122 protein-coding genes, 3 tRNA genes, 1 pseudogene and 1 riboswitch (2 of these 127 cut by a window edge) are annotated in these 109,083 nt (G+C 67.1%); of the genes and pseudogenes, 63 read left to right on the top strand and 63 right to left on the bottom strand.

Features of this window, described 5'->3' with window-relative positions; all coding sequences use genetic code 11:
* The 9 genes from rplT to glpX all read right to left on the bottom strand — a co-directional run.
* Positions 1-261, bottom strand: partial view of a 50S ribosomal protein L20 gene (gene rplT / locus ACPV3N_RS09390; protein WP_440116931.1) — the 5' portion only. It extends 96 nt beyond the left edge of the window; 261 of the gene's 357 nt are visible here — the first part of the coding sequence; the start codon lies at positions 259-261; its stop codon lies off the left edge, out of view.
* Between the two features lie 14 nt (positions 262-275).
* Positions 276-479, bottom strand: a complete 204-nt coding sequence (gene rpmI, locus ACPV3N_RS09385; RefSeq protein ID WP_259960753.1) for a 50S ribosomal protein L35 — start codon at positions 477-479, stop codon at positions 276-278.
* 172 nt (positions 480-651) lie between these two features.
* Positions 652-2,679: a sulfatase-like hydrolase/transferase gene (locus tag ACPV3N_RS09380; RefSeq protein ID WP_440116929.1), complete on the bottom strand. Its 2,028-nt coding sequence runs from the start codon at positions 2,677-2,679 to the stop codon at positions 652-654.
* 43 nt (positions 2,680-2,722) lie between these two features.
* Positions 2,723-3,505 (bottom strand): histidinol-phosphatase, encoded by a 783-nt coding sequence (gene hisN, locus ACPV3N_RS09375; RefSeq protein WP_440116927.1) that lies wholly within the window; start codon positions 3,503-3,505, stop codon positions 2,723-2,725.
* A 2-nt stretch (positions 3,506-3,507) separates the two neighbouring features.
* Positions 3,508-4,443, bottom strand: coding sequence for a ribose-phosphate pyrophosphokinase (locus ACPV3N_RS09370; protein ID WP_440116925.1), 936 nt, complete (start codon positions 4,441-4,443; stop codon positions 3,508-3,510).
* A 99-nt stretch (positions 4,444-4,542) separates the two neighbouring features.
* Complete coding sequence (locus ACPV3N_RS09365) at positions 4,543-4,980, bottom strand: TadE/TadG family type IV pilus assembly protein (RefSeq protein ID WP_440116923.1); 438 nt, start codon at positions 4,978-4,980, stop codon at positions 4,543-4,545.
* Positions 4,977-5,444 carry a TadE/TadG family type IV pilus assembly protein gene (locus tag ACPV3N_RS09360; protein ID WP_440116921.1) on the bottom strand — a complete coding sequence of 156 codons (468 nt, stop codon included), beginning with the start codon at positions 5,442-5,444 and terminating at the stop codon, positions 4,977-4,979. Before ACPV3N_RS09360 ends, ACPV3N_RS09365 begins: the two co-directional genes overlap by 4 nt.
* Positions 5,444-7,117 (bottom strand): pilus assembly protein TadG-related protein, encoded by a 1,674-nt coding sequence (locus ACPV3N_RS09355; RefSeq protein ID WP_440116919.1) that lies wholly within the window; start codon positions 7,115-7,117, stop codon positions 5,444-5,446. Before ACPV3N_RS09355 ends, ACPV3N_RS09360 begins: the two co-directional genes overlap by 1 nt.
* Before the next feature lie 171 nt (positions 7,118-7,288).
* Positions 7,289-8,278: a class II fructose-bisphosphatase gene (glpX, locus tag ACPV3N_RS09350; protein ID WP_440116917.1), complete on the bottom strand. Its 990-nt coding sequence runs from the start codon at positions 8,276-8,278 to the stop codon at positions 7,289-7,291.
* A gap of 102 nt (positions 8,279-8,380) precedes the next feature.
* Here glpX and ACPV3N_RS09345 point away from each other — a divergent pair, with 102 nt between their 5' ends.
* A complete protein-coding gene (locus tag ACPV3N_RS09345) occupies positions 8,381-8,950 on the top strand; it encodes a hypothetical protein (RefSeq protein ID WP_440116915.1) in 570 nt (189 codons plus the stop codon).
* On the opposite strand, the gene ACPV3N_RS09340 is transcribed toward ACPV3N_RS09345, so the two are convergent.
* Entirely contained in the window at positions 8,910-10,283 is a 1,374-nt protein-coding gene (locus ACPV3N_RS09340) for a homoserine dehydrogenase (RefSeq protein ID WP_440116913.1), read from the bottom strand. The genes ACPV3N_RS09345 and ACPV3N_RS09340 overlap by 41 nt on opposite strands.
* Positions 10,284-10,329: 46 nt before the next feature.
* Complete coding sequence (locus ACPV3N_RS09335; RefSeq protein WP_440116911.1) at positions 10,330-11,139, bottom strand: hypothetical protein; 810 nt, start codon at positions 11,137-11,139, stop codon at positions 10,330-10,332.
* A gap of 398 nt (positions 11,140-11,537) precedes the next feature.
* On the opposite strand from ACPV3N_RS09335, the gene ACPV3N_RS09330 reads away from it, so the two are divergent.
* The 4 genes from ACPV3N_RS09330 to ACPV3N_RS09315 all read left to right on the top strand — a co-directional run bounded on the left by ACPV3N_RS09330 (position 11,538) and on the right by ACPV3N_RS09315 (position 14,103).
* Entirely contained in the window at positions 11,538-12,182 is a 645-nt protein-coding gene (locus ACPV3N_RS09330) for an energy transducer TonB (protein ID WP_440116909.1), read from the top strand.
* A 47-nt stretch (positions 12,183-12,229) separates the two neighbouring features.
* Complete coding sequence (locus ACPV3N_RS09325; protein ID WP_440116907.1) at positions 12,230-13,006, top strand: MotA/TolQ/ExbB proton channel family protein; 777 nt, start codon at positions 12,230-12,232, stop codon at positions 13,004-13,006.
* Positions 13,007-13,082: 76 nt separating this feature from the next.
* Positions 13,083-13,616 (top strand): ExbD/TolR family protein, encoded by a 534-nt coding sequence (locus tag ACPV3N_RS09320; protein WP_440116905.1) that lies wholly within the window; start codon positions 13,083-13,085, stop codon positions 13,614-13,616.
* 40 nt (positions 13,617-13,656) lie between these two features.
* A complete protein-coding gene (locus ACPV3N_RS09315; protein ID WP_440116903.1) occupies positions 13,657-14,103 on the top strand; it encodes an ExbD/TolR family protein in 447 nt (148 codons plus the stop codon).
* Positions 14,104-14,185: 82 nt separating this feature from the next.
* On the opposite strand, the gene ACPV3N_RS09310 is transcribed toward ACPV3N_RS09315, so the two are convergent.
* Positions 14,186-16,657 (bottom strand): ligase-associated DNA damage response DEXH box helicase, encoded by a 2,472-nt coding sequence (locus ACPV3N_RS09310; protein WP_440116901.1) that lies wholly within the window; start codon positions 16,655-16,657, stop codon positions 14,186-14,188.
* Positions 16,658-16,890: 233 nt separating this feature from the next.
* Here ACPV3N_RS09310 and ACPV3N_RS09305 point away from each other — a divergent pair, with 233 nt between their 5' ends.
* Positions 16,891-17,754 carry a BON domain-containing protein gene (locus ACPV3N_RS09305; protein ID WP_440116899.1) on the top strand — a complete coding sequence of 288 codons (864 nt, stop codon included), beginning with the start codon at positions 16,891-16,893 and terminating at the stop codon, positions 17,752-17,754.
* Positions 17,755-17,810: 56 nt separating this feature from the next.
* Here the strand turns inward: ACPV3N_RS09305 and pgmG are convergent, their stop codons facing one another.
* Genes pgmG through ACPV3N_RS09290 form a run of 3 tightly spaced genes read right to left on the bottom strand, consistent with a single transcriptional unit; the run spans position 17,811 to position 20,355 of the window.
* Positions 17,811-19,214 (bottom strand): phosphoglucomutase/phosphomannomutase PgmG, encoded by a 1,404-nt coding sequence (gene pgmG / locus ACPV3N_RS09300; RefSeq protein ID WP_440116897.1) that lies wholly within the window; start codon positions 19,212-19,214, stop codon positions 17,811-17,813.
* A 10-nt stretch (positions 19,215-19,224) separates the two neighbouring features.
* Complete coding sequence (locus ACPV3N_RS09295) at positions 19,225-19,512, bottom strand: molecular chaperone DnaJ (RefSeq protein ID WP_440116895.1); 288 nt, start codon at positions 19,510-19,512, stop codon at positions 19,225-19,227.
* A gap of 21 nt (positions 19,513-19,533) precedes the next feature.
* Entirely contained in the window at positions 19,534-20,355 is an 822-nt protein-coding gene (locus ACPV3N_RS09290) for a division plane positioning ATPase MipZ (RefSeq protein ID WP_440116893.1), read from the bottom strand.
* 69 nt (positions 20,356-20,424) lie between these two features.
* Here ACPV3N_RS09290 and panC point away from each other — a divergent pair, with 69 nt between their 5' ends.
* Positions 20,425-21,288, top strand: coding sequence for a pantoate--beta-alanine ligase (gene panC, locus ACPV3N_RS09285; protein ID WP_440116891.1), 864 nt, complete (start codon positions 20,425-20,427; stop codon positions 21,286-21,288).
* A gap of 23 nt (positions 21,289-21,311) precedes the next feature.
* On the opposite strand, the gene ACPV3N_RS09280 is transcribed toward panC, so the two are convergent.
* The 9 genes from ACPV3N_RS09280 to pepN form a co-directional block, all read right to left on the bottom strand.
* Positions 21,312-21,385, bottom strand: a tRNA-Gly gene (locus ACPV3N_RS09280).
* 63 nt (positions 21,386-21,448) lie between these two features.
* A complete protein-coding gene (locus ACPV3N_RS09275; protein WP_440116889.1) occupies positions 21,449-22,051 on the bottom strand; it encodes an OmpA family protein in 603 nt (200 codons plus the stop codon).
* 22 nt (positions 22,052-22,073) lie between these two features.
* The gene (locus tag ACPV3N_RS09270; RefSeq protein WP_440116887.1) at positions 22,074-23,939 is read right to left on the bottom strand and encodes a cation:proton antiporter; all 1,866 of its coding nucleotides are present in this window, start codon (positions 23,937-23,939) and stop codon (positions 22,074-22,076) included.
* Between the two features lie 82 nt (positions 23,940-24,021).
* Entirely contained in the window at positions 24,022-24,558 is a 537-nt protein-coding gene (locus ACPV3N_RS09265; protein WP_440116885.1) for an adenine phosphoribosyltransferase, read from the bottom strand.
* Between the two features lie 25 nt (positions 24,559-24,583).
* Positions 24,584-25,471: a cytochrome c1 gene (locus ACPV3N_RS09260; RefSeq protein WP_440116883.1), complete on the bottom strand. Its 888-nt coding sequence runs from the start codon at positions 25,469-25,471 to the stop codon at positions 24,584-24,586.
* Positions 25,472-25,501: 30 nt separating this feature from the next.
* A complete protein-coding gene (locus tag ACPV3N_RS09255; protein ID WP_440116881.1) occupies positions 25,502-26,821 on the bottom strand; it encodes a cytochrome b in 1,320 nt (439 codons plus the stop codon).
* Positions 26,822-26,840: 19 nt separating this feature from the next.
* A complete protein-coding gene (gene petA, locus ACPV3N_RS09250) occupies positions 26,841-27,413 on the bottom strand; it encodes a ubiquinol-cytochrome c reductase iron-sulfur subunit (RefSeq protein WP_440116879.1) in 573 nt (190 codons plus the stop codon).
* A 222-nt stretch (positions 27,414-27,635) separates the two neighbouring features.
* On the bottom strand, positions 27,636-28,334 hold the full coding sequence (gene pgeF, locus ACPV3N_RS09245) for a peptidoglycan editing factor PgeF (RefSeq protein ID WP_440117513.1): 699 nt from the start codon (positions 28,332-28,334) through the stop codon (positions 27,636-27,638).
* Between the two features lie 43 nt (positions 28,335-28,377).
* On the bottom strand, positions 28,378-31,032 hold the full coding sequence (gene pepN / locus ACPV3N_RS09240) for an aminopeptidase N (RefSeq protein WP_440116877.1): 2,655 nt from the start codon (positions 31,030-31,032) through the stop codon (positions 28,378-28,380).
* 183 nt (positions 31,033-31,215) lie between these two features.
* Between pepN and ACPV3N_RS09235 the strand changes: the two genes are divergently transcribed.
* Positions 31,216-32,019: a Rossmann-fold NAD(P)-binding domain-containing protein gene (locus tag ACPV3N_RS09235; protein ID WP_440116875.1), complete on the top strand. Its 804-nt coding sequence runs from the start codon at positions 31,216-31,218 to the stop codon at positions 32,017-32,019.
* Here the strand turns inward: ACPV3N_RS09235 and ACPV3N_RS09230 are convergent.
* Entirely contained in the window at positions 31,973-32,908 is a 936-nt protein-coding gene (locus tag ACPV3N_RS09230) for a DMT family transporter (RefSeq protein ID WP_440116873.1), read from the bottom strand. The genes ACPV3N_RS09235 and ACPV3N_RS09230 overlap by 47 nt on opposite strands.
* Positions 32,905-33,900, bottom strand: coding sequence for a threonine aldolase family protein (locus ACPV3N_RS09225; protein WP_440116871.1), 996 nt, complete (start codon positions 33,898-33,900; stop codon positions 32,905-32,907). The genes ACPV3N_RS09230 and ACPV3N_RS09225 overlap by 4 nt, the downstream gene beginning before the upstream one ends.
* A gap of 50 nt (positions 33,901-33,950) precedes the next feature.
* Here ACPV3N_RS09225 and ACPV3N_RS09220 point away from each other — a divergent pair, with 50 nt between their 5' ends.
* Entirely contained in the window at positions 33,951-34,259 is a 309-nt protein-coding gene (locus ACPV3N_RS09220; protein WP_440116869.1) for a GNAT family N-acetyltransferase, read from the top strand.
* Here ACPV3N_RS09220 and ACPV3N_RS09215 read toward each other — a convergent pair.
* Positions 34,171-35,769, bottom strand: a complete 1,599-nt coding sequence (locus tag ACPV3N_RS09215) for a PH domain-containing protein (protein WP_440116867.1) — start codon at positions 35,767-35,769, stop codon at positions 34,171-34,173. The genes ACPV3N_RS09220 and ACPV3N_RS09215 overlap by 89 nt on opposite strands.
* Positions 35,766-36,266 carry a PH domain-containing protein gene (locus ACPV3N_RS09210; RefSeq protein WP_440116865.1) on the bottom strand — a complete coding sequence of 167 codons (501 nt, stop codon included), beginning with the start codon at positions 36,264-36,266 and terminating at the stop codon, positions 35,766-35,768. Before ACPV3N_RS09210 ends, ACPV3N_RS09215 begins: the two co-directional genes overlap by 4 nt.
* 155 nt (positions 36,267-36,421) lie before the next feature.
* On the opposite strand from ACPV3N_RS09210, the gene ACPV3N_RS09205 reads away from it, so the two are divergent.
* The 7 genes from ACPV3N_RS09205 to ACPV3N_RS09175 all read left to right on the top strand — a co-directional run bounded on the left by ACPV3N_RS09205 (position 36,422) and on the right by ACPV3N_RS09175 (position 43,840).
* Positions 36,422-39,430 (top strand): adenylate/guanylate cyclase domain-containing protein, encoded by a 3,009-nt coding sequence (locus ACPV3N_RS09205; RefSeq protein ID WP_440116863.1) that lies wholly within the window; start codon positions 36,422-36,424, stop codon positions 39,428-39,430.
* A 244-nt stretch (positions 39,431-39,674) separates the two neighbouring features.
* Entirely contained in the window at positions 39,675-40,838 is a 1,164-nt protein-coding gene (locus ACPV3N_RS09200) for a tyrosine-type recombinase/integrase (protein WP_440116861.1), read from the top strand.
* A gap of 116 nt (positions 40,839-40,954) precedes the next feature.
* The gene (locus tag ACPV3N_RS09195; protein ID WP_440116860.1) at positions 40,955-41,746 is read left to right on the top strand and encodes a hypothetical protein; all 792 of its coding nucleotides are present in this window, start codon (positions 40,955-40,957) and stop codon (positions 41,744-41,746) included.
* A 107-nt stretch (positions 41,747-41,853) separates the two neighbouring features.
* Positions 41,854-42,057: a helix-turn-helix domain-containing protein gene (locus ACPV3N_RS09190; protein WP_440116858.1), complete on the top strand. Its 204-nt coding sequence runs from the start codon at positions 41,854-41,856 to the stop codon at positions 42,055-42,057.
* Positions 42,058-42,341: 284 nt separating this feature from the next.
* The gene (locus tag ACPV3N_RS09185) at positions 42,342-42,530 is read left to right on the top strand and encodes a hypothetical protein (RefSeq protein ID WP_440116856.1); all 189 of its coding nucleotides are present in this window, start codon (positions 42,342-42,344) and stop codon (positions 42,528-42,530) included.
* On the top strand, positions 42,527-42,880 hold the full coding sequence (locus tag ACPV3N_RS09180; protein ID WP_440116855.1) for a hypothetical protein: 354 nt from the start codon (positions 42,527-42,529) through the stop codon (positions 42,878-42,880). Before ACPV3N_RS09185 ends, ACPV3N_RS09180 begins: the two co-directional genes overlap by 4 nt.
* 255 nt (positions 42,881-43,135) lie before the next feature.
* The gene (locus ACPV3N_RS09175; RefSeq protein ID WP_440116853.1) at positions 43,136-43,840 is read left to right on the top strand and encodes a hypothetical protein; all 705 of its coding nucleotides are present in this window, start codon (positions 43,136-43,138) and stop codon (positions 43,838-43,840) included.
* A gap of 296 nt (positions 43,841-44,136) precedes the next feature.
* On the opposite strand, the gene ACPV3N_RS09170 is transcribed toward ACPV3N_RS09175, so the two are convergent.
* The gene (locus tag ACPV3N_RS09170) at positions 44,137-44,517 is read right to left on the bottom strand and encodes a hypothetical protein (RefSeq protein WP_440116851.1); all 381 of its coding nucleotides are present in this window, start codon (positions 44,515-44,517) and stop codon (positions 44,137-44,139) included.
* 46 nt (positions 44,518-44,563) lie between these two features.
* Between ACPV3N_RS09170 and ACPV3N_RS09165 the strand changes: the two genes are divergently transcribed.
* The gene (locus ACPV3N_RS09165) at positions 44,564-44,842 is read left to right on the top strand and encodes an HGGxSTG domain-containing protein (protein WP_440116849.1); all 279 of its coding nucleotides are present in this window, start codon (positions 44,564-44,566) and stop codon (positions 44,840-44,842) included.
* Between the two features lie 51 nt (positions 44,843-44,893).
* Here ACPV3N_RS09165 and ACPV3N_RS09160 read toward each other — a convergent pair whose 3' ends face one another.
* From ACPV3N_RS09160 to ACPV3N_RS09140, 5 genes are all read right to left on the bottom strand, one after another.
* A complete protein-coding gene (locus tag ACPV3N_RS09160) occupies positions 44,894-45,487 on the bottom strand; it encodes a hypothetical protein (RefSeq protein WP_440116847.1) in 594 nt (197 codons plus the stop codon).
* Complete coding sequence (locus tag ACPV3N_RS09155) at positions 45,465-45,839, bottom strand: hypothetical protein (protein ID WP_440116845.1); 375 nt, start codon at positions 45,837-45,839, stop codon at positions 45,465-45,467. The genes ACPV3N_RS09160 and ACPV3N_RS09155 overlap by 23 nt, the downstream gene beginning before the upstream one ends.
* A 182-nt stretch (positions 45,840-46,021) precedes the next feature.
* Entirely contained in the window at positions 46,022-46,237 is a 216-nt protein-coding gene (locus ACPV3N_RS09150; protein ID WP_440116843.1) for a hypothetical protein, read from the bottom strand.
* Positions 46,238-46,503: 266 nt separating this feature from the next.
* Positions 46,504-47,364: a hypothetical protein gene (locus ACPV3N_RS09145; RefSeq protein WP_440116842.1), complete on the bottom strand. Its 861-nt coding sequence runs from the start codon at positions 47,362-47,364 to the stop codon at positions 46,504-46,506.
* A gap of 9 nt (positions 47,365-47,373) precedes the next feature.
* Positions 47,374-47,925, bottom strand: a complete 552-nt coding sequence (locus tag ACPV3N_RS09140) for a hypothetical protein (RefSeq protein WP_440116840.1) — start codon at positions 47,923-47,925, stop codon at positions 47,374-47,376.
* 189 nt (positions 47,926-48,114) lie between these two features.
* On the opposite strand from ACPV3N_RS09140, the gene ACPV3N_RS09135 reads away from it, so the two are divergent.
* Positions 48,115-48,513 carry a type II toxin-antitoxin system PemK/MazF family toxin gene (locus tag ACPV3N_RS09135; RefSeq protein ID WP_440116838.1) on the top strand — a complete coding sequence of 133 codons (399 nt, stop codon included), beginning with the start codon at positions 48,115-48,117 and terminating at the stop codon, positions 48,511-48,513.
* A gap of 194 nt (positions 48,514-48,707) precedes the next feature.
* Complete coding sequence (locus tag ACPV3N_RS09130) at positions 48,708-48,905, top strand: DUF6961 family protein (RefSeq protein WP_440116836.1); 198 nt, start codon at positions 48,708-48,710, stop codon at positions 48,903-48,905.
* 75 nt (positions 48,906-48,980) lie between these two features.
* Here the strand turns inward: ACPV3N_RS09130 and ACPV3N_RS09125 are convergent.
* A tRNA-Thr gene (locus ACPV3N_RS09125) sits at positions 48,981-49,055 on the bottom strand.
* 111 nt (positions 49,056-49,166) lie between these two features.
* Here ACPV3N_RS09125 and ACPV3N_RS09120 point away from each other — a divergent pair.
* From ACPV3N_RS09120 to ACPV3N_RS09070, 11 genes are all read left to right on the top strand, one after another.
* The gene (locus ACPV3N_RS09120; RefSeq protein ID WP_440116834.1) at positions 49,167-49,304 is read left to right on the top strand and encodes a hypothetical protein; all 138 of its coding nucleotides are present in this window, start codon (positions 49,167-49,169) and stop codon (positions 49,302-49,304) included.
* Between the two features lie 37 nt (positions 49,305-49,341).
* Complete coding sequence (gene gpmA / locus ACPV3N_RS09115) at positions 49,342-50,028, top strand: 2,3-diphosphoglycerate-dependent phosphoglycerate mutase (protein ID WP_440116832.1); 687 nt, start codon at positions 49,342-49,344, stop codon at positions 50,026-50,028.
* Between the two features lie 4 nt (positions 50,029-50,032).
* Positions 50,033-50,524, top strand: coding sequence for a 5-(carboxyamino)imidazole ribonucleotide mutase (gene purE / locus ACPV3N_RS09110; RefSeq protein ID WP_440116830.1), 492 nt, complete (start codon positions 50,033-50,035; stop codon positions 50,522-50,524).
* Positions 50,524-51,579: a 5-(carboxyamino)imidazole ribonucleotide synthase gene (locus ACPV3N_RS09105; protein WP_440116828.1), complete on the top strand. Its 1,056-nt coding sequence runs from the start codon at positions 50,524-50,526 to the stop codon at positions 51,577-51,579. Before purE ends, ACPV3N_RS09105 begins: the two co-directional genes overlap by 1 nt.
* Positions 51,576-52,061, top strand: coding sequence for a dihydrofolate reductase (locus tag ACPV3N_RS09100; RefSeq protein WP_440116826.1), 486 nt, complete (start codon positions 51,576-51,578; stop codon positions 52,059-52,061). Before ACPV3N_RS09105 ends, ACPV3N_RS09100 begins: the two co-directional genes overlap by 4 nt.
* The gene (locus ACPV3N_RS09095; protein WP_440116824.1) at positions 52,058-53,236 is read left to right on the top strand and encodes a dipeptidase; all 1,179 of its coding nucleotides are present in this window, start codon (positions 52,058-52,060) and stop codon (positions 53,234-53,236) included. The genes ACPV3N_RS09100 and ACPV3N_RS09095 overlap by 4 nt, the downstream gene beginning before the upstream one ends.
* Positions 53,233-54,159 (top strand): bifunctional riboflavin kinase/FAD synthetase, encoded by a 927-nt coding sequence (locus ACPV3N_RS09090; RefSeq protein WP_440116822.1) that lies wholly within the window; start codon positions 53,233-53,235, stop codon positions 54,157-54,159. Before ACPV3N_RS09095 ends, ACPV3N_RS09090 begins: the two co-directional genes overlap by 4 nt.
* Before the next feature lie 48 nt (positions 54,160-54,207).
* Positions 54,208-57,117, top strand: coding sequence for an isoleucine--tRNA ligase (ileS, locus tag ACPV3N_RS09085; RefSeq protein WP_440116820.1), 2,910 nt, complete (start codon positions 54,208-54,210; stop codon positions 57,115-57,117).
* Positions 57,114-57,647, top strand: a complete 534-nt coding sequence (gene lspA, locus ACPV3N_RS09080) for a signal peptidase II (RefSeq protein WP_440116818.1) — start codon at positions 57,114-57,116, stop codon at positions 57,645-57,647. Before ileS ends, lspA begins: the two co-directional genes overlap by 4 nt.
* A gap of 5 nt (positions 57,648-57,652) precedes the next feature.
* The gene (locus ACPV3N_RS09075) at positions 57,653-58,054 is read left to right on the top strand and encodes a DUF3035 domain-containing protein (protein WP_440116816.1); all 402 of its coding nucleotides are present in this window, start codon (positions 57,653-57,655) and stop codon (positions 58,052-58,054) included.
* A 63-nt stretch (positions 58,055-58,117) separates the two neighbouring features.
* Positions 58,118-58,194: transfer RNA gene (locus tag ACPV3N_RS09070), tRNA-Arg, on the top strand.
* A gap of 153 nt (positions 58,195-58,347) precedes the next feature.
* Here ACPV3N_RS09070 and ACPV3N_RS09065 read toward each other — a convergent pair.
* Both ACPV3N_RS09065 and ACPV3N_RS09060 read right to left on the bottom strand, forming a co-directional pair.
* Positions 58,348-58,647: a hypothetical protein gene (locus tag ACPV3N_RS09065; protein ID WP_440116815.1), complete on the bottom strand. Its 300-nt coding sequence runs from the start codon at positions 58,645-58,647 to the stop codon at positions 58,348-58,350.
* A 47-nt stretch (positions 58,648-58,694) separates the two neighbouring features.
* Positions 58,695-58,797: riboswitch (SAM-I-IV-variant riboswitch) on the bottom strand.
* Positions 58,798-58,903: 106 nt separating this feature from the next.
* Positions 58,904-60,703 (bottom strand): DUF885 domain-containing protein, encoded by a 1,800-nt coding sequence (locus ACPV3N_RS09060; protein WP_440116813.1) that lies wholly within the window; start codon positions 60,701-60,703, stop codon positions 58,904-58,906.
* Positions 60,704-60,824: 121 nt separating this feature from the next.
* On the opposite strand from ACPV3N_RS09060, the gene ACPV3N_RS09055 reads away from it, so the two are divergent.
* The 11 genes and pseudogenes from ACPV3N_RS09055 (at position 60,825) to ACPV3N_RS09005 (ending at position 70,108) form a co-directional block, all read left to right on the top strand.
* Positions 60,825-61,217 carry a hypothetical protein gene (locus ACPV3N_RS09055; RefSeq protein ID WP_440116811.1) on the top strand — a complete coding sequence of 131 codons (393 nt, stop codon included), beginning with the start codon at positions 60,825-60,827 and terminating at the stop codon, positions 61,215-61,217.
* A 79-nt stretch (positions 61,218-61,296) separates the two neighbouring features.
* Entirely contained in the window at positions 61,297-61,791 is a 495-nt protein-coding gene (locus ACPV3N_RS09050; RefSeq protein ID WP_440116809.1) for an MmcB family DNA repair protein, read from the top strand.
* A gap of 49 nt (positions 61,792-61,840) precedes the next feature.
* A complete protein-coding gene (locus ACPV3N_RS09045) occupies positions 61,841-62,554 on the top strand; it encodes a sterol desaturase family protein (protein ID WP_440116807.1) in 714 nt (237 codons plus the stop codon).
* Positions 62,555-62,571: 17 nt separating this feature from the next.
* The gene (locus ACPV3N_RS09040; protein WP_440116805.1) at positions 62,572-62,973 is read left to right on the top strand and encodes a DUF2141 domain-containing protein; all 402 of its coding nucleotides are present in this window, start codon (positions 62,572-62,574) and stop codon (positions 62,971-62,973) included.
* A gap of 141 nt (positions 62,974-63,114) precedes the next feature.
* The gene (locus ACPV3N_RS09035; RefSeq protein ID WP_440116803.1) at positions 63,115-64,923 is read left to right on the top strand and encodes a PAS domain-containing protein; all 1,809 of its coding nucleotides are present in this window, start codon (positions 63,115-63,117) and stop codon (positions 64,921-64,923) included.
* Positions 64,924-64,982: 59 nt separating this feature from the next.
* Positions 64,983-66,086, top strand: a complete 1,104-nt coding sequence (locus ACPV3N_RS09030) for a phosphatase domain-containing protein (protein WP_440116801.1) — start codon at positions 64,983-64,985, stop codon at positions 66,084-66,086.
* Positions 66,083-66,475: pseudogene (locus tag ACPV3N_RS09025) on the top strand (alpha/beta hydrolase); the annotation flags it as partial. The gene ACPV3N_RS09030 and the pseudogene ACPV3N_RS09025, both read left to right, overlap by 4 nt.
* A gap of 16 nt (positions 66,476-66,491) precedes the next feature.
* Positions 66,492-67,046 carry an alpha/beta hydrolase gene (locus tag ACPV3N_RS09020; protein ID WP_440116799.1) on the top strand — a complete coding sequence of 185 codons (555 nt, stop codon included), beginning with the start codon at positions 66,492-66,494 and terminating at the stop codon, positions 67,044-67,046.
* A 13-nt stretch (positions 67,047-67,059) separates the two neighbouring features.
* Positions 67,060-68,412 carry a M48 family metalloprotease gene (locus tag ACPV3N_RS09015; protein ID WP_440116797.1) on the top strand — a complete coding sequence of 451 codons (1,353 nt, stop codon included), beginning with the start codon at positions 67,060-67,062 and terminating at the stop codon, positions 68,410-68,412.
* A gap of 11 nt (positions 68,413-68,423) precedes the next feature.
* Entirely contained in the window at positions 68,424-69,128 is a 705-nt protein-coding gene (locus ACPV3N_RS09010; RefSeq protein WP_440116795.1) for a DsbA family protein, read from the top strand.
* Entirely contained in the window at positions 69,125-70,108 is a 984-nt protein-coding gene (locus ACPV3N_RS09005) for a PDZ domain-containing protein (protein ID WP_440116793.1), read from the top strand. The genes ACPV3N_RS09010 and ACPV3N_RS09005 overlap by 4 nt, the downstream gene beginning before the upstream one ends.
* Here the strand turns inward: ACPV3N_RS09005 and ACPV3N_RS09000 are convergent.
* Positions 70,105-70,728 carry an HD domain-containing protein gene (locus ACPV3N_RS09000; RefSeq protein ID WP_440116791.1) on the bottom strand — a complete coding sequence of 208 codons (624 nt, stop codon included), beginning with the start codon at positions 70,726-70,728 and terminating at the stop codon, positions 70,105-70,107. The genes ACPV3N_RS09005 and ACPV3N_RS09000 overlap by 4 nt on opposite strands.
* 99 nt (positions 70,729-70,827) lie before the next feature.
* On the opposite strand from ACPV3N_RS09000, the gene ACPV3N_RS08995 reads away from it, so the two are divergent.
* The 5 genes from ACPV3N_RS08995 to ACPV3N_RS08975 are packed head-to-tail and all read left to right on the top strand — an operon-like array spanning position 70,828 to position 74,799.
* Positions 70,828-72,036, top strand: coding sequence for a sensor histidine kinase (locus ACPV3N_RS08995; protein ID WP_440116789.1), 1,209 nt, complete (start codon positions 70,828-70,830; stop codon positions 72,034-72,036).
* Positions 72,033-72,836, top strand: a complete 804-nt coding sequence (locus tag ACPV3N_RS08990) for a LytR/AlgR family response regulator transcription factor (RefSeq protein ID WP_440116787.1) — start codon at positions 72,033-72,035, stop codon at positions 72,834-72,836. The genes ACPV3N_RS08995 and ACPV3N_RS08990 overlap by 4 nt, the downstream gene beginning before the upstream one ends.
* The gene (gene nadC / locus ACPV3N_RS08985; RefSeq protein ID WP_440116785.1) at positions 72,826-73,695 is read left to right on the top strand and encodes a carboxylating nicotinate-nucleotide diphosphorylase; all 870 of its coding nucleotides are present in this window, start codon (positions 72,826-72,828) and stop codon (positions 73,693-73,695) included. The genes ACPV3N_RS08990 and nadC overlap by 11 nt, the downstream gene beginning before the upstream one ends.
* Positions 73,692-74,114: a hypothetical protein gene (locus ACPV3N_RS08980; protein ID WP_440116783.1), complete on the top strand. Its 423-nt coding sequence runs from the start codon at positions 73,692-73,694 to the stop codon at positions 74,112-74,114. Before nadC ends, ACPV3N_RS08980 begins: the two co-directional genes overlap by 4 nt.
* A 19-nt stretch (positions 74,115-74,133) precedes the next feature.
* A complete protein-coding gene (locus ACPV3N_RS08975) occupies positions 74,134-74,799 on the top strand; it encodes a ribonuclease T2 family protein (protein ID WP_440116781.1) in 666 nt (221 codons plus the stop codon).
* Here the strand turns inward: ACPV3N_RS08975 and tadA are convergent.
* Positions 74,796-75,251 (bottom strand): tRNA adenosine(34) deaminase TadA, encoded by a 456-nt coding sequence (tadA, locus tag ACPV3N_RS08970; RefSeq protein ID WP_440116779.1) that lies wholly within the window; start codon positions 75,249-75,251, stop codon positions 74,796-74,798. The genes ACPV3N_RS08975 and tadA overlap by 4 nt on opposite strands.
* Positions 75,252-75,347: 96 nt before the next feature.
* Here tadA and rpmB point away from each other — a divergent pair, with 96 nt between their 5' ends.
* Entirely contained in the window at positions 75,348-75,638 is a 291-nt protein-coding gene (gene rpmB, locus ACPV3N_RS08965; protein WP_440116777.1) for a 50S ribosomal protein L28, read from the top strand.
* A 74-nt stretch (positions 75,639-75,712) separates the two neighbouring features.
* Here the strand turns inward: rpmB and ACPV3N_RS08960 are convergent, their stop codons facing one another.
* The 3 genes from ACPV3N_RS08960 to xseA are packed head-to-tail and all read right to left on the bottom strand — an operon-like array spanning position 75,713 to position 78,231.
* Positions 75,713-76,603: a M23 family metallopeptidase gene (locus ACPV3N_RS08960; protein ID WP_440116775.1), complete on the bottom strand. Its 891-nt coding sequence runs from the start codon at positions 76,601-76,603 to the stop codon at positions 75,713-75,715.
* On the bottom strand, positions 76,600-76,800 hold the full coding sequence (locus ACPV3N_RS08955) for a DUF2093 domain-containing protein (protein WP_440116773.1): 201 nt from the start codon (positions 76,798-76,800) through the stop codon (positions 76,600-76,602). Before ACPV3N_RS08955 ends, ACPV3N_RS08960 begins: the two co-directional genes overlap by 4 nt.
* Before the next feature lie 24 nt (positions 76,801-76,824).
* Positions 76,825-78,231, bottom strand: a complete 1,407-nt coding sequence (xseA, locus tag ACPV3N_RS08950; protein ID WP_440116771.1) for an exodeoxyribonuclease VII large subunit — start codon at positions 78,229-78,231, stop codon at positions 76,825-76,827.
* Between xseA and purD the strand changes: the two genes are divergently transcribed.
* Positions 78,230-79,537: a phosphoribosylamine--glycine ligase gene (gene purD / locus ACPV3N_RS08945; protein ID WP_440116769.1), complete on the top strand. Its 1,308-nt coding sequence runs from the start codon at positions 78,230-78,232 to the stop codon at positions 79,535-79,537. The two genes, xseA and purD, sit on opposite strands and share 2 nt — an antisense overlap.
* Here the strand turns inward: purD and ACPV3N_RS08940 are convergent.
* On the bottom strand, positions 79,534-80,472 hold the full coding sequence (locus tag ACPV3N_RS08940; RefSeq protein ID WP_440117512.1) for an adenosine kinase: 939 nt from the start codon (positions 80,470-80,472) through the stop codon (positions 79,534-79,536). The two genes, purD and ACPV3N_RS08940, sit on opposite strands and share 4 nt — an antisense overlap.
* Before the next feature lie 185 nt (positions 80,473-80,657).
* On the opposite strand from ACPV3N_RS08940, the gene ACPV3N_RS08935 reads away from it, so the two are divergent.
* The gene (locus tag ACPV3N_RS08935) at positions 80,658-81,341 is read left to right on the top strand and encodes an EI24 domain-containing protein (protein WP_440116767.1); all 684 of its coding nucleotides are present in this window, start codon (positions 80,658-80,660) and stop codon (positions 81,339-81,341) included.
* Positions 81,338-81,754: a hypothetical protein gene (locus tag ACPV3N_RS08930; protein ID WP_440116765.1), complete on the top strand. Its 417-nt coding sequence runs from the start codon at positions 81,338-81,340 to the stop codon at positions 81,752-81,754. The genes ACPV3N_RS08935 and ACPV3N_RS08930 overlap by 4 nt, the downstream gene beginning before the upstream one ends.
* Positions 81,755-81,805: 51 nt before the next feature.
* On the opposite strand, the gene ACPV3N_RS08925 is transcribed toward ACPV3N_RS08930, so the two are convergent.
* The 10 genes from ACPV3N_RS08925 to ACPV3N_RS08880 are packed head-to-tail and all read right to left on the bottom strand — an operon-like array spanning position 81,806 to position 89,228.
* A complete protein-coding gene (locus tag ACPV3N_RS08925; RefSeq protein ID WP_440116763.1) occupies positions 81,806-82,162 on the bottom strand; it encodes a HesB/IscA family protein in 357 nt (118 codons plus the stop codon).
* 25 nt (positions 82,163-82,187) lie between these two features.
* Positions 82,188-82,703, bottom strand: coding sequence for an SUF system Fe-S cluster assembly protein (locus ACPV3N_RS08920; protein WP_440116761.1), 516 nt, complete (start codon positions 82,701-82,703; stop codon positions 82,188-82,190).
* A complete protein-coding gene (locus ACPV3N_RS08915) occupies positions 82,700-83,878 on the bottom strand; it encodes an aminotransferase class V-fold PLP-dependent enzyme (protein WP_440117510.1) in 1,179 nt (392 codons plus the stop codon). The genes ACPV3N_RS08920 and ACPV3N_RS08915 overlap by 4 nt, the downstream gene beginning before the upstream one ends.
* 5 nt (positions 83,879-83,883) lie before the next feature.
* Complete coding sequence (locus ACPV3N_RS08910; RefSeq protein WP_440116759.1) at positions 83,884-84,627, bottom strand: SufD family Fe-S cluster assembly protein; 744 nt, start codon at positions 84,625-84,627, stop codon at positions 83,884-83,886.
* The gene (locus ACPV3N_RS08905; protein WP_440116757.1) at positions 84,624-85,049 is read right to left on the bottom strand and encodes a hypothetical protein; all 426 of its coding nucleotides are present in this window, start codon (positions 85,047-85,049) and stop codon (positions 84,624-84,626) included. The genes ACPV3N_RS08910 and ACPV3N_RS08905 overlap by 4 nt, the downstream gene beginning before the upstream one ends.
* Positions 85,046-85,792 (bottom strand): Fe-S cluster assembly ATPase SufC, encoded by a 747-nt coding sequence (gene sufC / locus ACPV3N_RS08900; protein WP_440116755.1) that lies wholly within the window; start codon positions 85,790-85,792, stop codon positions 85,046-85,048. The genes ACPV3N_RS08905 and sufC overlap by 4 nt, the downstream gene beginning before the upstream one ends.
* Positions 85,776-86,327: an endonuclease domain-containing protein gene (locus ACPV3N_RS08895; protein WP_440116753.1), complete on the bottom strand. Its 552-nt coding sequence runs from the start codon at positions 86,325-86,327 to the stop codon at positions 85,776-85,778. Before ACPV3N_RS08895 ends, sufC begins: the two co-directional genes overlap by 17 nt.
* The gene (sufB, locus tag ACPV3N_RS08890; RefSeq protein WP_440116751.1) at positions 86,324-87,814 is read right to left on the bottom strand and encodes a Fe-S cluster assembly protein SufB; all 1,491 of its coding nucleotides are present in this window, start codon (positions 87,812-87,814) and stop codon (positions 86,324-86,326) included. Before sufB ends, ACPV3N_RS08895 begins: the two co-directional genes overlap by 4 nt.
* Positions 87,811-88,227 (bottom strand): RrF2 family transcriptional regulator, encoded by a 417-nt coding sequence (locus ACPV3N_RS08885; RefSeq protein WP_440116749.1) that lies wholly within the window; start codon positions 88,225-88,227, stop codon positions 87,811-87,813. Before ACPV3N_RS08885 ends, sufB begins: the two co-directional genes overlap by 4 nt.
* A 32-nt stretch (positions 88,228-88,259) precedes the next feature.
* The gene (locus tag ACPV3N_RS08880) at positions 88,260-89,228 is read right to left on the bottom strand and encodes an AraC family transcriptional regulator (protein WP_440116747.1); all 969 of its coding nucleotides are present in this window, start codon (positions 89,226-89,228) and stop codon (positions 88,260-88,262) included.
* Between the two features lie 376 nt (positions 89,229-89,604).
* Between ACPV3N_RS08880 and ACPV3N_RS08875 the strand changes: the two genes are divergently transcribed.
* The 5 genes from ACPV3N_RS08875 (at position 89,605) to ACPV3N_RS08855 (ending at position 95,374) form a co-directional block, all read left to right on the top strand.
* A complete protein-coding gene (locus ACPV3N_RS08875; protein ID WP_440116745.1) occupies positions 89,605-90,630 on the top strand; it encodes a quinone-dependent dihydroorotate dehydrogenase in 1,026 nt (341 codons plus the stop codon).
* A gap of 11 nt (positions 90,631-90,641) precedes the next feature.
* Positions 90,642-92,360, top strand: coding sequence for a gamma-glutamyltransferase (ggt, locus tag ACPV3N_RS08870; protein WP_440116743.1), 1,719 nt, complete (start codon positions 90,642-90,644; stop codon positions 92,358-92,360).
* A gap of 68 nt (positions 92,361-92,428) precedes the next feature.
* Complete coding sequence (locus ACPV3N_RS08865; protein WP_440116741.1) at positions 92,429-94,249, top strand: AMP-dependent synthetase/ligase; 1,821 nt, start codon at positions 92,429-92,431, stop codon at positions 94,247-94,249.
* Positions 94,250-94,295: 46 nt separating this feature from the next.
* Positions 94,296-94,793 (top strand): DUF2165 family protein, encoded by a 498-nt coding sequence (locus tag ACPV3N_RS08860; RefSeq protein ID WP_440116739.1) that lies wholly within the window; start codon positions 94,296-94,298, stop codon positions 94,791-94,793.
* A 125-nt stretch (positions 94,794-94,918) separates the two neighbouring features.
* Entirely contained in the window at positions 94,919-95,374 is a 456-nt protein-coding gene (locus tag ACPV3N_RS08855) for a hypothetical protein (RefSeq protein ID WP_440116737.1), read from the top strand.
* A 12-nt stretch (positions 95,375-95,386) separates the two neighbouring features.
* Here ACPV3N_RS08855 and ACPV3N_RS08850 read toward each other — a convergent pair whose 3' ends face one another.
* The 3 genes from ACPV3N_RS08850 to thiS all read right to left on the bottom strand — a co-directional run bounded on the left by ACPV3N_RS08850 (position 95,387) and on the right by thiS (position 97,457).
* Complete coding sequence (locus ACPV3N_RS08850) at positions 95,387-95,914, bottom strand: hypothetical protein (RefSeq protein ID WP_440116735.1); 528 nt, start codon at positions 95,912-95,914, stop codon at positions 95,387-95,389.
* Between the two features lie 73 nt (positions 95,915-95,987).
* Positions 95,988-96,422, bottom strand: a complete 435-nt coding sequence (locus ACPV3N_RS08845; RefSeq protein ID WP_440116733.1) for a hypothetical protein — start codon at positions 96,420-96,422, stop codon at positions 95,988-95,990.
* A 48-nt stretch (positions 96,423-96,470) separates the two neighbouring features.
* Complete coding sequence (gene thiS / locus ACPV3N_RS08840) at positions 96,471-97,457, bottom strand: sulfur carrier protein ThiS (RefSeq protein WP_440116731.1); 987 nt, start codon at positions 97,455-97,457, stop codon at positions 96,471-96,473.
* A gap of 73 nt (positions 97,458-97,530) precedes the next feature.
* Between thiS and ACPV3N_RS08835 the strand changes: the two genes are divergently transcribed.
* A complete protein-coding gene (locus tag ACPV3N_RS08835) occupies positions 97,531-97,944 on the top strand; it encodes a VOC family protein (RefSeq protein ID WP_440116729.1) in 414 nt (137 codons plus the stop codon).
* Here the strand turns inward: ACPV3N_RS08835 and ACPV3N_RS08830 are convergent, their stop codons facing one another.
* Positions 97,945-98,364, bottom strand: a complete 420-nt coding sequence (locus tag ACPV3N_RS08830) for a MerC domain-containing protein (RefSeq protein WP_440116727.1) — start codon at positions 98,362-98,364, stop codon at positions 97,945-97,947.
* Positions 98,365-98,462: 98 nt separating this feature from the next.
* Between ACPV3N_RS08830 and ACPV3N_RS08825 the strand changes: the two genes are divergently transcribed.
* The 4 genes from ACPV3N_RS08825 to rpsI all read left to right on the top strand — a co-directional run bounded on the left by ACPV3N_RS08825 (position 98,463) and on the right by rpsI (position 100,949).
* The gene (locus ACPV3N_RS08825; RefSeq protein WP_440116725.1) at positions 98,463-99,503 is read left to right on the top strand and encodes a COX15/CtaA family protein; all 1,041 of its coding nucleotides are present in this window, start codon (positions 98,463-98,465) and stop codon (positions 99,501-99,503) included.
* Positions 99,500-99,823 carry a divalent-cation tolerance protein CutA gene (gene cutA / locus ACPV3N_RS08820; RefSeq protein ID WP_440116723.1) on the top strand — a complete coding sequence of 108 codons (324 nt, stop codon included), beginning with the start codon at positions 99,500-99,502 and terminating at the stop codon, positions 99,821-99,823. Before ACPV3N_RS08825 ends, cutA begins: the two co-directional genes overlap by 4 nt.
* Before the next feature lie 128 nt (positions 99,824-99,951).
* A complete protein-coding gene (gene rplM, locus ACPV3N_RS08815) occupies positions 99,952-100,431 on the top strand; it encodes a 50S ribosomal protein L13 (RefSeq protein ID WP_440116721.1) in 480 nt (159 codons plus the stop codon).
* The gene (gene rpsI, locus ACPV3N_RS08810) at positions 100,431-100,949 is read left to right on the top strand and encodes a 30S ribosomal protein S9 (RefSeq protein WP_440116719.1); all 519 of its coding nucleotides are present in this window, start codon (positions 100,431-100,433) and stop codon (positions 100,947-100,949) included. Before rplM ends, rpsI begins: the two co-directional genes overlap by 1 nt.
* Positions 100,950-101,040: 91 nt before the next feature.
* On the opposite strand, the gene ACPV3N_RS08805 is transcribed toward rpsI, so the two are convergent.
* The 3 genes from ACPV3N_RS08805 to ACPV3N_RS08795 are packed head-to-tail and all read right to left on the bottom strand — an operon-like array spanning position 101,041 to position 103,146.
* Positions 101,041-101,901 carry a metallophosphoesterase family protein gene (locus ACPV3N_RS08805; RefSeq protein ID WP_440116717.1) on the bottom strand — a complete coding sequence of 287 codons (861 nt, stop codon included), beginning with the start codon at positions 101,899-101,901 and terminating at the stop codon, positions 101,041-101,043.
* Complete coding sequence (locus ACPV3N_RS08800; protein WP_440116715.1) at positions 101,891-102,745, bottom strand: diacylglycerol/lipid kinase family protein; 855 nt, start codon at positions 102,743-102,745, stop codon at positions 101,891-101,893. Before ACPV3N_RS08800 ends, ACPV3N_RS08805 begins: the two co-directional genes overlap by 11 nt.
* A gap of 41 nt (positions 102,746-102,786) precedes the next feature.
* Positions 102,787-103,146: a hypothetical protein gene (locus tag ACPV3N_RS08795; RefSeq protein WP_440116713.1), complete on the bottom strand. Its 360-nt coding sequence runs from the start codon at positions 103,144-103,146 to the stop codon at positions 102,787-102,789.
* Positions 103,147-103,260: 114 nt separating this feature from the next.
* On the opposite strand from ACPV3N_RS08795, the gene ACPV3N_RS08790 reads away from it, so the two are divergent.
* A complete protein-coding gene (locus ACPV3N_RS08790) occupies positions 103,261-103,554 on the top strand; it encodes a UrcA family protein (RefSeq protein WP_440116711.1) in 294 nt (97 codons plus the stop codon).
* A 129-nt stretch (positions 103,555-103,683) separates the two neighbouring features.
* Here the strand turns inward: ACPV3N_RS08790 and ACPV3N_RS08785 are convergent, their stop codons facing one another.
* The 3 genes from ACPV3N_RS08785 to ACPV3N_RS08775 all read right to left on the bottom strand — a co-directional run bounded on the left by ACPV3N_RS08785 (position 103,684) and on the right by ACPV3N_RS08775 (position 107,267).
* Entirely contained in the window at positions 103,684-104,439 is a 756-nt protein-coding gene (locus ACPV3N_RS08785) for a LytR/AlgR family response regulator transcription factor (protein ID WP_440117508.1), read from the bottom strand.
* Between the two features lies 1 nt (position 104,440).
* Complete coding sequence (locus ACPV3N_RS08780) at positions 104,441-105,664, bottom strand: sensor histidine kinase (RefSeq protein ID WP_440116709.1); 1,224 nt, start codon at positions 105,662-105,664, stop codon at positions 104,441-104,443.
* Positions 105,665-105,740: 76 nt separating this feature from the next.
* A complete protein-coding gene (locus ACPV3N_RS08775; protein ID WP_440116707.1) occupies positions 105,741-107,267 on the bottom strand; it encodes a fumarate hydratase in 1,527 nt (508 codons plus the stop codon).
* Positions 107,268-107,416: 149 nt separating this feature from the next.
* Here ACPV3N_RS08775 and ACPV3N_RS08770 point away from each other — a divergent pair, with 149 nt between their 5' ends.
* Together ACPV3N_RS08770 and ACPV3N_RS08765 are read left to right on the top strand one after the other, a co-directional pair.
* The gene (locus ACPV3N_RS08770) at positions 107,417-108,013 is read left to right on the top strand and encodes a protein-L-isoaspartate O-methyltransferase family protein (RefSeq protein ID WP_440116705.1); all 597 of its coding nucleotides are present in this window, start codon (positions 107,417-107,419) and stop codon (positions 108,011-108,013) included.
* Between the two features lie 2 nt (positions 108,014-108,015).
* Positions 108,016-109,083: the 5' portion of a TolC family outer membrane protein gene (locus ACPV3N_RS08765; RefSeq protein ID WP_440117506.1), read on the top strand. Its footprint extends 417 nt past the window's final position; 1,068 of the gene's 1,485 nt are visible here — the first part of the coding sequence; its start codon is at positions 108,016-108,018; its stop codon lies beyond the right edge, outside the window.

Here is a 109,083-nt window from a genome sequence, read left to right as displayed (position 1 = left end):
GCCGGCGAGCTTAACGCCGTGCATGAACTGCGAATAGGTCAGTCCCTCGGCGCGAACCGCGGCGTTGATCCGCTGGATCCAGAGCGCGCGGAAGTTCCGCTTCTTCACCTTGCGGTCGCGATAGGCATACTGGCCGGCCTTTTCGACCGCCTGCCGCGCGACGCGGATGGTGTTCTTGCGGCGACCGCGATAGCCCTTGGCCTGATCGAGGATCCGCTTGTGCTTGGCGCGGGTGGTTACACCCCTCTTGACGCGTGCCATGTCTCAGTACCTCCTCAATCGAGCCCGTAGGGCGCCCACTTCTTGATCGTCTTCGCATCGGCGTCGGCGATCACGGTGGTCCCGCGGTTCTGGCGGATGTACTTGGCGTTATGGCTGATCAGGCGGTGGCGCTTGCCGGCGACCCCGTGCTTGACCTTGCCGGTAGCGGTGATCTTGAAACGCTTCTTGACCCCGCTCTTGGTCTTCATCTTGGGCATTTTCGTCTCCTTTCGAAGACACGCACCAATCAGCCCTGGCAGCCCTAGATAGCCAGGCCGACTGTGAAACACGTGTCGGTGAAGGGCGCGCCCCTAGGCGAGAAGGACGCCCAAGGCAAGCCCTTCGGTGCCGCATGAGGACCCGCCGTCTCCCTTGCGGCGGTGCGCAATGTCAGCGCGAAGCGGCGACCGGGCGCCCCGGCACGCGACCGGCAGCTCCGGCATGCTTGCGCCAGCGCTCCGAGCCCCAGCGGGCGATCACGGCATCGGCCCGCGCCCTGTCGGTACCGGTAAGCGAGCCATACGCCGCACAGCGTCCTCGTTCGCGAAAGCAGGTTTCGCCGGTATCGAGGCGCACGCCGGTAAGCTCTCCGCGCGGACCGGCGAGGCCAATGGCGGTCGGCAAGTCGAGCGGGCCGATGTGCAGGAACGGCGGCACCGGGGCAGGAGGCGGATCCTGTTCGCGGATCGCGGCGGACAGGATCGCGCGGTAATCGGCAAGGCCGACAGGTCCGGCCGGCAGCAACCCGGGACGGTTCGCCACCAGCAACGTGCCGAACTGTTCGCGGTTGATCACGTGGCCATGACCAAGAAAGCCGCCGTCGAACAGCTCTTCCCCGTGGTCGCCGCTGACCACGAGGACAGTGTCATCCCACACGCCCTTTGCCTTGAGCCGCGCGACGAGTTCGCCCAGCCGCCGATCGGCATAGGCAACCGCGTTCCAGTAGGTTTCCTCTAACCGTCGCGCGTTGGCCGCAGCGATTTCGCCGCGCGGAAGCGGATCGGCCGTGAGGCGGCGGACCACGCCCGGATGGTCGTAGGGGAAGTGCGCGGACTGGAAATTGAAATAGGCGAAGTGCGGCCGTGCGGCCCAGTCCTCGCGGCCGAAGGTGCGGTCGAAGGCGGCGAGCAGGTGACCCTCATCGACCAGAAGCGATCCTTGGGCGGCAAAGTCGAATGCGCGCTTGTCGCGCAGCGTCTCGGCATCGACATGGACGTCCGCGGTCTCGCGCATGCCCACCGTCTGCGAGATGCCGCCAAAGTCTTCCGGCTGGCCGGAAAACACGCCGATCCGGTACCCGCTAGCCGAGAGGTCGCGGAACAGCGACGGATCGCCGTCCTCCGGCGCGAGTTGGCCCGAAAACAGCGACTTGAGGCTCTCGGTCGTGAAGCCGACGTGGCTGTAGGCCGGGCGCGCCACGCTACCCGCCCGGGCCAGCGCCTCGAGGTTCGGCGCGACCACCTGGCCGTTCACCCGCTTGCCGAGCACGTCGCCCCGCATCGATTCGAACACCACGATGACGATGTGGGGCCGCCTGCCCGAGAATACCTGCGGACCGGCCACAGCGGGCAGCGGCACCAGTCTGAGGTCGCCGCCATAGCCGTCCTCGTCGATGCCATTACCCGGCACGTCGAGCGCGAGCGGATGGCGAGAGGAGTCGAACGGCGCGGCATCGTGCTGGATGCCGAAAAGCCCGTACCCGTCACGGTCGAAATCGGTCGCGGTGTCGAGAGCGCCGGTCAGTGCGTCCCATGCGAGCGTGCGCTCGAGGGCGAATGCCGCATCACCGCCGGTGCGCGGAATCGCCGCGGCGCACACAAGGAACAGGCCTCCGGCCGAGATCGTCAACAGGGATGAGGGGGCCGAGGGCCGCGCCAGGTCGGCGGGCAGGACGCGCGCGAGCAGTCTCGCCGCGAGCCATGCCGCCCCGGCCATGGCGGCGAGTGCGATGAGCGCAACACCGATCTCGCTCATCCCGAATAGCAACGCGTCCACGAGGCTCCCGCCGCCCAGCTGCTTCATCAGCGCAAAGCCCATGGCGTCGCTGAAATATGCGGCGAGCCGGTACTGCGCCGCGAGCAAGCCGGCAAACAGGCCGCCGTTGACGAGCGCGAAGGCATAGGCTGGGGTCCATGCGGCGCGCCGGCGCGTCACCGTTCGCGCGAACGCCCAGCCAAGCAGCCCCAGGACCATCATGGCGGATACGTAACCGATCAGGAACGTCGCGCGCTCGGCTGCGGTATCCACCGCCCGGCTCATCCCGAAGCCGCCGGTGAACAGGCCGAACTTGCGATCGGCCAGCGCCAGTTCGAGCGCGCCGGCGAAGGCCACAACAACGAGCGGCACGAACGCCAGCAGGCGCTCCCCCACGAAGCGCGGCGCAGCAATCATGAGCGGCAGTCGAGCGCGTGTCGCCATGTCCGCGCGTCTAGCGCGGCGGATTTAGGATAAGGCTAACGCCTCAGTGCCCGCAGGCGAGCGCCTCGACGACGTCCTCCAGCCGCGCGGGGTCGCCGAGCGCGATCACATGTCCCTCGGAAGCTGCGTGAAGCGGTTCGCCGTGCCAGTCGGCCATCGTCCCGCCGGCCCCCTCGACCACCGGGACGAGCGCGGCGAAATCGTGGAGCTTGAGTGAATCCTCGCAGACGATATCGACATGGCCGCTCGCGACGAGCCCGTAGTTGTAGCAGTCGCCCCCCCAGACCATCCGCCGGTGGTGGCACTTGGCGGCGAGCGCCATGAAATGTTCCGCGGCATGATCGGAAAATGCACCCGGGCTGGTGGTGCCAAGAACGGCATCGGACAGCTCGCGGCAGGGGCGGGTGCGCACTTCCTTGCCGTTGAACGTGGTCGGACGACCCATTGCGCCCACCCATCGTTCGCCGAGGACAGGCTGGTCGATGACCCCGAGGACCGGAAATCCCCCTTCGAGAAGCGCGATGAGCGTGCCGAAAATCGGCCGCCCCGCGACGAAACTGGTGGTTCCGTCGATGGGGTCGAGTACCCACTGGCGGGCGGCGCCTTCGCGCTCGGCTCCGAACTCCTCGCCGATGATCCCGTCGCGCGGCACCTCGGCGGCGAGAATCCGGCGCATCGCCTCCTCCGCCGCGCGGTCCGCCAACGTCACCGGCGACGCGTCGTCCTTTGCCTCGAGCCCGATCTGGCCACGGAAGAGGGGCCGGATGGCCGCTCCCGCGGCGTCGGCGAGGCGGTGCGCAAGCGCGATGTCGGTTTCGAGCGACACCCTCAGTCGAACAGCGAGCTGACCGAGCTCTCGTCTGCGATCCGGCGCACCGCCTCGCCGATCAGCGGCGCGATCGTCAGCGTGCGGATGCGGGAGGAATCGACCACCGCGTCGGTCGGACGAATCGTGTCGGTTATGACGAGTTCCTCGAGCGCCGAGCCGTCGACGCGGGCCACCGCGCCGCCCGAGAGTACGCCGTGAGTGATGTAGGCGGCGACGCTCTTTGCGCCGCCGTCGAGCAGCGCCGCGGCGGCGTTGCACAGCGTCCCGCCCGAATCGACGATGTCGTCGATCATGATGCAGTGGCGACCCTTTACGTCGCCGATGATATTCATGACCTCCGATTCGCCCGGCCTATCGCGGCGCTTGTCGACGATCGCGAGCGGCGCGTTGTCGAGCCGCTTGGCGAGCGCGCGGGCGCGGACCACGCCGCCGACGTCGGGCGAGACCACCATGAGGTCGCGCTCGCCGTAGCGGGCCTGGATGTCGGCCGCCATCGTCGGGGCCGCGAACAGATTGTCGGTCGGAATGTCGAAGAACCCCTGGATCTGCCCGGCGTGAAGGTCGACCGCCAGCACGCGGTCCGCGCCGGCCTCGGTGATGAGGTTGGCGACGAGCTTGGCCGAGATCGGGGTGCGCGGGCCGGGCTTGCGGTCCTGCCGGGCATAGCCGAAATAGGGGATGACCGCGGTGATCCGCTTGGCCGACGCGCGGCGGCACGCATCGATGGAGATCAGAAGCTCCATCAGGTTGTCGTTGGCCGGGAAGCTGGTCGACTGGACGATAAACAGGTCTTCGCCGCGGACGTTCTCGTGGATCTCGACGAAGATTTCCTCGTCGGCGAAGCGGCGTACGCTCGCATCGGTCAGCGGCATCTCGAGATACCCCGCGATCGCGCGGGCGAGCGGCAGGTTCGCGTTGCCGGACATGATCTTCATCGCAGGCGGGTCCTCGGGCGGGGGATTCGGGTGCAGCGCGGCTTAGCGGAGCTTCGCCTCATTGCAACATTCCCTGCTGCTTGGTCGCGCCCGGACGCGTCACGCCGTCACGAAGATCGGCCGGGTATACGTGATGTAGGGGCCTTCCAGTCCATAGGCGCTCATGACGCTGAACACCTGGTAGCGGAGGGTGAGTTCGAGCTCCAACGCCCCGCTCACCCGCTGGACGGTCGGCTGCCGGATCGACGCCGAGTACATCTCGTAGTCGAGGATGTAGGGCGCCGATCGCCCGACCGACAGCGCGTAGCTGTTGAGCTGCTCCTTCGACACTCGGTTGCCGGTCGAATACTGCACCAGCGCGTAGCGGGCGACATCGGCGGAAATGCCCCGCAAGGCGTTGTAGTTCTGTAGTGCAAGGCCGATCTGGAACACGCCGAACAGCAACGCGAGAAACGCCGGGGCGAGGATCGCCAACTCGACCGTCGTCGCACCGTCCCGGTCCCGCGCCAGTCGCCGCAGGAGCGCAAAGGCACTCACGCCACCAGCACCCGGCGCACGACGAGGTAATCGACCGGGCCGCCGATGCCGAACTGGGTCCACTTCGGCACGTAGCGATCGGTGACCTTGAGTTCGACGTAGATTGTCAGGTCGGCGGCCTTCACGCAGGTCGGCTTGGCGAGGACATAGTCCCCGGTGCCGCAACGATAGGTCTCGACCACCGTCACCTCGTCGTGGGGATTTGACCCGTCGGGGTCGATCGAGGTCTGGACGACGTTCTTGATCGTCAGGCGTGCCGCCGCGTCGGCAGGGGGGGATGCCCTGACGATCGCGGCGGCTTCTGCAACGGCACTGTCCAGCTCGCTCTTGCGCGCGACGAGCGAGCTCGCCTCGAACCCTCCGAGCGCGAGCAACGCCAGCACCGGCGCCACGATCGCGGTTTCGACCGCCATCGTCGCGCTGCTGTCGCGCACGATCCGGCTCGGGCTGAACGGCAGGCTCATCATGCGACCAGCTTCACGCTGGCCTTCAGGTTCACGACGTTTGTCGAGTTCGACAGACCAGGGGGACAGAACGTGGCCATGTTGGCCGTGCCGGTCAGCCGGATCGTGTTGGCGGCGATCATCAGGCACTGGCTCGACACGCCGGCTGTTCCGGCAAAGTCGATCGCGCTGACCGGCAGGTAGATCGTTCCGTTGAGCAGGGTGTTTGCGTTGCCGTTGAGCTTGGTCTTGCTGCTGCCGGGCGAACTGCGGTCCTCGAACACCAGCATGCCGGCAAGCTTGTTGGCGTCGCTTTCGGGAACGCCCTTTGCGATCAGCTGCGAGGCGGTGATGGCGGTGAGGTTGATGTTCGCGCCGCCTGCGATGTCGATCCAGGCGCCGTTCTTCAGCACAAACATCACGCCCGAACCCGTCACTTCGTACTGCCCGGTAACCTTCAGCCCCCCGCCGTTGATCACATAGACGCCCGGCGCGAACACCGTCGTGCAGCCGACGTGGATGTCGGTGTAGGTGCCCGGCAGGACCGTGGCCTGGTCGGGAGTGGTCGTCGCGATGGTGCCCGACTGAGTCGTGGTGGTGACGGTCGTCTTCATTTCCCAGGTCGCATTCGCCCCGGTGGAGTTGTTCGTCTTGACGATCGTGCGCGTGGTCGTCTTCGTCACGCCGTCGACGGTGTTATTCTCGACAAGGACCATGCTGGAGGACGTACTGCTCGTCTCCCTCGACTTGCCCTTGGCGTTCTCCTGCAGCTGCCAGGTCGCGGCGGCGAGCTCGGCGCTGGTCAGCACCCCATCGCCGTTCGTGTCGGGCGAGAAGCCCTTGTAATAGGTGTAGGTGGTGTCGAGGTCGGTCCTGACATTGGCGCGCGTTGTCGTCTTGCCCTTGATGCAGGTGTAGGTCCGGTTGACCTGCGTTTCGGCGGGATTTGGCGGCGAGAGCGCCTTGAAGGGATCGTACAGGCCCTCGAGATGCTCCATGATCACGTCGTTGGTGTTGGTGCGGAACCACTCGTCGATACCGCCTGCCGCAAGGATCCAGCCGGCCTCGATCGTCGGGTTGCCGCTGACGGTGATGGCCCTGTCTGACTTGGACAGCGCGGCCATGCCGCAGGCCGCGGTGAGCACCGAGTTGCCGCCGATGTTGATCGCCCCGTCGGCGTCCTCGCTGACCGCTGTCAGGCAGCTGGTGAACGTGGCACCCTCCTTGAAGCTTGCCTGGGCGAATGCTCCGATCGTTGCCGCCTTGCCGGTGAGAAAGCTCGAAAACGGCAAGCTGCGTGTCGCCTCGGCCGACACGGTGACCGAGTTCTTCACGCCGCCCGAATAGTTCACCAGCCCGACCTTGATCTCGGTCGGCCTGGTCGCGAACCCTGCGACGGTCGAGATGTTGGCCGCGTATTCCTGCCGCGCGCGCGCGTCGTAGCTCGCCTCGGTGTCGGTGCTCGACCGGGCGAGCGCGCCGGCGATCGCGGCCTGGTCGACCGCGAACTGGAGTTCGCGCTTCCACATGTACCACTGCGCGGTGTCGACCGCGAAACCGGCCCCGCCGATCAGCGCGGGCATCCCCAGCGCCACGATGAGGGCGGCATTGCCGCTGCGGTTCTCCCGCAACCGGCCTACGGCGCCTGCGACAATCCGCAACAAGCCGGAGCCAGCACCTTGCGAATGGGTCATCTTAAGAACTCCGCGTGCGCAATACTTCGCAAGCACCGGACTGTTCTGGAGAAGCTAACAATTTCTGAATTGTTAACTTAATATTTTGAAGACATTACACTTGGGGAATTACCCAAGGATAGCGTGCCGGCGTGTCCCACGCGAGCGCCTACGCACGGGGCGATCTGCGGTCTACCCGCTGCGGTGTTCGCCCTTGATCCAGCGGACGGTTCCGCTGCTGGCGCGCATCACGACGCTGTCGGTGGTCATCTTGCCGCCGCGCAGGCGCTTGACGCCGTCGAGGAGCGAACCCGATGTCACTCCCGTCGCAGCGAAGATGCAGTCGCCCTTCGCAAGCTCCTCGAGCCGGTAGATGCGGTCGAAGTCCTTGTCGGGTATCCCCCACTTGCGCGCACGCGCCTTCTCGTCCTCGTTGCGGAAAACCAGCCGCCCGTTGAACTGGCCCCCGACGCAGCGCAGCGCCGCCGCCGCGAGCACGCCTTCCGGTGCACCGCCAATGCCCATGTACATGTCGACCGTCGTGTCCGGATCGGTCGTCGCGATCACGCCCGCGACATCGCCGTCGCCGATCAGCACGACCCCGCAGCCGAGCGAACGCAGCTCGGCGATGAGATCGGAATGGCGGGGGCGGTCGAGCACGCAGACGATGATGTCCGCCGGGGTTACGCCCTTGGCCGCGGCCACCGCCCTGACGTTCTCGGTCGGGCTCTTGGCGAGGTCGATCACGCCGTCGGGGTAACCCGGGCCCACGGCGAGCTTTTCCATGTAGGTGTCCGGCGCGTTGAGCAGGCACCCTTCCTCTGCCGCCGCCAGAACGGCGAGAGAGTTGGGGCCCGCCTTGGCGGTGATGGTGGTCCCTTCCAGCGGGTCGAGCGCGATGTCGATCCTGGGTCCGCTTCCAATCGCGCCGCCGACCTTTTCGCCGATGTAGAGCATCGGCGCCTCGTCGCGCTCGCCCTCGCCGATCACGACGGTACCATCGATCTCGAGTTCGTCGAACGCGCGGCGCATGGCTTCTACCGCCGCGGCGTCGGCCGCCTTCTCGTCGCCGCGGCCGACCAGCTTGCTCGCGGCGATGGCTGCCGCTTCAGTCACCCGCACCATCTCGAGCACGAGGACGCGGTCGAGGACGCTCGAACGCTTCGGGTTGGAACTGTTCATTCGAGATTCACCCCAAGATACGCTGTGTGGACGCGCGCTTAGACGAGGGAGACGCCGGTTGTCGAGCAGAGCCAGGGACTGTTCCGGCAGCGCGTCGCCAGCGTGAAGACAGTCGCCTTGCTGCTGCTCTGCGCGGGTCTTGCCGCCGCCTTGCCGGTGCCCGCAGCGGCGCAGCCCGCCGCAGGGCCGCCCGTCACCGCAACGCAGGCGATCGAGACGGCGAAACAGGCCTACGGCCCGCCCGATGCCCGCGCAAAGGAAACCTGCCCGCCGCACCGGCCGGGCGAGGAAATCGTCGTCTGCGCCGAGGTCGAGGACCAGGACCAGTTCCGCGTCCGCTCGAGCGGCGAGCTGGATCCGGCCGGCGCCGGCGCGAGGGGCGGCGTGCCCCGCGCACCCGACGTCGGAACGACTTATCCCGGTGCGGTCGTCGCGCGCGGTTGCTTCATCCCGCCTTGCCCGCCGCCTATGCCGAAGATCATCGACCTGAAGGCGATCCCCGAAGCGCCGCCCGGTTCGGATGCCGACCGGGTGGGACGCGGACTCGCGCCGAGAGGTAATGACGGTAGCGCGCCCGCGCCGGGCGGGCTTCCCCCGCTCGCGGGGCAGGCGGACGAACCAGATCGGCCGCCTAGGCCGCCAGAATCGGCATCACCAGCGGAGCCTCGGTAAGGCTTGCCGAACCGTCGAGGAGGCGGAGCGCCTCGGTCACGCACTTCTCCGCCCCTTCGTGGGTGACCATCGCAACCAGCACCTCGCCGTTTTCGTTCGGCTGCCCCTGCTGGATCAGGCTCTCGATCGACACTTCGGCATCGCGCATGGCGGCGGTAATTTCGGCGAGGACGCCGGGCCGGTCGGCAACCGTGAAGCGGAGATAGGTCCGACCGCAGCGCTCTCCGGGCTCGGCCGGAGCCATCGCCTCGAGCGCGCCTACGGGAATCGAGAACGCGGTGCCCGTCTCGCCGGCGTCGCTGCCGGCCGCGCCGTTGCGACCCCACCATCGGGCGATGTCGATCAGGTCGGCAACGACCGCGCTCGCGGTAGGGCCGTCACCTGCGCCCGCGCCCTGGAACAGCAGGCGACCGGAATAATTGCCCTGCGCCACGACCGCGTTGGTCGGCCCGTCGACGTGCGCCAGCGGATGGTCGCGGGGGACGAGGCATGGCCGGACCCGCTGGAGGAGGCGCGGTGAGCCGCCCGGCTGGGCATGTTCCACGTCGGCTTCCCCGATCAGCCGAATGACGAAGCCGAGATCGCGGGCACGGGCGATGTCGGCAGCGCGAACGCGCGCAATGCCCTCGCAGCTCACGTGCTCGAGGTCGATCCGCGCGCCGAACGCGATTGCGGCAAGGATCGCGAGCTTGTGGCCCGCGTCGATCCCCTCGATGTCGAGTGTCGGGTCTGCTTCGGCGAAGCCCCGGGCCTGCGCTTCGGCGAGCACGTCGGCGAAATCGCGGCCAGTATCCTCCATCGTGGAAAGGATGAAGTTGCAGGTGCCGTTGAGGATGCCCTGGACGCGGTCGATGGCGTTGGCGGCGGCGCCTTCGCGAAGGCCCTTGATGATCGGAATGCCGCCGGCCACGGCGGCCTCGAACTTCAGCGGCACGCCCATTCCCTCGGCCGCTTCGCCGAGTGTGAGCCCATGATGCGCGATCATCGCCTTGTTGGCGGTCACCAGCGCCTTGCCTGCCGCGATGGCATTGCGGGCCAGGGTGAGTGCCGGTCCGTCCGCGCCGCCGACCAGTTCGACCACCGCGTCGACGTCGTCGCTGGCGGCCATCGCCGTCATGTCGTCGCACCACGTGAAGCGGGACAGGTCGACACCGCGATCCTTCTCGCGGTCCCGCGCGCTTACGGCGACCACCCGAACGGGACGGCCCGCCCGCGCCTCGATCAGGGCTGCGTTGGCATCGAGCAGGCGAACGACGCCCGCGCCGACCGTGCCCACGCCGGCGAGGGCCACGCGCAAGGGGCGTGCTGACCCATTGGTAGTTTCCGTCACCATGCGCCGCCTCTATCGGAGCGCGAGCGGCGGGGCCAACAAAGAGAAACTATTGCCGCGAAAGCGTGCGCGGGCAGTCGCCGAGTTCATCGATGACGAAGCGATAATCCTGTGCCGCCCGGGCGCGCGAGGCACTGTCCTGTGCGAGGTTCGCGGCGCCGGGCAACTGGCGCGGCAGGAAGCACGCGAGGCGATACCAGGCAAGCGTGTCGGGAGCCGGAGGACGGGCGGCCTGGTCGACGATCTCGCCGTACGAGACGCCCCAGGTCGGCGCCATCCCCGGCCGCCGCACGATGGTCAGCGAGACGGGATCGCCTTTCCTGGTCGACAGGAAGATCTGCGTTTCCGATTCGCCCGCGAGCGTGCCGGCGACCGACAGTGCATCACGCACCCCGGTAACCGCTGGCGCGGCGTCGGGCGCAGCAAGTTCCCCGAGCAGCGGGCGCAGGCGCGCCTCCAGTCCCTGGCTCCAGTCAATCTGGGCCGAAGGGCCGACGAGCTGGAGTTCGCCCGGCCTGCCCGCCACGGGACGCGCGAAGACCAGAACGTCGCGCTTCTTCAGCTTGGGCAGCTTGCCCTTGGCGTCAAGCGGCACGTCGACCAGATACCGGATCGACTGCCCCAGCGGGGCGCTGCCGGTGAGCAGCGCCACGGTCTCGGCCTCGACGTAGACTCGCGCGTGGCCGGCGGCGACCGTTCCTGCACGCTCCGGCGGCAGGGGGATGGCCTTCCTGATCTTCGCGTGGACCACCAGGCCCGCCGCATCGGCAAGATCGGCGAGGTCGGCATAGGCGGGCGGCACCGTCGGGATGGGGGCGGGCGCTGCCGCCACGGCTAGGGCGAAGGCGGTTACAGCCATCGCTGCCCGCGTCGGGATTCGAAAATTGGCCATGGTCGGACCGCCTAGAGGTATCGGAGGGAATTGGAAACCGGATCGCATCTTCCCCGTTCAGCCCGCAATGGCGTGAATCCGCCCTTAACCGGAAAAGGATTTGCTTGGGGTTTGCTTCGCGGTTAAGGGTCCGGCGAGCCGGGGAACAGAACAATAACCCCGGTCAGGCCCCCAGCCGGGTCATCGGATATCCGGCGGGCCGTTCGGTCACCGGAAACCGGTGGGCCGACAGGGTGGACAGCATGGATTGCGTCGGGGCGCGGCGATTAACGAATTGCGCGCATTCGACGTTTGTTCTTGCCAGGCGCTTGCGTCCGGCACCGACGATGGAGTGATGCGACTGAATGGCCTACGTTGACCAACAGATGAGTACCAATCGCATCGTCGCGATTGTCATCGTTGCACTCATCCATATCGCCATCGGTTATGTTCTCGTGACCGGCCTCGCCTATTCGGCGATCAAGAAGGCGGTCGAGCGCGTAACGACGGTAGATATCGAGGAGCCGCCGCCGCCCGAGGAAGAGCCGCCGCCGCCGCAGGAGCAGCCCGACGTGGCGCCGCCGCCGCCGGTCGCGCCGCCGCCGCCGATCAACATCGCGCCGGCCCCTCCGCCGATCCAGACGCAACCGACGATCCCGCCCCCGGCGCCGCCCGCGCTGCGCGTGCCGCCGCCGGCCCCCGTCGCGCCGCCCCCACCGCCTCCGCCGCGGGTGCAGCCGAAGTCGCCGACACCGCGCGGCAATCCCGGCAGCTGGGCGAACGCCAACGACTATCCGAGCCGCGCGCTGCGCGAGGAGCGCGAGGGCACGACCCGGTTCACCGTGACCGTGGATGCCAGCGGGCGCGTCTCGAACTGCCAGATCACCGGCTCGAGCGGTCACTCGGACCTCGACAGCACAACCTGTTCGCTGATCACGCGGCGGGCACGCTTCAACCCGGCAACCGACGGCGAAGGCGACCCGACGACGGGCTCCTGGTCGAGTTCGGTGCGGTGGGAAATTCCGCAGTAACCTTGCTCTGATTCGTCAATTCGTAATTTCTGAGAGGACTTTCACCCATGTATATTGAACTCCTGGCGGCAGCCGCTCCGGTGAAGAATCAGTTCGGCTTCTGGGAAGCCATGAACCAGGGCGGCGTGATCGCGTGGTCGATCTTCGGCACGCTCGTCATCATGTCGGTCGGCTCGTTCTACATCCTGATCACCAAGTGGATGGAACAGCAGAAGATCTTCAACCAGTACAAGGCCGTGCGCACCAACTTCTGGCGCGCGCCGACCCTCCGCGAAGGCGCGACCAAGCTCGAGAAGAACAGCGCGTGGCGCCAGCTCGTCGACGACGGCCTGACCGCCGAGGAATCGCACGGCAAGATGACCGACGCGATGGAAGCACACGACTGGCTGCACGGCTCGCTCGCGCGCTCGGAAGCGTCGATCAACGCCAAGCTCGCGGGCGGCCTGCCGTTCCTCGCGACCGTGGGTGCGACGGCCCCGTTCGTCGGCCTGCTCGGCACGGTTATCGGTATCTACCGCGCGCTGATCAACATCGGCCTCGCCGGCTCGGCCTCGATCGACAAGGTCGCCGGACCCGTCGGCGAAGCGCTGATCATGACCGCGATCGGTCTGCTCGTCGCCGTGCCTGCGGTGCTTGCGTACAACTGGCTCCAGGCCCGCAACAAGCGCATCGCCGAGCTGCTTTCGGGCTTCTCGACCGACATCCTCGCGAACATCAACTCGAAGGGTGCGGTCAAGCCTGCGGTGATGACCCAGACGTCGACGCAGCAGGCTGCCAAGGCGGCCGCGACTGCTCCGGCGAAGCCCGCCGCGCCGCGCACCTGATCGGACGGGCGGAGGGGTGCCCTGCGGCATTCCCTCCGCCAGCCGAACGACTGATTTGAGATAGGACAGGAAGCCCATGGCGATTTCTAGCGGAGGCGGCGGCGGCGAAACGCCGATGTCGGACATCAACACCACGCCGCTGGTGGACGTGATGCTGGTGCTTCTGATCATCTTCCTCATCGCGGTGCCGGTCGCGATCCAGACGATCGAGAAGCTCAAGATTCCGGTGATGCCGTCGGTCGAATCGAAGGACAAGGTCGAGAACCTGCTCCTGACCGTCAGCACCTCCGACGATGCCGGCCGGAGCGCGGGTGACCCCGGCTTCGAAGGCGCGTCGCGCAACGGCCAGTGCCGGGTCTACTTCAACAACACCACCGCAGTGGATTCCAAGGAACTCTACGACCGGGCGTTCGAGCGGCTCGACGCGATCGTCCAGGCGGCCGGTGGACCCGAGGCGCTGATGGAGAACCCGGAAGCGATCCCGCAGGTGCACATTCGCGGCGACGTGAACGCGCCGTGGCGCTGCATCGCGGGTGCGATCTACAACGTGCAGGCGGCTGGTTATCCCACCGTCGGCTTCATTTCGAACCCGGTCGACCCGAACGGCTGACGGCCGCGCATCGACAAAGCGAATCCAGGAGTAACCCACCATGGCAATGTCAGGCGGCAAGGACGATGGCTCGCCGATGATGGAGATGAACACGACGCCGTTGATCGACGTCATGCTCGTGCTCCTGATCATGTTCATCATCACCATTCCAGTGGCGACGCACTCGGTCGATATCGATCTTCCGGTGCCGAACAACGAGCCGCCGCCACCGGACATGATCGACCCGATCAAGAACAAGATCGTGCTGACCCCGATGAACGAGATCCTGTGGAACGGCACCGCAATCGACCAGGGCGAACTCGTCCGTAACCTCGAGGCGACCAAGGCAATTCAGCCGGAACCCGAACTGCAGTTCGAGCCGGACCAGCAGGCCAGCTATGACCTGTCGATCCGCGTGCTCAACGTCATCAAGGCTTCCGGTGTCACGAAGTTCGGCTTCGTCGGCAACGAGAAGTACCGCGAGTTCGGCAAGCCTGCGGGGGCCTGACGCCCCAACGCATTCAAGCTCGAACAGAAGATCAAGGGGCGGAGCGATCCGCCCCTTTTTTTGCGCCGGGCGCGAGCGAAGATCAGTCGCTGGCTTTTCCGGCTGCGGCGAGGTCATCGGACCCTTCGATCCGCATCGCCGCCGACGCGAGCGTCTCGGCCTCGAGCACCAGCTCGTCGTCGACCGATCCCTGCGGCATCGCCTCGCGCCCGATCAGCGTCATGACCGGCACTGCAAGCGGGCTGACCCGGTCCAGTTCGACGAGAAGCAGTTCGTCTGCCGCGCGGTCGAGAAGGTCGCCAAGACGGCCGATATCGGTCATCCGCGTACGGGCGTCAGCCCAGGCGGCTTCAAGCAGCACGTGATCGGGTTCGTACTTGCGCAGCACGTCGTAGATGAGGTCGGTGGAGAAGGTCACCTGCTTGCCGGTCTTGCGCTTGCCGGGATGCTGGCGCTCCACGAGCCCGCCGATCACCGCGACTTCGCGAAAGGCGCGGCGCAGCAGGTGGGAGTTCTGCACCCACTCTATAAATTCGTCCTGCAGAATGTCCGGCGAAAGTAGCGGCGCCGCATCCGCGACCGGGCGCAGGCCCCACACCGCGAGGCAGTAGTCGTTCGCGTTGAATCCCAGCGGCGACAACCCTCGATCCTCCATCCGCTTGGTGACGAGCATGCCCAGCGACTGGTTCGCATTCCACCCGATGAATGTGTAGAACACGGTGTAATGCTTCCTGGCGTGGGGGAAGGTCTCCACCAGCAAGGTATCGGGCCCGGGCATCTTCGATCGCCAGTCCTGCACCTCGAGCCACTCGCGCACGTCGTCGGGAAAGCGCGCCCATCCCGCCCGGTCGACCAGCATGGCGCGCACACGGTCGGCGAGATGCGTCGTCAAGGGCAGCCGTTGGCCGCCATAGCTGGGTATCATCGCCGCCTTGGACGAGGCGCGCACGGTCAACTCCATGTCCCTGATCCGCTCGACCTCGAGGTTGATGCCGGCGAACTGGAAGGTGTCGCCCGGACGCAGCGAGGCGGCGAAGCGTTCCTCCACCTTGCCGAGCGATCGCCCGTTCCCGAACCGCACGTCCAGCATTTCCGAATCGACGATGATCCCGGCGTTGAGCCGGTGCCGCGCGGCCTGTTCAGGGTGGGTAAGGCGCCACGTCCCGTCCCTGTCCTTCACGATCCGGCGGAACTTGTCGTACGCCTTGAGCGCGTATCCCCCCGTCGCCACAAAGGTCAGCACGCGCTCCCAGTCTTCCTGGTCGAGCCAGCTGTAGGCAAGGCTCGAGCGGACCTCGGCGAGCAGCCCGGCCTCGTCGAAGGGGGCGGCACAGGCGCAAGCCATCACGTGCTGTGCGAGCACGTCGAGCCCGCCCGGGCGAAAGTCTTCCCCGTCGCGCTGCCCCTCGTCGACCGCGTCCTTGGCCGCGGTCGCCTCGAGGAATTCGAACCGGTTGCCGGGCACCAGAATTGCCCGGCTCGGGCAGTCGAGCCGGTGATTGGCGCGGCCGATCCGCTGGAGGAGCCGCGAGGACCCCTTGGGAGCGCCCATCTGGACGACGAGGTCGATATCGCCCCAGTCTATGCCGAGATCGAGGCTGGCGGTCGCAACCAGCGCGCGCAGTTCGCCGCGGGCCATCGCGCCCTCGACCTTGCGGCGCGCCTCCTTGCTGAGCGAGCCATGGTGAATGCCGATGGGCAGCGTGTCATCGTTCACATTCCACAGGTTCTGGAACACGTATTCGGCAAGAAACCGGGTGTTGGTGAAGATCAGCGTCGTACGGTTGCGCCGGATTTCCTCGTACAGCTGCGGGATGGCCCACGTCGCGGCGTGCCCGCCCCACGGCACGCGTTCCTCGACCGGCAGGAGGATTTCCACCTCCGCCGGGGCGCCCGCTTCGCCTTCGACCAGTTCGACGCTGTCGATGTCGCCCCACGGCGCGAGCCATTCGCGAAAGCTCTCCGGATTGGCGAGCGTGGCGCTGAGGGCGGTGCGCTCCATGCCTGGCGCGATGGCCTGCAGCCGGCTGAGCGCAAGCGCGAGCAGGTCGCCACGCTTGCCCGTCGCGAACGCGTGTATCTCGTCGATCACCACCCGCTTCAACCCGGCAAACATGGCGAAACTGTCGGGATAGCTGAGGAGTAGCGAAAGCGATTCGGGCGTCGTCAGCAGGACATGCGGCGGCTTGGCGCGCTGGCGTTTCTTGCGGTCGGTCGGGGTGTCGCCACTGCGGGTCTCGATCCGGACCGGAAGGCCGATTTCCTCGACGGGGGTGACGAGGTTGCGCTGCACGTCGTGCGCCAGCGCCTTGAGGGGCGAGACATACAGCGTGTGAAGCCCGTCGGGCGGCTCTTCCCCGCCCAGACGCGAGGCGGTGAATGCCGCCAAAGTGGGCAGGAACCCCGCGAGCGTCTTTCCCGCGCCGGTGTCGGCAACGAGCAGCGCATGGCGCCCGGCGTCGCTCGCCGCCAGCACCTGGGACTGGTGCCGCCGCACGCGCCAGCCGCGGCCCGCGAACCAGCCTTCGATTTCGGGGGGAACGTCACCAGCCATATGATGTGGCAAAGCACGACAGCGCACAAAGCTCCAGCGCGCCGAGGGGACGCGGGATGTCGACCGCATCGCAGGCACGGGACATTGCTCGCCGAAATGCGGGGATCGCGCGACGGATGACGAAACAACCGGCCCGGTCGCCCGTTGATCCACCGTTCCGACGGGCCTGGCCTCGCGGCACGGCTGCCTGCCCGGCCAGCCCCATGTTCAAGGCAGCAACCAGGAGAGAAGATATGGACGACCGCAATCGCCGCCGCGACCGCAGCACCGGTTCGCGCACCATCGACCACGATGACGACTACTCGCGGAATTACGAAGGTTCACGACAGGCCGAGCAATTCGAGGATACCGGTGGCTATGACCAGGACGGGTTCGGCCAAGGCGGCAGCCGCGGCCAGATGGGCGAGCAGGGCCGCCGCCCCGTCGTGTATTACGAAGAAGTCACCTGGCGCGCGCCATCTCGCGACCGCTCATTCGGCCGCGACGACTATCGCTCCCGCGACAACCGCGGCCCGATGGGGAGCGATCATCGCCACTTCGCGCGCGATCGAGACTACGGCCCTTCCCGCTACGACAACGGGCTCGACTACTTCACTTCCGAAAGCCAGGACGGGCGAGACTTCTCGCGCCGCGGCGGACGCTCGTATGGCGCGCGGCCCGGCTACGGTTACGGCGAACGCAGTTACGGCGGGCGTAGCCGCTATGACCGCGACGATTACGATCGCGACGACGACCGGGGGTTCTTCGAAAAGGCAGGAGACGAGATCGCCAGCTGGTTCGGGGACGAGGACGCCGCCCGCCGCCGCCGAATGGATCACCGCGGTTCGGGCCCGGCAAACTACACCCGCTCGGACGAACGGATCCTGGAAGATGCGTGCGACCGCCTGACCGATGACTGGCGGCTCGACGCGCGCAATATCCAGGTGAGCGTCAAGGGCGGCGAGGTCACGCTTGACGGGACGGTCGACCACCGCAGCGCCAAGCGCCGGGCAGAAGACCTCGTCGAGGACATCTCGGGCGTCGGACACGTGCAGAACAACCTGCGCGTGAAGGACCGCGAGCGTTTCGGCGAAGCAGACACGGGCAGCGAGAGCTGATCGCCCGGCCCGGCCGGGCAGGTAAGGGGCCCGCTTCGGCGGGCCCCTTGTCTCGTTCAGTGGCCCGCCTGCGCCCCCCGCTCGAGGCCGGAAGCGGCAAGCTGATCGTCGATCTGCGCGACCAGACGTTCGAGACCCTCTTCGGTCTCGCTTTCCGCTCGCGCGACAAGGACATCCTGCGTGTTCGAAGCGCGCAGGAGCCACCACCCGTCCGGCGTGGTCACGCGCACGCCGTCGGTAAGATCAACGTCATGAGGCGAGCCGGCGAGCCGCCCCTTTACCTCGTCGATCGCCGCGAACTTGCGCGCCTCGTCAACCTGGAATCGCAGTTCCGGCGTGTTGATCATGGCGGGCATCTCGCCGCGAAGCTGGGTCACCGACTTGCCGAGCCGCGCCGACGCGGCGATCAGTCGCACGCCTGCATAGAGCGCGTCGTCGAACCCGTAGTAGTCGTCCGCAAAGAAGACATGGCCGCTCATCTCGCCCGCGAGCGGAGCGCCAATCTCCTTCATTTTGGACTTAATCAGGCTGTGCCCGGTCTTCCACATCAGCGGCCTGCCGCCCAGCGCCGCGACGCGATCGAACAGCGCCCGGCTGGCCTTCACGTCCGCGATCACGGGCGCGCTAGGTAGTCTCCCTAGCAAGTCTTCGGCGAAGATCATGAGTAATTGATCCCCCCAGACAACCCGGCCTTCGCCGTCGATCGCCCCGATCCGGTCGCCGTCGCCGTCGAAAGCCACTCCGAAGTCGAGGTTCTTCGACGCGACAAGGCGCCGCAAGTCCTCGAGATTTTCGGAAACGGTAGGATCAGGATGATGATTGGGAAACGACCCGTCGACCTCGGTGTAGAGAAGGTGGTGCTCCCCCGGCAACCGGGCGGCGAGCGCCTCGAGCGCGGGACCCGCGGCGCCGTTACCCGCGTCCCAACCGATTCGAAGACCGGCCAGCCCATCGTGGTCGATCCCCTTCAGGCCGAGGAGCAGTCGCTCGACGTAATCCTCGAGGACCTCGCGCGTAACGACCTTGCCCTGCCCGTCGGCCCAGGCGCCGGCCTGCGCACGGCGGCCCAGCTCGACGATGTCCTCCCCGAAAAACGGCCGTCCCGCGAATACCATCTTGAAGCCGTTGTAATTGGCGGGATTGTGGCTGCCGGTTATCTGAATGCCGCCATGCACCTCTTCGGCTGACGCCTCGGCATAGTAAAGCATCGGGGTGGGACCCATCCCGATCCGCACCACGTCGCAACCAGAAGCGGTCAGGCCCTCGACCAGCGCGTGCTCGAGCATCGGACTGCTCACGCGCCCGTCGTAGCCGACCGCGACCGTACGTCCGCCGACCTCTCGCAGCATCGTCGCAAAACCGCGGCCGATCGCGCGCGCGTCTTCCGGACCGAGCGTCTCGCCGATGATCCCGCGGATGTCGTATTCGCGAAGCGCGGTCGGATCGAATGTGTGGCTCAAGTGGTCTTCCTCAGCGGTTGTCGGGCAGTTCGCCCAGAAGCAGGTCGCGCGCCGCGTTCGCCTCGTAAACCTGATCGTTCGAGCCACCGCGATCGGGATGGACCATGCCGATCAGCCGCCGGTGCGCCTCGACGATCTCGCCGCGCGAAGCCGCCTGCCGGACGCCGAGCAGGGCGCGCGCCTTGCGAATGGCTTGCTGCCGCGAGGACGTCGCGGTCAGGAATGCCCACGGCCAGCGGCCGGTCGCGACCCGCACAACGAGCGCGATAATGCCAGCTATGACGAGGAGCTTGAACACCGGCGCCGCCTAGCGCGCGCGTCAGGCCAGCGCCAGCTCCGCTTTGCGTCCGGCAAAGCCGCCCGCGGGCACAGGCAGGTTCAGCGCCGCGACGAGGTTGCGCAGTTCCTGACGCGCGACGAGATGGCTGGTGCCGAGTTCGCCGAGGTGCCCCTTGTCGAGCAGCGTCAACCCGCTCGGGAACAGTTCGCGGTAGATCACGCGTTCCGACAGGCCGTGGGCGACGCGAAATCCGACCCGCTTCGACAGCTCTCTCAGCGCCGCCTCGATCCGCGCCATGTTGCGCGCCTCGACGTGGCCGGTGCGGTTGCGAACGACCACCCAGTCCATCTCGCGCCGGTTCTGCTCGATCTGCGAACGGCTGCGCTTGATCCGCGCTTCCCAGATCAGCTCGGCGTAGAACGACAGCTTGCGCACCTTGAAGGTCTCGGCGTCGACCTGCCCGATGAGGTCGAAATCGACAAAGCTGTCGTTAAGGGGGGTGACGAGGGTGTCGGCCTCGGTCGCCGCATGGCGCGCGAGCGGATCGTCGCGGCCGGGCGTGTCGAACACGACGAAATCGCACCCGTCCGCCAGCGACCGGGTCATGGCCTCGAGTTCATCGGGGGTGCCGCCCTCGAATACCTCGAACCGCGCGCTCGGCAGGACTATCTCGCGCCGCGACGCAGTTTCGGCTCGGTTTTCAAGATAGCGGTAGAGCGTGCGCTGGCGTGGATCAAGGTCGATCGCCGCCACTTTCGCCCCGCGATAGGCGAGCGCCACTGCGATATGAACCGCGGTGGTGGACTTGCCGGTGCCGCCCTTTTCGTTGGCGAATACGATCCTGTGAGCCGGCTTTGACACGCGTGCATTCCCGTAGTGTGCCCGCTAGGGCGTTGACCGAACCGAGGAATAGCGGAGGCACGAAGCCGCATGCAAACCGCGACGACGCTGGAAGTGTTGAGAAGCGCCGTGGACGCCATCAGGGGCGAGGGCGGGCGGCTTGCGCTCGTGCCGACGATGGGTGCGCTTCACGAAGGCCACCTGACACTCGTGCGCGAGGCCAAGCGGCATTGCGATGCGGTCGCGGTGTCAATCTTCGTCAACCCCAAGCAGTTCGGCCCGGGTGAGGATCTCGATGCCTATCCGCGCACATTCGCCGAGGATTGCCGCCTGCTTGAAGCGGAAGGGGTCGAGCTGGTCTGGGCGCCCGGCGTCGCGGCGATGTACCCCGACGGGTTCGCCACCAATGTTTCGGTCGCCGACGTCAGCGAGGGGCTTTGCGGCGCGGCGCGCCCCGGCCACTTCGACGGGGTGGCGACCGTCGTGCTCAAATTGTTCAACCAGGTCCGCCCCGACGTGGCCGTTTTCGGCGAAAAGGACTGGCAACAGCTCGCCGTGATCCGCCGGATGGCGCGCGACCTCGATCTCGCCGCGCCGCACGTTGACGCCGTCGTCGGGGTGGGCACGGTGCGCGAGCCGGACGGCCTCGCGCTGTCTAGCCGCAACCGGTATCTTTCGCCGGAAACCCGCGCGCGGGCCGCGGCGCTGCCCCAGTCGATGCGCGAGGGGATCGCCGCGCTGGGAGCCGGCAGCGCTGTCGCGCCGACGCTGGCCGCGATCGAGGCCCACCTGCTGCAGGCGGGGTTCGATTCGATCGACTACGTGAGCCTGGTGGATGCGAACTCGCTCGAGCCAGTCGACACGCTCGGTGCCGCGCCGGCACGCCTGCTGGTAGCTGCGCGCATCGGCGGCACGCGGCTTATCGACAACATGGGAATCCCTGCCGGGGCATGAAATGGCCTGCGGGCAGCGGCCGGTGGAGCGGGTAAGGGGAATCGAACCCCTCTAGCCAGCTTGGAAGGCTGGAGCATTACCACTATGCTATACCCGCCCAAGGCCGTGCGCGGGCCGGACAACCGGCGGAGGCGCGCTTGCCATGGCGGCGACCGTTTCGTCAATCCTCTCCAGCACCGGCGATTTCGTCGACCAGCGTTTCGCTCTCGCCCGTTGGGTCGGCGGACGGCGTGCCCGGGGGAGCCGTGATCGTCATCTCGACCCGCCGATTGCGCGCCCGGCCCGCCGGGTCGGGGGTCCCGTCAGGCCTTGCATTGGGCGCGACGGGATTCTGCTCCCCGAAGGCGATGACGGAGATCCGGGATTCGTCGACCCCATGCTCGACGAGCCAGTCGCGAACCGCGTCGCCCCTCCCCTGCGCTGCGCGCAGGTTGGCGGTATCGAGCCCCGCGGAATCGGTGTGTCCGGCCAGCGTGATGGGGCCGCCCGCCTTCATCTGCTTCGAGACGAGCGCATCGCGAAGGGCGGCAACGGCGGCAGCGGACAGGTCGGAACCGCCTTCGGGGAAGCCGATAACGATTTCGAGCGGGGCGAGCGGCGCGGCGGGTTCGCGCTCGATCCCCACGTCGTCGCGAATGATCGACACCTTCTCGCCCACAGCCGGGGCGTCACCGTTGGGCCCGGGGTCGAGATCGACGGAGCCGCGGTCGCACGCCGCGAGCGCGGCGACGAGCAGGATGACGATGAGCGGATTGGGGCGCATGGCTTGCCTTTCCTAGGTATTTCTATTTCGCGGCGAGCGCGCCAGGCGGCTGGTCAGCCCCTGGCTTGCGCCGCGCCTTCCTCTCGCCTGCCAATGCCGCGGAACGCGACTGTGGCGGCGAATACGAGACAATCGTGTCTCCGGCCCGCGGGGCCGGCTGGCTTGCATGGGTGAAGAACCGCAAGGTTCCGTCGGGGCGCACGAGCAGAAGCATCTGCCCTGCGTCCGGCAGTATCTCCTTGGCGTCGTCGAACCCGAATCGGTCGCTGAGGCGGGTCTTGCGGAATACCCAGCCCTCGCGCTGACGCTCGATCAGATCCTCCACCCCCATGCCCGATTTGAACAAAGCCCGTCCGCGCAGGCTTTCGGGCAGTCGGCGGGGATCGTCGTCCGCCCCCTCCTCTCCCACCTGGTAGACGGCGTCGCGCCCGAAAAGGTAGGCAAACTCGTTACACACGAGGGTGTTGTACGCCTCGTTCTCGGTTGCCGCGACAAGCACCTGGAACGGCGACAGGTCGAGATCGTGCTCGGTCGCCTCGTGAAGGATCTCGCCGTGATAGAACGGCAGGCCCGCCTGGCGCACCGGTGAGAGGCGCTCCCAGCTCGAATCCGCGATCGTCACCGGGGTATCGAGTTCCTGCATCTGGCGGGCCAGCGTGATCGTCCACGGCGTCGCGCCGACGATCAGCAGGCCGGGACGCGTCGCGCCCTTGATGCCGAGCAGACGCGCGGCGAGATTGATGGTGAAGCCGTGCGCGATGACGGTCGCCACCACCACCGCAAACGACAGGCCGATGAGGATGTTGCCATCGGCATAGCCGAGTTCGGTCAGCCGCAATGCGAACAGGCCGGCGATCGCAACCAGCACGATGCCGCGCGGCGCGATCCAGGCGACGAACAGACGCTCCTTCCAAGGCAGCGAGCTGCCGAGCAGGCTGAGCAGCACGGTCGCGGGCCGGATGATGAACAGGAGGGCGAGCAGGAACAGGGCGAACCGCCATTCGAGATAGCGCAGTTCCTCGAACTGCAGGCTGGACGACAGGAGGATGAAAATGCCCGACACCAGCAGAACCGCGACGTTCTGCTTGAAGGGGTGAATGCTGCGCAGCGACGACACGTTCATGTTTGCGAGTGCCACGCCCATCACCGTGACCGAGATCAGTCCCGCCTCGTGCTCGACCAGGTTCGCCGCGACGAACACCGCGATCACCGCGGTCAGCAGGACCGGGACTTTCAGATACTCGGGTACGAGCCCGCGCGGGAAGCTCCACGCAACCGCGAGGGCGGCGAAATAGCCAAGCGCAGCGGCCAGCACGGCCGCGACGAGCATCGGCGGCACGACCTCGAACAGAACCGCGCCGTTGGCCGACAGGCGGAAATACTCGTACGCGATGACCGCGCACATCGCGCCCGCAGGGTCGTTGACGATCGCTTCCCACTTGAGAATCGCGGCCGGCCGGGGCTGCACGTTCGCCTGACGCAGCATCGGCATCACGACGGTCGGGCCGGTCACGACGAGAATGCCGGCGAACAGGATCGCCACCGGCCAGACGAGCCCGGCCATGTGCAGCGCCACGCTGCCCAGTAACCAGCCGATCGGAACACCGAAGACAAACAGTCTCCACACCGCCTCGCCCGCATGGCGAAGTTCGCGGAAGTTGAGGCTGAGACCGCCTTCGAAGAGGATCAGCGCGACCCCGATCGAGATCATCGGCGCCATCATCTCGCCGAAGACCTTGTCGGGATCGAACAGGTTCAGGACCGGCCCGGCCAGGAAACCGGCGGCCAGCATGAGGACGATCGCCGGCCAGCCTGTTCGCCACGCAATCCATTGCGCGCCGATTCCGAGCACGCCGACAAGCGCGATCACGAGAGCCTGCTGTTCCATGAACCCCTGCGTTGTCGCACGAATGCGGCTTGCAGTTCAAATGCGCGGGAGCCCCCTTCGGGTCCCACGCGGCCATGATCCGCTAGTGACCGGGAAATTCCATCAAGGCGTCGACTACAAGGCCGGCCCGGCGCAGCCGCTCCGCGCCGCCGAGGTCCGGCAGGTCGATGACGAACAGCGCATCGGTAACCACCGCCCCCGCACGCTGCAGCAGTTCCGCCGCCCCCAGCGCGGTGCCGCCCGTGGCGATGAGGTCGTCCACGATCGCAACGCGCTGGCCGGGCGCGATCGCGCTCGGGTCGATCTCCAGCCGATCCGTGCCGTATTCGAGGTCATAATCGATGCCGATCGTCGCGACCGGCAGCTTGCCGGGCTTGCGCACGGGGACGAATCCGACGCCGAGCTCGATCGCCACCGCGGCCCCGAAGATGAACCCGCGCGCTTCCATGCCGGCAATGGCCTCGGCCCCACGGGATCGCGCCCGGTCGGCGAGGTGGCCGACCGCCGCGCGCAGGCCGTCACCGTGCGCGATAAGGGTGGTGATGTCGCGAAAAAGAACGCCCGGCGCCGGGAAGTCCGGCACCGAGCGCACGAGATGCTTGAGATCGTCGGGGCTCACGCCCGCGGTATCCCTGACCGGGCGATCAGCCCTGGACCACCTTGGCTTTCTTGGGCTTGATCGCAGCCCAGACCTGGTTCTTCGCCATCCACGCGAGGATCGTCGCGAACAGCAGGAAGCCGAGAACGGGCCAGCCCACCTGGGTGCGCTTCACCTTCTTGGGCTCGGCGGTCCAGGTCAGGAACGCCGCGACATCGCGCGACATCTGGTCGACCGTCGGGGCCGGCTGACCCTCGGCGTAAGACACCTGTCCGTCCGCCGTGATCGGCGGCGCCATCGCGATGTTGAGATTGGCGAAATACGGGTTGAAATAGGTGTTCGGCGGGGTGGCGAATTCGGGGAATTCCTCCTTCACCTTCTTGCCGTCGATGCTGAAGGTATCGACGTTGCGATAACCGGTCAGCAGCGAATAGACATAATTGCTGCCGTCGTGCCGCGCCTTCGTCATCAGCGAAAGGTCGGGCGGAATGGCGTTGTTGTTCGCCGCCGCCGCCGCCACCGCGTTAGGATAGGGCGACGGGAAATAGTCGGTAGGAAGGCCCGGACGAGTGGTCGCCTCGCCAGTGTTCGGATCGACCCCCGGGACCTGGAAACCCGCGGCGATCGCCTTCACTTCGGCCTCGCTGTAGCCGAGCGCCGCGAGGTCGCGGAAGGCCACGAACTTGAGACTGTGGCAGGCCGAGCAGACTTCCTTGTAAACCTGGAAACCGCGCTGGAGTTGCGCGAGGTCCCACTTGCCGAAGGCGCCGTCCGAGGCGAGCTCGGCGTCGCGCGCATGCAGGTGGAACTCGTGCTCGGCGGTCGCTTCCTTGAGCTGGCCGTCGGAAATCACGGTGCCGACGCCCGTGCCGAACGCCCAGAGTGCCATGACCGCGAAAAACAGGCCGATGAGGATTCCGAAGAGACGGATCATTGTCGTGTCGCTTTCCCTAAAGCCTGTAGTTCAGACGCCGACCGGTTCGGCGTTCTCGCCGAGGACCGCGTCCTTGTCCTCGCCCAGCACCGCCTCGGTGATCGAGTACGGCAGCGGCTCGGGCCGTTCGATCATCGAGACGATCGGCAGCACCACGAGGAAGTGGAGGAAGTAGTACGCGGTCGCGATCTGACTGAGCATGACGTACGGCTCTTCCGCCGGCGCACCACCGGCCCAGAACAGGACGATCATCGCCGGGATCAGGCCGAACCAGAAGAACTTGCGGAACAACGGCCGGTAGTGTCCACTGCGCACCGGGCCCTTGTCGAGCCAGGGCAGGAAGAACCACAGCAGGATTGCGCTGAACATCGCCAGCACGCCGAGCAGCTTGGCCTCGATTATGACGATGCTGGTGAACGGGATGTGCAGGTCCACCGTGAAGGCGCGCAGGATCGCGTAGAACGGCCAGAAATACCATTCGGGAACGATGTGCGCCGGGGTCGAGAGCGGATTCGCCTCGATGTAGTTGTCGGGGTGGCCGAGCAGGTTCGGTCCGAAGAACAGGAGCGCGCAGTAGATCAGCAGGAACACGCCCAGCCCGAAGCCGTCCTTGGCGGTATAATAGGGGTGGAACGGGATCGTGTCGCTCTCGCTCTTCACTTCGACCCCGGTGGGGTTCGAGGAGCCCGTGAGGTGGAGCGCCCAGATGTGCAGGATAACCGCGCCTGCGATCACGAACGGCAGCAGATAGTGCAGGCTGAAGAAGCGGTTGAGCGCCGCGTTGTCGGGCGCGTAGCCGCCGAGCAGCCAGATCTGGATCGGCTCGCCGACGACGGGGATCGCGCCGAACAGGCCGGTGATGACCTTGGCCCCCCAGAAGCTCATCTGCCCCCACGGCAGGACGTAGCCCATGAAGCCGGTCGCCATCAGCAGCAGGAAGATAACCACGCCGAGCAGCCAGACCATCTCGCGCGGGGCCTTGTAAGACGAGTAGAAGAAACCGCGGAAGATGTGCAGGTAGATCACCGCAAAGAACATGCTTGCGCCATTGGCGTGGGCATACCGCAGCATCCAGCCCCAGTTGACGTCGCGCATGATGTGCTCGGTCGAGGCGAACGCCACGGTCGCGTTCGATGCGTAGTGCATCGCCAGCACGATGCCGGTGACGATCTGCAGCACGAGGCAGAACCCGGCGAGGACACCGAAATTCCACATGTAATTGAGATTGCGGGGGACCGGATAGCCGCCGCCGACCGCGTTGTAGACGAGGCGAGGAAGCGGCAGCTTCTCGTCCATCCAGCGCATGAACGGGTTAACCGGTTGATATTGTTGGGCCCAGGGGAAGCTCATCGTTTCGCTCTCTCTCGCCTCAGCCGACCTTGATCACGGTGTCGCTGGTGAATTCATACTCGGGCACCTCGAGGTTCTTCGGTGCCGGGCCCTTCAGGATGCGCGCCGCGGTGTCGTAGTGCGATCCGTGGCACGGGCAGAAATAACCCCCGAACTCACCCTTGATCTCACCCTCGGCGGCGCCGAGCGGCACGCAGCCGAGGTGGGTGCACACGCCCATGGTCACGAGCAGGTCCTCGTGCCCTTCCTTGGTGCGCTCCTCGAGGGTTTCCGGGTCGCGCAGGCCGCTGACCGGAATAGCGTTGGCCGCCGCGATCTCCTCGGGCGTCAATCGCCGGACGAACAGCGGCTGCTTGCGGAACACCGCCTTGATCGCCTGGCCGGGCTGGATCGCCGAGACGTCGACCTCGGTGCTGCTTTCGGCGAGCACGTCGGCCGACGGCGCCATCTGGCTGATCAGGGGGAGGAGCACGCTCACCCCGCCGACCCCCGCGGCGGCGATCGCCGCTACGTTAATGAAATCGCGCCGCCGGACCCCTTCGTCTTCGACCGTAACGGTCCCCGGGATCGCGTCGCCAGTCGTGTCAGCCATCAGCCGTGCCTGCCTTGCCTTGTAACGTCTTCTCGATGGGCTGCCGGATGGCGTGCCCTTGAAACTGCCACCGGCAGAGCAGCGAGAACGAAGCGTGGGCCCCTGTTTTCGCGGTTCGCCGCATGGGGGCCGTCAAGCTCCCTACGGTGCCGGTTTGCGGCGCGCATAGACGGCAAACGCCATGTTGCCAACCGCCATTATGGCGGTTTCGCGGCGCGTTTCTCAGCCGAGCCCGATGAGCGAAATTTGCCGTCCGTAGGTCGGCTCGCCGCGGTGCGTCGCGCGGCGGAACGAAAAGAACGCGTGCTCCTCGGCATAGGTGTCGCGATCGAGCCGCTCGATCGTGGCGATCCCCGATTCGGCAAGGCGGTGCGCCACGTACCCCGCGAGATCGAACTGCCAGTGGCCTTCCAGCCCCGGCGCGAAGAAGCGCGCGTCGCCCGCGTCGAACCGATCGCGAAAATCTTGTGCGACCTCGTACGACCCCTGGGCGATGCAGGGGCCGACGGCCGCCGCGATCCGCCCGGCCCGCGCGCCGAGCGCCTCCATCGCCGCGACCGTGCGCTCGATCACCCCGGCGTGCGCGCCGCGCCAACCTGCGTGCGCCGCGCCCACCACTTCCGCCTCCCGGTCGGCGAGCAGAACCGGGGCGCAATCCGCAGTCAGGATCGACAGGAGGATACCCGCGCGATCGGTGACCAGCGCATCCGCTCGCGGCCGGTCCCCGTCGCTCCACGGCTCGGTCACGGTCACGACCTCCGGCGAGTGGATCTGGAACAGGCCGACGAGGGATGCTGCGGGCAGGACGGCCTCGGCGGCGAGGCGGCGGTTGTCCGCAACCGCCTCCGGATCGTCGCCCGCACCATAGCCGCAGTTGAGGCTGGCCACGGCCCCGGTGGAAACGCCCCCCAGCCGGGTCATGAACCCGTGCGGGACCTCGTGCAGTCCCTCGGCGCGCAGGGCCTCAGCCAAGGGTGCGGGTCACCTGCTCGAAGGTGTCGCGCGAAAGCCCCGGCGTTGCCGCGATCCGTTCCAGCTGTTCGCGCATCAGCGCCGCGCGTCGCGGCTCGATCCGGCGCCACCGCCCGAGCGGCGGCACGAACCGCGCGGCCGTCTGGGCGTTGAGCGGATCGAGCGCGAGGATAAGGTCCGCGACGATCCGGTACCCCTCTCCGTTCTCCTCGTGAAACGCGTGGGGATTGCCCGCGAACGCCATGTAGAGGCTGCGTACCCGATTCGGGTTTCGCAACGCGAAATCGGGGTGATCAGCGAGCGCCTTGACGTGTTCGATCGCGTCGGGATGCAGCGAGCTTGCCTGCAGGCTGAACCACTTGTCGATCACGAGCGCGTTGCCTTGGTACCGGTTGTAGAAGTCGATCAGCCGTCCGGTCCGCTCGGGGCCCGGCAATCCGGTCAGCACCATGAGCGCCCCTTGCCGGTCGGTCATGTTGGTTGCCTCGTCGTATTGCGCTGCGGCCATCTGCGCCGCACGCCCGGGGTTTCCGGCAGCGAGATAGACCAGCGCCTGCGTCTTGACCTTGCGGGCGCCGCGGGCCTCGGCGCCCATCCCGTCGGACGACCTGCTCGCGCGCTCGTGCATGGCGACCAGTGCACTTTCCAGCGAGGCGCCGAGCCAGCCCTTCAGAGCCTCGCGCTCGGCGTGGATGCGGCCAGGGTCGGCAACCAGAAGCTGTTCGGCGATATAAGTTTGGCTCGGCAACATCAGGAGCTCGCCGCGCATCGAATCGTCGAGCCCCCGATCGGCGATCACCGCCCCGAGCGCCCTGGCGATGGCCTCACGCCCCGCGTCGCGTTCGCTTCCGGCAAGCCCCTCGCCCACCGCGGCTACGAGGTGGCGCACGATCAATTCCTGCATGGCCTCGTACCGCGCGAACGGATCGTCGTCGTGCGCGGCAAGGAACACGAGATCGTCGACAGGTGTCTCGCGCTCGATCGAAACGGGAGCGGAAAAACCGCGATTGATCGACAGCACGGGCATGGCGGCGAATCCGCCAAATTGGATCTCTGTTTCGGCCCCCTCGAGAACGACCAGCTCCTCGCCGCGGTGCTCTTTCGTCGCGCGGTCGAACAGCGCGAACTTCAACGGGATCGGCATCGGCTCCTTGTCGGGCTGGCCGGGGGTCGGGGGCACGGTTTGGCGCAGGGTCAGGGTCGCGGTATCCCCTTCGTGGGTCAAGTCGACCTCGACCTTCGGCGTGCCTGCCTGGCTGTACCAGCGGCGAAAGCGCGTGAGGTCGAGGCCGGCGCCGTCCTCGATCGCCTTGACGAAATCCTCGCAGGTCGCCGCCTCGCCGTCGTGGCGCTGGAAATAGAGATCGGTCCCTTTCCTGAACCGCTCGGGCCCCGCCATCGTGCGCATCATGCGGATGACCTCGGCGCCCTTGTTGTAGATCGTCGCCGTGTAGAAGTTGCTGATCTCGCGGAAGGAATCGGGCCGGATGGGGTGCGCGAGCGGCCCCGAATCCTCGGGAAACTGGACACTGCGGAGCAGTCGCACGTCCTCGATCCGCTTGACCGCCTCGCCCTGCATGTCCTGGCTGAACAGCTGATCGCGCAGCACGGTGAAACCTTCCTTGAGGCTGAGCTGGAACCAGTCGCGACAGGTCACGCGATTGCCCGACCAGTTGTGGAAGTATTCGTGAGCAATCACGCCCTCGATCCCGTCATAGTCGCCGTCGGTGGCGGTTTCGGGATCTGCAAGGACGTATTTGGTGTTGAAGACGTTGAGGCCCTTGTTCTCCATGGCTCCCATGTTGAAATCGCCCACCGCGACGATGTTGAACACGTCGAGGTCGTATTCGCGGCCGAACACCTCCTCGTCCCACTTCATCGATTTCTTGAGCGATTCCATCGCGTGTTCGGTGCGCGCGAGATCCTCCGCGCGAACCCAGATGGCGAGGTCGACCGTACGGCCCGACATCGTCGTGAAGGTATCCTTCCGCGCGACGAGATCGCCAGCGACGAGCGCGAACAGGTAGCTCGGCTTGGGCCACGGGTCGTGCCATTCGGCCCAGTGGTTGCCTCCCTCGCCCTCCCCCGTCGCTGTCCGGTTGCCATTGGACAGCAGGACGGGAAACGCGTCCTTCGGTCCTTCCATCCTGACGGTATACGTGCTGAGCACGTCGGGCCGGTCGGGAAAGAAGGTGATCCGGCGAAAGCCTTCGGCCTCGCACTGGGTGCAGAGCATTCCGTTCGAGGCATAGAGCCCCATGAGCTGCGAGTTGGCTGCCGGGTCTATCTGCGTGACGACCGTGAGTTCGTGTGCGCCCGGAGCGAGCGGAACGACGAGGTCGCCCCCCTCCATCCGCCAGCTGTTCGAGCCCTGTCCGTCGACCTCGACCGACAGCGGTTCGGGGCCGTCGCCCGACAGTCGGATCGTCTCGGAGGGTTCGGCATCGGGGTTGGGTTCGACCGCGAGCGTCGCGGTGACCCGCGTGGCCTCAATCCCCAGCGCGAAATCGAGACAGGTGGTGGGTACGCGCCACGGAAAGGGTTTGTAATCCTCGCGCCGGATGACGGGCGGTTCCACGGGAAGGGGCGGTGCATCGGCCATCTGGGGGTTGCCGTCGGGTGTCGAGGGAGAGCGTGCAATATCCATGATTGATGCCTTTAGACCTTGCGGGCGGCGCGTCCACCCGGTCCGGTAACGTTCGTCGTAGGCACGCGTACGCTGGTCGGTGCGCACGATTGACAGCCGCGCAATGCCGGCCGACCATGCGTTAAACCACGGATCACAACGCTCGCGGCGGCTGGTCCATCTTGCGGGATTGCGCGACGCCCCATGCCCCGCCTTTTCGTCTTCGGTCTCGGCTACAGCGCGCGGCGGATCGCCGCCGCACTGGCCGGCTGGGACGTCGTCGCGACCGGCAGCGCGGGCACCATAGCCTTCGAAGACGAGGCCGCGGTGCGCAGCGCGCTGGCGGGCGCGAGCCACGTCCTGTCGTCGGTCCCGCCGGGCGCGGAGGGCGATCCGGTGCTGGGGCGGTACGGCGACGCGCTGGGCGAGCGGTGGCTGGGCTACCTCAGTTCAACCGGGGTCTATGGCGACACCGGCGGCGCGTGGGTGGACGAGGCGTCGCCCACCGGCGGCGGGCGCCGGGGCGGGCGCGCGCAGGCCGATGCGGCGTGGCTGGCGATCGGGGCGCGCGTGTTCCGCCTGCCGGGCATTTACGGCCCGGGCCGTTCGCCGCTCGACCGGGTGCGCGAAGGCCGGGCCCACCGGATCGACCTGCCGGGACAGGTATTCAGCCGTGTCCACGTCGAGGACATTGCGAGCGCGGTGGCAGCATCTCTCGATGCACCACCGGGCGCCTACAACCTCGCCGACGACCTGCCCGCGAGCGGGGCGGCGGTTACCGAAGAGGCCTGCCGACTGCTCGGCGTCGCCCCTCCGCCCCTGCAGTCGCTCGACGAAGCCGGCCTCGGCCCGATGGCCCGGGGCTTCTATTCCGAGAACCGCCGGGTAGCCAACGGCAAGGCCAGGCGCGTGCTGGGCTGGTCTCCGCGCTACCCGACCTACCGCGAGGGCTTGCGCGCTATTATGGCGGGCGAACGGTTGGAGCGACAGCGACCTGCCGGGCCCTGAGCGCGACGAGCATTCCGAGCGTGGCGAGCAACGCGCCTGCAATCGCCAGCGCAGACCAGCGATACCCTTCGAGCACGGTGGAGATCGCCATCGCTATCACGATGACCAGCACCCCGTTGTAGGCCGCGCGGCCCGCACCCAATTCGCGCACCAGCTGGTAGTAAAGCGGGAACGTGACCACCGTCCCGACCAGTGCGAGCCAGGCGGTCCCCGCCCAGAACCATCCCGAAGCGGGCATCTGCGGCGGCCCGACAAGCGCCAGCGCCAGCGCGATGTCGATTCCCACACCATAGAGGATCGCCCAGGCGAGCAGGCTGACCAGCGGAACGTCGCGCCCGGCGGGACCCGCCTGGAGCACGTTCGCCAGCGACGCGGAAATCATCCCCGCCAGGGCCAGCCCGGCGCCCAGCGCGACGTTGCCCTCGAGCGGTGCCGTGCGCGCCTCGTTGAGCAGCAGGAGGACGATCCCTCCCAGCGCGATCGCGCTGCCGATCACGAACCGGCGGGACACCGGCTGGCCAAGGAGGACCCGCGCCAGCGCCGCGTTGGAAACGAACATCAGCCCGATGATCAGCGCGACGATGCCTGAAGTCAGGTGCGCTTCGCTCGCATAGACGAACGTGAAGTTGGCGCAGAACTGGAACAGACCCATGGTCAGCGCGAGGGCGTGCGCCCGGCGCGGCATCGCGAGACGCTTGCGCATCAGCACCGCCAGCGCGAACATCGCGGGCGCGGCGAGCGCGAAGCGATAGGCCACTGCCCACTGCGGGTGCACTTCCGCGATCTGGCCGCGGATCACGTACCAGGTCGATCCCCAGATGAGCGCGGTCAGCAGGAAGGGAAGCGCGATGCGCGGACGCAGCAGCGCGTGCGGCGGCGGCGCGGTCACAGGCTGCCAATAGCGCTGGCGAGCGCGCCGGCATCCTCGGCGCGGGTGTTCCACGCGGCGACGAAGCGAGCGCCCTCCGCCCCCCAGTCGTAGAAAGCAAAGCCCCGTGCGCGCAGACTTTCCCGCTCGGCGGGAGAAAGGCGAACGAAGACCTCGTTCGCCTCAACCGGATGCATCAGCCGATCGCCGCACGCGCGCGCGATCTCCTCCGCGGCGGCATTGGCCGCGCGCGCGTTCGCGAGCCACAGGTCGTTCTCCAGCATCGCGAGTATCTGCGCGGCAAGATAGCGGCCCTTCGATTGCAGGTGGCCGGCACGCTTGCGGCGCCAGCGGGCGAGCGCGGCGCGCTCGGCATCGAAGAACACGATCGCCTCCGCGCTCATTCCCCCGTTCTTTATGCAGCCGAAGCTGAGCGCGTCGCACGGACCGGCAGCCTCGGCCGGCGAGCAGCCGAGCCATGCGACCGCGTTGGCGAAGCGCGCGCCGTCGACGTGGAAGCCGAGTCCGCGTTCGCGCGCCAGTGCGGCCAGCCCGGCCATTTCGGCGGGGCGATAAACGCAGCCCGCCTCGCTCGCCTGCGTCACGCTCAGCGCGTGCGGCTGGACCCAGTGGACGTCGGGCACGATCGGGTCGATCACGGCCCGCACCGCGCCTTCCGTCAGCTTCGCGTGCGCGCCTTCGGCAAGCATCAGCTTGGCGCCGTGGAGGAAGAACCCCGGGGCGCCCCCCTCGTCGGCCTCGATGTGCGCGTCGCGATGGCAGACGACTCCGCCGTGGGGCGCGCACATCGTGGCAAGCGCGAGGCAGTTGGCGGCGGTTCCGGTAGCAACCCAGAGGGCGTGCGCCTCGCGGCCGAACAGGTCGGTGAACCGCTCGTCGAGTGCGCGCGAGAGCGCGTCGTTGTCGTACGGCGCCTGCGCCTCGTCGGCAGCGCGCATCGCCTCCCATATCCTCGGGTGGACCGCTGCGGCGTTGTCGGACAGGAAGAGCATCGGAACGCCCCTAGCCGCGCTGGCGTTGAGCGCAAGAAGGAGACATCCGCATGGCGATCGAAGGGCTGGAAATTACCCACCGCGGGAACGAGGCGCAGGGCGAATACCGGGCGACGGTCGCGAACAGCGATGCCGTGGGCCGGCTGACATGGAAGGCCCGGGGCGGTGCGCGGATTGCCGACCACACCATCGTTCCGGCCGAGATCGGCGGTCAGGGAGTTGCCGCCGCGCTTGTCGACGCACTCGTCCGCGACGCGCGCGAAGAAGGGTTCAAGATCGTTCCGCAGTGCTCGTATGTCGATGCCCAGTTCCGGCGTCATCCGGAATGGTCGGACCTTCTGGCCGAAACCCCGAGCTGAGGCGCGAGAAATCGCACCTCGCGATACTGTCGAGCACGGCGGCGCGGATGCGCCGCGCCTCGCGGATCGGAACCGCTTCGAAGGACAGCCTGCCGCCGGCCAGCCCGAGGTGCAGCGTGGCGTAGCCTCCGGCTCTCGCCAGCGGCCCCTGTGCGATCTCGACCGACTGCAGTTTGACGCGATCGGCCACGTCGACCCTGGGCGCGAGCCAGCCGTGCCGGCGGTAGACCTGCCGGGCATCCAGAGCGTGGCGAGCGCGACGCCACCTTAACAGCTGGCCTAACGCGACGAACGGTATCGCCAGAAGGGGTAGAGGCGCAGCGGCCGGAACAGGCGAGAACAGCAGCCCTGCCGCAATCGCGACCGGCACGAGCGAGCCGAGCACAGCGGCATCGACGAACGCGCGCCGGGCCGGGCGATGCCACTCGATGGCCGCGCCCGGCAGGGGAAATCCCGCCGCGGCGGCAATCGGGGCCAGTTCGTCGACCTGCGCGAACGGGGCGACCACGTGGCTGCCCGTCCCCTCGTCCTGCGCCAGGCTCACGAACCGGAGCTCGTGCCACCCGAACAGGCGGCGCAGAGGCCGCGTACGGACCTGGACTGCCTGGACGCGATGCGCGGGCATGACCACGTCGGTGCGCGTGAACAGCCCGCGCCGCCTGCGAAACCCCTTGGCCGTACGGGTCAGTTCGAACCCCCAGTCTCGCGCCACCGTTCGCGCGAGACCGGTTGTGAACCCCACCACCACGAGCATGGCCAGCGCGAGCATTACCGCCGCGGCCTGCGCGAACGGGCCGAGCGCGGCGAGCCAGTGACCGCCACCGTCGAGCCGCGACTGCCAGCCGTCCCAGTCCCAGATGTCGAACGGGAGGAAATCGTCGAACTGCTGCGCCGCACCTGCGGCGACGGCGAACGCCGCGAGCGAGAATTCGAACAGCCCGAAGATCGCCAGTCTTTTTCGCGGCATCGCGAACAGGACGTCGCCGGACGGCTCTGCCTGCACGGCCAGCCCCGGAGTCGCCTGCTGCGCTTCCTCGTCCCGCCGCTCGCGCACGAGCTCGCGCAGCCGCTCGCCCTCGGCCAGGGGAAGCCACGACAGCGCGAGATCGTCCTTGCCGCCGGCCCCCGTATCGAAGGTCACGCGCGCAAGTCCGAACAGCCGGGCAAGGAGCGGTTCCTCGATGCTCACGTCCTGGATCCGCTCGTAGGGTACCGACCGCGCCGAGCGGCTGACGACGCCGGTCTCGAGCCGGATGTCCTCCTCGCCGACGGTGTAGGTCGTGCGCAACCAGCGCAGCACGCTCCCGGCAAGGCCGATAAGTACCGCGAGGACGGCGATCCCGGCGAGGAATCCGATCCCCGCGAACTCGTTTCGCAGGCCATAGGCTCCCGCAACGGCCGGCAGCACGGCCTTGCGGATGTCGCCGAGCGCGCCGACGAGGATGCCGAGCGGCGCGGTCCGGCGCGGGTGGCCCTCTGGCGCCGCACCGCTGGCGATTACCCCGGTCACAGCATCTCGCGCTTGATGTGCGCGCGGATCGTTTCGCGCATCGCCGCCGCGTCATCGGCGGCGAGCCCGGGCAACGCGACGCTGGCATTGTGGGTCCCGGCAGTATGGACGACCAGCGTGGAGAGGCCGAAGCCGCGTTCGAGCGGACCCTGCGTTACGTCGATGTGCTGGACCCGGCCGAACGGTACCACCGTGTCCGAGCGGAACCAGAGCCCGCGAACCACCCGCAGCCGGTCAGCGCCCAGGTCGTAGCCGCGCGCAGCATGGCGGCGCAGCGGAATACGCAGGACCACCCAGGCCGCGGCCGCCAGCACGGGCGCCACGAACAGGCCGGTGGGAAGCAGGTCAGCGGTCTCGAGCACCAGCGACCCGATGACGAACGGCGCGGTCACGATCGCTGCCTGCACACGCAGCAGCTTCACATGGTTCGGGGCTAGCGGGGTCAGGGCCCGTTCGTCGTCGGCCCCGGCCCAGTTTTCGTGTTCTGCCGCGCTCATGGTGACTTACATGGATAACACGGCCCCGCGTGACAAGACGGTTTCGTCGCGAGCCGATCGATTCCGAGCCGCCAGCGAAGTTAAGGATGGGCAGCGCCGGCCGTGTGTGGAACACTCGGCCCGCTCGTTGCGCGGCGTTTGAGGGGGATGCGGTGATGCAGACGGGACGCCCGTCAGGCGAGGGGACGGCCGGAGGCCCGTGGTCTCTGCCCCGCCTCGGCGCGGCCTTGCTTCTACTGGCCGTTTTCGCCGGCCTGTGCGCACCATTCCTCGCCAGCCCGCTTGCACCGGATGCGCCCGACGCGCGCCAGGGCGCAATCGACCTCGCGGGCTGGGACAGCAGTCGTGGCGCAGTCCCGCTCGCGGGCGACTGGGCCTTCCGAAGGGACGGGGGCAAAGGGTTCGACGGGCCGGGGCCCGCGACGATGCGCGTGCCGGGTGCCTGGACCCTCGGACCCGGGAATGGGGGCTCCGATCGCGGCGTCGGCACCTACCGCCTGACCATCCGTGGTCTCGCGCCCGGCCCCTACACCGTGCGCCTGCCGCTGATCTACTCCGCGGCGCGCATCCTTGTCGACGGGGCACCCGCCGCTTCGATCGGCGAGGTCGGGACCTCTCCCGCGACCACGGTCCAGCATCCCCGGGCTGCGATGGTCAATTTCACCAGTGACGGACGCCCGGTTACGATCGCGGTGCAGCTCGCCTCGTTCAGCCACCGCGAGACGGGCCTCGTCGCCGAACCCGTGCTGGGCTCGCCCCATGCGGTCGGCGAGTGGCTCGCCTGGCAGGCGGCGCAGGACTTCGTCTTCATCGTCTGCCTGCTGGTCCTTGCCGCTTACGGCATCGTGGTCTTCTTCTACCGCGGAGAGGAGCTGCCCGCCCTCTACTTCGCGGCGAGCTGCATCTTCTTCGTACCGACCGCGATGGGGATGGCATACGACAACCTCATCCTTGCCTCCGTGCCCTCGCTAGGCCTCGGAGGGATGCTCGCAGTCCAGTACTCGACCTTCGGGCTGACGGTGCTGTTCTTCCTGGGATACGCGCACCACCTCTTCCCGGCCGAGAGCTGGCGCTGGCCGATGCGCGTTCTGGCGGCCGTCATGGGGTCGATCACGGCCGCGCAGCTGGTCGCGATCGCGACCGGAAATCCGCTCGCAGCGTCGTTCATATCGCTGGCCTCGCTGGCGACGGCGGTCGTGGTCTGCACCTACGTGGTAGTCGTAGTTGCCCGGGCGGCCCGACGGGGGCGTTCCGGCGCGCGCGTGCTGTTCGCCGGAATGGGCGCCTTCGTTGCGACGATGGCCGTGGTCGCGTTCGTCCAGGCCGACATCCTCCCTCGCGACCGGGTGATCGCCTCGGACCTCGCGCCAATCGGCATCCTGATGTTGCTGTTCTCCCACGTCATCGTCTTCGCCAGGCGCTGGTCGCTGGCGACGCACGCGGCCGAGCGATCGAACGTCGAGCTTCGCACGTTGTTCGACGTGAGCACCGCCATCAGCACCGAGATGGACCTCCAGCCGCTGCTGACGCGGATCGTCGAGGCCACCACCAGGGTGGTGAACGCCGATCGCAGCTCGCTGTTCATGTACGACGAACGGAGGAACGAGCTCTGGTCGCTGGTCGCCGAGGGGGTGGCGACCCAGGTCTTGCGGTTCCCCGCCGATCACGGGATCGCCGGGCACTGCCACGTCGATGGCAAGCCGATCGTGGTGGCCGACGCCTATGTCGATCCGCGGTTCAACGCGTCGGTCGATGCCGCGACCGGCTACATCACCCGGACAGTGATGGCGGTCCCGGTAATGACCCGCGACGGGCGGCGCCTCGGCGTGCTGCAGGCCCTCAACCGCATCGGCAAGGACGGCTTCGACAGCCGCGACGTCCGCCGGATGGAAGCGTTCGCCTCCCAGGCTGCCATCGCGATCGAGAACGCGCAGCTGTTCGCCGACGTCGATTCGGCCCGCGAATACAGCGAGAGCATCCTCGGATCGATGTCGAGCGGACTTCTCACCCTCGACGAGAACGGCCGGATCGCGAAGGTCAACCAGGCTGCTTGCGAAATCCTGGAATATGCGCGGGACGAGATCGAGGGGACCCGGCCGGCCGATTCGTTCGCCCGGGACAATCCCGCGCTCCTCGACGAAATCGGCAAGGTCGCCGCCGAGGGCCGGGCGCGCAGCCTCGTCGATTTCGAGGTCATAACCGGCCGCGCGGGCCACGTATCCGCGAACATCAGCATCGTCCCCCTGCACAGGGATACCGGCGCGACCGGCGTGCTCGTCCTTTTCGACAATATCACCGCGACGAAGCGCCTCCAGGGCGCGATCGGCAAGTTCCTGCCCCAGAGCGCGGTGCAGGAAATCCTCGAGCGCGACGAGGACCTGCTGTTCGGGACGGCCTGCCGGACTAGTGTCCTGTTCGCCGATATCCGCAACTTCACCGCGGCAGCCGAGAAACTGTCGCCGCGCCAGACGGTCGACATGCTCAACGCCGTGTTCACGAGCCTGTTCGAGGCGGTGGCGAGCCATGACGGCATCCTCGACAAGTTCATCGGGGATGCCCTGATGGCGGTTTATGGCGCGCCGCTCTCGACCGGGGCCGACGCGGCCAACGCGGTGCGGAGCGCGCTGAGGATGCAGGATCTCATCGCCGACTATAACCGGTCGCGCGCGTCCCCCGACCTGCCCGCACTCGCCCTGGGTATCGGCGTTGCCACCGGCGAGGTGATCGCAGGGACGATCGGATCGCCCAAGCGCATGGACTACACCGTCATCGGCGATTCGGTGAACCTCGCGTCGCGGCTGGAGGCGATCACCAAGACGTACCGGGTCCGCACGATCGTCTGCGACGCGACCGCCGGCGAGCTCGGCCCCGACATCGCGCTGAGGGAACTCGATGTCGTGCGCGTGCGCGGACGCAATCAGGCGACCCGCATCCACGAGGCGTTCGCGGCGGGCGACGCAGCCTCGCGAGAGGAGCTGATTCACGCCTACGGCAAGGGCCGCGGGCTGCTCGCCGAAGGTGACTGGACCGGCGCTCTGCGCGTCTTCGAAAAGGCGGTCGAGATCGAGCCGGACGATCACCCGTCGGCATTGATGCTGGCCCGGGCCCGGACATTGGCCGCGAATCCCCCCGGTCCTGGATGGGACGGAATCTGGGCCGATTGAGGACAAACCTCGTTGCGACCGCATTGCCTGGCGGAACACGAGGTTCGGAAAAGAGTGCAGGGGATACAGCGATGGTGCTGCTGGAGAGAATTGAACTCTCGGCCTCTCCCTTACCAAGGGAGGGGTTGCGGATATTCTCGGACAGCCATGGACTGTTAGCCCTCTGTTTTCCGTCCCTTGTTGCCTTTGAGCGTCCGCCGATGTATTTCATGGGTGTTTCATGGAAGGTAGCGGAGGCCATCCCATGACCGACCTGAGCCGGATCGGCGACCGAGAAAAGCTGAAAGCCCGCAAGGGTGATGAGCCGCATTGGCAGCGGCTCCGCCACGGCTGTTATCTTGGGTTTCGCCCGTCGAAGCGCGGTGGCAAAGGGAAATGGTTCGCCCGCGCGTATCATCCCGACGAGCACGTCTACAAACGCAAGGCCCTCGGAGATTATAGCGAGATGCTTGGGCACGATGTGTTTAAGCAGGCGAAGGAGGACGCCGAGAAATTCGCGGATACTGTCGAAAGTGGGGGCGTTGCCGTTCGCAAGCTGGTGACCGTCGAGGATGCCTGCCGTGCTTACGCTGAAGGAAAGCCCCGCGAAGTCGGCAATCTTGAGCGGACGGTATATTCCGATCCCATCGCCAGCGTTAAGCTAGACAAGCTCCGGCGCCACCATCTGCGTAGTTGGCGGACACGGCTCGAAGAAAAGCCTGCACTCGTCACCCGCAACAAGGGTGGGGAAACGCGCACGCGGGTGCGGGCGAAGTCCACCGTCAATCGCGATATGGTGCCGTTGCGCGCCGCCCTGTCTCAAGTGCTCTCGCCGGGGGCACCAAACACCGATGCCGCTTGGCAAGAGGCGCTCAAGCCCCATCGGGGCGCGGGCAAGCGGCGCGACCTCTATCTCGATCGAGACGAGCGGAAGCTTCTCCTGAAGGTGTGCGACAAGGAAGCCGAGCCCTTCGTTCGCGCCTTGTGCCTGTTGCCACTACGCCCCGGCAGCCTCGCGAATCTCAAGGTCCGAGACTTCGATAGGCGCACGCGGTCCCTCACCATAGGCAAGGACAAAAACGGCAAGCCACGGCAAATCACGGTCCCCGAGTCGATCGCGACGTTTCTGGAGGCGCAATCGAAGGACAAGCTGCCCACCGCATCGATCTTCGCTCGCGCAAGCGGGGCGGCTTGGGACAAGAACACTTGGAAGGTGCCGATCAAAGATGCTGTGCGGGAGGCCGGGCTTCCCGATGCGGTCGCGGCTTACACCTTGCGCCACTCGGTCCTGACGGACCTGATTCGCGCCAAACTACCCATCCTCACGGTCGCGCAGCTTGCGGGGACCGGCGTGGAGATGATCGAAAAGCATTACGGCCACCTTGTTCGCGACGACGCGGAGGACGCGCTCGCCAGCTTGGCGCTTTGATTTGTCGAATGCGATTGCCTCGGTGATCGCAGGGAGGGGCAAGGGTAGCTCCCTGGCGCGGAACTCCGCCCGTGCTAGCCCCTCCCGAACTTCAGCGGGGACCCTGCGGAGTGGGCATGGACGACGATCTCTTAGAACTACTTAAGGAGCGGTTTCGCCCGGAGCGTATGCGCTACTTTGTAATGTGCCTCCGGCACGCTGCTAGCGCGAAAGCGGCATTTGATGATGCTGATGCAATGGGTCCCGCTCGCGCCGAAGCGGCGAGGAGGCTCCTAGAAACCCTCTTGAATGGAATCGGAGGCCTGGTGGGCGACAGGGTGTTGAGTGCCGCATATGGAACTACCCCTCCCCCAACCGCTCCCCGCGACCAACATCTTGCCGCCCTATGGTTTCGGCTATGGCCGGCACAGGCGTTGTTTGCGACTGTCGAGGATCAGCGCGCGATGTCTTCTGTGCAGTCTCTGCGCGACGAAGTGCTAGCAGTTTCCAATGGTGATGATCCGAGTCTCTTGGCTCGTGTCATTTCGTCTGCTCAGGGAGTCGGCGGGTCGCGTTACCGGATCGCCAACAAGAAACTAAGAGCCCTCGAATGGATCGAATTTCTGGAGGGGCGTGGGCTACCCCCGGCGGAAGCGCAGGCTCGAGTATCTATGGCTTTCGGAAATACACCGTGGACTACCATAAGAGGGTGGCGCGCCCAATGTGATAACCTGCTAGGCGGCGACGTCGTCACATACATGCTCGCGGTCGCCCGCAGTGGCTGGCATGGACATTTCTTAGGACTGGTTGAAGAAAAGGTCGCTTTGGCGCAGCTTGCAATTGACGGCGAGGAGTTCATGCAGTCCCGTGTGACCGCCAAAGCCGGACCCCGGCGCCGACCGCATCGCAAAGAGCAATTACCCCGGTGAAAGTTTGGCCAATCTTTCGTACGGTTAATTGACCAAACGGATTTCTCGCACCCTCCGTCTGTAGGTGTAGATGGACTGTCGCCCACAATCACGGAGGCGGCAGGACGATGGCACTACCGGATCACAAATTAGCCTTTCACATTGATGAGGCGCGAGAGGCGGGCGCGGGATCGCGTTCCGAGATTTATGAAGCGCTGCGGCGTGGCGACCTTAAGGCAAAGAAGCGCGGTCGGCGCACGGTAATTCTGCGGGACGATCTAGCGGAATATCTCGCCTCGCTGCCGGACTACGCTTCCGAGGCGGCGGCGTGAATCGTGGCGCCATCCGGACCGGGGAACGCTACCCCTGAAAAGCGAAAGGCCCGCGCCGTTCTTCCGGTGCGGGACCCTTCGATCGAGTCTTTGCTGGCAGGCCTAGATTTCGACGGGATCGATATAGACGCCCTGCGAGCGTTCAGCAAGCAATGCTGGTCGTCACGGAACGCATGGGACGTGCGTCGTCGCCGTGCTGGCCTGTTTGGCTCGCGGCTCCTTCCCAAGCATGACGCTGAGCGCGCCTTGAGTGTGGCGCTGCGCGAATTGGAAGAGGTGGCCCGATGACATTCGAGGCACGCCGCGCGCTGGCATTGGCGCTACTCAACAAGGGCGAGGGTCTAACGCGAAAGGCGGGACAATTCCTCGGCCAAATCGCGGTCGATCCCTTCGCGCTATCTGACAGGCAATTCGATTGGCTCGCGGCGCTCGCGGAGCGCGCTGGCCTGTCTGAAATGATGGAGGCCGAATGATGGCTAACAATCAAGAACCTCACTACGGCGACGGCACCGCAGCCGGACACAAAGGCGTTTCCACCGAAGCTCGTGCCAACAGCCGAGAGGCGGCGGCGGAAGTCACCCAGACGCTCGGGCGTCGTCATCGGCAAATGCTTGATGGGTGGGCCGCCTATGGTCGGACTGGGGCCATCCCCGAACAGATAGCGGCGGACCTAGATTTGCCGCTGCTGTGCGTCCGTCCGCGTGCCGGCGAGTTGGTCCGCCTCGGCAAGTTGTTCGAGGTCGGCAAACGGCCCGGTGGGATGGGCGTCAAGGTTATGGCCTATTCGATCATCGAACCCGAAGCGCTCGCGGAGGCCGCGTGATGGAGGCGGGCACAATCGATGTCACGATCGAGGGCGCCGGATTCCTCGTGGCCTGCAATCCCCCAGACTCCAAGCGCCCAAGTGAGTGGTTCCCCACCTTTCGGGAGGCGTGGGGTACTGCTGGCGGGATTCGTTTGGTGACGGGCCGCGCCAAGCGAGATTTGACGGGGGGTGAACATGGCGCGCCGTCCTGACAGGAACAGACCTCGGAAACCAAACGCGACTGGGCGGACGGAGAAAGCGCCCCGCTTCGTAATGCTGCCACACAGCCTCATCGAGTCCGCTGCTTACGCCAGCCTCGATCTTACCGCCCGCAGTCTGCTCACGGAGTTGATCTACCTATATCGGGGCGACAACAATGGCGCGATATTCCTGTCTGCCGCAGATGCCGCAGCCAGGTTGGGTCAATCCGATAAGCGGCCCGCGTTGCGCGCATTCGCTGACCTGCAAGATCGGGGCTTCATCACGCTCGCAAAGGACGCTCATTTCGCCATCAAGGCGTCAGAGACATCGAGGGCACGCTGCTGGCGGCTAACCTGGCTCGTTTGGCCGGAGTGCCCGCAGAAGGCCAAGCGCACATCGACAAATGAATGGCAGGCCTACCAGCCAGCCGGGAAGACCCGCGCGAGTAGGCGGGCTGACAAACGCCTTCGAGCTCAAGCCAAATATCGGAAGGATCGTGCATCCGGTCGTTTGCCGGGTGTGAACTTCACACCGTTGGAGGATGAAATGCCGAATTTACCGGCCAAACCGGGTGTGAAATCCCGACCCGCTGAAACTGCAAACGACGCAAATCCGCCATATCTCGTCGGTGTGAAATCCACCCCCTATTTACATGATACCATGGGCAGGGGTGAGTCGTGGTGGTGGCGTAACGATACTGAGCTCGGAATCGCGGCTCTAATAGCCTTCCTTCTGGCAATGGCCCAAAGTCGGCCCGACCTGGCGAGGGCGGCATGAAGCGCGCGAAGGCTGATAAAACAGCCGAGAAACAGCCGGTCGGTGATAATACACTGAAAGAACACCGAGACACGCAGCGGGCCTACATCGTCTCGGGAGCGGGGACGGATGCCGAAATCCGCGAGCGCTGCTTAGCTGACGTTCCTGGCTTCTCCGAGATGAGCGAACGAGTGCAGGATGAGCTCGTCCGCCTGATGCGGAAGTTCTGGGAAATGCCCGTCGCTCCGCGACTGGAGGTCGAGCAATCCGAAGATTGCACGGTGATCCGCTCGCCAGAGGGCACAAACGTCACGTTGTCAGCAATGCGAACGATCGAAACGTTCGGCAGCGGTTCGGCGGAATTTACGAACGGCAGGATTGAGGATCTGACAAAGGCGGCTCGTGCGCGGAAGTCGCTCAACACGGAAGGCCTGATGGCGGACCTTGCGTTCGTCACCGGGGGCGGCGCGCAGGATACCGTGCAAAGCACATTGCTGACCCAGATGGCGGCAACCCACGCCGCAGCGCTCAAGGCGCTCAATATGTCGATGCGGTCGGAATATGTCGATCAGGCTACCCAGATGGGGAACCTCGCGAACCGGCTGCTCAACACCTTCGCCCGTCAGGCTGAGACCCTGGCCAGGCTCCAGCGAGGCGGCGAACAGGTCGTCAAACACGTGCACATCGACAACCGACACGGCGGTCAGACCGTGGTGACCGATACTATCCAGACAGGGGGGGTAGATGAAAGATCGGCGGGACAAGCCCATGCAACCGCAGCAATTAGCGCAAGCGCCGCGCTGCTTGGCCAAGACCCGCAAGGGAACGGAGTGCCAGTCTCCTGCGGTCAGGGGGCGGAAGCGCTGCCGCATGCACGGCGGCGCGGCGGGGTCGGGAGCGAGGCCAGGGAATGAGAACGCCCGCAAGCACGGCCGCTATTCGGCAGAGAACCTTGCGATCATGGCGGGGCTGCGCGCGGTCCTTACTGAGGGCAACGCCATGCTTGATGGCCTCTCGGACTAGCTTCCTGTCGGATCGCAAACCGGAATCAGCGGTTCCGTCCCCGGGATTGGATTAGTCAGCCGGATCAGGCAAATCCGCGATGGCACTGGCAATAACAGGGGGCAGGTGACCGCTGGTCACGTTCTGACTGCGCATTGCAGCGGCAAGCCCCTCTACCCCGCCATGTGCACGAGCCAGCCGTTTTGCGGCGTCTTGTGCCAAGGTCAAATGGACGGAAGATGGCACCACATCATACGCATCAGGCATCAAAAAGATTTCTTTGGCTGGACCAATTAGGGTGCAGTCCTCTCGTCCTAGTCTGAGGAGTGCCCCTTGCGCATTCTCAATTGTTTCCAGGCCCGCAATTCGAGGAGTGAATTGTCCAGCAACAATCAAATAACGTTGATTGGCTTGCTCTGCCTCCGCGAACACCCAGAGTTGCTGAAAATATCGCTCATTGGCCAACTCGGGGCACCTTTGGTTGAGTTCCGGCGGTGCGGGCTCAAAGCCGGTGGAGTTGGGTTCGAAAGACAGGCCAAGAAGTGGATCATGTAAGACAGTCGAAGCAGCCGCTGACGCAGCAAACTCAGGTCGCGCGCAACTGGTCGCGAGACCTGTCAAGATCAGCGTTGCTGAGGCAAGGCTAGCGGTAACGGAAAACCTCAAAAATGCCCGCCTTTCTATAGCTAGGGCCACCGAACATGTCGGTTTGAACAAAATCGGATACCCACTTCGAACCAACATAGCCCGCGACATGCCCATGGGTGGACCCCACATTGGCTGGCAGCACGACTATGTCTCCCTTCTCCGGCGAATAGGGCGAAGTCTTCGTGTGGGATGCAAAGCCAAGACCCTCAAGAAATGGTCCGTAGTCTTTGGCAGACAAAGGGTTTCCAGCGGTGTTCAGACCTCCGGCGACCAAGGCCTCCCGAACGTACTTTGCGCATTTTCCCGCACCAAAGCCAGGCAGCGCATTATCTTCAAGATGTCGTGCGAATTTATTCTTGTCGAATGGCATAGACTACCCCGAGTCGGACAAACGGCCGTTGACGCAATTTAGCGAGAAGCGACGTTCTTCGCGAATCCTTTGTGCCAACCAATCTATGGTTTTAACGGCTAGGTGCCATAATGCTGCGACCGCAAAAAACGGCCCCGCATCGCTGCAAGGGGCCGTAGGATGTCAGGCGGGGGGTGGCGTGACTAGGCGGCTGGCGGCATCAATCGCGCCATGTCCGCAAAGGTCTGGTCGGTGAAGCTGGCCGTGTAGCCTTGAAGGATCCCGTCTCGTTCGTCGCGGAACTGGTTCAGCTTCCACCTGAGGGCGGCAAGGTCGGGCGCTGGCATGTCCATGACTTCGCCAAGGGCGTCGGCAACCGCATCGCCAAGCCTGTCGCATTCGTCGCTGGCTGCGTTCACAGGTCCGCAATTACGATCCCGACGCGCGGCTGCTCGTCCATGACGCGCACCTGCACGGTGGGTTCAATGGGTATTTCTCAGCGCCCAAACTGAGCGGAATGGTGCAGAGATGAGAGTCTCGTCGGTTCCTCCAGATGGCGGGCTTAGTGTCCCTAGTGTCAGGCTCCCTGCCCTTCCGTTGCCCCGCCTCAGTTCGGGGATGATCACCGGTTGGTTGGCGGCGACTGGGACGACTTCGATGGGTGAGATGTTCGGGAGATGTTGCGCTAGTCCGCAATCATCGCGGCAAAGTGGTCGCTGTCGAGATAGTCGATAGCAAGTGGCATCCCTAACGCCTTCAGGACGATCCGAGCAATATGATGAGTGGCGATCGGTCCTTTGTCGTTAGTCATCACGCCGTTGAAGTAGGTTCCAAAGGTCGCCACCACAGTGTCGAAATGGTCATTTCGAGCCTTCTCAGGTTTCCTTCTAACAGCACCTTTCCGCACCATCTCGACGAGCTGAATGACATGGCAAAGCGAGTACCGCCACGCGAACTGATTGTAGCGATGCGGCTCCCCAACCAGACCCCTTGTCGACAGGGAGCGCAGTTGATCGTTTGCTAGAGTGTTTGTGAGTTGAAAGATCGTAGCCCGAGCTAGGTCTGAAAGCTTTTCGCCGCGTGCGAGCTTTCTGAGGTCGGATTCGTCGAAGTTCGAGCGTATCTCTTCGAGTGCTTCCGATTGATCCCCGAGCGCCGACATGACGCTATTGGCTCTCTCCAACGCCCATTCGCGCCTCCGAAGGAGTTGCTGTCGGTAGCCGCGGTGGCCATTAGCCGCTTTTATCAGAGTATCGCAGAACTCTGGGAAGGCGCGGGTAGCCTCCCGATCGATGAAGCAGTTTGCGATAGCACCCGTTCTGGGATCGACGCGCGCTGCGCGACTGTTGCTCCACAGCATAATCACTTGGGTCGGAAAGTCCTTCACCACCGAGAATGCCGATATGACGGCCTCGACCGACCCGGGCCTGAATATTTCGGAGGCAATATGTTCGGGAATGACGGCACGATTACCCGGATCTGCCTCGAGAAGATGCCGAAGCTCGTCTGTTTCGAGACTATTGGTGTCGATGACGACGCGGAGCATCGAAGTCGGTCAGGCCGCAGTGGAATAGCGGAAGGCCAGCAGTCCAAAGAACGCAATCGCCGCCAGATAGAGCGTGTTGCCGACGATGGCGAATGACGCCTGCATTTCCCGCGCTCTATGCGCCGCGCGCTGTGCGTTCTCTTCGATGTGACGAGACATCTGCTCCGCCTGCTCGGTTCGCGCGATCACTGCCCATCTGTTCTCGGTCCCAGCGCCGTCCCAATGTTCGGGAAGCCAGTTGCTCGGCTTGTTGCCAGGTAGGCAGAATAATCCGGGCTGGACAGTAGCAAGGGCCCGCCATGCAGCGCCCATCATTGATGACGCGAAGGTGAGGGCGAATGTTGCCAAGCCAAAGTCGGGAGATTCTTTGCCGAGCAAGGCAACGCCGCCACCAAGCGAGCCGGTCACAGCGACAAGAACTAGTCCGGCCCACGTCAATGCTCGCTGATCGGCAGAAGTGGCGACTGCCAATTGCGCTTGCAGCCGCAGTTCACCCTCACGAAGAGCCTCACGTTGCAGATCGGCTGGCAGGTCTTTGAAAGATGCAAAGTCGTTGCTCACGCTCTTCCCCTAGGATACTTGGGCGCTATGGCCAAAGAACCTGAGCGCGAATATCGCAAGATCGACGACGGAGCGAAAACTCCACCACCCCCGCCTCCAACACCGCCCACGCCCACGCCGTCTCCTCCGCCGTCTCGGAAATAGGCTTGGAATTGTTGATCATAGTTCCGAAGCCTCTGTAGGCGCGGGATGAAGGCGCTACCGTTTCATCCCGCGCCGGGGAACATTTTGATCTGCGACTATTCGACGGGGTTCAAGCCGCCCGAAATGGTCAAGCGGCGGTTATGCATCGTGATTTCCCCCAAGCTGAAGCGCCGCGACAATCTGGCGACAGTTGTCCCACTGTCCGCAACATGTCCGGAACCCTTAGAGGACTGGAATTACAAAGTGGAACTCGTTTGCAAGTCATGGGGAGATGGGCCTCGATGGGCGGCCTGCGATATGCTGGCAACTGTTTGCTATGATCGATTGTCGCGCCCCCACTACCGTCACCCGGTGACTGATATTCGCCTATTTGAGAAGCTGGCCCTATCGACGGTCGATCTCGACGAAGTGCGCGCGAGGGTGAGATTGGCGCTCGGATTGTAATTGTATGTTCATCGCATTTGCCCTATATAAGTCCCGTTCCTGCGCTGCCTTCTCAGGCATCAGGCCTAAGTCCACGAGAGTGGCAACATGTCCGGCGATAACAAGCTAGGCGTGAGTAGGGGCTCCAGTTGGCTTCGGTCACTGGGGCCCCGTTCCTTTTATGCAGTAAGGACCCGCTCTCAGCGTCTCTCGCGATGCTGACCCGCGAGCGCGAACTGTGGGCGCTGGCCCTCTGGGTCGAGAAACACCACGGCCCCGACGGCCCGCGCTTCATCGCCGAGAAGCTGGGGGAACTCGCGTTGGCTGGTGAGACGTGCGGCTTCGATCTGTGGAAAGCGATTGCGGAGCGATTCGATGCGCTGCGATCGGGGCAGGATCGGCCCGTAAACTGACCGCCTCTGTCCACCCCCGTTTTTCATGCCGGTTTCATGGATGCAGAGCGCAGCTCCGCGAAGTCTTTGAAATGATGGTGCTGCTGGAGAGAATTGAACTCTCGGCCTCTCCCTTACCAAGGGAGTGCTCTACCTCTGAGCTACAGCAGCGTGACCATCGGTCGGCCCGCGGCGGATGGTGCCGCAGCGGGGAGCGGGCGCGCCTTACAGGGCGCCCCTCTCTTGTCAAGCGGAAGGCGCAGCGGCAAGGCTGCGAATGCGATGACCGAAGGCGATAAACTCACCCGCGAAGAACGCCTGGCACAAAAGCTGCGCGAGAACCTGCGGCGGCGCAAGGCGCAGTCGCGCGAACTGGCCGCGCAAAAGCCCAGTCTTTCCAAAGACGGGGAGCGCGGCTAGGGGCGGGTGCTCCCGAAGCCAGAAGGAGCTGCCGCGCTTGTCCACGCTGATCCTGATCCGCCACGGCCAGAGCCAGTGGAACCTGGAAAACCGCTTCACCGGCTGGTGGGACGTCGACCTGACCGAGAGGGGCGTGGCCGAGGCGACGGCCGCAGGTGAACTGCTCGCCCGAAAAGGCGTTTTGCCGACTGTCGCCTTCACCTCGCTCCAGACCCGCGCGATCAAGACGCTGCACCTGGCGCTCGAGGCGTGCGGCCGTCTGTGGATCCCCGAGATCAAGGACTGGAGGCTCAACGAGCGGCATTACGGGGGCCTTACCGGCCTCGACAAACAGGAAACCCGCGACCGGCACGGCGACGAGCAGGTGCACGTCTGGCGCCGCAGCTTCGACGTGCCGCCGCCCGAAATGGAGGCTGGCAGCGATTACGACCTCGCCGCCGATCCGCGCTACGCCGGGATCGACGTGCCGCGGACCGAAAGCCTCAAGCTGACCATCGAGCGCGTGCTGCCGTACTGGGAGAGTGCGATCGTGCCGCGCCTCGCGGAGGGCGAAACGGTCGTCGTCGCGGCGCACGGCAACAGCCTGCGCGCGCTGGTGAAGCACCTTTCGCGCATTTCTGACGAGGACATCACTTCGCTCGAGATTCCCACGGGACAGCCGATCGTCTACGAGTTCGACGCATCGATGACGCCGGGCGAGCGGCGCTACCTCAAGGACACCTGATCGAATGGCAGACGCCGCGCCACAGGTCGCCATCGTGATGGGCAGCCAGTCGGACTGGGACACGATGCGGTGCGCCGCAGAGGTGCTCGACGAACTGGGCGTGAGCCACGAGGCGCGGATCGTCTCGGCGCACCGTACGCCCGACCGGCTCCACAGCTTCGGCAAGGGCGCGGCGGACGAGGGCTTCAAGGTCATCGTCGCGGGCGCCGGCGGCGCGGCGCACCTGCCCGGGATGATTGCCGCGCTCACGCACCTTCCCGTGCTTGGCGTGCCGGTGAAATCGAAGGCCCTGAAAGGGCTCGATAGCCTGCTCTCGATCGTGCAGATGCCCGCGGGCGTGCCGGTCGGAACGCTCGCGATCGGCGAACCGGGGGCGACCAACGCGGGCCTGATGGCGGCTGCGATCCTCGCGGTTTCCGACGAGGAACTTTCCCGGCGCCTGCAGGCCTGGCGCGCCGCGCGCACTGCGGCGGTGAGCGAGGCACCGCAGGACTGATGCTTCGAGCCGGGGGAACGATCGGGATCCTGGGCGGCGGCCAGCTCGGCCGGATGCTGGCGATGGCCGCGGCACGGCTTGGCTATCGCTGCCACGTCTACACGCCCGAGCGCGACAGCGTCGCGGCCGAGGTTTCGGCAGCGGTCACCGTCGCGCCCTTCACCGACCCGCTGGCGCTCGGCCGTTTCGCCGACGCCTGCGACGCAATCACGTTCGAATGGGAAAACGTGCCCACCGCGCCGCTGCAGTTCCTCGAGGGCCGCATCGCGCCCGGGCTGCGTGCGCTCGAGACGGCGCAGGACAGGCTGAAGGAAAAGCGCTTCGTCGAGGGCCTGGGCGGTCGTCCGGCACCCTTCGCGGCGATCGATTCGGCCGATGACTTCGCGCGCGCCCTCGACCGGATCGGGACGCCGGGCGTGCTCAAGACCGCCCGAGACGGATACGACGGCAAGGGCCAGTGGCGCGTGCACTCGCCGCGCGATGCGGAGGCGATCCGCCTGCCGCAAGCGCCGTGCGTGTACGAGGGCTGGGTAGAGCATGCAGCCGAATTTTCGGTCATCCTCGTACGTGACGCGGGCGGCGACGTGAGGTTCTGGGATTCGACCGAGAATCGCCACGAGAACGGCATCCTCTCCTGCTCGGTCTGGCCGCCGTGCGACGCAGTCGCGGCCCAGGTAGAGGCTGCGCGCGACCTCGCGCAGAAGGTCGCCGACGCGCTGGGCTATATCGGCGTGCTGACGCTCGAGTTCTTCGCGACCCGGGAGGGGCCGGTGTTCAACGAGATGGCGCCGCGGGTGCACAACTCGGGACACTGGACGATCGAGGGCGCCGCAACGAGCCAGTTCGAGAACCACGTTCGCGCGATCGCCGGCCTCCCGCTGGGCGACACCGCCACGGTCGTGTCGCGCGCGGAGATGGACAACATCGTCGGCGACGTCTCGGCCGCCCATGCGCTACTCTCCGATTCCCGCGCCCATCTCCACCTCTACGGCAAGTCGGAGGCGCGCGAGGGGCGCAAGATGGGCCACGTGACCCGCGTGTGGCCGCGGGGATGACGCGGCGGGTCACCGCGATCCTGGCGCGCGCCGACAACGGAACGATCGGCAGGGACGGGACCCTGCCCTGGCGCATCCCGGCCGATCTCAGGCGGTTCAAGGCGCTGACGATGGGCAAGCCGATGATCATGGGCCGCAAGACCTTCGAGAGCATGGGCGGGCCGCTGCCCGGCCGGCGGCACATCGTGCTCACGCGGAGCCGCCAGTGGGCGGCCGAAGGAGCCGAGGTGGCCCATTCCGCGGACGAGGCCCTCGTCCTGGCCGGCGATAACGAGGTTTCGGTGGTCGGCGGGGCCGAGATCTACCGCCTGATGCTGCCCCACACCAACCGGATCGAACTGACCGAGGTCCATGCCGATGTCGCGGGCGAAACCCGTGTGCCGCCCTTCGGTGGCGATTGGCGCGAGACATGGCGCGAGGATCATCCCGCCGCGGGCGACACGCCGGCGTTCAGCTTCGTGCGGCTGGAGCGCATTCTATGAAGCGATGGTCGTGGTTCCTGGTGGCTGTCCTCGGCACCGCGCTGGCCGGACTGTTCACGCTCGGCCCCGGCTTGGCCGAGAACGCGATGAACAAGGTGGACGGCAAGCCGCTGGTCCCCGTCTCCCCCGAGGCGAAGGCGCTGCACGCGACGCTGACCATCGTCGACCTGCATTCGGACACCCTGCTGTGGAAGCGCGACATCCTGTCCGACGGAGAGCGCGGACACATGGACCTGCCCCGGCTCGAGCGCGGCAACGTTGCGCTGCAGGTCTTCTCCAGCGTAACCAAGACGCCCAAGGGACAGAACTACGACGCCAACGCGGGCGACACCGACAACATCACCCCGCTGGTCTTCGCGCAGCTCCAGCCGCCCCGGACGTGGACCTCGCTCTACCGCCGCTCGCTCCACCACGCCTCCAAGCTCGCCGACGCCGCGCGGCGCTCGAACGGGCGCCTCGCGGTCGTCGGACAGGCCGCCGACATCGACGCATTGCTCGCCCCGGGCGGCGGCCGGAACCGCCCCGTCGGCGCGCTGCTGTCGATCGAGGGCCTGCAGAACCTCGAAGGCCGCCTCGACCGGCTCGAGAAACTCCACGCCGCCGGCTTCCGCATGGCGAGCCCCACGCACTTCTTCGACAACGATCTGGCCGGCTCGATGCACGGCCTCGACAAGGGCGGGCTGACCGACAAGGGGCGCGAGGCGATCGGGCGGATGGAGCAACTGGGCATGATCGTCGACGTCGCGCATTGCAGCCACGCCTGCGTGGCCGACATCCTGGCCATGGCGACGCGCCCGGTCGTTTCGAGCCACGGGGGCGTGCAGGCGACGTGCAAGGTCAACCGCAACCTGACCGACGCGGAAATTCGCGGGATCGCCAGAACCGGAGGAGTGGTGGGCATTGGCTACTGGGAGGGCGCGGTGTGTTCGACCGACCCGCGCGCGGCCGCACGGGCGATGAAGCACGTGCGCGACCTCGTCGGGATCGAGTACGTCGCGCTCGGCAGCGACTACGACGGGGCGACCACGGTGCGCTTCGACACCGGCCAGCTCACGCAGATAACGCAGGCGCTGCTCGACGAAGGGTTTTCGGAAAGCGAGATCCGCAAGGCGATGGGCCTCAACGCTCTGCGGGTGATCCGGTCGGGAATCGAGCCGAGGGGCGCCGCGCGATGAGATGGCTCGACCACCGCGACCGCATCCCTGAATCCCTGCGCGGGTCGGTGATCGCGCTCGGCAACTTCGACGGGTTTCACCTTGGCCATCAGGCGGTCGCCCGCGAGGCGATCGCGTGGGCGCGCGACGAGGGGCGCCCGAGCATCGTGGCGACTTTCGACCCCCATCCCGTGCGGCTGTTCGCGCCCGATGCACCGCCGTTCCGGCTGACCACGCTCGAGCAGCGGCAGGAGCTCTACCTCGCCGCGGGGGCGACCGCGATGCTGGTATTCCACTTCGACCGCGAACTCGCCTCCACCACCGCCGGGGACTTCGTGAAAGTCCTGCTGCACGAGCGGATCGGCGCCGCGGGCGTGGTCACAGGCGAGGATTTCACCTTCGGCAAGGGCCGGGGCGGCAACCGGCAGGTGCTCGGGGATCTGGGCCGCGAGGTCGGTATCGAGACGCGCGCGGTTCCTCCGGTCACGGAAGGCGGCAAACCGGTATCCTCGAGCCGGGTGCGCGAGGCATTGCAGGCGGGCGACTGCGAGACCGCGAGCCGCCTGCTCACCCGCCCCTTCGCGATCCGCGGCGTGGTCCAGCACGGCGACAAGCGCGGGCGCGAGATCGGCTACCCGACCGCCAACCTCCCGCTCGAGGGCTACCTGCGTCCGCGGTTCGGAATCTACGCGGTGACGGGAAAGGTTCTGTCGACCGGGCAGGAGCTGAAGGGTGCGGCCAACATCGGCGTGCGTCCCACGTTCGACCCGCCCAAGGAACTGCTCGAACCCTATTTCTTCGATTTCTCGGGCGATCTGTACGGGCAGGAGATCGAGGTCGCGTTCCGCCATTTCCTGCGGCCGGAGGCGAAGTTCGACGATCTAGACGCGCTCAGGGCGCAGATGGCGAAGGATTGCGACAGGGCGCGCGAACTGCTCGCGTGAACCAAAAACTTTCCTACAGCGCCGCCTTCCGCTAGCGGCGCTCTCGCCATGAGCGAAGCCGACAAGCCCCAGCGTGAAAATCAATCGAGAGATTGGCGCGACACCGTCTTCCTGCCGAAGACCGACTTTCCGATGAAGGCCGGGCTCCCGCAGAAGGAGCCGGTCATCGCCGCGAAGTGGGAGGCGGAGAAGCTCTACGAACGCTTACGCGATGCGCGGCGGGGCCGGCCGAAGTTCATGTACCACGACGGCCCGCCCTACGCGAACGGGGCGATCCACATCGGCCATGCATTGAACCACGCGATCAAGGACATGGTCTGCCGCACGCAGAACCTGCTGGGCAAGGATGCGCCATACGTCCCCGGGTGGGACTGCCACGGGCTGCCGATCGAGTGGAAGGTCGAGGAACAGTACCGCAAGGCGAAGAAGAACAAGGACGAAGTTCCGCTGCTCGAATTCCGCGCCGAATGCCGCGCCTATGCGCAGCACTGGGTCGACGTGCAGCGCGGGCAGCTGAAGCGCCTCGGCGTGATGGCCGACTGGGACAATCCCTACCTGACCATGCAGCCCGAGAGCGAGGCGACGATCGTCGCCGAACTGCTCAAGTTCGCGACGAGCGGCCAGCTCTATCGCGGGGCCAAGCCGGTGATGTGGTCCCCGGTCGAAAAAACCGCGCTGGCCGAGGCCGAGGTCGAGTACGAGGATATTGTCTCGACCCAGATCGACGTCGCGTTCGAGATCGTCGAGAGCCCCATCCCCGAACTGGTCGGCGCGCAGGCGGTGATCTGGACGACGACGCCTTGGACGATCCCGGTGAATCAGGCGATCGCCTACGGGCCTGAGATTGAGTACGCACTTGTTCGAAGAGGTGACCGCCGCTTCTTGGTCGCGCGGCCTCTTGCCGGGGCCTTTTTGGCCCGGCTTGAAGACATCAGGGCGCCCGAACCGGCTCTCAGTGGTGAGGGGCTCAGTCTCGGCGGAAGCGCCGCTGGCGTGGTATACGACCTCGAATGGTCTGGTACAGGCTCCGACCTCGCCGGCACCCTCGCCCGCCACCCGATGCACCACCTCGGCGGGTTCTTCGCCGAGCCACGGCCGTTCCTGCCGGGCGACTTCGTTACCACCGACAGCGGCACCGGACTCGTCCACATGGCGCCCGACCACGGCGAGGACGACTTCGACCTGTGCAAGGCACACGGCCTGACGCCGAAGTTCGCCGTGGAAGGCGACGGCAAGTATCGCGCGGACTGGGGCTGGCTCGGCGGGCAAGGCAGCGTAATCAACCCCAAATTCAATTCGATCGACGGCCCGATCCTTCAAGACTTGGTGAAAACTGGCGCGCTACTAGCGCACGGTTCCTATTCGCACTCCTACCCGCACTCGTGGCGCTCGAAGGCCAAGGTCATCTACCGCTGCACCCCGCAGTGGTTCGTGCCGATGGACAAGAAGATCGATCGCGACGTGCCGCGCTGCGCCGAGGAAGCCGCGATCCGCGCCGCGCAAGGAGAGGGCGAGACCTTGCGCGAGATCGCCCTGCGCGAGATCGAGCGGGTGCAGTTCACCCCGGAAAAGGGGCGCAACCGCATCGGTTCGATGGTCGCGGGCCGCCCCGACTGGGTGCTCAGCCGCCAGCGCGCGTGGGGCGTGCCGATCACGCTGTTCGTCAGCCGCAAGACCGGCGACTACCTTGTCGACCCCGAGGTCAACGCGCGCATCGTCGCGGCGGTGCGCGCCGAGGGGATCGACGCCTGGACGCCCGAGACCGCGCACCGTTTCCTTGGCGATGCCCACGATCACGACGAGTGGGAGCCGGTGTCCGATATCCTCGACGTGTGGTTCGATTCGGGCACCAGCCACGCCTACGTGCTCGACAGCGGGCGTTGGCCCGACCTGTCCTGGCCGGCGGACATCTATGTCGAGGGGTCCGATCAGCATCGCGGCTGGTTCCAGTCGAGCCTGCTCGAATCGTGCGCCACGCGCGGCCGCGCGCCGTACGACCGCATCCTCACCCACGGCTTCACGATGGACGCCAGGGGCATGAAGATGTCGAAGTCGCTCGGCAACACGGTCGATCCGGTCAAGGTGATGGAGACCTACGGCGCGGACATCATCCGGCTGTGGGCGCTCTCGGTCGACTTCACCGAGGATCACCGCATCGGCGACGAGATCCTCAAGGGCGTCGCCGACCAGTACCGCAAGCTGCGCAACACCTTCCGGTATTTGCTTGGAGCGCTCGACGGGTGGGACGATGCGGAAACGCTGCCGGTCGAGGAGATGCCCGAGCTCGAACGGTACGTGCTCGCGATGCTCGGCGGTGTCGATGCCACGCTGCGCGAAGCGGCCGAAACCTACGACTTCAACACCTACGTCCGCACGCTGATCGACTTCTGCAACGAGGACCTGTCGGCGTTCTACTTCGATATCCGCAAGGATTCGCTCTATTGCGACGCGCCCGGCAGCACGAGGCGCCGCGCCGTCCGGACGGTGTTCGACACGCTGTTCCACGCGCTCGTCCGCTACGCCGCCCCGGTGCTCGTGTTCACCGCCGAGGAAGTCTGGGGCACGCGCTATCCGGATCGCGGAAGCGTCCACCTCCTCGAGTGGCCGACGATCGAGCGCGCGAAGACGTCGGACGATACGTGGGATGCGGTCCGCGACCTGCGCGAGCGCGTAACCGAGGCGGTCGAGCCGCTGCGCCGCGAGAAGATCGTTCGCTCGAGCCTCGAGGCCGAAGTCACCGTGCCCGCCTCCGCCGTGCCGTCCGGGTTCACCGACGCCGCTCTGGCCGAGCTGTTCATCACCGCGACAGTCCGCCGTAGCGATGGGGACGAGGTGACCGTCACCCGGACCCAGGACCACAAGTGCGGCCGCTGCTGGCGATTGCTGCCCGAAGTGGACGAGGACGGCAGCCTGTGCGCGCGCTGCGCGGACGTCGTCGGCGAAGAGATGCCCGCATGAGCGTGCTGACCCGCAACCGGCTGATCGGCCTTGTCATCGCGGTCCTGCTGTTCGCCGCCGACCAGGCGACGAAGAACTACATCCTCTACGACCTCGGGCTCGCCCTCGGCCAGTCGCACTACCTCCTGCCGATCTTCCAGTTCACGCTGACGCACAATTACGGCGTCTCGCTCGGCATGTTCACCGCAGATACGGACCAGATGCGCTGGATTCTCGTCGGGGTTACCGCCGCGATCGCGGCGATCGTCACGGTGTGGCTCGTGCGCGAGAGGAAGCTCGCCGACATCGTGCCCCTGGCGATGATCCTCGGCGGCGCGCTCGGCAACATCAAGGACCGCTACCAGTACGGCTACGTCGTCGATTTCCTCGACCTGCACTTAGGCGACTTCCGTCCGTTCCTCATTTTCAACATCGCCGATGCGGCCATCACCATCGGCGTGCTGATCATCCTTGCCCGATCGTTCTTCGTGCGCGACAAGGCACCCGACGAACCGGCCGACCCGGCCCCCAAACTCGGAAACGAGAGCTAGACCCCATGCGCAAGATCGCCTTCATCGCCCTTTCGACTGCCATGCTCGCCGGCTGCGGCAGCGGCGGCATCCTCAACCGCGACCGTCCCGACGAGTTCGCCGTGCAGCGGCAGGCGCCGCTGGTGGTGCCGCCCGACTTCAGCCTCGAGCCGCCCGCCCCCGGCGCGCCGCGACCGACCGAAGGCACCGCTGCCGAGCAGGCGCTCGACGCGCTGTTCGGCGGACCCGCCGCCCGCAGCGCGGTGGAGACCAGCGCGCTCGACCGCGCCGGCGTCGCCGAACCCGGCATCCGCACCGCGGTCGGCGATCCGCAGACCAACACGGTCGCCAAGGGCCGCGTGACCCGCGACATCATCGCCGCGCCCGAAGGCGACGGCCAGGGCGCGAGCGCGGTAATCCCGGGCTGACGCCCCTCGATCGACAAGTCGCTGGCGCACTGCATTGCGCTTTGCTAAGCGCCCGCGACCAAGGCACCCGTAGCTCAGCTGGATAGAGCGCTGCCCTCCGAAGGCAGAGGTCACAGGTTCGAATCCTGTCGGGTGCGCCAGCACTTTCAGCGTTTCTGGTTTTCGCCCGCGCCGTTGCTTGTGCGGCATGCTGGGGCCGCGCGGTTTGCCTGGCGCACCGCGCAGCGGGCAGGCCGCGGTACCGGTTCGCTTCGGATCGGACAATTCTTTCGCGAGGTTCAGCGAACCCGGCGTCATCCCTCCACACCGATGGCAATCGATTCCGCAACCCGGTGCTCTGCAAGCGATTCGACGCTTGCGCCCGAATCCAACCTCACGAAGCGGTCGGCGGCATAATGGTTGTGCCGCCATTCGGCGAGCACGAGTGTCGTCGCGAGCCGCCGATCCGGGAAGTCGCTTCGCCCCACGGCGCGGACGAGGTTGATGCTGCCCGCCCGGGGTCCGTGATCGACGTATTCGCCCGTTGCCCGATCGCGCCAGCGGCCGTGCTTGATGCACAGCGCCAGATCGCCCGGTTTCCAGTAACAATCCATGTGCCTTTACTCCCTTGCGATAGGAGTTCGGTCACGCGCACGAGGAAATAACACCGCTTGGTTGCCATCGGCCGCATCCTCATCGCGAGAGCCACCTTGCCCGGTTTGGCAGGTTGGCGAGGGCGACACGCCCCACTCCTGATGCCCCTTCGTTAGACCACGACGGCGCGGCAGGGGTCAACAGGGCAGTTCATCGCGGCAGCGAACCGGCATCGGGCGGCCGATGGAGCGCAAGGCGCGTTCGCCCCGGCTTCCCTCACTCGCCCCGGGTGGCGGCTATCCAGGCGTCGACGTTTTCCTCGAGGATCGACAGCGGCACGGGTCCGCTCGCCAGCACGACTTCGTGGAACGCGCGAATGTCGAACGCGGGGCCGAGTTCGCGGCGGGCCTCCTCGCGCAGTTCCATGATCTTGAGCTTGCCGATCATGTAGGCGGTCGCCTGCCCAGGATAGACCACGTAGCGTTCGATCGCCTTGCGGATGTCTCCATCGGGATTGGGCGTGTTCTGCTTGAGGTAATCGATCGCCTGTTCCCGGCTCCAGCGCTTGGAGTGGATGCCGGTGTCGACCACCAGTCGCGCGGCGCGCCAGAGTTCCATCCCCAGCCTGCCGAAGTCCGAGTAGGGATCGGTATAGAACCCCATGTCCTTGCCCAGTTCCTCGGCATAAAGACCCCAACCCTCGGTATAGGCGGTCACCCCGCCGAACCGCCGGAAGGCCGGAATGTCGTCGCCCAGCTCGGTCTGGACCGCGCGCTGGAGATGATGGCCCGGCAGCCCTTCGTGGTAGTACAGCGCCTCGAGCTCGTTGCGGCTCATGTCCTCGAGCCGGTAGAGGTTGACGTAATAGGTGCCCGGCCGCGACCCGTCGGGTGCCGGGCTCTGGTAGAACGCCTTCCCGGCGCTCTGTTCGCGAAACGCCTCCACCGGCTTGACCACCAGCGGCGCCCTGGGGAGCGTCAGGAAATACCGGGGCAGGACCGGTTCGATCCTGTCCTGCACCGCCTTGACCGCGGCGAGGTAGTCCTCGCGCGTCTTGAAGAAGAACTTCGGATCGGTCCGGGCGTGCTCGAAGAATTGCTGGAGCGTGCCGGCGAAGCCGACCTGTCGCATGATCGCGCGCATCTCGCCGTGAATCCTCGCCACCTCGCGCAGGCCGATATCGTGGATCTGGTCCGCGGTAAGGTCGGTCGTGGTGTAGTTGGCGAGCAGCGCGTCGTAATACGCGCGCCCCTCGGGAAAGCGCCACACCCCGTCGTCGGTGCCCGCGATCGCCTGCTGGCGCTTCATCTCCGAAAGGAGGCGCTCGTACGCGGGCCGCGCAGAGGCGGTCCAGGCAGCCTGCGCGCGTGCCTCGAGCGCGGTCTTGTCGGCCTGCGGGATCGCGAGCTTGCCGACCTTGCCCGCAAAGTCGGTCAGCACCGCGTTGCCGGTGCCCGCGGTCAGCAGGTTCTCGATATCGGAGATGACATAGGGGTAGACCCAGCGCGGCGGCATGACCCCGCTGGCGGCACGCTCGCGCGATTCGGCGGTCAGCGTGTCGAGCACCGGACCGAGGCCCGCGATCCGCTCGATGTAGGCTTCAGCCTGGTCGCGGTCCGAAACCGAGTGAATGTTGATGAGGAATGCCGGCAGGTCGCTCTGCGCGCCGTTCATCTGGTCGAACACGTACCCGTATTCGCGGAACGGATAGGACCGCGCGCTGCGCTTCGCCATTGCGTCGAACAGGCGGTAGCTGAGCGCGTCGTCAGCGGAGAGCGAGGCCGGTGAATAGGCCGCGCGCATCCGCTCGGCGGTCGACTGGAGAAGGTCCTGCTGCGCCGCTGCGCCCGCGTCGGAGAAATCACCCCACTTGCCGTAATCCTCGTCGCGGATTCCGCGATAGGCCTTCGATTGGGGAGACAGCTCGAGCTGGCGCCGGTCATAGGCGTCGAACAGCGCGTCGATGTTGCCGGCTTCGGCCCCGGCGGAGGCCCCGGTGCTGGCCACCGGCTCGCGCTGTGCGCTGCAAGCGGCAAGCGCCAGTGCGGCAAGCGAGATGACCGTGATGCGACCCATGCGTGAATTCCTCATTGCGAGCGTTGTCGGCAGCGGCCTTGGCGCAGAGTCGCGGGCTTTTCCACCCTTCGCGTCCGCATTAGCGATTTGGCAAGCGACTCGGGTTAACGAACGGGTCACGATGAACGCGATCCCGACCGATTTGGCCCGTGCAGACGGCGTGGTGCCGCGTCCCCTGGCATCGATGGACGCGCAGTGGACCGCGCTACAGGACGCGGCCAACGCGGTCGCCACGCTCGCCGGGCTGGTCTCGGAGAGCCCGAGCACCGAGGTTCGCGACTTTCCTTCGGCGATCGCCGAAGCCGGCGGCTGGCGGCTGGAACTGGCTGCGAACGGCCTGGCCGATCTTGCGGCGATGATGACTCCTGGCGTCAGGGCACTGCTCGCCGTGTCGGCGCGCGGACAGGACCCGGTTCCCGCCGCGCTGACGCTATGGCGCGAATATCACCGGGCACGCGCCGCGCTGCTTGCGCTGGTGCCCCGCCGCGAGCCGCCCGGCCAGACCGGGCGCTAGCGGCGCGGCAGGACCTGGCGGCGACCGGACACGTGCCCGCCGCCTTGACCGGGTTCCCTTTTCGTTCCAGGCAGGGGCGATGGCCGATTCGTCCGCTCTCGCCCCTGCAGCCGACCGTCACGACGCGATCGCCGTCGCGCGCGGGATCTGCCGGCTGTTCGCGCGCAACGACATCTGGTGCCTTGCTGAAATGCCCCTGCGCAACGGGCGCCGCGCCGACCTCATGGGCGTCGATCCCAAGGGACGGATCGTGATCGTCGAGATCAAGGTCAGCCGCGCCGATCTCGTCGGCGACGGCAAGTGGCCCGACTACCTCGACTTCTGCGACCGTTTCTACTGGGGCGTGCCACCGGGGATCGACCGCACGATCCTCGACGGGTTCGACTTCCAGCCCGATTGCTGCGGGGTGATCGTGGCCGATGGCTACGACGCCGAGATCGTCCGCCCCGCGCCCAGCCACCCGCTCGCCGCCGCGCGCCGGAAGGTCGAGGTCGAGCGGCTGGCCCGCGCCGCGCTGCGCCGTCAGGTCGTGTCCGCCGACCCGCATTGCGCGCCGTGGGGTCAGGGCATCTAGTCCGGGTCATCTGGCAATTGGCCGGCCTCGCGCGTAGACCCGCGCGGCGATGCTGCTGACCGTCATCCTCTCCGCGCTGGCGATGACCGCGATCGTCGCCGTGCGCTATCTCGTCACGAGCGGAGCGTTCGCATGGGCCACGTCGCGCGTGCGGCCCGGGCAGTACTCCGGGCTCGGCGCGCAGATCCGCCGGGAGATCGGCTGGTCGCTCGCTTCGGCGGCGGTCTATGGCCTTCCCGCAGGGGTCGTCGCGTGGGGCTGGCAGGAACGCGGATGGACCCGGATCTATTCGGACTGGGCTGATTGGCCCTTGTGGTACCTGCCGGTCAGCGTCCTCGTCTATCTCGCCGCGCACGATACCTGGTTCTACTGGACGCACCGGTGGATGCATCGGCCGCAGCCGTTCAAGGCCATGCACGCGGTCCACCACGCCAGTCGCCCGCCAACTGCGTGGGCGGCGATGAGTTTCCACCCCTGGGAAGCCGTGACCGGCGCGGTGGTGATCCCGGCGCTCGTCTTCCTGGTGCCCATCCACGTCGCGATGCTCGGCGTCGTGCTCGCGGTCATGACCGTGATGGGCGTGACCAATCACATGGGATGGGAGATGTTTCCCCGGCGGCTCGTTCATTCCAAGTTGGGCGGATGGCTGATAACCGCCAGCCACCATCAACGGCATCACGATCTCTACCAATGCAATTACGGGCTGTATTTTCGTTTCTGGGACCGGCTTTGCGGAACCGATCGCGGGCTGGCGCAGCCCTGACGCTCGGTGCCGCAGCGATGTTGCTCGGGGCGGCCGCGCCGTCCCCGACCGTGACCGTATCGGTCACGCACCTGCGGTCGGACAAGGGCGTGGTGCGCGCCTGCATGACCACCGATGCAGCGCGTTTTCCCAAGTGCGCGGGCGATCCGCAGTCCCATCGCGCGATCGTCCCGGCGAGCGAGGGCGGCGTTACGCTCACCTTCAAGGGCGTGACTCCGGGGCGGTATGCGATCGCGCTGCTTCATGACGAGAACGCCAACGGCAAGGCCGACCGCGCGATGGGGATGATGCCCCGGGAAGGGTTCGGGTTCTCGCGCGACGCGCCCGTACGGATGGCGCCTCCGGCGTTTGCCGACGCGGCCTTCCCGGTGAGCAACGAGGATCTGAGTCTCACCATCCGGATGCGCTACATCCTGTAAACTTCGCGGCCGCGACAGCGCGGCTGGCGCGAAAAACCTCGCGACGCACTTAACGGGATGTTTACCACGCCCCGGCAAAACCGGTCCCGATCGCAACGGGCGCGCACTGGCGCACCTGTGCAACGGGGGTAGCGACAAGCGATGGACAACCTGCGGGGATATCTGGGAGCAGCCGATTTCGGCGGCGAAGGGACCGATTACGGGCCTGGCGACGACGAGGCCGGTAACGAGCCGCCGCCCAGCCCGGTGGGCCAGGACGAGCGTCGGATGCAGGTGCGTGCCTACAACCACTGGGCGAGCCTGCTCGCGGACCGCAACTTTCCCTCGATCGAGGACCTCGAGCCCGATGCCCTGCCCGATTTCGGGCCCCATTCGGTGCTGCTCGACTTTACGAACGGGATCGAGGACCCCGCGATCCGATTCCTCGGCGATCAGCTGGCCGAGGAATGCGACATCGCTGGAGCGATCGACAAGCTGAGCGACGTCCCGCACCGTTCGCTGCTGACGCGCATCACCGATCACTACATGCAGATCCTGGCGAACCAGGCGCCGATCGGGTTCGAAGCCGAATTCGTCAACCAGCGCGGAGCCACGATCCTCTATCGCGGGATCCTGCTGCCGTTCTCGAGCGACGACGACACGATCGACTTCATCTACGGCGTGATCAACTGGAAGCAGATGGCCGATCAGCTGACCAGCGACGAGCTGCTGCTCGAGATCGACCAGGCGCTCGAGGCGGACGATGGCCGCCCGCACCGCGCCGACCCGGTTACCGACTGGGCAGACGGTCCCGGCGCGGACACGCCGGGAGAGGCTGGCGCCCCCCCCGTTCGGCTCGACGCCCCGTCGCCGCTCGCGATCAAGCCGGCCCCCGCCGATCCCTTTCCGCAACCCGCTTTCGGAAACGACGACGGTGCCGACGAGGACGAGGACGCCGACCTCTACGAGGCGATCGAGGCCGTCGACGACGAGCCGGAAGGCCCCAGCCGCTTCGCGTCGCTGCTGGGCCTCGGCGGCGGAGCCGGAGTTGCCAGCGGGTTCGACGAGGACGACGAGGAGGATTACGACGCCGACGAGGACCCGGTGGCCAAGTGGCTCAACCGGCCGACGCCGCTCGGTGCGCTCCCGGATGTCGCCTTCGGCGAGGACGAAGGCGACGCCGCCATCCCGCACCTGGTTGCCCGACCCACGCAGCCGTCCGAGCCCGATCCGGCGGAGGGTATCGACGATGCCCGGGACGAGCCGTTCGAGCTGAACGAGGAAGTGGCCGAAGATGCCGCCAGGCCGGTCACCGTCGAGGCAGCGCAAGGTCCAGCCGATGCGGCAGAAGCGGTGGTTTCCGGACCTGCCGACACGGGCGGCCTCTACGATTGCCTGGCCGAGGCGCGCGAACTCGCGCTTGCGGCGCGGAGCTGCGAGGATCGCAGCCGCACCGCCCTTTATGCCGCGGTGGGCCGCGCCTACGATGTCAGCCTTGCAGCAGAGGCCGAGCCCGCGGAGTTCGCCGAGCTCATCGCCGATAGCGGGCTGACGATGCAGGACCGCGCGCCGATGACCCCGGTGGTCAAACTGGTTTTCGGCGCCGACTACGACAAGACGCGCCTCACCGAATATGCCGCCGTCCTCACCCACGCACACCGCCTCGGTATCGAACGGGGCGCGCTCGCCGGCTTCCTCGGGCAGGCCGAGGGGGGACTCAAGGGCGTGGTCCAGGCCGAGCGCGCGCTGCGCCGGGCCGACGAAGGCGACGAAACCGCGCGGGAGACCCCGCGCGAGGCGCTGGCACGCAAGCTGCGCGAAATCGCGCCGCTCGGCTTCGAGGACATTGCGCAGGAGGGCGAGGAATTCGCGCTGGTGATGATCCGCCGGGTGGACGGTGAGGTGGTCGTGCTGGGCGAAATCGCCGATGCCGCCCTCGTCGAGAAGGCAGCCAGGAAGCTCGTCGCTTGAACGTGCGCGTTCGTAGATAGGGGTTTAATCGGGCCGCGCCGCTCGCTAGCGCGGAGCGAATGGCTCTTTTCGACCGTGCGCCCGTCCGGATACAGCCCTATTTCGGCTATCGCAGCGCTACGCGGCTGACGATCTCGGCACGCGCGATGCGCATCGCGCAGCCGCATCGTGCGCGGTTCGAGAAACGCGGCCGGCTGAACGCGGTGCGCACGATGCTCGCCCAGTTCGCCTCGCGCGAGGTGCCTGGCCTCGCCGTCCGGCTCGAACTCAAAAGCCCGTCCGGCACGACGATCGACCGTCAGGCCGTGACCGACCGGGAAGGCTACGTCCATTTCGACGTGCCGCTTGACCCTGCCTGGCCGCTCGAGAGCGATCCGGCGTGGGAGGTCGCCTGCTTCCACTGGCTGACCGTAGAGGGCGCGCAGTGCATCGACGGTTACGTCCTCGCCCCAGGGACGGCGACGCACCTCGCCGTGATTTCCGACATCGACGACACGATTGTCGAGACCGGGATAACCGGAGGCCTGCGGTCGGTTGCGAAGAACTGGCGCCGCGTGCTGGCGGAACTGCCCGACGAGCGGATCGCGGTGCCCGGTGCGGACAGCTTCTATGGCGCGCTGGGCGGCGGGCTGGTGCTCGCGAGACCCGGAGGAGCGGGAACCCACTACCGCGCGACGCATCGGCCGTTCTTCTACATCTCGTCGTCTCCGTGGAACCTGTTCTCCTACCTTGTCGCGTTCCAGCAAAGCCGCGGACTTCCGCTGGGGCCGCTGCTGCTGCGCGACTGGGGCCTCGATCGCGCGACCTTCGGCTCGGCCAGCCACGGGGCGCACAAGCGCGCATCGCTCGACAAGTTGCTGGCGTTCTATCCGGACCTGCGCTTCGCGCTGATCGGCGACGATACGCAGGGAGACCTTCCCGCCTATGCCGATACGGTGCAGGCCAACCCAGGCCGGATCGCCGCGGTGTTCATCCGCACCGGGTCAGGACCGCTTTCTCCGGAGGAGATCGCCGGCAAGGCGCTGATCGAGGCGTCCGGAGTGCCGCTATGGCTGGGCGATGATTTCGCCAGCGGCAACGCGTTCCTGCGCACGATCGGGATATCCACCACCGGCGAGACCGCGCAGATCGTGAAAACGGTTCGCAAGGAAGGCGGGGAATGAGCGGAAAGGGATGGTTGATGGGTCTTGCGCTCGCGCTGGGACTGCTCGCACTGGCGGGCTTCGGACTGTGGCGCTGGGCGGTTGCGCAGGGCTCGGCGGCGACGCTCGAGTGGATCGACGCGCGTTTCGGTCGCGAAACCGGCATTCGCCTCGCGGCCGCGGGCGATTACGGTTCCGCCACCAACCAGAACGTCGAATTATGGGTGCCCGAGGGTGCCGCGCCCCCAGGCGGATGGCCGCTCGCCGTGTTCGTCCACGGCGGCGGATGGCACTCGGGAGCGACCGCCGATTACCGGTTCGTGGCGCGCACGCTGGGTGAAGCGGGCTTTGCGACCGCGCTGGTCGGGTATCGACTGGTGCAGGACGGTGGCCGCTTTCCGGCCATGCTCGAAGACACCGCCGCCGGTGTGCGCTGGACGCTGGGCCACGCGGCGGCGAAGAACGCGGACCGACCGGATCGCGCTCCTGGGCCATTCGGCGGGTGCCTACAACGTTCTCATGCTCGCGCTCGATCCGCGCTGGCTGGCCGGTGCGGGGGTGCCCGAGGCCGCGATCGGCGGCGTGGCGAGCCTCGCCGGCCCAGCCGATTTCTATCCCTTCACCAGCGATTCGGCGCGCAACGCGCTCGGCCACGCGGCCGAGCCCGAACTGACCCAGCCGGTCCACCATGTTCGGGCTGATGCTCCGCCGATCTTTCTTCTCCACGGTACCGCGGACGACGTGGTGAGGGTCCGCAACTCGCGCAGCCTCGCGGAAGCGATCCGCAGGGCGGGCGGCCCGGTCGAGACACATGAGTACGACGGCATGGGCCACGCCGGAATCGTGATGGGGCTGTCGAAGCCCTTCGCACAAGGCGGCGCGGTGCGCGATCCGCTGGTCCGCTTCCTGCGTGACGCGACCGCACCCGCCACCGGATCGAAGTCGACGGCTTCAGTTCCGGTTCAGCGGCAGACCCGCTAGACCGGACGCGTTCATGCGCTTTTTCTCCCGCCTGCTCGCCGTCTTCGCAGCCCTGTCGCTGACCGCGCAACCGGCCGTGGCGCAATCGATCCTGCGCGATGCCGAGACAGAGGCCCTGCTGCAGGACCTGACCGATCCGCTGGCCGAAGCGGCGGGCCTGGGCAGGGGCAGCGTCGAGGTCGTCCTCGTCGGCGACCGGCGTCTCAACGCCTTCGTCGCGGGCGGGCAGGCGGTCTACATCCACTCGGGCCTGATCGAGGCCGCCGACACCGCCGAAGAAGTGCAGGGGGTGATCGCGCACGAGATCGGCCACATCACCGGCGGCCACGTCGTCAATTCGAGCGGCGCGAGCGAGGCGACGGGGATTTCGGTCCTGTCGATGGTACTCGCCGCCGCCGCGGCGGCCGCGGGAGCGGGCGAGGCCGCAATGGGCGTGATGATGGCCGGTCAGCGGGCGGCGCTCGGCAAGTACCTCGCGTTCAGCCGGATGCAGGAGAGTTCGGCCGACGCGGCGGGTGCCGAATACCTGTCGAAGGCGGGCCTGTCGGGACGCGGCAGCCTCGCCTTCTTCAAGAAACTGCAGAACCTGGAGTTCCGGTACGGGCTCAACCCCACCGACGATGATGCGTTCGTATCGACGCACCCGCTGTCGGGCGACCGTATCGCGCGGCTGACTGAGGTCTATCGGGCGGACCCGGCGTGGTCGAAGCCGGCGGACCCCGCCATCCAGGCGCGCTTCGAACTCGTGAAGGCCAAGCTGGTCGGCTACATCGACGAGCCGAAGAAGACCCTGCGGAAGTATCCCGAGACCGACACCAGCCTTCCCGCCCGCTATGCGCGCGCCTATGCCTTCCACAAGGACGCGCTTGTCGAGCGGTCGCTGGCCGAGACCCGGGCGCTGATCGCCGCGCAGCCCGACAACCCCTACTTCCTCGAACTCGAGGGCCAGGTGCTGCTCGAATCCGGGCGGCCCGCCGATGCGATCGCGCCGCTGCGCAAGGCCACTGCAGCGACGAACAACCAGCCACTGATCGCCGCCACCTTCGGTCACGCGCTGATCGCAACCGAGGACCCGGACCATTACGCGGAGGCGCGGACCGTGCTCCGCGCGGCCGTGGCGCGCGACCGGTTCAATCCGTTCGCCTGGTACCAGCTTGGCGTTATTTACGCCGCCGAAGGCGACATGCCGCGCGCGCGGCTGGCAAGCGCCGAGCAGCAGGCGATGACCGGCCGGTTCGGCGACGCGCTCCGCAGCGCTCAGGCGGCCCTCGCCGGGCTCGAGAGGGGAACGCCTGACTGGATCAGGGCGCAGGATATCGAGTTGCACGCACGCGCCGAGCTTGAACGCGCCGCCAAGCGCAAGTAGCCCCGTTCGCGATGAACCGTCTTCTCGCGCTCCTCCCCGTCGCGCTCGTCGCGCTCGTGTCCGGCTTTCTCGGCGCCTGGCTGTTCTCGGTTTCGGGACTGGGCGGAGCCGCGACGCGCGACTGGCTGCTCGCGCATCCGGAAATCCTTCCGGAGATGGTCGAGATCTACCAGGCGAACGAGGCGGGCGAACGGCTCGCCGGCGTGTCCGACGAAGTGCAACGCCCCTTTCCGGGCGCGGTTCTGGGCAACCCGGAAGGGACCGTCACGCTGGTCGAATTCACCGACTACGGGTGCACCTTCTGCCGGCAATCGGTTGCCGACGTGAAGGCGCTCGTCGCCGCGAACCCCGATCTGCGCGTGGTGATGCGCGAGTGGCCGATCTTCGAAGGCAGCGAAGCCGCTGCTCGCATGGCCCTCGCCGCAGCCCGGCAGGGCAAATACGCCGCCTTCCACGACGCGATGTTCGCCCATGGCCCGCCGAGCGACAGGGCAATCGAGATTGCCGCAGAGGCCGCCGGGCTCGACATGGACGCGGCCCGTGCGTTCGCCGCCTCGCGGGCGGCCGATTTCGAGCTTGCCCGGAACCGCGAACTTGCGCGGCAGATCGGCTTCGACGGGACACCGAGCTGGGTCGCGGGGACCAGGGTGTTCGCCGGCGCGGTCGGGCGGGAAAAGCTGGCCGAGGCGGTCGAGGCCGCGCGTACGGGCGCTTGACCGGGCGCGCCGCCCGGGCCGCGTTGCTGGCGCTGGCGTTCGCGCTGGGGTCGGCGCTCCCGGGGGCCGCCGCGCTGGCCGGGGTCGCCGAGGACCGCGCGAGCCTGCTGCAGCTTCAACGCGACGATCTTCGCCTCCAGGCGATCGGCTGGAAGCTTGCCGCGGGCAACGCGCGGTTCTGCAATCCCGTGCCCTCGATCGGGCTGCTGCTGCAGGACATGGCGAGCTTTCCCGCGCCCGGCCGGATGCGCGCGGCGGCGGGGATCGCGGGCGATGTCGCGGTGCAGGCGGTCGTCCCGGGAACGCCCGCCGCGGCGGCCGGTCTTGCGGCGGGCGACGAGATCGTCGCCATCGACGGCGAGGCAATGGCCGCGCTGCCCCCGGCGAAGGCCGGTACCTGGCAGCGGCTCGCCGGGCTCAACGACAGGCTCGAGGCGGCGCTGGCGCGGGACGGCGCGGTACGGATCGCATGGCGCGGGCAGGACGGTTCGGTGCGGGAGGCGGCGATTGCCGGCCTGCCCGCGTGCCGCTCCCGGTTCGAGCTGGTCGACGGAGGCGGCAAGGCGCTCGCCGACGGGCAGCGCGTGCTGATCGGCCGCAGGTTCGCCGGCACAGGCTATTCCGAGGATCTGTTCGCCGCCGCGGTCGCGCACGAGCTGGCGCACAACCTGCTCGGCCACCGCGCCTGGCTCAAGGCCGTCGGCCGCAAGCGCAAGACCATCCGCGTGACCGAACGCGAGGCCGACCGCCTGATGCCCTGGCTCCTCGCCAACGCGGGCTATGATCCGGCGGCCGCGGCGGAGTTCTTCGAGCGATGGGGTCCCGCGCACGGGGGGTGGATCTTCCGCGCCCGCACTCACGACGGGTGGGACGAGCGTGCCGGGTTCGTGCGCGACGAACTGCCGCAAATCCTGGCGCTCATGGCAAGCGATGGCAGCGCCGATTGGCGCGCGCATTTCCGCCGGGAAACGGGCGACTAGGCCGCTTCGGCGGCCTTTGCGTAGAGCGAGTTCAGCGGGCGGGCCATCACCCTGCGAACCATTGGCTCGAAGAACTCGAGGGATTCGCTGTCGTAGTCGGGGTCGAACGCGGCTTGGTCGTACTTTTCGCAGAACTCGGCGCAGGCGTCGAAGAAGGGGTGGTCGCGGAACTGCTCACGCGATTCGCGGTCCATGCCGAGGTAGTGAAAGTAGTAATAGCCCTGGAAATGACCGTGGTTCTGGCAGATCCAGTGCACTTCATCGGACACGAACGGCTTGATGATCGACGCGGCGACCTCGGGGTGGTTGTAGGTGCCCAGCGTGTCGCCGATGTCGTGAAGCAGCGCCATGACGACATAGGCCTCGTCGCGCCCGTCGCGGTGCGCGCGGGTCGCGGTCTGGAGCGAATGCTCGAGCCGGCACACGGGGAAGCCTCCGAAATCGCCGTCGAGGAGCCTGAGGTGATCGAGCACCCGGTCGGGCAGGCCGCGCGCGAACTGCATGTATTCGCCGCCGATGATCGCCCAGTCTTCCTGGGTCCCCTCCTTCATCTGGCGAAATTTCGCGCGCTCGGCCGCGCCGTGCGCCATTTCGGCCAGGGTTTCCTCGGTCCCGCTCATCGATGGTCTCTCCTCTGGCGGCCGGTTTACCCCATCGCCGCCCCCGATGGCAAAACTTGTCTGACGCGGACCCGGAACTAGTTTAGGGGAGAACCCGCGATGCCGATGATGCTGCCCTTCCGCCCCGCGCCGTTCTTCGACAACAAGAACGCCGCCTTCTGGAACCTGCAGTTCGCGGGCTGGGGCGGGGTGCTGGTGCTGCGGTCGATGTCCGCGCTTGCCAACCAGCAGCCGTGGGACCTGCTGCTCGTCGTGCTGGTGCAGGTCATCACCGGGTTCGCCATCAGCCTGATCCTGAGCGTGATCTACGGCCAGCTCATCCAGCGTCGCCCGGTGGTGACGTGGACCATGTCGGCACTGGTGCTCGCTGGCGCCGTGGCGATCTATGCAGCGATCGATTCTTGGCTGCAGGGCATCTATTACTCAGGCATCCGCGACATGACCTTCGCGCAGCGGATCGTCGGGCTGGTGTTCCTCGACGGCACCCTGCTCGGCGCGTGGTCGGCGCTCTATTACGCGATCAATTTCTTCCTCCAGGTCGAGGAGCAGGCCGACCGGCTCGAGAGGCTCGAGGCGCAGGCGACCAGCGCACAGCTCGCAATGCTGCGGTACCAGCTCAACCCCCACTTCCTGTTTAACACGCTGAACTCGATCTCGACGCTGGTGCTGCTCAAACAGACCGAGCCGGCTAACGCGATGCTCACCCGCCTGTCGGCATTCCTGCGCCACACTCTCGTCAGCGAACCGGGCAGCAAGGTCACCGTCGCACAGGAGGTCGAGACGCTGCAGCTGTACCTGGGGATCGAGCGGATGCGCTTCGAGGAACGCCTGCGCACCGAGTTCCGCGTCGACCCGGAGGCGGCGAACGCCTGCCTGCCGTCGATGCTGCTCCAGCCGCTGGTCGAGAACGCCATCAAGTATGCCGTCAGCCCGCAGGAAGAAGGCGCCTGCATCTCGCTCACCGCGCAACTCGTCGGACGGCGGCTGCGCGTCGCCGTGTCGGATACCGGCCCGGGCTTGCGCGAGGGAGCGCCCCGCGCCAGCTATCCGAACTCTCTTGCGGGCGTGGGCAGGACGGTGTCGACCGGCGTCGGCCTTGCCAACATCCGCGACCGTCTTGCCCAGGCCTATGGTGAGGACCACCGCTTCGAAATCCGCAATCCGCCCGAAGGCGGTTTCACCGTGATCATCGAGATCCCGTACGAACCTGCCGAGAAGGTGGAACCGGCCCGCGCGGCGAAACCCGCGCCGGCCGAACCCGTTAACGCCCCGCGGCCCGAGCCGCGATCGATTGGAACAGCCGCATGACCATCCGCACCCTGATCGTCGACGACGAGAAGCTCGCCATCCAGGGCCTCCAGCTCCGTCTCGACAAGTTCGACGACGTCGAAGTGATCGGCACCTGCGCCAATGGCCGCGAGGCGATCCGGTCAATCAAGACCGAAAAGCCCGACCTCGTCTTCCTCGACATCCAGATGCCCGGGTTCGACGGGTTCAGCGTAGTCAAGGGCGTGATGGAGATCGAGCCCCCGCTGTTCGTCTTCGTCACGGCGTTCGAGGAGCACGCAATCCGCGCGTTCGAGGCCAACGCGGTCAATTACCTGATGAAGCCGGTCGACGAGGACAAGCTCGCCGATACGGTGGAGCGGGTGCGCCAGCGCCTTGCCGAGAAGCGCAGCGCCGACGAGGCTGAGAAGCTCAAGAACGTGCTGAGCGAGGTTGCCCCCGACGCGGCGCAGGAATTCGCCGCCGACGAGGCTCCGGGCGAAAGCGCCGACCGCTACGAGAAGCTCATCAACATCAAGGACCGCGGCCAGATCTTCCGCGTCGAGATCGATTCGATCGAGCACATCGAGGCCGCCGGCGACTACATGGTCATCTCCACCGGCAACAACAGCCTCGTTCTGCGCGAGACGATGAAGGACCTCGAGCGCCGCCTCGATCCGCGCACCTTCCAGCGCGTTCACCGCTCGACGATCGTGAACCTCAACCAGGTCCGCCAGGTGCGCCCGCACACGAACGGCGAATGCTTTCTGGTGCTCGAGAGTGGCGCCGAAGTGAAGGTGAGCCGCAGCTACCGCGACGTCGTAGCCCGCTTTGTCCACTGAAGGCTGGCATCTCGAGGGGTTCGACCTCGACCGTTTCGTGCGCGACACGCTGGCGGAGGACCTCGGCGTGGGAGTGCCGGGCGGCGGACGCGACGTCACCAGCGAGAGCGTGATCCCGGCCGGCGCGCGGTTTTCGGGCGTGATGGACAGCCGCGATGCGATCGTCGTCGCGGGGCTTCCGGTTGCCGAGGCGTTTTTCCGTGCACTCGATCCGGACATCGAGATCGAACTGCTGGCAGACGAAGGTGACGAAGTCTCGCCGGGAACCGACCTCATGCGCCTTGCCGGCGACGCCCGCGCGATGCTCACCGCCGAGCGCAGCGCGCTCAACACGGTGCAGCATCTGTCGGGAATCGCCACGTTAACCCGCGAATACGTGCGCGCGATGGACAATCCCGCCTGCACGCTGCTCGACACGCGCAAGACGATCCCCGGCCTGCGCCATCTCGAGAAATACGCCACCCGCATGGGCGGTGCGGCGAATCACCGGCTGGGCCTGTGGGACGCCGCGATGATCAAGGACAACCACGTCCTCGTCGCCGGCAGCGTCGAGGAAGCAGTGCGCCGTGCGGTCGATGCGGGGATCGGCGAGATCATCTGCGAAGTCGACCGGATCGACCAGATCGAGCCCGCGATAGTGGCGGGGGCCACCCGGCTGCTGCTCGACAACATGGACCCGCCCACATTGCGCGAAGCAGTCCGGCAGGTCGCGGGCCGCGTGCCGACCGAGGCGAGCGGCGGGATCAACCTCGACACGATCCGCGCCAAGGCGGCGACCGGCGTCGACTACGTCTCGGTCGGCCGCCTGACGCAGAGCGCGCCAGCCGCCGACATCGGGCTGGACTTCACCCCGCTGTGAGAGCGCGTAAGGGTCAGCGGCCGTGGCCGATCCGGGCCTTCGCGGTCCTGTTCGCGGGCGCCGCGCTGCTGAGCTTTGCCGACGGAATGGCGGAACTGGCCGACCCCGCGCTGCCGCGCGCGATCCGCGACGGGACCATCATCGGATCGAGCGTGCGGTTGACGATCGCGCTGATGACCACGGGCCTCGTGTGGTTCTTCGCGCTACGCCTTGCGCGCTGGCTGGTGCCGGCGTTCCTCCTTGCAAAGGCGGCGTGGGCCGTTGCAATCGTGCTGGAGGCCGGCACCGCCGACTTCGTTTCGGCGACCTGGCTTGCCGCGATGGCTCTCGGCCTCGTCGCGGCGACCATGCTCTTCCTGCCGTCGGCGAATGCGTGGTTCTCGAAAGCGGGCGAACTCGATACTGCGACTTTCGACTAGCCTTGCCGCCCTGTGCGCGGTGGCCGCCGCCCCGGCAGTGGCGCAGGCCTACCAGTGCCGCGTTCCCCAGGGCGTGCAGGTCCCGCAGGTGCGCCCCGATGGACCTGCGCGCAACGTACCGGTCACCGGCTATACCCTGGCGCTGAGCTGGGCGCCCGAGTTCTGCAAGGGCCGCGAGACGAGGCGCGCGGATGCCATGCAGTGCTCGGGCCGGAGCGGACGCTTCGGGCTAGTCGTCCATGGCCTGTGGCCGGAAGGCCGCGCAGGATGGCCGCAGTGGTGCCCGAACCCGCGCAGGCCATCGCCCGCCGAGGTTCGCCGCAACCTGTGCATGATGCCCTCGGCGCGGATGCAGGCGAAGGAATGGGCCAAGCACGGCGCCTGCATGGTGCGAGCGCCGCGGACCTACTTCCGGGTGACCCGTATTCTCTGGGACAGCCTCCGCCTGCCCGATCTCGACCGGCTGTCGAAGGAGGATGGCCTCACGGCGGGCCAACTGCGCGACGCCTGGATCCGTGCCAACCCGGCCTGGCCGCGCGAATCTGTCGGCGTGAAGCTCAACCGGCGCGGGTGGCTCGAGGAACTGCGGCTCTGCTACGGGCGGAACTTCATGCCGGAGGCGTGCGACCGGCGGCGCACCGGCGCCCGCGACAGTGCACCGATGAAGATCTGGCGCGGCCTCTAGCGGCGTTGGCGAAAGAAACCGCGCAGCAGTTCCGCGGCTTCCGCCTCTCCCACGCCGCTCACCACCTCGGGCCTATGGAGCGCCTGTGGGTGGTCGAACACCCGCGCGCCGTGGGCGACCGCCCCGCCCTTCGGATCGGGCGCGGCATAGACGAGGCGGGCGATTCGCGCGTGCACGAGCGCGCCGGCGCACATCGCGCACGGTTCGAGCGTCACGAACATCTCGCAGTCGGTCAGCCGCTCGTTTTCGAGCACCTTGGCAGCCATCCGGATCGCGGCGATTTCCGCGTGCGCGGTGGGGTCATGATCGGCGCGCGGGGCGTTGCGACCTTCGCCCACGACGCGCCCTGCCTTGACGATGACCGCGCCGATCGGCACCTCGCCGGCCTCGGCCGCCGCCTGTGCGAGCGCGAGCGCACGTTTCATCGGTTCGGGCAGCGGCCATCTGGTCACCCGTTGCCCCTAGCAGGTGCTTGACGATTCGCGAGTGCCTCGCTAAGCGCGCGCCTTTCCCGGCACTGCCGTCACAGCTTATCGAAGAGATTTGTCATGTCCCGCATCTGCGAACTCACCGGCAAGGGCCGCCAGGTCGGCCACAACGTGAGCCACGCCAACAACAAGACCAAGAAGGTCTTCCTGCCGAACCTGCAGAACGTTACGCTGATGAGCGAGAAGCTCGACCGCAGCTTCAAGTTCCGCGTGTCGACCCAGGGCCTTCGCTCGGTCGAGCACAACGGCGGGCTCGATGCGTGGCTGCTCAAGACCAGCGACGACAAGCTCTCGGCGGGCGCGCTCAAGGTGAAGCGCGAGCTGAAGAAGGCCGACAAGGCCGCCGCCTGATTCGCGTTCAGGCTGGCCGAAAGGGCGCGCGAGACTTCGGTCCGCGCGCCCTTTTCGCATATGGGGCCGGACCGTTATTGCGGCGGCAGGAACAGCAGCGGGTCGAGACGCGCGCCCTGCCATTCGAGCGACCAGTGCAGGTGCGGCCCCGTGGCCCGGCCGGTCGCACCGACATGGCCGAGCAGCTGGCCCTGTCTGACCCGATCACCTTCCTTCACTGCGAGCGACCGCGAATGCAGGAACGCGCTGTTGAGCCCGCCCCCGTGGTCGATCATCAGCAGGTTGCCCTCGAGCGAGAAGGGGCTCGTCGCGGCCAGCACCACGACCCCGTCCGCTGGCGCGACGTAGGGCGTGCCGCCACCCGGCGCGATATCGAGCCCCGAGTGGTACGAACCGGGTTCGCCGCGGTAGACCCGCTGTGACCCGAACCGGCCTGAAATGCGCCCCTTGACCGGCCAGGCGAACGGCTGGGTCCAGCCCCCGACATCGTGGTCCATCTCCCGCGCGGCGCGAATGCGCGCGAGTTCGGGGCGGCGGATGCGCAGGAACGCCTCGGTCGGTCCGCTGGGCAGGCGAGCAGCGTCGATGTGCTCGATGTTCCATTCGCGCGGGGCGATCGTCAGCGGGCTCTTCACCTCGCGCCCGTCGGCCAGCCGGGCCACCAGTGTCGCGGAGGGGCCCGCGTCGCGGTCGAACGCGGCGAAGAAACGGCCCTGCGGGTCCAGCCTCAACGATGTGCCGTTGAGGGTGGCTGTACGGGTGCCGGCGGGCGCCTGGCCGCGAATCCAGCCGCCCTGGGTCAGCTGGCCGTCGAAAACGAAGGTGGTCGGGCCGGAGGGGGTGGGCGTGGGCGCTGGCTGGCGCACCGGCTGCACGACCGCCGCGCTCTCGGGCGCGGGCGGCGCGCCTGCGGGCACGCAGGCGGAAAGAACCAGCGGGACGATCGCGACCGGACGCGTGTTCACTCGGGGAGCAGCCTCCGCGTGGCGTGCTGCGCGCTGGCGTAGGCTTCCTGGCGTTCGACGCTCCAGTAGCGCAGTTCCTCGAGCGGTACCGCCGCGCCGCTGGCCGCGCAGACGACGTGGTTGCCGGGCCGCATCACGCGGAATCCGTTGGGGCCATAGATCAGCTCTGCCGCTCGATCGCTCGAATTCATCAACATGGAGCGGGTCCTACCATTTCGCGTTCAACCGAACAAATCGTCCTGCCGGGCAGGCGGTTCCTTCTGCCGCGCCGCCGATCCCCCGGCGGGCCTGCGGCGCGCCCCGGCAAGCGGCGCAACTTCGAGCGGGCCGTCGCGAAACCGCAGCGTGAGCGCGGACTCCCCCCTCGCGGCGCCTGCATCGGTCAGCGTGCGGCCATCGGGGCCGGTCACGCGGACGTAGCCGCGCTGGAGCACCGCGTCCGGGTCGAGCGAGGCCATCAGCCGCACGCTCGCCGCCAGCCGGTCCCGGCCCCGTTCGAGCCGGTGCCTGAGAAGGGAGGGCGACAGTCGCGCGCGATCGCGGCCGAGCGCCTCGCGCGCCTGGGCCGCGCGATCGCGCAGGCCCTGGCGCAGCCGCCCGGCAAGTTCATCGAGCTTCTGTGCCTGGGGCGCGAGCAACGCCTCGATCCGCGGCATCCGGCGCACCCGCGCGTCGAGCCGCTCGCGGCCCAGTTCGACGGGACGCAGCGCGCAACGCTGCTTGCGCGCCGCGAAGTCCGCGAGCGCGTTCGCCAGATCGCGCCGCACCGGAACCGCGATCTCGGCGGCGGCAGTCGGAGTCGGCGCACGGCGATCGGCGGCGAAATCGGCGAGCGTGGTATCGGTCTCGTGCCCGACCGCGCTGATCGTGGGGATCGGACACGCGGCGATCGCGCGGACCACGACTTCCTCGTTGAAGCACCACAGGTCCTCGATCGACCCGCCGCCACGCGCGACGATCAGCAGATCGGGACGCAGGCCGTGCCCGTCGGGAAGGGCCGAGAACCCGCGTATCGCGGAGGCAACCTGGTCCGCTGCGCCCTGCCCCTGTACGAGCACCGGCCAGACGACGACCCGGCTCGGAAAGCGGTCGGCGAGACGATGGAGGATGTCGCGGATTACTGCGCCGGTCGGCGAGGTGACCACCCCGATCGTCCCCGGAAGGTAGGGCAAGGGCCGCTTGCGCGCGGGATCGAACAGGCCTTCTGCCGCGAGCCGCTGGCGGGTCTTCTCGAGCAGCGCGAGCAGCGCGCCTTCGCCGGCAAGCTCGAGGCTGTCGATCACCACCTGGTATTTCGAGCGGCCCGGATAGGTCGTCAGCTTGCCGCTCGCGACGACCTCCAGCCCGTCCTCGGGTACGAAGGCCAGCCGCTCGGCGCTGCCGCGCCACATGACCCCGTCGATCACCGCCTTGTCGTCCTTGAGGCAGCAATAAAGGTGGCCCGACGCGGCGCGCTTCACGCCCGACAACTCACCGCGCAGGCGCACGAAGCCGAATCGGTCCTCGACCGTCCGCTTCAGGATGTTCGACAGCTCGGACACGCTGAGCGGCTCGGCGTTGTCCCCGGCGCGCCCCTTCGCTACCAGCCCCGCTCGGTCACCATCATCGTCGAGATCGGGAGCGGGCATGAACATCCTTTTGCTGGGCAGCGGCGGGCGCGAACATGCGCTGGCGTGGAAGCTCGCGCAATCCCGGCTGCTGTCGAACGAGGGAGATAGGCTGTACGCGGCGCCGGGCAACCCGGGCATCGCGCAGCACGCCGACCTCGTGTCGCTTGATGCGTCGGATCACGATGCGGTCGCGCTGTTCTGCGAGGACCGCCGCATCGGTCTCGTGGTCATCGGCCCGGAGGCGCCGCTCGTCGAAGGGCTCGCAGATACGCTGCGCGCCCACGGCGTCGACGTGTTCGGCCCCGGCAGGGCGGCGGCGCAGCTGGAAGGGAGCAAGGGCTTCACCAAGGACCTGTGCAGGAAGGCGGGCATTCCCACGGCGGGTTACGTGCGGGCGACCTCGCTCGCCAACGCGACCGCCGCTCTCGAGAACTTCACGCCCCCCTACGTGCTCAAGGCCGACGGCCTTGCCGCAGGCAAGGGGGTGGTGATCGCCGATACCCGCGAGGAAGCCGAGGCCGCGCTCGCGGACATGTTCGGCGGCGGGTTTGGAGAGGCCGGCGCCGAAGTCGTGATCGAGGAGTACATGGACGGCGAGGAGGTCAGCTTCTTCGCGCTCACCGACGGTGCCAGCGTGCTGGCGTTTGGCAGCGCGCAGGACCACAAGCGCGTGGGCGAAGGCGATACCGGCCCCAACACCGGCGGGATGGGCGCCTATTCCCCGGCGCGCGTGCTGACCCCGCTGCTGCGCGGCGAGGTGATCGAGCGGATCATCGCCCCCACCGTGCGCGCGCTGGCGGACGCGGGAACGCCGTATTCGGGCGTGCTGTTCGCGGGCCTGATGCTGACGAGCGAAGGCCCGAAGCTGGTCGAATACAACTGCCGCTTCGGCGACCCCGAATGCCAGGCCCTGATGATGCGGCTGGAGGACGACCTTGGCGAGCTGCTGCTCGCCTGTGCGCAGAACCGCCTGTCACGCGTCCAGCCGGTCAAGATGCGCAAGGAAGTCGCGCTGACCGTGGTGATGGCGGCCGAGGGCTACCCCGGAACGCCGGCCAAGGGCGGCGCGATCAAACTGGGCAAGGCCGAGGCGGACGGAGCGAAAGTGTTCCACGCGGGCACGGCGCAGTCTTCCGGCGACCTCGTCGCCAGCGGCGGCCGTGTGCTCGGCGTCACTGCGACGGGCACGACCGTGCGCGATGCGCAGGCCAGCGCCTACGCCGCGGTCGATGCGATCGATGCGCCAAGCCTCTTCTGCCGCCGGGACATCGGCTGGCGCGAAGCGGCGCGCGAAGCGGAAGGGTCCCCGGCCCCTGCCGCCTAGTCCAGCTTCTCGGCCATCAGCGCCCTGAGGTCAGCCTCGGGCCGTGCACCGTAGTGGCTGATGATCTCCGAAGCGCACAGCGAACCGCGCCGAAGGCAGGTTTCGAGCGGCTCGCCGTTGACGTGGCCATAGAGGAAGCCAGCGGCAAACAGATCGCCCGCGCCGGTGGTATCGACGACCGTGGTCGGCTCGGCATCGGTGCGCGCGCGTTCGCCTCCGCGCACGGCGACCGCGCCGTCGGCGCTGCAGGTCACCACCAGCGTCGGCACCTTGCCGTTCAACGCCGCGATTCCGTCGTCGAGGTCGTTCTTGCCCGTCAGCGCGGCCAGCTCCGTATGGTTGGCGAACAGGATATCGATCAGGCCCTCGTCGATCAGCGCACGGAAATCGTCGCCGTGGCGGTCGATCACGAAGACCTCGGACAGGGTGAAGGCGACCTCGCGGCCGGCATTGCGGGCGGCCGCGATCGCGCGGCGCATCGCGGCGCGCGGTTCTTCCGGGTCCCACAAGTAGCCTTCGAGATAGAGGACCTTCGCCGCGGCGATCGCGCTCTCGTCGAGCGCGGCGGCCGGCAGGAACTGGCTGGCCCCGAGGAAGGTGTTCATCGTCCGCTGCGCGTCGGGGGTGACGAAGATGAGGCACTGGGCGGTCGGCGGCTCGGCGTCTCGCGCGGGGGTGTCGAAATCGATCCCGCCGGCGCGGATGTCGTGTGCGAAGACCTTGCCGAACTGGTCGTCGGCGACCTGGCCGATGAACGCGCACTTCGCGCCGAGCGCAGCCAGCCCGGCGAGCGTGTTCGCCGCCGATCCGCCCGAGATTTCCTTCGCCGGCCCCATCGCGTCGTAGAGCCGGGCCGCGCCCTCGGCATCGACCAGAGTCATCCCGCCCTTGTTGAGCGCGAGCCGCTCGATCGTCGCGTCGTCGCACGCGGCCATCACGTCGACGATGGCGTTGCCGATCGCGATGACATCGTAACGCGTCTCGGTGCGGGTATCGGTCACTCGGGTATCCTTGGGTTGCGAAGTCGAAAATCCCGGCGCGCCTAGCGGCTTGCGCGCCCGAGGCCAAGCGGCAGGAGGTGGTTGCCCTCAGGCAACGAGGCGCTAGGGCTGAAAGGGACATGACCCGGGTCGCCCATGCCTTTGCGCTCGCACTTGGCCAGCTCGGCGACCGCCGCGTGCTCGCGGTGCTCGCCAAGAGCATCGCGGTGACGCTGGCGATCGTCCTCGTGGCGGGCGGCGCGGGCCTTTACGCGCTCTATCGCTGGCTCGTCTCGCTCGACGTGGCCTTCAGCACCGAACTGTCGGCACTAGCCGCCGTGGTGCTCACGGTTCTTGCCGGGTGGCTCGGGTTTCGCATCGTCGCACTGGCGGTGCTGCAGTTCTTCGCCGACGACGTGGTGCGCGCGGTGGAGGTTCGGCACTATCCCGCCGAGGCGGCAAAGGCGCGCGACCTCACGTTCGCCGAGGACGCCCGCAACGCTGCGCGCGCGATGGTGCGCGTCGTGATCGTCAATGCTCTGGCGCTTCCGGTTGCGATCGTGCTGCTGGCGACCGGGATCGGGACGCCGATCCTGTTCTGGGCGGTCAACGGCTGGCTGCTCGGGCGCGAGCTCGTGGACATGGTCTGGCTTCGCCACCGGGCAGATCCCGGCGACGGCCCACCGCTCTCCGGCTTGACACGCTTCGCGCTTGGCGGGATCGTTTCGGCGCTCCTGCTGGTGCCGTTCGTCAACCTGCTCGCCCCGGTGCTGGGCGCCGCGGCGGCAACGCACCTCGTCCATCGCCGGAAACCGAACACGTGAAACACCTCGCCATTTTCCTGCCGCTAGCGCTGGCGGCCTGCGCGTCGGGGACCGCCGTTCCTGTTGCATCGACCCCCGCGCCAACCCGGGTCGCGGGCGTCCCGGCGACCCGGCCAGCGCCCCCACCCGCCGCCGGCTTCCGTTCCGCGAAGATCATGAACCTGCCCGGTGTCGAAGGCGTGATCGGCGCCGACGAGGCCGCGCTCCAGCGGCAGTTCGGCGCGCCCCGGCTGAATGTGTGGGAGGGCGATGCCCGCAAGTTGCAGTTCTCGGGCGAGGCGTGCGTGCTCGACGTTTACCTGTACCCGCCAAGCCCCGGCGCGAAGCCCACCGCGACCTACGTCGATGCGCGCCGCGCCAGCGACGGGCTCGACGTCGACCGCGCGGCGTGTGTCCGGGCACTGAGGCGGTAACGGCGGGTCAGGACAGCCGCGGGCGGCGCTCCTCGCCGCGACCGAAGCCTGTCAGACCATGAAACTTTCGCCGCAGCCGCACGCGCCCTTGGCGTTGGGATTGGCGAACACGAAGCCGGCGGTGAAATCGTCCTCGACCCAGTCCATCGTGCTGCCGACGAGATAGAGCACCGACGCTCCGTCGATGTAGAACGTGCCGCCGGGCGTCTCGATCTTCTCGTCGAACTTCGCTTCCTCGCTGACGTAGTCGACCGAATAGGCGAGGCCCGAACACCCCCGGCGCGGGGTCGACAGCTTGACGCCGATCGCATCGGCCGGCGCCCTGGCCATGAGGTCCGCAACCCGCGCCTCGGCGGCGGGGGTTAGGACGACGGCGGCGGGACGCGTTCTCGGCTTGCTCTCGGTCATGGCTGGCTCCGATATGGGGATCGCATCACAGCATTCCCAGTTCGAGGCGCGCTTCGTCGGTCATCCTGTCGGGCCCCCACGGCGGGTCCCACACCAGCGCGACTTCGGCATCGCGGACCCCCGGCACCGCGCCGACGCGCAGCTCGACCTCCCCCGGCATCGATTCGGCGACCGGGCAGTGCGGAGTGGTGAGCGTCATCGTGACCTTGGCGTCGGCGTCCTCGGTCACCTCGACTGCGTAGATCAGGCCGAGGTCGTAGATGTTCACCGGGATTTCCGGATCGTAGATCTCCTTCAGCGCCTCGATCACCGCCTCGTAGAGGTCTCCGCCCGGCTCCCCGGCGTGCGCGACCTCGGGCTTTCTGGCGAGAAAACCCTCCAGGTAATCGCGCTTGCGCTCGAAGCTTTCGCGCGGGGTTTCTTCCTCGACCGCGTCGGACACGCGGGCGCGCGGCGGCTTTGCGACCTCTTCGTTCGGCGCCGGAGCTGCAACCCACGTCTTCTTCGTGTCGCCGCTTTCGGTCTGCGCGTCGGTGCTCATGAGAAAATCCTTCTGGCGCGCTCGATCCCGTGGACCAGCGCGTCGATGTCGTCCTGCGAACTGTAAAGCCCGAAGCTGGCCCGCGCCGTGGCGGGAACGCCGAGGTGGTCCATCAGCGGCTGCGCGCAATGATGGCCTGCGCGGATCGCGACGTCCTCTTCGTCGAGGATCGTGCCGAGGTCGTGGGGATGCACGCCCTGCATGGCAAAGCTGACGATGCCGGCGCTGTCCTCTGGCCCGAAGAGCGTCATGTCGTTCATCGGTCGCAGCGCATCGCGCAGCGAACGCACGAGCCCGGCCTCGTGGCGCGCGATCGTCTCGCGCCCGATCGCTTCGACGTAATCGCAGGCGGCAGCGAAGCCGATCGCCTCGACGATGGCAGGAGTTCCCGCCTCGAACCGCTGCGGCGGCGGGGCATAGGTCGTGCCTTCGAAAGTCACCCGCTCGATCATTGCACCGCCGCCCTGCCAGGGCGGCATCGCCGCGAGCAGGTCCCGGCGGCCCCAGAGCGCACCGACCCCGGTCGGCCCGTAGAGCTTGTGCGCGCTGAAGGCATAGAAGTCGCAGCCCAACGCGCAGACGTCGACCGGCATCCGCGCCGCGGCCTGGCACCCGTCGACGAGAAGCTTCGCGCCGACGGCATGGGCGATATCCGCCGCGCGGGCGACGTCGAGCTGGGAGCCGAGCACGTTCGACACGTGGGCGAAGGCGACCATCGCGTGGTCGCGGGTCAGCATTCCAGCCGCCGCATCGAGATCGATCGTGCCGTCAGGAGTCAGCGGGCAGACGTCGACCTGCCACCCGGCAAGCTGCCAGGGCACGATGTTCGAGTGATGCTCGAGCGTCGAGAGCAGCACCCGGCGCTTGTCCGGATACGCCTGGGCGACGAGGTTGATCGCCTCGGTCGCGCCGCGGGTGAAGACGATCTCGTCCTCCGCGCCGCCGATGAACGCCGCGACCCGCCGTCGCGCAGCCTCGTAGCCGAGCGTCATCTGCGCCGAGCGGCCGTAGACCCCGCGATGAACCGTCGCGTAGTCGGTTCCCATGGCGCGCGTCACCGCGTCTATCACGCCCTGCGGCTTGTGCGCGGTGGCCGCGGTATCGAGGTAGTGCCACGCCGCCCCGGTCGCGGTCCTGAGGCCGGGAAACTCGCTTCTGCGGTCGATGGCGGTCATCTGGTTCACGCCCGCGCCTCCAGCGGCGACAGCGCGGCCTCGAGCAGCGCGTCCGGCTCGCCGTGCGCGGCGAAGGCATCGGCGACGAACGCCCGCACGAGCAGCGCCCGCGCGGTCTCGGGGGGCAGCCCCCGGCTGGCCATGTAGAACCGCGCAGCCTCGTCCATCTGGCCGATCGCGGCGCCGTGGGCGCATTTCACGTCGTCGGCAAAAATCTCGAGTTCGGGCTTCGCATTCGCGCTCGCCCCGCGTTCGAGCAGCAGGCCCTTGAAGCTTTGCGCCGCGTCGGTTTTCTGCGCGTCCCGCACCACCGCGATCCGGCCGAGGAAATTGCCCGTCGCTGTACCCCAGTGGACGGCGCGCACGACCTGGTTGCTCGTCGCCAGGGGCTCGGCATGGGTCACCCGTGTGACGATCTCGCGGGTCGCCGCGCCGCCGCCGATGGTCACGCCGCCGAGTTCGAAGTGCGCGCCCTCGCGCAGCGTGACCTCGACCTCGAGGCGGGTGTAGGCGTGGGCCGACAGCACCGCGAACACTTCCGCCCGCGCGCCGGCGCCGACATCGAGCCGAACGCGGTGAATGCCGGCGTGCGCATCGCCAAGGATCAGATCCTTCGCGCGCGTCTCGCCGGGCGCCAGCGTCGCTTCGTGCCAGGCATCGAGATCGGCCCGTGTGACCGTTTCGAGCGCCGCCGGATCGGCGTAGCGCCACTGCTCGTCGCGAACCGTCGGGAGCGTGTCGAGGCTCATTTGCCCGCTCCCCCCGTTCCGCTTCGCTTCAGCGCGAGCGCGGCGATGCCCTGTCCGCGATATTGCGTCATGCAGGTTTGCAAGCCGTCGAGCTTGACGCGCATCTTCGCCTTCTTCTCGTCCTCGGTCCCCTTGCCGTCGGCGATCGCCTTCAGTTCGGGATAGGCCGGCTTGATGCACGACAGAGTGGCGTAGCAGCCGATCGCGTCGATTTCCTCATCGCCCGAGGATTTCACGGTCTTGCAGGCGAGCTTGTCGCCCACCGCACCCCAGCCGCCGCGCCATTCGCGCAGCTTGTCGGCGATCTTCGGCACCTGCGCGGCGACACGGGGATCGATCTTGGCGCGATCGACGTCGGCAGGGGCGCCGGCGGGCGCGGCCTGGGCCATGATCAGCAATGCATGGGCGAGCCAGCCCGTCACGCCGCCACCGCCGCTTCGTAGCCTTCGCGCTCGAGCTCGAGTGCAAGTTCGGGACCGCCCGATTTCACGATCCGGCCTTTCGACAGGATGTGCACCCGGTCGGGCTGCACGTAGTCGAGCAGGCGCTGGTAATGGGTGATCAGCAGCACCGCCTTGTCCGGCGCGCGCATGATCGAATTGATCCCCTCGCCCACGACCTTGAGCGCGTCGATGTCGAGACCCGAATCGGTTTCGTCGAGCACCGCCAGCCTGGGATCGAGGATGCCCATGTGGACCATTTCCGCCCGTTTCTTCTCGCCGCCCGAGAAGCCGACGTTCACCGCGCGCTTGAGCATGTCCATGTCCATGCGCAGCAGGCCCGCCTTCTCCTTTGCCAGCTTGAGGAACTCGCCGCCGGTAAGCGGCGCTTCCCCGCGCGCCGCGCGCTGCGCATTTAGCGCCTCGCGCAGGAACTGGACGTTCGAGACGCCGGGGATCTCGACCGGGTACTGGAAGCCGAGGAACAGTCCCGCCGCGGCGCGCTCGTGCGGCTCGAGCGCCAGCATGTCCTGTCCGTCGAAAGTGACAGAGCCTGCCGTCACCTCGTAGCCCGGACGGCCGCCGAGAACGTAGGCGAGCGTCGATTTGCCCGCACCGTTGGGGCCCATGATCGCGTGCACCTCGCCCGCGCCAACCTCGAGCGTGAGGCCGCGCAGGATCTCGGTGTCGCCGACGGTGGCGTGAAGGTTATCGATCTTGAGCATGCGTGTTCCTGCGGCCTGACCGGTCGTTCGGCTTCCGCTCGTAGTGCTGATTGGGGTTTTCCGCGGCGTGCTTGCGCGCGGCGGACTTCTTGTCGGCGATACGCATACGCATCTCGTCGGTGATGCGGGCCAGAACGGCGTCCATGTCTTCGAGCACGTCGGCGGCGGCGATCCGCATCACCTTGATGCCGACCGCCTCGAGGCTCCTGTCGCGCCGGGTGGCGAGCGCGGGATCGGCGTCCTCCTCGTCGATCATGATCGCCAGCCCGAGGTTTGTGCTCGCGAAATCGACGATCGCGCTGCCGATCACCGCGTGGCGGGTGAACTTCCACTTGCCGAGGTCGGCCTTGGCGAATTTCTCCGCGAGCGCCTTGTGCGCGGGGGTCGAATGCCGCCGCTTCTCGCGCGCCATGTCGTGCAGCGCATCGAGCCGCTTTTCTGAAATCTCCCATCCGCGCCCCTTCTTCCTGATCGCGGGCGCGGCGTCGGCGGTCTCGTCGGGCGAGCGGAGCTGGAGGGTCTTGCGGTCGGTCATCCCACGCTTCCCTCGAGGCTGATCGCCAGCAGCTTCTGCGCCTCGACGGCGAACTCCATCGGGAGCTCCTTGAGCACTTCCTTCGCGAAGCCGTTGACGATCAGCGCCACCGCTTCCTCCTGGCCGAGGCCGCGCTGCATGGCGTAGAACAGCTGGTCGTCGCTGATCTTGCTGGTGGTCGCCTCGTGCTCGATCTGCGCGGTGGGGTTCTTGACCTCGATGTAGGGCACGGTGTGCGCCCCGCACCTGTCACCGAGCAGCAGCGAATCGCACTGGGTGAAGTTGCGCACCCCGTCGGCGTTCGCGGCGACACGGACGAGACCGCGGTAGGTGTTGTTGCTCTTGCCCGCCGAGATGCCCTTCGAGATGATCGTCGAGCGGCTGCCGCTGCCGTTGTGGATCATCTTGGTGCCGGTGTCGGCCTGCTGGAAGTTGTTGGTCACCGCGACCGAGTAGAACTCGCCGACCGAATCCTTCCCGTTGAGCACGCAGCTCGGGTATTTCCACGTCACCGCGCTACCGGTTTCGACCTGGGTCCAGCTGATCTTGGACCGCGCGCCCTGGCACAGGCCGCGCTTGGTGACGAAGTTGTAGATCCCGCCCTTGCCCTCGGCGTTGCCGGGATACCAGTTCTGGACGGTCGAATACTTGATCTCGGCGTCCTCGAGCGCGACCAGCTCGACCACTGCGGCGTGGAGCTGGTTTTCGTCGCGCATCGGCGCGGTGCAACCCTCGAGATAGGAGACATGACTGCCCTTCTCGGCGACGATCAGGGTGCGTTCGAACTGGCCGGTGTTCTCGGCATTGATGCGAAAGTAGGTCGAAAGCTCCATCGGGCAGCGCACGCCTTCGGGCACGTACACGAAGGTGCCGTCGGAAAAGACCGCGCTGTTCAACGTCGCGAAGAAGTTGTCGTGCTGCGGTACCACCTTGCCGAGCCACTTCTTCACGAGGTCGGGGTGTTCCCTGATCGCCTCCGAAATCGAGAGGAAGATCACCCCCGCGCGCTTGAGCTCCTCGCGGAAGGTGGTCGCCACGCTGACGCTGTCGAACACCGCGTCGACCGCGACCTTGCGCGCGCCCTCGACGCCGGCGAGCACTTCCTGCTCCGCCACCGGAATGCCCAGCTTGTCGTAGACCGCCTTGATTTCCGGATCGAGCTCGTCGAGCGATTCGAGCTTGGGCTTCTTCTTCGGCGCGGCGTAATAATATGCGCCCTGGTAATCGATCGGCGGGTAGCCGAGCTTGGCCCAGTCGGGCTCCGTCATTTCCTGCCACAGCCGGAACGCCTTCAAACGCCAGTCGAGCATCCATTCGGGCTCGCCCTTCTTCGCGCTGATGAAGCGGACGGTGTCTTCCGACAGCCCTTTTTCGGCGAACTCGGTATCGATCTCGGCCGACCAGCCGTGCTCGTAGTCGGCCGCTTTCGCGGCCGCTTCGCGCGCGGCGACGTCGGTGATCTGGTCGTCGGTCACGTCGTCGGTCACGCGGGTATCTCCGGTCGATAATCCTGGGCAAGGCGGGTAAGCGGCACCCCGGCCAGCGCACCCCTTAGCGTTTCGTTGACGAGCGGCCAGTGCGGGCGCACGCGGCAATCGTGATCCACCGCGCACTCGCCCTCGATGCACGCGGCAAGCGCGATGGGTCCCTCGACCGCCTCGACGATGTCGGCGAGGCTGATCGCGGCAGCGGGACGAGCCAGCTGCAACCCGCCGTGCGCTCCGCGAACCGATCGCAGCAGGCCGGCGGCGGTCAGCTTGCTGACCACTTTCGCCACGGTCGGGGCGGGCAGGCCGGTTTCGGCGGCCAGTTCGCCCGCACTCGTCCGCCCTCCGCCGCAATGGCGGGCCGCGGCGCTCATCGTGACGACGGCATAATCGGCGAGGTTCGAAAGTCTCATGTCAATTCGGAATGATTCGCTCCGAATTGCACCTAGGCGTCGGCATCCCCGCTTTCAAGCGGTGGGAGGGGGGCCACGTTGGGCTTGATCTCGCGAAAATTGCGGACGTCGACGAGCGTGCGCAGGATCGTCTCGTCCTCGGCGAAGATCTGCGTCGGGGTCCGTCCGATGAACTCGCGGATCTCGCGGATCATGTGCGACTGGTCGTAGAATGCGTCGGTCAATTCGGCGACGCGCTGTTCAGTCACCCCCGGCTCCGACAGGAGAGCGACCACGCGCGTTGCCCGGTAGGCGCGGACGAGATGGGTGGGGCTGGAACCGAAGTATCGGGTGACGAGGCGTTGAACTTGCCGCGGCGAGTAGCTGCACGCATCGTACAGCGCCTGGACCGGCGGGTTGAGGTCGCTGCCCAGCCAGTCGGCAACGCACTCGAGCACGGCCTTGTGGTCGTCGGGAACCGGCTTGAGGTGCGCACGCATGAAATCGGCCGCCCTCGCCGCCAGCGGTTCGCCGTCCGTTCGCGGGTCGGCCTCATAAGCCTCGCGCAGCGCTTCGCCCAGGGCATGGGCCTGCGGCCCGAGGACTTCGCCTGCGTCGAACAGCCGGTCCCTCGCCTTGCCTGCGGACATGCCGGTGAGCGCTGCCCAGCCCAGCGCCGAGAGCGCCGCCCCCAGGGCGTGGAAAGGCCCCTCGACCTCGAACGGCGCGGCGACGGTCGTCGGGCCCTGGAGGGTCACGGGGAAAGACCGGTCAGCGCGGCCGTGCGGGTAGTGCATCTGCCCTCTGCCGCGAAGATAGACCTGGAACTGTCCCACCGCGGCAGGCTGAATGTCCCGGATGATCTGCTCGTCGCAACGGAACAGGAAGAAGGTCGTGACGAACGGCTGGAGATCAGGCGGCGGCGCGATGTACGACAGCCGCATCGCCTCGGAGACAGTCAGCGATTCATCGGCGGTCTCGCGGTCGCTGCGCCACGCGGCGCCGTCGGTCGCCCGATCCATCGATATGCCCCTGTTATATCCTGCGCCCGCGACGTTAACTATCGGCATATGCCGCTGCGTTCAATGCGCACGTCCCGATCGGCCTGAAGCGAGCAGGCACGCTAGCCTCGCGATGCTCGGGACGGGTGGCCGCTGGAGCGCAAAAAAAGGGCGGCCCCCGCCGTAGCCGGGGCCGCCATTGAGTGGAGGAACTCGTCGCCGATGAAGCTTCGAGCCCTTCGGGTCGCAGGGGCGTATTAAACCGATTCGCCGGGCCGTGATTGTATGAAAGCGACGTAGAATCGGCTGAAACGACAGGATTTGTTGTAAGGATTGGACACTTCGGCAACCATCTGTCGCCTCGACAACCGGCTCCGCCCCGGCCATATCGCCGCGCGTGCTCTATCGTCTTGCCGCTCCCGCCCTGTTTACTCTCGGGCCCGAACGCGCGCATCGGCTGGCGATAGCCGCGCTCAAGGCAACGCCCAACCTCCCTCCACCTGCGCCTGGACCGCTCACGACAAGCGTTGCCGGCATCCCTTTCGTTAACCCGGTCGGTCTCGCCGCCGGGTTCGACAAGGATGCCGAAGTGCCCGACGCGATGCTGGGCCTCGGCTTCGGGTTCGTCGAAGTGGGATCGATCACGCCGAAGCCGCAGCCCGGCAACTCCCGGCCGCGCCTGTTCCGGTTGGCTGAAGACCACGCGGTGATAAACCGGATGGGGTTCAACAACGGCGGCGCCGCCGCGGCGGCTTCGCGGCTCGCGCGCCGGAAGGGGCGCGGCACTATCGGCATCAACGTCGGTGCCAACAAGGATTCGCCTGATCGCATCGCGGATTACGTGACCGGCATCGCGACGTTCGCGCCCTTTGCAGACTACCTGACGGTGAACGTCAGCTCGCCCAATACCCCCGGCCTTCGCGACCTGCAGTCCGAAGGCGAACTCGTTGCACTGCTCGCAGCGATCGCCGGGGCGCGGACGTCCACGACCCCCCCGGTGTTCCTCAAGGTTGCACCCGACCTCGCGGACGGCGACCACGAGCGGATCGTTCGCGCAGCGATGGATTACGGCATCGCGGGCCTCATCGTATCGAACACCACGGTGACCCGCCCGCCCCTGCTGTCCGCGCAGGCGAAGCAAGCGGGAGGCCTTTCGGGCGCCCCCTTACGCGACCTCGCGCTAGACCAGCTTCGCCGCTTTCGCACGGTCGCAGGCGCCGACCTGCCGCTTATCGGGGTAGGCGGGATAGCCAGCGCCGCCGACGCGTGGGAGCGGATCCGCGCGGGCGCAAGCCTCGTCCAGCTCTACAGCGCGCTCGTCTATGAAGGGCCGGGGCTTGGCCGGCGGATCGTGCGGGGGCTGGAAAAACTGATGCGTGAGAACGGTTTCAGTTCGATTGCGGAGGCGGTGGGGAGCGAGTAGCAAGCCTGTCGATGCTGCACCGTATCCCACGAATCCTCGCCCTCGCCTCGCTCGCCGCGCTGCCGCCGCTCGCCGGCTGCGCGACCCTTCCCGACAATCCGGCGCCCCAGGACGCGTTGGCCGGCAACGTCAGCGCTGCCGACCCGCGCGCCGAGGAGGCGGGTCTGGCGATGCTGCGCGCCGGCGGTAACGCCACAGACGCGGCGATCGCGACGATGATCGCCCTTACCGTGGTCGAACCGCAGAGTTCGGGCATCGGCGGCGGCGGGTTCCTTGTCCGCGGCGCGGCGGACGGAACCGTGACGACGTTCGACGGCCGCGAAAGGGCACCCGCCGGCGCCGGTCACGACTGGTTTCTCGAAGACGGCAGGGTCCCGCCGTTCGATGCTTCGGTGAAAAGCGGCCTCAGCGTGGGCGTACCGGGCAACATCGCGCTGGCTGCCAAGGCGCACGCCGAGCACGGCAGGCTGCCGTGGGCGAAGTTGTTCGAGCCGGCGATCGTGCTCGCCCGCAACGGTTTCGCGATAAATCCGCGGCTGGTCCAGTCGCTCAAGCAGACTCCCGATCGCGCGGCGTGGACGCAAACGGGGCGGGCGCTGTTCTTCGGCGCCGACGGTCAGCCCCTTCCTGCGGGAACGATCGTCCGGAACGAGGAACTGGCGCAGACTTTCGAGGCGATCGCAAGGGCGGGGCCCGACGCATTCTACCGTGGTCCGCGCGCCGAGGAGCTTGCCGCGACCGTCGCCGCGGCCACGCCGCGCCCCCGCCCGATGACGCCTGCGGACCTTGCCGCGTACGAAGCCAAGGAAAGACCGGCGGTGTGCGGCACGTACCGGGGCTATCGACTGTGCGGAATGGGACCGCCGACGTCGGGGGGAATCGCGATCCTGCAGATGCTCGGCATGCTCGAGCGGTTCGACCTCAAGGCGCTCGGCCCCCGCAACCCGGTGACCTGGCACCTGTTCCTCGAGGCGCAGCGGCTCGCCTATGCGGACCGCGAGCTCTATCTCGCGGACAGCGATTACGTGGCAGTCCCGGTGGCGGGTCTCGTCGACCCGGACTACATCGCCCGCCGGTCCCGGCTGATCGATCCGGGGAAGACGAACGCGGACCCGCAGCCCGGCGTGCCGCCCGGCGCACCCACCGCGCTTGCCGACGGCGACGAGCCCGAGGAGCAAGGTACGTCGCACTTCGCCGCGGTCGATTCGGCCGGCACGATGGTCAGCTACACTTCGACGATCGAGAGCGCGTTCGGATCGGGCCTGATGACCGGGGGCTTCTACCTCAACAACGAACTGACCGATTTCAGCCGCTCTCCCACGGTGAACGGGCGACTGGTCGCCAACCGCGTCGAAGGCGGCAAGCGGCCGCGCAGCTCGATGGCGCCGATGGTCATCTGGGACCCGGCAGGCAAGCCGGTGATCGCGGTCGGCGCGGCGGGCGGCACCACCATTCCGGTGTCGACGGCCCGCGCGATCGTGGGCATGATCGATTTCGGACTGGAACCGGACGAGGCGCTTTCGCTCCCGTTCGCAATGGCGTTCGGCGACACCATACTGCTCGAACAGGGCACCTGGCTCGAGGCTGCGATCCCGCAGCTGCGCGCACTTGGTCACGCGAAGTTCCGCACTGGGGAAGCGCCGATCAAGGTGAACGCGCTGCGCCGGATGCAGGACGGGTGGATGGCCGGCCGCGAACCGCGGATGGAAGACCTGATCGATCCGCCATGACCGGCCCGGTGGGAGGCCCGCCCGACGGCGGCTTGCCGCCCGGGCTGCGGGTATCTAGTCAGGGCGGGATGGGAAAGAGGGAGCCAGGGGCCTTGCAGCTGAGCGATATCGATTCGGCGGGCAATCTCGTCGAGCTGTTCCTCAAGCGGGCCGGCGCACGCAGCGCGCGGCCTTTCCTTGGTGCCCGCTCGGGCGGGGAATGGCGCACCCGCACCTGGGGTGAAGTCGCAGACCAGGTCTGCCTGCTCGCGGAAAACCTGCGCAAGCTCGGCCTCGAGACCGGCGACAGGGTCATGCTGGTGTCGGAGAACCGGCCGGAATGGTGCGTTGCGGACCTTGCGATCATGGCCGCGGGCTGCATCACGGTGCCCGCCTACACGACCAACACGGAACGCGACCACCAGCACATCCTCGACAACTCGGGCGCGCGCGCCGTGATCGTATCGAACGAGAAGCTGTCGGTGCCACTGATCCCGGCGATCATGCGGTCGGGCCTTGCCGAACACCTCATCCCGATCGACGGCGTCCGCCATTTCCAGGGCGGACAGGTCACCTGTCACCCGTGGGCTACCATGCTCGAAGGCGATGCGGCCGAAGCGCGGACGGCGGTCGAGGCGCGGATCGGGTCGATCGGCCGGGGCGACACCGCGTGCATCATCTATACCAGCGGCACAGGGGGCGCGCCGCGCGGCGTGCTCCAGCATCACGGCGCGATCCTGTGCAACGTGGCCGGCGCCGCGGAAATCCTGGTCGAGGACTTCGGGCTTGGCGACGACGAGCGATTCCTCTCGTTCCTCCCGCTCAGCCACGCCTACGAACATACCGGCGGCCAGTACCTTCCGATCGCGTGCGGGGCCGAGATCTTCTATGCCGAGGGGCTCGAAAAGCTTGCGAGCAACATCGAGGAGACGCGCCCGACGATCATGGTGGTCGTCCCGCGTCTGTTCGAGGTCCTGCGCACGCGCATCATGAAGCAGGTAGAAAAGCAGGGTAAAATCCCGAACTACCTGATGACCCGCGCGTTGCAGATCGCCGCGCAGCCCAAGAAGCGCCTGCGCGATCGCCCGGCCGACATGCTGATCGAGAAGCTGCTGCGCCCGAAGATCCGCCAGCGCTTCGGCGGGCGGATCAAGGCGATGGTCTCGGGCGGGGCGCCGCTCAACCCGGAGGTCGGCAACTTCTTCGAGGCAATGGGGCTGACGATGCTCCAGGGATACGGCCAGACCGAGGCTGGCCCCGTCATCAGCTGCAACCGCCCGAGCGCCGGGATCAAGATGGATACCGTTGGTCCGCCGATGCGCGGGGTCGAGGTGAAGATAGCCGACGACGGCGAGATCCTCGTGCGCGGAGAACTGGTGATGCACGGTTACTGGCAGAACAGGTCCGAAACCGAAAAGGCGCTGAAGGACGGCTGGCTCCACACCGGCGACATTGGTCACCTCGACGAAAAAGGCCGGATCGTCATCACCGACCGCAAGAAGGACATGATCGTCAACGATAAGGGCGACAACGTCGCGCCGCAGAAGGTCGAGGGCATGCTCACCCTCCAGCCCGAGATCGCGCAGGCGATGGTCAGCGGCGACCGGCGGCCCTACCTCGTCGGACTGATCGTGCCCGATGCCGAATGGGCGCTCGAGTGGGCGAAGGCGAACGACATCAGGTTCGACCTGAAGGAATTGCAGAACCTGCCCGCGTTCCGCAGCGCCGTGCGCGCCGCGGTCGACCGGACCAACCAGGATCTCTCGGTCATCGAGAAGGTGCGCCAGTTCGCTTTCGCCGACGAGCCCTTCAGTACCGACAACGAGGAAATGACCCCGAGCCTCAAGATCCGGCGGCACAAGATCAAGGAGCGCTACGGGGACCGGCTGGACGCTTTATACAAGGGATGACGCAAGGCCTTCGAGGGTCGCGCCGGGAACGTAGAGAGGCCCCTCGATGCTGCCAATCGTCAAGATCGCGCTTGTCGCCACCGTCGCCGCGTGGGGATACGTTGGCGCATTCGGAAATTTCGCGGACTGGCAGGGCACGCGCGGCGCGGTGGAGGCCGCCACCTCGATGTCAACCTGGGAAGGCGGCTCCGGCTCGTGGCGGGCAACGAGCAATCCCCTCGTGGTGGGCCTGGGAGCGATCCTGATCCCCGCGTTCAAGCTGGCAAGCGCTCTGCTGTGCACACTGGGCGCAATCGCGATGTGGCGCGCCCGCCATCGGGGGCGCGAATTCGACACGGCCAAGCGGCTTGCCCTGGCCGGGTGCGGGGTTGCGATGGCCCTGCTGTTCGCCGGGTGGATCGTGATTGCCGAGAGCTGGTTCGAAATGTGGCGCTCGGACGCCATGCGGGGGCCTGCGCTCGACTCGGCGTTTCGCTATCTGGGCTCCATCGGGCTCATCGCGCTGTTCGTCGGCATGCGCGACCGGACTCCGCGGAGGGCGTAAGCCGTTTCGAACAGGACGTTTACATACAATCTGGCGGGCCGTCGGCGGGGCTATATTCGATCCGCCTCCTGCCGCCCCGAGCGGCGACGCCAACGGCAGGATGCGCAACGAGGGAATCCGGGACTATGGGAACCGACGACCTGATCGACTTCATCAAGGGGCAGATCTACAAGATCGTCGCAAAGCCCGACGAATTCACCATCTTTTTCAAGGACGCCCTGCAGATGGACCCCGAACGGGCCGGGATGCTGACGCTCCGTTACCTCGGAACCTGCCAGGCCTACCGGATTTCGCCCGGCTTCGGCGGGAAGACAGATGTGTCCATGGTGGCCGGTCAGGAATTGCAGAACGAGATGATGAAACTGGGCGTCGGCACGTTCTCCGTCGGATCGACCCGGACCGAGCTCAAGCTCCGCATCGCTGACTACCTCAGCGCCTATCCTACGGCCGCGGCGGCGCGCAAGGCGCTCACCCCGGCCAAGCGCGACGCGCTGAGGGCAGAAGCCAACAAGATCCTGCAGGTGCCGGACAGGGCGTGGAAGTTCGTCAGCAAATACGCGACGTTCGGCGTGCGGGGCTGACCCCGCTTACTTCTAGGCCGCCTCGCGGTCGATGTATTCGGGATAGAAGCTCGGCGCGCGGTCGGACCAGCCCGGGGCGGTCGCGGCGGCTTCGCTCAGCGACTGGAGCAGCAGCTTGCGGCGGCTCGGCTTGATCTGCGGCAGCGCGCTCGCGGCGCAGAACGCGCTCGGCAGCCAGGGCCGGGAGTCAGCGCCGATCAGCCGCTCGTAAAGAAAGCGGAAAGCCGAAAAACTCTCGATCCGGTCCTGGGCAAGGTCGAACGCGGCAACGCGGGTGAGCTTGCCGATGAACCCCTCCACGCACTCGAAACTGCTCTCCGCCGGGATCGAGGCGCGCAGGACCTTCAGGTCCTGGTAGGCGACGTACTGGCTGCGGATCGCGGCGTTCTCGTCCGCGGTGCGCGCCCAGAGCTTGAAAGCGTCCTGACGCCCGAGCCCGATGTCGAGGCTGCGGCGTATGTAACGCTGTTCGGCGGGCGTGAAGCTCGCAAATTCGCGCATCTCGGAAATCGTCATCGACGCGGCATTGGTGACGGCCATGGTCACTACCCCCCTGTTCGACCGCAGATTCGCGCAGGATGGTTAATTTCCCGTTAGCCTTGTGCCGGGGCAATCACTCGCGAAAGCTTTCGCCCCATATCGTGTAGATGAAGGTGGCCGACCAGGTGATCAGCATGAACCCGCTCAATGAAAGGACCATGATCAGGAGGCGGATAGGTCCCGTCGCGTCGAGTTGGGTATAGCCGAGCGTACCGAACGAGGTGCCTGCCAGATAGAGGAAATCGGCCGCCGTGCTTCCGAATCCCTCGCTGAGCGACCCGTTGCCGTCGCCGGCAAGAACGATTGCAAGCGCGGCTGCGCCGACCGCGATCTCGACGAGATGTAGTATGGCCAGGCCCCAGAAGGTGGCCAGCAGGCCCAGATAGCGGTGGTCTTCCTGGCTTGGCTTGAACCGGCGTATCAGCTCGAGCCCGCCAACGTGGATCGCCCCATAGACCACGAGCAGCAGGAGGCCCCAGCCAAGGACAGTGAGTTCGGCGCCGGTCATGCAGGAACAATGGGTGCGGCGGCGCCCTGTTCCGACGACGAGGCCGCCCTAGATCAAGCCGGCGAGCGGGCTGGAAGGATCGGCGTACTTGCGCGTTGCCATCCGGCCCGCGAGATAGGCGCCGCGTCCGGCCTCGACCGCGAGCTTCATCGCGCGCGCCATTCGGACCGGGTCCTTCGCCTCGGCGATGGCGGTGTTCATGAGAACTCCCGTGCAGCCGAGCTCCATCGCCACCGCCGCGTCGCTCGCAGTCCCGACCCCGGCGTCGACCAGGACCGGCACCCTGGCCCCTTCCACGATAAGGCGGATCGTCACGCGGTTCTGAATGCCCAGCCCGGAGCCGATCGGCGCGCCCAGCGGCATTACCGCGACCGCGCCCGCCTCTTCCAGCTGCTTGGCCGCGATCGGGTCGTCGACGCAGTAGACCATCGGCTTGAAGCCTTCGTTCGCAAGCACCTCGCATGCCTTCAGCGTCTCGCGCATGTCGGGATAGAGCGTGCGCGCCTCGCCCAGCACCTCGAGTTTGACGAGGTCCCAGCCGCCCGCTTCCCGCGCGAGGCGCAGCGTCCTGATCGCCTCGTCCGCGGTAAAGCAGCCGGCGGTGTTGGGCAGGTAGGTTACCTTCTTCGGGTCGATGACGTCGGTGAGCATCGGCGCGCCGGGATCGCTGACGTTGACCCGCCGAACCGCGACCGTGACGATTTCGGCGCCCGACGCCTCGAGCGCGGCGGCGTTCTGCGCGAAATCCCTGTACTTGCCTGTCCCCACGATCAGCCGCGAGGTGAACCGGTGGCCGGCAACTTCCCACGTATCCTCGACAGTATGGTCTCCGCCCCCGACGAAATGCACTATTTCAAGAGTATCGCCGTCCACCAGCGCGACATCGGCCAGCATGGACCGGGGCGCGATCACGCCGTTGCGCTCGACCGCGACCTTGGCGGGGTCGAGCCCGAGTTCGCGGACGAGGTCGGCGACGGTTGCAGCGGAAGTGCGGCGGCTCTCGCCATTGACGGTAAGGGTCAGAATATCGGACATCGCTCGCGAGATAGCGCCACGCGGCCAGCATGCAACCGCACTTGCCGCCGCCGCGACGCAGGAGAACGGTGCAATGCAGTATCGCCTCGGCCGCCTGATTGACCATGTGCACCTGCGCGCGCGAGATTCCGCGCGCACTTTCTCTTTCTATCGCGCGACGCTCGCCGTGCTCGGGGTGGATTGCACGGTAACTGAGGAATACCTTTCTGCCGACGAGTTGTGGATCGAGGCGGGCACAGATGCCGGGGAGGGAACGCATGTCCATCTAGCCTTCCAGGCTTCGTCGCGCGAGATGGTTCACCGGTGGCACGCTGTAGGTCTTGCAGCTGGCGGCTCCGACAACGGCCCACCGGGCGAACGTGACTATTTTACGGGATATTTCGCCGCATTCCTGATCGATCCCGACGGGAACAACGTGGAAGCGGTCTATCCGGGCGACACCATGCGCAGCGCGCCGGATATCGTGATTACGCGCAGCGGCAGCTGATCAGCCTTCGCGGTTGACAGAGCAGGCGTGCTCGCCCGAGGTCGCGCAACAGCACGCGCGCAAGTTGAGGATGTGCCCGGCGGATACCAGCCCTACCCCGATGATCGTCAGCACCGCTTCCTCATAGCCGTGCGGCATCGCCAGCGCGCCGCCCATGAACGTGAGGCCGGTCATCGCCGTGACGAAGGGCACGGGATGACGGTGGCGCAGGGCGCCGAGACCGATCGCGACCGCGGCAACGATCATCGCGAGCGCGAGGCCAACTTCGTGAATCAGGGGGTTCTGGAACACGCTTCCGCCGATGCCCAGCGCCGAAACAAGCACGAGGGTCGCAAGACAGTGCACGACGCACAGCGCGGACAGGGTGATGCCCGCGCGGTCGAGGTTGCCCCGAATCGAGGTGATGAGTGCGTTCGCCATGGCTTACCGTCCATTTATGTAACGCTGTATCGTTACGCAAGGCCATGTGCGCGATCGACGCTTGCGATTTGCGCCCGGCGGACCCATGTGCGCGGCCGATGGACACCCCCGCGAATTCCGCCGAACGTACAAGGCCCGCGGCCCTCGCTCGGTGGCTTTTCGTGGTCGCGCTGCTGGTGGTGGCCATGGTCGTCGTCGGCGGCATTACCCGTCTGACCGAATCGGGACTCTCGATCACCGAGTGGAAGCCGGTCACCGGCGCGCTTCCGCCAATGAACGAGGCGCAGTGGCAGGCGGAGTTCGAGGCGTACAAGCAGATCGGCGAGTACCGGCAAGTGACCGGTCCCGCGGGCATGACGCTTGCCGACTACAAGTTCATCTATTTCTGGGAATGGTTCCATCGCCTGCTCGGCCGCGTGATCGGCCTTGCATTCGCGCTGCCGCTGGCGTGGTTCTGGGTACGCCGGGCGATCCCGGCGGGCTACAAGCCCCGCCTCGTCGCGCTGCTGGCGCTCGGTGGCATGCAGGGCGCGTTCGGGTGGTTCATGGTCCGCTCGGGGATCAATGAGACCGCGACCGACGTCAGCCATTTCTGGCTTTCGATCCACCTGCTCACCGCGCTGTTCACGCTCGCGGGCCTCGTGTGGACGGCGCTGGACCTGAAGGCGCTGGATCGCAACCGTGCGGCGCGCCCGGCACGGATGACCGGGTTCGCGGTGCTGACAGGGTTGGTCCTGTTCATCCAGCTCCTTCTGGGCGCATGGGTCGCCGGGCTCGATGCAGGGCTGGCTTCCGACACGTGGCCGCTCATGCAGGGACGCCTGGTGCCCGAATACGACGCGAGCCGCGGCTTCCTTTGGGCCGCGCTGCACGATTCGTTCCTGATCCACTTCCTCCATCGCTGGTGGGCGTGGGTTGCGGTCGGGTTCCTGATCGTGCTGGCGCGTCGCGTGCGTGGGATCGACCGGCGCGCCTCGATCGCGATCCATTCCGCGTTCGGCCTCCAGATCGTGCTCGGGATCGCCACCGTGCTCACCGGGGTCGAACTCTGGGTGGCGGTGCTGCATCAGTTCGTCGGTGCGCTGGTGGTCGCAGCGTCGGCGTGGGGCATGCACCTGCTGGGGCAGCGGCGCGCATGAGCCTCGGCACGCCTGCGCTCATCTGGACGCCGATCGACACGGCGGAGAATGCCCGCAACCTTGCCATAGCAGTCGTCGGCTCGGGCCTTGCGGCGTGCGCCAACGTCATCGGTCCCGTCGAATCGCACTTCGTGTGGGAAGGGTCGATGCAGTCGAGCGAGGAGTACGGCGTGCTGTTCAAGCTCGACGCCCGTACCCTCGATCAGGCGATCGCGATGGCCGAGGATCTGCATCCCTATGATGTCCCGGTGGTGATCGGGTGGCTGGCGGACCGCGCGCCGCCCGCGACGCTGGACTTCCTCGCCAATGGGTTCGCGTAAATCAGACGGTATTATTTTACCTCCGTCGAAACCCGCCGTTTCGCTTGACTTGCTGGGCTTCGGACGCCAAAGGCCCCGCTCGCAGCGGCATGGGCCGCGCACGCAATTCGCAACCCTAAGGACCAGCCATGAAGGCGCTCAGCAAGACCACCCGGTCGATCAAGCCGGCCGAGGTCGAAAAGAAGTGGCACCTGATCGACGCCGAAGGACTCGTCGTCGGCCGCCTCGCCTCGATCGTCGCCAACATCCTGCGCGGCAAGCACAAGCCGAGCTACACCCCGCACGTCGATTGCGGTGACCACGTCATCGTGATCAACGCCGACAAGGTGCGCTTCACCGGCAACAAGCTGTCGGACAAGAAGTACTACAAGCACACTGGCTACGCCGGCGGCATCAAGGAAACGACCCCGGCCAAGGTGCTGGAAGGCCGCTTCCCCGAGCGCGTGCTGGAGAAGGCCGTCGAGCGGATGATCCCGCGCGGGCCGCTCGGCCGCCAGCAGATGAAGGCGCTGCACCTTTATGCCGGGACCGAGCACCCGCATGCCGGGAACCAGCCCGAGACGCTCGACGTCGCTTCGATGAACCGCAAGAACAAGGTCACCGCGTAATGGCTGACGAAACGAACACCGTGTCGGATCTCGCCGACCTCAAGGACATCGCCGGCGACGCTCCCGCTGCCGAGGGCAATGCGCCCGCGGCCGCCAGCGACGCGCCGCTGCGCGAGCAGGAACTCGACAAGCAGGGCCGCGCCTATGCCACCGGCCGCCGCAAGGACGCCACCGCGCGAGTCTGGCTGAAGCCCGGCACCGGCAAGGTCACGGTCAACGGCCGCGACCAGGAAGTCTACTTCGCGCGGCCGACGCTGCGCCTCGTCATCGACCAGCCGTTCACGATCACCGATCGGCAGGGCCAGTACGATGTCGTCGCCACCGTCAAGGGCGGCGGACTTTCGGGCCAGGCCGGCGCGGTCAAGCACGGCATCGCGCAGGCGTTGTCGAAGTACGAGCCCGCGCTGCGCGCGACGGTCAAGGCCGCCGGCTTCCTGACCCGCGACAGCCGCGTGGTCGAGCGCAAGAAGTACGGCCGCGCCAAGGCTCGCCGCAGCTTCCAGTTCAGCAAGCGCTGATCAGCGAACCGATTTTCCGCGACGGCGGAAAAGGAAGGGCGGCCTCGCGAGAGGTCGCCCTTTTTCGCGTCCACCGAAGGACGGGAAGGATTCAGCGAACCGGTGGGTCGGTGCGCGGGACCGCGCCGATCGGGGCAACCGGTTCGCCGGGCGCGCGCGGCGGCATCGCGTCCTCCGGCACGGCGTCGATCTTCATCGCCTCGGTCGGCACGTCCTGGAGGTTGCGAGCCTCGACGCAGAGCGTGCCGTCGTGTTCAAAGCGAAGTTCGTTGAAGCTTTGCGGGGTCGACCTGATCCGCTGCGACAGGGTGCCCGCGCCGATCATCCGGACGGGTCCGTGGACGGTTTCCTGGGTGAGATCGAACGGGTCGTGCACGTGGCCCGACAGAACGCCGGCAATGCCCCGCTTGGCCAGTTCGGCAAGGGCTTTCGTGCCGCCATGGGTGAGCGCGGTGCCCCGGGTGCCGACTTCCACCAGAGGGTGGTGTGCGGCGACAAGAACGCGCTTGCCCGGCGGCAGCGCATCGATCGCGCGCAGGGAGCGGGCGAGCGCTTCGTCGCTGATCCATCCCTTCGACCAGTTGAATCGTGGTTGCATCCGGGCCGCGGTCTTGAGCGGGACGATGGCGATATCGGGAAGGTCGATCTCCCGCTCGACCATCTGCTTCATGCCTCGGAAGCGCCGGTAGGGATCGAAGAATCGCTCGACGAGGTTGAAGTAGGGCAGGTCGTGGTTGCCCACGACGACGGTGACCGGGGCCGGGAGCGAAAGGATCCACGTGCGCGCTGCGTCGAACTCGCGCTGGCGCGCCCGCATCGTCAGGTCGCCGGTGATGATCACCGCCGCGGGCTGTCGCGCCGCGATTTCATCGGCGACCCAGTCGAGCGCGCGGTTGTGTTCGAGCCCGAAATGGATGTCGGACAGGTGAAACAGCAGCGTGCTATCGGCCATCCGCGATCCCAAGCAGATCGACGTCGAGGGTGTCGAGCGAAAACCGCGCGGTAGCCGCGCCTTCCAGCCGCTCGCCATCGACCATCAGCGGAATGGGCTCCCCTTCGAGCGAGCGACAGGCGATCTCCCGCTCCTGTCCCAGGTCATCGTGGGGACCGTCGCGGAAGTCGCGCTTGAGAATGGCGAGGCCCTGCTGGAGGTAGTCTCCCAAGTTCTCGGCTCCGTACCCCTGGACGGCGATACCGTTCGCCCGCGGGCGCAACCGGATTCCCGCATAGCCATCGGCGTTGCCGCGCGCGGGGCGCTCCAGCGCGACCATCGGGCCGACAGTGCTCGTCGCCGCCGCGTCCCAGCCCTTGACGATCATCTCGGCCACGTTCGCTTCGCGCATTTCTTCGCGCACGTCGGCCCACTTGGCACCCGGGCCGGCAAGGAGTTCGCTGAGCGCGATCACCCCGCCCTCGCCCCGAATGCACGTGCGCCGGCGCACGGCCAGTTCGCCCCGTGCGAGCATGCCGACGATCTCGACCGCGTCGCGCTCGCCGAAAATCTCGCGCGACAGGAGGTTGAAGGTGCCGCCCGGAAGCGGAAGCACCGTCCCGCCGAACCCTTCGAGGCCCGCGATCGTCCGGCTGAGAGTACCGTCTCCGCCGTGAATGGCGATCAGGCCGATTCCCAGCTCCTCGGCCTCGCGAGCGCGCGGGGTGCCGTTCTTGCAGTCGCGAACCTCGTCCGGCGCCGCGCCTGCCGAGCGCATCCGCTCGACAAGCTCCGTGAGCGCGTCCTCGTCGTGGCTGCCACTCGAGCCGTTGTAGATGAGCCAGGTCTTGCCACGGGAGTCCATGCGGGCAAAGCGTGGCGAACGCCCTGCGGTTCCCGGCACCGTCACACGCGGCGGGTCAGGATCAGCCAGACCGCGAGCGCATTCAGCAGCGAGTAGCCGCAATAGGCCCATGCGGGCCACGTCCACCCTTGCGCGACGAGCAGGAGGGCGGCGAGCAGAAGCAGGAACTCGGTCGCCAGCGTGACCCGCCCCCCCAGCCGGTGAAGGTACCAGCGCCTCTCGGCAAGCAGTGGATGGCCGCTGTGGATCACCGCGCCGTGCATGGCGAAGTTCGCCACGCCCAGAATGAAGACGATCACGACCGACATTCTTGCGATGTGGTGTGCGCTCGTCGGGCCGCAATAGGCGTTGGTCCGTCCGATTACACCTGTCGTCGTGAACCCTTGCCGATCGTCGGACACCGCGGCGGCCCCGTCGAGCCGGACGAGATCGAGGCGGAATCCCGTGTATTTTCAGGATCACGGGGGCTCCACCCGGTCGCTTCGATCGATCGGATCAAACGAGGAGAGACTGCCATGAGAACCGTTCTGATTGCCTTTTCGGCTCTTGCCCTTGCCAGCACTGCCAATGCCGCGGCGCCGGACGATTTCGTCGTCGTGCACCGCGATCTCGACCTGTCGAACAAGCACGACCAGGAAACGCTCAAGAACCGCATTGCCTCTGGGGCCCGCGACTACTGCAAGGAACTGCCGGTTCGCACCGGAGGCGGCAGCCGGGTTCGCGACGAGCAGTTCTGCGTTTCCGAGGCGACCAAGCTCGCCAAGCAGCAGATGGCGACTCTGGTCGACCGGGCGGCCAAGGGCGGCTGAACCCAAGGTCCGCTGCGCCAGGCGGCGGGCATGAACGAAACGGCGCCGCCGGTTGCGGCGTCCGGGGCCGGGAAGGAGCAGTCCCCCCTTCCCGGCCCGATCATTCGGCAATCCGGCGCGAAGCAAGGTTCAGCGGCCGGCCATCGCCTTGACCTTGGCGAGGTAGGTCCGCCCGATCCGCAGCGCCTCGCCGTCGGCAAGCTCTATCGACCACACGCCGAGCCCGTCGTGCCGCAGGCCGCGGATGCAGTCGCGCCGCAGGATCGTCGAGCGGTGGATGCGGATGAATTGCGCGGGATCTAGCCTTTTTTCGAGGCCAGCGATCGTCTGCAGCAGGAGATAGCTCCGCTCTCCGACATGGAGCCGCACGTAGTCGCGCTCCGCATCGATCCGGCTCACCTGACCCACCTCGATCCTCAGCAGCTCGGAGCGGTGGGGGACCCACAACTCGGTCAGCCACGTGCCACGGGGGCGCAAGGTGCCGACGTCGCGCCGGGCCAGCGCGCGCTCGATGGCACGCCCCAGCCGTTCGGGCGTTGCCGGCTTCAGCACGTAGTCGACCGCCTCGAGATCGAACGCCTCCACCGCAAAATGCTCGTGCGCGGTGACGAACACGATCGCGGGCCGCCGCGGCCGCCGGGCGAGCGCGCGCGCGACCGCAAGGCCGTCCAGCTCGGGCATGGTCATGTCGAGCAGCAGCAGATCGGGTTCGAGAGCCTCGATCAGCCGCAGCGCAGCGGCACCGTCGCTTGCGGTGCCGATCACCCGCAACTCGGGTATCCTTGCGCAGATGATCTGCATCCGCTCGATCGCCAGCGGCTCGTCGTCGATGATCAGTGCCCGCAAGGGTCCGCCGGATCCGCCCCCGTCGTTCGCGTCGCGCATGTCAGTCATCTTTCACCATCGGCAATCGCAGTTCGCTTCGATAACCCCCCTCGTAAGGGCCCGAGACGAGCATCGCATCGGGGCCGAAGCGCGCCTCGATCCTATCGCGCACGTTGGCGAGGCCGATGCCGAAGCCGGTCGCTCCACCGTCCGTTCCGCCGGGACCGTCATCTGAAACGGTGAGGACGAGGCGGCCATACTCCTCGCGCGCCGAAATGGTGATCGTCACCGGACGGGCGACCGGCGCGACCGCGTACTTGACCGAGTTCTCGACCAGCGGCTGGAGGATCATCCCCGGCACCTGCAGATGTTCAAGCTCCGCGGGGAGTTCGATCACGGTTTTCAGCCGCTCGGGAAAACGGACCGCCTCGATCGCGAGGTAGTCGCGCTGGAGGGCGATCTCGTCCGCCAGTTCGACGTCGCCCGTCGGGTCGTCGGCAAGGCTGTGGCGATAGAAGCTCGACAATCGCTGGATCATCTCTTCGGCGCGGTCGCCCTTGCCGGTCAGCACGAGCGCGGACAGCGAGTTGAAGGCGTTGAACAGGAAGTGCGGATTGACCTGGTAGCGCAGCGACCGCAATTCGGCCGCGCGCGCCGCGCTGCGGAAGCGGGCCTCGCGCCGTTCCGCCTCGCGCGCCCGGCCGATCGCGCTCAGCGCAAGGTACAATGCGGCCCACGACAGCAACAGGAAGTAGCGGCTTATTGCCAGCTCGAGGATCGGCAACCATTGGCGAGCGGCATCGGAATCGGTCGGCAGCACGACCTTCGCGCGGCCGGCGTTGTCGGGGCCGAGCGGGCCGTCGACGTCGGGACCGGGCAGTGCCGGCGCCTCGATCACGATGTTGCCCGATGCATCGCGCCGGATCGAATAGCCACGCCGTTCGGCGATCTTGCTTTCGACCTTCTCCTGAACCTCGGCAAAGACGAGGATGTTGATTTGGGCGATTGCGAGTGCGGCGGGCATCGCCAGGACGAGAGCGAGCCCGATCTGGAAGCCGAGGGGGCGCCGGTCCGCAAGGCGCAGGATCAGCCACATGACGAACGTGATCGCCATCCCAACGAGGCACACGAGGGCCCGGCGCCAGAGCAATTCGCCCTGCAGCTCGAGCCCGATCCACGCGCGGATCGTCACCAGCACGAAATAGCAGGTCCACAGCCCCGCGATCGAGGCGAGGACCGTGCGCAGCGACACGCCGGGAGGCGCGGATCCAGTGTGGTCGTTCATTGCCTTCGCTAGTGCCCGAGCGACCAGCCGGACGCCAGTGCGCGCGTCGAGGCGATTCGGCGCTTCGTCGGCTGCGTCAGTCCGCCGGCAGGAGGTTTTCCGCGGCGATCTTCGCGCGCCATTCGGCAGGTGCCAGCGTGTGGACGTTGGCACCGCCCGAATCGACAGCGACGGTAACGGGCATGTCCTCGACCCGGAACTCGTAGATCGCCTCCATGCCCAGTTCCTCGAAGGCAACGACCCTGGCTTCGCGGATGGCCCGGCTGACGAGGTAGGCCGCGCCGCCGACTGCCATGAGGTAGGCGACCTTGTGCCGGGCGATTTCCTGCACCGCGCCCTGCCCCCGCTCGGCCTTGCCGATCATCGCCAGCAGGCCGAGCTCCAGCATCATGTCGGTGAACTTATCCATCCGGGTTGCCGTGGTCGGGCCGGCCGGGCCGACGACTTCGCCGACCACCGGATCGACCGGGCCGACGTAGTAGATCGCGCGGCCCCGGAAGCTGACCGGGAGCTCCTCGCCCTTCGCGAGCATGTCCGCGATGCGTTTGTGCGCGGCGTCCCGTCCGGTGAGCATCGCGCCGTTCAGCAGGAGGCGGTCCCCGGCCTTCCAGCTCGCGACCTCTTCGGGCGTGAGGGAATCGAGGTCGACACGTTTCGCCGACGCGTCGGGGGTCCAGTGCACCTCGGGCCAATCGGACAGCTTCGGCTTTTCGAGAAAGCTCGGCCCCGAGCCGTCGAGCGTGAAATGCGCGTGGCGGGTCGCAGCGCAGTTGGGAATCATGGCCACCGGCTTGCCCGCGGCGTGGCACGGCCAGTCCATGATCTTGACGTCGAGCACCGTTGCGAGCCCGCCGAGCCCCTGTGCTCCTATCCCGAGCGCATTGACCTTGTCGAAGATCTCGATCCGCAGCGCCTCGATATCGTTCTGCGGGCCCCGCGCCTTGAGCTGGGCCATGTCGATCGGCTCCATGAGGCTCTGCTTCGCAAGCTTGACGCAGTGTTCGGCCGTGCCGCCGATGCCGATGCCGAGCATGCCCGGCGGACACCAGCCGGCGCCCATCTGGGGCAGCATCTCGAGCACCCAGTCGACGATCGAATCGCTGGGGTTCATCATCTTGAACTTCGACTTGTTTTCGCTCCCCCCGCCTTTCGCCGCGACATCTATGGACACCGTCCTGCCGGGCACCATCTCGACCGAAAGCACGCACGGGGTGTTGTCGCGGGTGTTGCGGCGGGTAAACGCGGGGTCGGCGAGGACCGAGGCGCGCAGCTTGTTCTCGGGATGGTTGTAGGCGCGGCGCACGCCCTCATCGACGACGTCCTGAAGCGACCGGTCCGATTCGAGCCGGCAGTCCTGCCCCCATTTCACGAACACGTTGACGATTCCCGTGTCCTGGCAGATCGGCCGGTGCCCCTCGGCGCACATGCGGCTGTTGGTAAGGATCTGCGCAATCGCATCCTTCGCGGCCGGGCCCTGTTCCGCCGCATAGGCATCGCCCAGCGCGCGGATGTAGTCCATCGGATGATAGTAGCTGATGAACTGGAGCGCGTCGGCCACGCTCTCGATCAGGTCGCTTTCGCGGATAGAAACCATGTTGCTCATCGGAACCCGTCTCCTCCTGATCGAATCGCCACACCCGCGATAGGATCGCCGTTGTAGGGCGTCAAAGCGCTTGGCCATTGCGCCTGTTTGAGCCAATGACCAAATCGTTGACCGGCTGTATTATGTCGTTAAGACAGGGTTTCGAGAACATGGCATCCGCCCCCCGCCCCCATCCCGATTTTTCGACCGCGCGCCGCGCGATGATCGATAGCCAGTTGCGGACGAGCGGCGTCAACGAACCGTGGGTGCTGGCGCGCATGGCCGCCGTCCCGCGCGAGGATTTCGTCCCGGAGAGCGCCCGGAGCGCGGCCTATATCGACCGGGCTGTGCCGATCGGCGGCGGGGCAATGCTTGCCGCTCCGCTGGTGCATGCGCGCATGCTGGCCGAAGCGAAACCGACACCGGCTGACCGGGTACTGGTGATCGACGGCGGCAGCGGATACCTCCCGGCGCTGCTCGACGGTATCGCCGGGTCGGTGACCGTGGTTTCGCCCGCGGACGCGCTCAAGGGGCGCAAGGGCGACTTCACCCTGATCATGATCGACGGTGCCGCCGAGGAAGTTCCTCACGCGCTGGCCAGACGGCTCGCCCGCGATGGCCGGATCATCACTGGCCTCGTCGAGGACGGGGTCACACGCCTCGCCCTGGGCGGGGTATCGGGCGACCGGCTGGCACTGCTGCCGCTGGCAGAAATCGGCATCCCGCGGCTCTCCGCGTTCGACAAGCCAAAGGCGTGGAGCTTCTGACAATGGGCACCCGTGCGCGCGCGGTCCTGCTGCTCGGCGGCGCGCTGGCCGCGTTCGGTGCGGTCCCGTCCCGGGCGGACACCCTGCGCGATGCGCTCAACGGTGCCTACCGGACCAACCCCACGCTTCATGCGGCGCGCGCCCAGCAGCGCATTACCGACGAAAGCGTTCCGATAGAGAAGTCTGCAGGCCGGCCCAACGTGACCGGGAGCGCCCAGTATATCGAGTTCGTCAAGCAAAGCTCGTCGAGCTTCACCGCGCCCGAACGCGCAATCATCGCCGGCGCCGACCTCGGCGTGCCCATCTATTCGGGCGGCGCGGTCAAGAACGCGGTCAAGGCCGCCGAAACCCGCGTCGAGGCCGGGCAGGCCGACCTGCGCGGCACCGAATCGGCGATCTTCACCCAGGTCGTCGCGGCGTACATGGACGTCATCCGCGGGGAAGCGCTCGTCGGGCTCAACGCCAGCCAGGTCGAGGTGCTGACGGTGAATACCCAGGCGACCAGCGACAGGTTCGAGATCGGCGACCTGACCCGTACCGACGTGGCCCAGTCGCAGGCGCGCCTGGCGCTCGCGCAGGGCAACTATCGCAGCGCCCAGGCCAACCTGATCAGCGCGCGCGAGACCTATATCCAGCTTACCGGCATGGCGCCCGACGATCTCCAGCCCCCGCCCCCGCTGCCCGGAATGCCGGCCAGCGCGGAAGATGCGGTGGCGATCGCGCTCGAGCAGAATCCCGACATCATCGCCGCCCGCGAGCGCGCCGAGGCATCGCGATACGACGTCAACGTCGCGGGCGCGGGGCGCCTGCCGCGCGTTTCCGTCTTCACCGGGGGGGACTACACCAACTACCTCGGGACGATCTCAAGCCCCACCCCGGGCGTGACGTTCCCGCAGACCAGCACCGCCGTCCAGGCCGGCGTCAGCATGTCGATTCCGCTGTTCCAGGGCGGGCGCCCTGCCGCGCTCCAGCGCCAGGCGCAGGCCCGGTCTGCCGCCGCGCTGGAGAGCGTGATCGCGGCCGAGCGCGACGTGATCGCGCAGGTTCGCTCGGCCTATTCCAGCTGGCTG

The sequence above is a fragment of the Tsuneonella sediminis genome (assembly GCF_051912845.1).
Taxonomy (GTDB): domain Bacteria; phylum Pseudomonadota; class Alphaproteobacteria; order Sphingomonadales; family Sphingomonadaceae; genus Tsuneonella; species Tsuneonella sediminis.
Note: the sequence above shows the minus strand (reverse complement) of the source record. Positions and strands in the feature narration are given on the sequence as shown.

Bases quoted from the DNA above. Each gene is read 5' to 3' on its own strand.
- rpmI (WP_259960753.1), bottom strand. From the start codon at position 479: ATGCCCAAGATGAAGACCAAGAGCGGGGTCAAGAAGCGTTTCAAGATC.
- ACPV3N_RS09380 (WP_440116929.1), bottom strand. From the start codon at position 2,679: ATGGCGACACGCGCTCGACTGCCGCTCATGATTGCTGCGCCGCGCTTC.
- ACPV3N_RS09370 (WP_440116925.1), bottom strand. From the start codon at position 4,443: ATGAAGATCATGTCCGGCAACGCGAACCTGCCGCTCGCCCGCGCGATC.
- ACPV3N_RS09360 (WP_440116921.1), bottom strand. From the start codon at position 5,444: ATGAGCCTGCCGTTCAGCCCGAGCCGGATCGTGCGCGACAGCAGCGCG.
- ACPV3N_RS09355 (WP_440116919.1), bottom strand. From the start codon at position 7,117: ATGACCCATTCGCAAGGTGCTGGCTCCGGCTTGTTGCGGATTGTCGCA.
- glpX (WP_440116917.1), bottom strand. From the start codon at position 8,278: ATGAACAGTTCCAACCCGAAGCGTTCGAGCGTCCTCGACCGCGTCCTC.
- ACPV3N_RS09340 (WP_440116913.1), bottom strand. From the start codon at position 10,283: ATGGTGACGGAAACTACCAATGGGTCAGCACGCCCCTTGCGCGTGGCC.
- ACPV3N_RS09335 (WP_440116911.1), bottom strand. From the start codon at position 11,139: ATGGCTGTAACCGCCTTCGCCCTAGCCGTGGCGGCAGCGCCCGCCCCC.
- ACPV3N_RS09330 (WP_440116909.1), top strand. From the start codon at position 11,538: ATGAGTACCAATCGCATCGTCGCGATTGTCATCGTTGCACTCATCCAT.
- ACPV3N_RS09325 (WP_440116907.1), top strand. From the start codon at position 12,230: ATGTATATTGAACTCCTGGCGGCAGCCGCTCCGGTGAAGAATCAGTTC.
- ACPV3N_RS09320 (WP_440116905.1), top strand. From the start codon at position 13,083: ATGGCGATTTCTAGCGGAGGCGGCGGCGGCGAAACGCCGATGTCGGAC.
- ACPV3N_RS09315 (WP_440116903.1), top strand. From the start codon at position 13,657: ATGGCAATGTCAGGCGGCAAGGACGATGGCTCGCCGATGATGGAGATG.
- ACPV3N_RS09310 (WP_440116901.1), bottom strand. From the start codon at position 16,657: ATGGCTGGTGACGTTCCCCCCGAAATCGAAGGCTGGTTCGCGGGCCGC.
- ACPV3N_RS09305 (WP_440116899.1), top strand. From the start codon at position 16,891: ATGGACGACCGCAATCGCCGCCGCGACCGCAGCACCGGTTCGCGCACC.
- panC (WP_440116891.1), top strand. From the start codon at position 20,425: ATGCAAACCGCGACGACGCTGGAAGTGTTGAGAAGCGCCGTGGACGCC.
- ACPV3N_RS09275 (WP_440116889.1), bottom strand. From the start codon at position 22,051: ATGCGCCCCAATCCGCTCATCGTCATCCTGCTCGTCGCCGCGCTCGCG.
- ACPV3N_RS09270 (WP_440116887.1), bottom strand. From the start codon at position 23,939: ATGGAACAGCAGGCTCTCGTGATCGCGCTTGTCGGCGTGCTCGGAATC.
- ACPV3N_RS09260 (WP_440116883.1), bottom strand. From the start codon at position 25,471: ATGATCCGTCTCTTCGGAATCCTCATCGGCCTGTTTTTCGCGGTCATG.
- ACPV3N_RS09255 (WP_440116881.1), bottom strand. From the start codon at position 26,821: ATGAGCTTCCCCTGGGCCCAACAATATCAACCGGTTAACCCGTTCATG.
- petA (WP_440116879.1), bottom strand. From the start codon at position 27,413: ATGGCTGACACGACTGGCGACGCGATCCCGGGGACCGTTACGGTCGAA.
- pgeF (WP_440117513.1), bottom strand. From the start codon at position 28,334: ATGACCCGGCTGGGGGGCGTTTCCACCGGGGCCGTGGCCAGCCTCAAC.
- pepN (WP_440116877.1), bottom strand. From the start codon at position 31,032: ATGGATATTGCACGCTCTCCCTCGACACCCGACGGCAACCCCCAGATG.
- ACPV3N_RS09235 (WP_440116875.1), top strand. From the start codon at position 31,216: ATGCCCCGCCTTTTCGTCTTCGGTCTCGGCTACAGCGCGCGGCGGATC.
- ACPV3N_RS09225 (WP_440116871.1), bottom strand. From the start codon at position 33,900: ATGCTCTTCCTGTCCGACAACGCCGCAGCGGTCCACCCGAGGATATGG.
- ACPV3N_RS09220 (WP_440116869.1), top strand. From the start codon at position 33,951: ATGGCGATCGAAGGGCTGGAAATTACCCACCGCGGGAACGAGGCGCAG.
- ACPV3N_RS09210 (WP_440116865.1), bottom strand. From the start codon at position 36,266: ATGAGCGCGGCAGAACACGAAAACTGGGCCGGGGCCGACGACGAACGG.
- ACPV3N_RS09205 (WP_440116863.1), top strand. From the start codon at position 36,422: ATGCAGACGGGACGCCCGTCAGGCGAGGGGACGGCCGGAGGCCCGTGG.
- ACPV3N_RS09200 (WP_440116861.1), top strand. From the start codon at position 39,675: ATGACCGACCTGAGCCGGATCGGCGACCGAGAAAAGCTGAAAGCCCGC.
- ACPV3N_RS09195 (WP_440116860.1), top strand. From the start codon at position 40,955: ATGGACGACGATCTCTTAGAACTACTTAAGGAGCGGTTTCGCCCGGAG.
- ACPV3N_RS09190 (WP_440116858.1), top strand. From the start codon at position 41,854: ATGGCACTACCGGATCACAAATTAGCCTTTCACATTGATGAGGCGCGA.
- ACPV3N_RS09185 (WP_440116856.1), top strand. From the start codon at position 42,342: ATGACATTCGAGGCACGCCGCGCGCTGGCATTGGCGCTACTCAACAAG.
- ACPV3N_RS09180 (WP_440116855.1), top strand. From the start codon at position 42,527: ATGATGGCTAACAATCAAGAACCTCACTACGGCGACGGCACCGCAGCC.
- ACPV3N_RS09175 (WP_440116853.1), top strand. From the start codon at position 43,136: ATGCTGCCACACAGCCTCATCGAGTCCGCTGCTTACGCCAGCCTCGAT.
- ACPV3N_RS09165 (WP_440116849.1), top strand. From the start codon at position 44,564: ATGAAAGATCGGCGGGACAAGCCCATGCAACCGCAGCAATTAGCGCAA.
- ACPV3N_RS09155 (WP_440116845.1), bottom strand. From the start codon at position 45,839: ATGCCATTCGACAAGAATAAATTCGCACGACATCTTGAAGATAATGCG.
- ACPV3N_RS09145 (WP_440116842.1), bottom strand. From the start codon at position 47,364: ATGCTCCGCGTCGTCATCGACACCAATAGTCTCGAAACAGACGAGCTT.
- ACPV3N_RS09135 (WP_440116838.1), top strand. From the start codon at position 48,115: ATGAAGGCGCTACCGTTTCATCCCGCGCCGGGGAACATTTTGATCTGC.
- ACPV3N_RS09130 (WP_440116836.1), top strand. From the start codon at position 48,708: ATGCTGACCCGCGAGCGCGAACTGTGGGCGCTGGCCCTCTGGGTCGAG.
- ACPV3N_RS09120 (WP_440116834.1), top strand. From the start codon at position 49,167: ATGACCGAAGGCGATAAACTCACCCGCGAAGAACGCCTGGCACAAAAG.
- purE (WP_440116830.1), top strand. From the start codon at position 50,033: ATGGCAGACGCCGCGCCACAGGTCGCCATCGTGATGGGCAGCCAGTCG.
- ACPV3N_RS09105 (WP_440116828.1), top strand. From the start codon at position 50,524: ATGCTTCGAGCCGGGGGAACGATCGGGATCCTGGGCGGCGGCCAGCTC.
- ACPV3N_RS09100 (WP_440116826.1), top strand. From the start codon at position 51,576: ATGACGCGGCGGGTCACCGCGATCCTGGCGCGCGCCGACAACGGAACG.
- ACPV3N_RS09095 (WP_440116824.1), top strand. From the start codon at position 52,058: ATGAAGCGATGGTCGTGGTTCCTGGTGGCTGTCCTCGGCACCGCGCTG.
- ACPV3N_RS09090 (WP_440116822.1), top strand. From the start codon at position 53,233: ATGAGATGGCTCGACCACCGCGACCGCATCCCTGAATCCCTGCGCGGG.
- ileS (WP_440116820.1), top strand. From the start codon at position 54,208: ATGAGCGAAGCCGACAAGCCCCAGCGTGAAAATCAATCGAGAGATTGG.
- lspA (WP_440116818.1), top strand. From the start codon at position 57,114: ATGAGCGTGCTGACCCGCAACCGGCTGATCGGCCTTGTCATCGCGGTC.
- ACPV3N_RS09075 (WP_440116816.1), top strand. From the start codon at position 57,653: ATGCGCAAGATCGCCTTCATCGCCCTTTCGACTGCCATGCTCGCCGGC.
- ACPV3N_RS09065 (WP_440116815.1), bottom strand. From the start codon at position 58,647: ATGGATTGTTACTGGAAACCGGGCGATCTGGCGCTGTGCATCAAGCAC.
- ACPV3N_RS09060 (WP_440116813.1), bottom strand. From the start codon at position 60,703: ATGGGTCGCATCACGGTCATCTCGCTTGCCGCACTGGCGCTTGCCGCT.
- ACPV3N_RS09055 (WP_440116811.1), top strand. From the start codon at position 60,825: ATGAACGCGATCCCGACCGATTTGGCCCGTGCAGACGGCGTGGTGCCG.
- ACPV3N_RS09050 (WP_440116809.1), top strand. From the start codon at position 61,297: ATGGCCGATTCGTCCGCTCTCGCCCCTGCAGCCGACCGTCACGACGCG.
- ACPV3N_RS09045 (WP_440116807.1), top strand. From the start codon at position 61,841: ATGCTGCTGACCGTCATCCTCTCCGCGCTGGCGATGACCGCGATCGTC.
- ACPV3N_RS09040 (WP_440116805.1), top strand. From the start codon at position 62,572: ATGTTGCTCGGGGCGGCCGCGCCGTCCCCGACCGTGACCGTATCGGTC.
- ACPV3N_RS09035 (WP_440116803.1), top strand. From the start codon at position 63,115: ATGGACAACCTGCGGGGATATCTGGGAGCAGCCGATTTCGGCGGCGAA.
- ACPV3N_RS09030 (WP_440116801.1), top strand. From the start codon at position 64,983: ATGGCTCTTTTCGACCGTGCGCCCGTCCGGATACAGCCCTATTTCGGC.
- ACPV3N_RS09015 (WP_440116797.1), top strand. From the start codon at position 67,060: ATGCGCTTTTTCTCCCGCCTGCTCGCCGTCTTCGCAGCCCTGTCGCTG.
- ACPV3N_RS09010 (WP_440116795.1), top strand. From the start codon at position 68,424: ATGAACCGTCTTCTCGCGCTCCTCCCCGTCGCGCTCGTCGCGCTCGTG.
- ACPV3N_RS09000 (WP_440116791.1), bottom strand. From the start codon at position 70,728: ATGAGCGGGACCGAGGAAACCCTGGCCGAAATGGCGCACGGCGCGGCC.
- ACPV3N_RS08995 (WP_440116789.1), top strand. From the start codon at position 70,828: ATGCCGATGATGCTGCCCTTCCGCCCCGCGCCGTTCTTCGACAACAAG.
- ACPV3N_RS08990 (WP_440116787.1), top strand. From the start codon at position 72,033: ATGACCATCCGCACCCTGATCGTCGACGACGAGAAGCTCGCCATCCAG.
- rpmB (WP_440116777.1), top strand. From the start codon at position 75,348: ATGTCCCGCATCTGCGAACTCACCGGCAAGGGCCGCCAGGTCGGCCAC.
- ACPV3N_RS08955 (WP_440116773.1), bottom strand. From the start codon at position 76,800: ATGTTGATGAATTCGAGCGATCGAGCGGCAGAGCTGATCTATGGCCCC.
- purD (WP_440116769.1), top strand. From the start codon at position 78,230: ATGAACATCCTTTTGCTGGGCAGCGGCGGGCGCGAACATGCGCTGGCG.
- xseA (WP_440116771.1), bottom strand. From the start codon at position 78,231: ATGCCCGCTCCCGATCTCGACGATGATGGTGACCGAGCGGGGCTGGTA.
- ACPV3N_RS08940 (WP_440117512.1), bottom strand. From the start codon at position 80,472: ATGGCCGCGTGCGACGACGCGACGATCGAGCGGCTCGCGCTCAACAAG.
- ACPV3N_RS08935 (WP_440116767.1), top strand. From the start codon at position 80,658: ATGACCCGGGTCGCCCATGCCTTTGCGCTCGCACTTGGCCAGCTCGGC.
- ACPV3N_RS08925 (WP_440116763.1), bottom strand. From the start codon at position 82,162: ATGACCGAGAGCAAGCCGAGAACGCGTCCCGCCGCCGTCGTCCTAACC.
- ACPV3N_RS08920 (WP_440116761.1), bottom strand. From the start codon at position 82,703: ATGAGCACCGACGCGCAGACCGAAAGCGGCGACACGAAGAAGACGTGG.
- ACPV3N_RS08915 (WP_440117510.1), bottom strand. From the start codon at position 83,878: ATGACCGCCATCGACCGCAGAAGCGAGTTTCCCGGCCTCAGGACCGCG.
- ACPV3N_RS08910 (WP_440116759.1), bottom strand. From the start codon at position 84,627: ATGAGCCTCGACACGCTCCCGACGGTTCGCGACGAGCAGTGGCGCTAC.
- sufC (WP_440116755.1), bottom strand. From the start codon at position 85,792: ATGCTCAAGATCGATAACCTTCACGCCACCGTCGGCGACACCGAGATC.
- ACPV3N_RS08895 (WP_440116753.1), bottom strand. From the start codon at position 86,327: ATGACCGACCGCAAGACCCTCCAGCTCCGCTCGCCCGACGAGACCGCC.
- ACPV3N_RS08885 (WP_440116749.1), bottom strand. From the start codon at position 88,227: ATGAGACTTTCGAACCTCGCCGATTATGCCGTCGTCACGATGAGCGCC.
- ACPV3N_RS08880 (WP_440116747.1), bottom strand. From the start codon at position 89,228: ATGGATCGGGCGACCGACGGCGCCGCGTGGCGCAGCGACCGCGAGACC.
- ggt (WP_440116743.1), top strand. From the start codon at position 90,642: ATGCTGCACCGTATCCCACGAATCCTCGCCCTCGCCTCGCTCGCCGCG.
- ACPV3N_RS08865 (WP_440116741.1), top strand. From the start codon at position 92,429: ATGGGAAAGAGGGAGCCAGGGGCCTTGCAGCTGAGCGATATCGATTCG.
- ACPV3N_RS08860 (WP_440116739.1), top strand. From the start codon at position 94,296: ATGCTGCCAATCGTCAAGATCGCGCTTGTCGCCACCGTCGCCGCGTGG.
- ACPV3N_RS08855 (WP_440116737.1), top strand. From the start codon at position 94,919: ATGGGAACCGACGACCTGATCGACTTCATCAAGGGGCAGATCTACAAG.
- ACPV3N_RS08850 (WP_440116735.1), bottom strand. From the start codon at position 95,914: ATGGCCGTCACCAATGCCGCGTCGATGACGATTTCCGAGATGCGCGAA.
- ACPV3N_RS08845 (WP_440116733.1), bottom strand. From the start codon at position 96,422: ATGACCGGCGCCGAACTCACTGTCCTTGGCTGGGGCCTCCTGCTGCTC.
- thiS (WP_440116731.1), bottom strand. From the start codon at position 97,457: ATGTCCGATATTCTGACCCTTACCGTCAATGGCGAGAGCCGCCGCACT.
- ACPV3N_RS08835 (WP_440116729.1), top strand. From the start codon at position 97,531: ATGCAGTATCGCCTCGGCCGCCTGATTGACCATGTGCACCTGCGCGCG.
- ACPV3N_RS08830 (WP_440116727.1), bottom strand. From the start codon at position 98,364: ATGGCGAACGCACTCATCACCTCGATTCGGGGCAACCTCGACCGCGCG.
- ACPV3N_RS08825 (WP_440116725.1), top strand. From the start codon at position 98,463: ATGGACACCCCCGCGAATTCCGCCGAACGTACAAGGCCCGCGGCCCTC.
- cutA (WP_440116723.1), top strand. From the start codon at position 99,500: ATGAGCCTCGGCACGCCTGCGCTCATCTGGACGCCGATCGACACGGCG.
- rplM (WP_440116721.1), top strand. From the start codon at position 99,952: ATGAAGGCGCTCAGCAAGACCACCCGGTCGATCAAGCCGGCCGAGGTC.
- rpsI (WP_440116719.1), top strand. From the start codon at position 100,431: ATGGCTGACGAAACGAACACCGTGTCGGATCTCGCCGACCTCAAGGAC.
- ACPV3N_RS08805 (WP_440116717.1), bottom strand. From the start codon at position 101,901: ATGGCCGATAGCACGCTGCTGTTTCACCTGTCCGACATCCATTTCGGG.
- ACPV3N_RS08800 (WP_440116715.1), bottom strand. From the start codon at position 102,745: ATGGACTCCCGTGGCAAGACCTGGCTCATCTACAACGGCTCGAGTGGC.
- ACPV3N_RS08790 (WP_440116711.1), top strand. From the start codon at position 103,261: ATGAGAACCGTTCTGATTGCCTTTTCGGCTCTTGCCCTTGCCAGCACT.
- ACPV3N_RS08785 (WP_440117508.1), bottom strand. From the start codon at position 104,439: ATGCGCGACGCGAACGACGGGGGCGGATCCGGCGGACCCTTGCGGGCA.
- ACPV3N_RS08780 (WP_440116709.1), bottom strand. From the start codon at position 105,664: ATGAACGACCACACTGGATCCGCGCCTCCCGGCGTGTCGCTGCGCACG.
- ACPV3N_RS08775 (WP_440116707.1), bottom strand. From the start codon at position 107,267: ATGAGCAACATGGTTTCTATCCGCGAAAGCGACCTGATCGAGAGCGTG.
- ACPV3N_RS08770 (WP_440116705.1), top strand. From the start codon at position 107,417: ATGGCATCCGCCCCCCGCCCCCATCCCGATTTTTCGACCGCGCGCCGC.